The organism is Kitasatospora paranensis (assembly GCF_039544005.1).
GTDB lineage: Bacteria > Actinomycetota > Actinomycetes > Streptomycetales > Streptomycetaceae > Kitasatospora > Kitasatospora paranensis.
Genome location: NZ_BAABKV010000001.1, coordinates 1,181,164 through 1,294,772, shown reverse-complemented (window position 1 = coordinate 1,294,772; position 113,609 = coordinate 1,181,164). Strand labels below are relative to the sequence as shown.

Sequence of the window (113,609 nt, the reverse complement as noted above, 5' to 3'; positions counted from 1 at the left end):
GTGCCACGCTCGGGCTGTCGTTCCAGCAGATGGCCGGCTCGATGACCGGCATGACCGAGCAGGAGTACCGCGACATGATGGCCGGCGGCGGCCGCTCCATCGAGGGCAACCGGATCGACCACGCCGTCCTGGAGGCCGCCCACGCCGACCCGACCCCGCCGACCGAGCACGCCGTGGTCACCGCCGCCGTCTTCACCTCCCACGTGCCGGCGATCGGTGCGGCGATCGACCACCACAGGACCGACGAGCCTTACTGGCAGCCGGTCTTCGACGGCTACGCATTCTCCAAGCAGTGGGAGCAGGAGAACCTCCCCGACGTGGTGTTCCTCGTCTACAACGACCACGCCACCACCTTCGACCTGTCGCTGATCCCCACCTTCGTCCTCGGCACCGGCGCCGCCTACCCCACCGCCGACGAGGGCTACGGCCCCGCCCCGTCCCGGGCATCGAGGGCGACCCCGACCTGGCCGCCCACATCGCGCACTCGCTCATCCGGGACGACTTCGACCTCACCCTGGTCAACGAGATGACCGTCGACCACGGCCTGACCGTCCCGCTCTCCCTGATGTTCGGCGACGTCGGGACGTGGCCGTGCAAGGTGATCCCGTTCCACGTCAACGTGGTGCAGTACCCGGTGCCGTCGGGGGAGCGGTGCTTCAACCTCGGCCGGGCGCTGCGCCGGGCGATCGAGTCCTACGACCGGCCGTTGAAGGTCCAGGTGTGGGGCACCGGCGGCATGAGCCACCAGCTGCAGGGCCCCGCGCGGGCCTCATCAACCGGGCGTGGGACAACGCCTTCCTCGACCGGCTGGTCGACGACCCGGCCGGCCTCGCGCAACTGCCGCATCTGGACTACGTCGAGCAGGCCGGCTCGGAGGGCATCGAGCTGGTCATGTGGCTGATCGCCCGCGGCGCGATGAGCGACATCGACGGGGACGGCGCGGTCGAGGTCGAGCACCGCTTCTACCACGTGCCGGCGTCCAACACCGCCGTCGGCCACCTGATCCTGCAGAACCAGCCGCGGGCCGAGGCGCCCGCCGAGGAGGAGTGACATGAGCGCCCAGCAGACCGTCCGGATCGCCCTGGCCGGAGGTGGCGCCTTCGGAGCCAAGCACGCGGCCGCCCTCAGGCGGATCGACGGCGTCGAGGTGGCCGTCGTCGTGAGCGACACCCTCGACAGCGCCCGGAAGTTCGCCGTTGAGCACGGCATCGGCCGCGGCGTCGCCACCCTGGACGAGGCGCTCGCGACGGACGAGGTCGACGCCGTCATCCTCGCCACGCCCACCCCCTGCACGCCGGGCAGACCATCGCCTGCCTGGAGGCGGGCAAGCACGTCCAGACCGAGATCCCGCTCGCCGACTCCCTCGCCGATGCCGAGGCGTGCCTGGCGGCCCAGCAGCGCACCGGACTCGTCGCGATGGTGGGACACACCCGGCGCTTCAACCCCAGCCACCAGTGGATCCGGCGGCGGATCCGGGCCGGGGAGTTCCGGATCCAGCAGATGGACGTGCAGACGTACTTCATGCGCCGCACCAACCTCAACGCCCTCGGACAGCCCCGCTCCTGGACGGACCACCTGCTGTGGCACCATGCCGCGCACACCGTCGACCTGTTCGCCCACCAGACCGGCTCGCCGATCGTCCGGGCCAACGCGATCCAGGGCCCGATCCACCCCGAGCTCGGCATCGCGATGGACATGTCGATCCAGCTGCGGGCGGCGAGCGGAGCCATCTGCACGCTCTCGCTGTCGTTCAACAACAACGGCCCGTTCGGCACCTTCTTCCGCTACATCGGCGACACCGGCACCTACCTCGCCCGCTACGACGACCTCGTCACCGGCGAGGACGAGCCGATCGACGTGAGCGGCGTCGATGTCACGACCGACGGCATCGAACTGCAGGACCGCGAGTTCGTCGCCGCCATCCGCGAGGGCCGCGAACCGAACGCCTCCCTCGCCCAGGTCCTGCCCTGCTACCGCACGCTGCACGCCCTCGAACAGCAGCTCACCGCTGCCGACTGACGGAGCCGCCCCTGCTCCATCCGAGCCCGAGCGGCCGCCCGCCCCACGTGGTGTTGCCACTCGGCTCCACGCGGGTGCGGAGCGGTCGTCCGCGCCCGTGGCTAGTGCTGCTCCCACTGGTCCTTGGTGATCTCGTACCGTACGCCGCCATGCTCGGAGCCCTCGATCATCGCCATGTCCGCGGGAACGGGGATGCTTGCCGCGAGCGTCATGTCGAGCTTCCTCATGATGTGCTGCGAGCGGTGGTTCACGGACATCGTCTCGGCCCAGACCGTGTGCACACCGAGCTCCGTGAACGCCTTGCCCAGCAAGGCCCGTGAGCCCTCGGTGGCATAGCCCCTGCCCCAAGCCGACTGCCGCAGCCGGTAGCCGAGTTCGACTTCGTCCAGCGGGCCTTCCGGCTCCGGGCGCAGGATGAACCAGCCGATGAAGGCGCCGCTGTCCTTCTCGTGCGCGGCGAAAAGCCCGAGGTCGCCGCCCCACTTCTCGTAGCCGGCAAGGATGTTCGGCAGGTGGCGTTCGCGGACGACCTCCGGCGCGGTCGGAATGCCGCCGGTCAGGTAACGCATCACCGCCGGATCGCCGTCCAGCTCGATCAGCAGGTCCGCGTCATCGGCAGTGAAGCGCCGCAGGGCCAGGCGCTCGGTCTCCAGGTAGGTGTCCATGAGCCGATCATGCCTGGAGCACCTCGGGCGGCCCAACGGATTTCCTCGGCGACCCGGGGAAGGTGACACGACGTCGCAGGACCGTCCACCGGTGCGGCCACGCGACATCGGTCCGGTCGGGTCGACGGCCCGTCACCACTCCCGTTGCAGCAGGGCCGGGAGGTCCCGCATCGCGTCGAAGACCAGCGTGCCGGGACCCTCCAGCCATTCCGCCGGAGTGAGACCGCCCGCGAAGCCGAGGGTCCGCATCCCGGCGGCCCGGCCCGCGGCGACGCCGTACTGGCTGTCCTCGACGACGACGCACCTGGCCGGCGGGACGCCCAACCGCGCCGCCGCGTGGAGGAAGAGGTCGGGAGCCGGTTTGCCGTTCGCCACCTCGCTCGCGCTGAACACCCGGCCCTCGAACCGGGAGTAGAGGCCGGTCCGGCCGAGGGTGCGCCGCAGGCGCGGATGGCTGCTGCTGGACGCGACGCAGGTCGGCAGGGTGATCCGGTCGAGAGCCTCGACGATGCCCTCGACCGGGGTCAGTTCGGTGTCGAAGGCGTGGTCGTACAACGGCTGGGCCTCCGCCTCCCACCCGTCCGGCAGCGCGTGGCCGAGGTGGGTCTCGATCTCCGAGACCATGTACGCGTGCGACCGGCCCACGAACCGTCGGACGATCTCCTGCTCGGAGAGCTCCCAGCCGAGCGAGGCGAGGACCGTGCGGTCCACCCGGACGGCCAGGCGTTCGCTGTCCAGCAGCACGCCGTCGCAGTCGAAGATCACGAGTTCGAACGGATGCGTCATCCGGGCAGCATAGTGACGAGCCCGCATCGCATGATCGCCGCGCAGGCCGCGCAGGCCGCGCAGGCCGCGCAGGCCGCGCAGGTCACGGAGATCGCCGAGTCATCGTGGCGCCGACGGGCGGCCCTGTTCGTCCTCGCCGGACTCCTCGGCCGGTGTGCCGTCCTCCCGCAGGGCGGCCGTCTCGGCCTTGAGGATGCGCAGGGAGCGTCCCACGCTCCGGGCGATCTCGGGGAGCCGTTTCGCCCCGAAGAGGAGGACGACGACGGCGATCACCAGAAGGACGTGCCAGGGTTCCAACCCGTTGCGGAACATGCCGCACCACCGATCTCCACGAGTCCCGGCCCTCCGCCGGTCCGGCCCGCCGGCACCGGTGCGCCGATCGGTTGCCGGGCCGGCTCCTCCGCCGCGCGGGCGGGGACGGCCGTCGTTCAGGTTCGGCGCCGGCGTGCCGGTGGATTGGTCCGGCGCAGGCCCGTCAGAGCCGGACCGCGGGGTCGGCGGCGGTCAGCGCCGCGCCGTCGAGCGCCTCCCGGGCCTCCTGTACGGACAGGGCGCTGCCGCCCGTGCGGACGATCTCCGCCAGGAGTGCGCGGTGGGCGGCGTCCAGGGCCAGGGCGGGGTCGGTCTCGACGTCGGGGGTGATGCCGACGCCTTCCCAGTTGGTGCTGGAGACGGGGTTGACCGAGCGGGCCACCGGGATGGTGGCCTCCAGGTGGGGGTGCAGGGTGAAGCCCTGGCGGGGGTTGGCGCCGCCGCCGCTTCGCTCGCCGTAGACCAGGCCGCGGCCCAGCTGCTGCAGGTCGTAGGCGAGTTCCTCGCCGCCGGAGAAGGTGGCGCGGCTGATGAGCACCGCGAGCGGCTTGCGGCCGCCGAACCGGGCCCCCGGGACGTGCGCCAGGCTCCAGAACTGCTGCCCGCCGTCGTCCTCGCGGTCGCGGAGCGTGTTGAGGTGGGTGGGCTCGTCGAACAGGTAGCTGCTGATGAAGGAGACGGTGTCCGGATGGCCGCCGACGCATGCGCGCAGGTCCAGGACCAGGGCCTCGGCCCGGGCCACCAGGTTGAGGGCGGCGGTCAGCGTGTCGGCGGTCATGTCGAGCGGGAACAGGATCGGCGCGAGCTCGATCCGCACCACCCCGCCGGCCAGCCGCTCGATCAGCGGGACTCCGCCGAGCGAGCCGGCGGCGGCCCGGGTCATCTCCTCCCGCACCGCACCGTCCGCCTCGGCGGGCACCTCGTACGGGTGGAACTTCAGCCGCAGGTGCCGGTCGCCGTTGAGCGACTGGAGATCCTCGGTCACCAGCCGGCCGAGCGTCTCGGCGTCCTCGGCCCGGTGGTAGTGCCCGGCCGCCAGCCGGTCCGCGAGCAGGCCCGCCAGGCGGGCCCCGATCTCCGGGAACACGTAGTGCTCGGTGGTGAGCCGTGCGGTCTCGTCGACGATGCCGGTGATCTCGGCGGGCTGCAGCTGTGTCATCTCGTCCCCCTGGGTGTCCTGACGGCCGATCAGGCCGGCGCCAGTACAGCACGGGTCGACGTAAAGCGTCAATGAATATCGACGCTTTACGTTCGCCCCCCCCGGCGGACGGCGACCGCGTGAGGCCGGTGTCCTGGGGAGCCTCCCGGGTTTGGGATGATCGGTGCATGGTCGAACGAGTCATCGCAGCCTGTGACGGCGCATGCAAGGGCAACCCGGGTCCGGCGGCATGGGCCTACGTGATCGCGGACGGTACCGGCGCGCCGCAGCGCTGGCAGGCCGGTCCGCTCGGCCGCGCCACCAACAACGTCGGTGAGCTGACGGCGCTGGAGCGGCTGCTGGAGGCCACCGACCCGGCCGTCCCGCTGGAGGTCCGCCTCGACAGCACGTACACCCGCGACGCGGTCACCAAGTGGCTCGCCGGGTGGAAGCGCAACGGCTGGCGGACGGCCGGCGGCTCGCCGGTCGCCAACCGGGAGCTGATCCAGCGCATCGACGGGCTCCTCGCGGACCGCGACGTCGCCTTCGTCTACGTCCCCGCGCACCAGGTGGACGGCGACCCGCTGAACGCGATCGCCGACAAGGCCGCGAGCGACGCCGCCCGGACCCAGCAGGCGGCCGGTGGCACGGCCGACGACCTCCCGGTGCCGGACGCCCCCGTCGCGTCCGCGGCCAGGAGCCCGCGGCGATCGGCCGCCACCGGCTCCGCCAGGACGACCGCCGCGAAGTCCGGCGCGGCCACGTCGGGGACGGCGAAGTCCGCGGCCGCGAGGTCCGCCGGCGGCTCCCGGACGCTCGCCGCCCGCTTCCCGGGCACCTGCCCCTGCAGCCGCCGCTACGCCAAGGGCGAGCAGATCACCAAGGTCGGGACGGGCTGGGGCCACCCCGAGTGCGCGGCGACCCAGGCCTGACCACGGCCGGGACCCGGCCCGGGTCGTGGGGGCAGGGCAGCGGTGACCGGAGTTGCGGTGACCGGGGTCGGCGACGGGGGCGGTGACCGGGCCGGATCACTGCTCGCCGAGGGCCATCCACCTCTCCGGGTGCGCCAGGGGGCGAAGCCCGCCTTCGCATAGACCCCGTGGGCGTCCGCGGTCGCCAGCAGGATCCGGCGCAGGCCGTACGGCGCCAGGTGGTCGCGGACGGCGGCTGCCAGGGCCGTCCCCAGTCCGCGGCCGCGTGCCGAGGGGTCGATGTACACGTCGCACAGCCAGGCGAACGTCGCCAGATCGGTCACCACGCGGGCGTAGCCGACCTGCGCACCCGAGGCGGCCTCGTGGACGGCGAAGTTCAGCGAGCCGTCGATCGCGAGGTCCTGCTTCTCCCGCGAACGGCCGCGCGCCCAGTACGCGTCCTGCGACAGCCAGCGGTGCACCAGGGCGCGGTCGAGACGGGCGGGGTCGGTGGTGATCTCGTAGCCGGCGGGGGCGGTGGTGTCCATGGGCGCATCCAAGCAGCCGCCCCCGTCTCCGGGCCACCGGCCTCCGGCGCCCGTCACGCGTGCTCCCACGGCAGCCGGATCGCCTCGTACGGTGCGGCGTAGTGCCGCAGCCGTGCCCCGTCGGTGGCTTCGTGGCGCCGCAGCGCCTCGGCGGTCAGGGCCACACCGCGAGCGAGGTCGTCGCGGACCAGCACCTGGACGGAGTCCGAGACGGCCACGAGCTCGCCGTCCGGCCCGGTGCGGTACGCACTGCCGTTGGCCGAGGCCCGGCCGAGACCGGCCTGCCGGAGGGCGGCGTCGAGGTCGGCGGCCAGCCGGCGGGCGCGACCCGCCCGGTGCTCCACCGCCTGCACGGTGAGGTACAGCGTCCAGCACTGCGCACCGGTGAGCGGACTCACCCCGAACCACCTCCTGACCAGCGATCCCTGCACCGCACCGGCGAGCACCTCGACCGCCCAGCAGGACTCGGCCCGGCTCACCGGTGCCGTCAGGGCGCGCAGCAGGGCCGGGTGCGCGAAGCCCGCGGTGCGCAGCGCGTCGGCGAGGGCGGCCACCCGGCGGTGCCCGTCGGCGGTGAGGCAGCGCTCCAGGGCGGAGCGGACGGCCGGGCGGGACAGTGCCGGGTCGGCGGCGGCGTCGGCGAGCAGTCGTTCCGCCCGGTCGAGGAGCGCGGACCAGGCGGCGAACGGGAACTCCTCGGAACCCGGGGTCCTCGTGGAGTAGAGCGGGGCGCCGCGCGCGTCGAGGGGCTGGTCGACGGCGTGGTGGCCCGCCGCGTCGACCGTCCACTCCAGGCCGGTGCCCCGCAGGTCGCGCAGCTCGAACCAGTCGCGCACCTCGGGCCGCACATTGCGGTCCGTGCCCCTGCCCGTCTCCGGGCGCAGCAGTCGGAAGGCGGCGTCCATCGGCGGGGTGAACGCGTCGGGATCGGCCTGCTCGTCCAGGACGACGAAACGGGCCAGCAGCGCGAGGACCGGGCCGGGGTGGCGCAGGTCGGGGTCGTGCAGCGCCACCGCCCGTGCCAGCAGCTCCAGCTCGGCCCAGCGCATCACGTGCGGCTGGAAGTGCGCCTCGTCGTCCCAGCCGAGCTGGACGGGTTCCGGCAGGCCCGGTGCCCGCAGCGCGAGGTCGTGGGCCCGGCCGGTCAGATCGATGTCGAGGACGAGGGCGAGACCGCCGCCGAGGCCGAACTCCGCCCGATGGGTGTCCTCCTCGTCCTCCTCGTCCTCCTCCTGTGCCGAGGCGTCGGAGAACTCGTCGGCTCCGGCGGCATCGTCGTCGAAGGCGTACAGGGGCCAGAAGTCCGGCTGGGCCATCCGGGCGGTCAACGGGTCGGGCAGCGGCATGCCTGCAGGTTAGGGCCCGTGCGGCCGGGCGGGCCGACAGGGGCCGGCAGCAGGGCCCGGAGGCCGCGCCCTCGGAGCGCTCCGCCGACCGGGCCCGCCGGCGGGGGATCCTGTGGCTTCAGGGCTGCTTCAGCAGGACCGCACGGGTGTAGAGCAGGTCGAAGCCCCGGCGCTGGGCGTTCTGCTGGGACGTGGACCCCGGCTGCGTGGTGACGACGGCGATGTCGCAGCCGGCGGCCGCGGCGTCGGCGAGCCGGGTGGAGAGCAGCGCGGTCTGGACCCCTCGGCGGCGGTGATCGGGTGCGGTCGCCGCGCCGGTGAACTGCGCGACGCCCTCGGCCATGCGGAGACCGGCGCCGCCCACGATCACCCCGTCGAGCAGTGCGACGTAGCGCATGACGCCCGCTGCCGCCGCCAGATCCCGTACGGCCCTCGCGATGACGTCACGGGGAAACTCCTCGTGGGAGGAGACCCCTCGCGTGTCGGGGTGGGCGAATCCCGCCGCGACGACGTCGAGCCACCGGTCGAACTCGTCGTCGCCGCTCGGCCTGACCTCGACCCCGGGGGCGCCACCTGCTCGTGGTCGCCCCCGAGGGCACGGCCGAGCACGTTCTCGTACGATGCGAGCCGGTATCCCCGTTCGGTCAGGAGGGTGCCGATCGCGGGGTCGCCGAGGTGGGCGAGCTCGACCTGCACGGGGGCACCGCAGGCGGCGAAGGCCCGCTCGATCCCGTCGAGGGCGGCCGCGCTCGGCAGGCCGCCGAAGCCGAGCCCCGCGACCTTGTTGAGCGGTGAGTCCTCCTCGGCGAAGCTCGCCACGCCTCCGGCGATCGGAAGCACGAAGCCCGCCCCGTCCGCCCTGCGACGATGCGCGGCCTCGCTGCCCTTGGCGATGAGCTGCGCCTCGACCCGCTCGATGCGCCCGGCCAGGGCGGTGTCGCAGAAGAGGGGCACGCGGTGAGCGTTCATGCGCCCGAGCTTAGGGCCGCTCGGACGGCGTTCGGGGACGCGCCGCCGCCCGTCTGCCGACCGTCCGCCTGCCCGGCCTGCGGCGGCGCCGGCCCGCGGCCGAGCGCGCCCACCGCTACGCCGACTCGCGGATCACCAGCTCGGTGGGGAGGATCACCGTCGGCTGGGCCTCGCCGGCGATCTGGGCGAGCAGGAGGCGGACCATCTCGCTGCTGATCCGGTCCCAGGGCTGGCGCACGGTGGTGAGCGGCGGGCGGGTGGTCAGGGCGGCGGGGGAGTCGTCGAAGCCGCCGACCGCCACGTCGCCGGGGACGCTGCGGCCCGCCTGGTGCAGGGCGGTCAGCGCGCCGTCGGCCATCAGGTCGGAGGCGACGAACACGGCGTCCAGGTCGGGTGCGGTGGCGAGCAGCCGGGCCGCGGCCTCCTCGCCGCCGGCGCGGCTGTAGTCGCCGTACGCCACCAGGCGCTCGTCGAAGGCGATGCCGTACTCGTCGAGGACCTCGCGGTAGCCGTACAGGCGCTCGACGCCGCCGGGCGTGTCCTGCGGGCCGGCGATGGTGGCGATCCGGCTGCGGCCGGACTCGACGAGGTGGCGGACCATGTCCTTGGCGCCCTCGCGGTCGTCGGCGGCCACGTACGGGACGCGGCCGCGCTGCCCGAGCGGTTTGCCGCAGCAGACCATCGGGATCTCGGCCTCCCGGAGCTGCTCGATCATCGGGTTGCCCCGGTGCGAGGAGACCAGCAGGACGCCGTCGACGTGCCCGGCGGCCAGGTAGCGGGTGATCCGGCGCTGCTCGGCCTCGTCCCCGGCGGTCATCAGCAGCAGCGGCATGTCGTGCGTGGCCAGGGCGGCCGTGCATCCGCGCAGCAGGGTGGTGAAGTTCGGGTCCTCGAAGAACCGCTCCTGCGGCTCGGTGAGCAGGAAGGCGACCGAGCCGGACCGCTGGGTGACCAGGCTGCGGGCAGCCCGGTTGACGACGTAGCCGAGCTTGGCGATGGCCGCGTTCACGGCCTCCAGGGAGGCCGGACTGACGTTGTGGCCGCCCTGCAGGACGCGGGAGACGGTGCCGCGCGAGACCCCGGCGACGGCGGCGACGTCGTGGATGGTCGGCGGGCGACGGGGGTGCCGGACGCGCGGCCTCGGTGCGCTGGTTCCGTCATGGGGTGTCGGTTCCTCGGGGGACGGGTCGGGCGGAGCTGTGAGCGGCGGTGTGCTGGCGGACGGTCAGGACTTTACGGCCCCGGAGAGCAGATCGATGCGCCAGTAACGCTGGAGTCCCAGGAAGAGGGCGATCAGCGGGACGATCGACAGCAGCGCTCCGGTGATCACCAGAGTGTAGAGGGCGGGCGCGTTGGCACCCTGCTGGAGCAGCGAGTACAGGCCGACGGTGACCGGGAACTTGTGGTCGTCGCCGAGCATGATGTACGGCAGCAGGAAGTTGTTCCAGATCGCCACGAACTGGAACAGGAAGACGGTGACCAGGCCGGGCACCATCATCGGCAGCGCCACGCTGCGGAACAGCCGCCACTCGCGGGCGCCGTCGACCCGGGCGGCCTCGACCACCTCGTCCGGGATGGCGGCGGCGGCGTAGATGCGGGCCAGGTAGATGCCGTACGGGCTGACGATGCTGGGCAGCAGGACCGACCAGTAGCTGTCGGCGAGGCCGGCCTTGGCCATCAGCAGGTACTGCGGGACGGCCAGCGTGATGGGCGGCATCAGCACGCCGGCGAGCAGGATGTTGAAGAGCGCGGTGCGGCCGCGGAAGCGATACTTGGCCAGGGCGTAGCCGGTGACGCCGGAGAGCGCCGCGGACAGCAGGGCGCCGACCCCGGCGTACAGCGCGGAGTTCGCCATCCACTGCCAGTACACGCCGTCGCGGTAGTGCGACAGGTCGGCGAGGTTGTGGAGCAGGCCGCTGCCGGGGGCGAAGGTGAAGGTGGTGAACAGCTCGTTGCTGCTCTTGGTGGCCGCCATGACGACCCACAGGATCGGGATCAGGCAGTAGACGGCGCCGAGCAGCAGGATCAGGGTGGGCGTCCACGCGGTGCGCCGCGGCGGGGCGGCGGCGTTGCCGGGGGTGGTGCCGGGGGCCGGGGCGGTGCGGCCGCGGCGGTCGGTCAGGACGGTACTCATCTCAGCTGCCTCCTTCGGAGCGCTTGTTGACCAGCTTGAGGAAGCCGAAGGACAGGACGAGGGTGGCCGTGGCGACGACCACCGAGGTGGCGGCGGCGGAGTAGATGTCGCCCTGGACGAAGGCGTCGCGGTAGACCTTCATCAGCGGGCTCCAGGTGGAACTCATCGAGTTGGTCAGCGGCTTGAGGGTCATCGGCTCGCTGAACACCTGGAGGGTGGCGATCATCGAGAAGAAGAAGGTGAGCACCAGCGAGGGCGCCACCATCGGGATCTTGATGCGCAGGGCGACCTGGAGCTCGGAGGCGCCGTCCAGCCGGGCCGCCTCGTACAGTTCGGCCGGGATGGCACGCAGCGAGGTGTAGATGACGATCATGTTGAAGCCGGTGCCGCCCCAGACCGCGATGTTGGCGAGCGCCACGAACAGGCCGTTACCGTGCAGCAGGTCGGGGCCGCCGATGCCGGCCTTGTCGAGCAGGAAGTAGCCGGGGCTGACGGTCGGCAGGTAGAGGAAGCCCCAGAGCAGCGAGGCGACGATGCCGGGCACGGCGTACGGCAGGAAGATCGCGAGCCGGGAGAAGGCGCCGAGCCGGAGCCTGGGTGTGTCCAGCAGCAGGGCGAAGAACAGGGCCGCGCCGAGCATGGTCGGCACCAGCAGCGCGCCGTACAGCAGGGTGCGCCCGGATCCGGCGAGCAGCTCCGGGTCGGCGAGCGCGGAGGTGTAGTTCGACAGGCCCGCCCAGACCTCGGTGCGGGCGTGCGCGCCGAGGCCCAGGCCCTTCACGTGGACGGCGCGGAAGCTCAGGTAGATCGCGTAGCCGATGGGCAGTGCGAAGAACAGCGCGAACAGCGCGACGGCGGGCGACAGGAAGGCGTACGGGGCGAGGCGCCTGGTCGGGCTGGGCTGGTGGGACGCCATGGCGGTCCTAGGGGTGGGTTGGGCGCCCGGGGCCGCCGCGCGGCGGCCCGGGCCGGGCTGGCGGGCGGATCAGCCCTCGGTGGTGAAGCCGTTCTTCTTCAGGTCGGCGACGGTGGACTGCTGCATCGCGGTCAGCGCGGCCGAGAAGTCGGTCTTGTCCTGGGCGGCCTTGCCGAAGGCGTCCTTGAAGGTGGAGTACGCGACGTTGACGTTCGGGCCCCACGCGGCGGGCGCGGTGTTCTTCGCGATCGCGGCGGCCCGGGTGTAGAAGTCGGGCTGGTTGGCGAAGAAGTCCGGTGCGGTGGCCAGCGCGCCGCCGCTCTGCGCGGCGGTCGCGGCGGGGTAGATGCCGGCCTGCTTGACGAGGGCGTCGACGGCCTGGGCGTCGGTGTTGAGCCAGGTGGCGAACTTCGCCGCGGCGTCGGCGTGGCCGCTCTTGACGGCGCCGGCGGTGACGCCGGTGGTGGAGCCGCCCCAGCTTCCGGTGACGGACTCGCCGGCGTTCCACTGCGGCAGCGGGGCGATCGCCCACTTGCCCTTGGTGTCCGGGGCGGAGGAGGTGAAGACGCCGGGGGCCCAGACCGCGGAGACCCAGGCGATCTGGGTGCCGTCGTTCAGCGCCTTGCTCCAGGCCGGGGTGTACATCGGCTGGTTGTCGATGGCGCCGTCCTTGACCAGGCCGCCCCAGAAGTCGGCGACCTTCTTGGTGGCGGCGTCGTCGATGGCGACCTTCCAGGTCTCGCCGGAGGCGGTCCACCACTTCGCGCCGGCCTGCTGGGCGAGGCCGGCGAACAGGCCGGAGTCGTTCGCGGAGAAGGTGGTCAGCGCCTTCGACGGCTCCTTCTGCTTGAGCTGCCGGGCGGCGTCGGCGAATTCGGCCCAGGTGGTGGGCACCTTGAGGCCGTACTGCTGGAAGAGGTCCTGGCGGTAGTAGAGGGCGAGCGGCGCGGTGTCCTCGGGGATCGCGTAGACCGCGTCGGAGCCGAGGGTGACCTGCTGCCAGACGCCGGGGGCGAAGTCGCTCTTCGCGCTGCCGGCCTGCTTGGAGATGTCGGCGAGCACGTCGTTGCTGACCAGGGTGGGCAGCGCCTGGTACTCGGCCTGCACGAGGTCGGGGGCGTTGCCGGCCTTGGCGGCGGTGATGGTCTTGGTGACCAGGTCGTCGCCGGAGGCCTGCTTCTGGACGCTGACCTGGATGTCCGGGTGGGAGGCGTTCCAGATCGCGGCGACCTTGTCCATGTTCGGAGTCCAGGACCAGAAGGTCAGCTTCACCGGCCCGGTGGCGGCCTTGGGTGCGTCGGAGCCGCCGCCGCTGCTGCCGCAGGCGGTCAGCGACAGGGCGCCGCAGAGCGCGGCGGCCGTGGTGAGGGCGAGGCGACGGTGCATGGATCCTCCCGGGGATCACTGCTGGGGAGTGGAACAGGTGGGGGTGTGCCGCGATGACCGGCGCCGGTCTCCGATGGTGCCCGGAGCCGTGACCGTCGCTGTGCACGTTCACAGTACGGAAACCTGCTGGACACTTGTCAATCCCCTACCCCGTACGGTTATCTTGCCGAAACACTGCGCACTCTTTCTGTGTACGTTCACAGTCCCGTCCCATGGAGCACCAATGGATCACCCGCTGACTCGCGACAAGAACCCGGACGCGGCCGCCGGGCCCGCCGTACGGCACCGCTGGCCGGTCGGGCTGGACGCGCTCGCCCACGGCGGGGACTACAACCCCGAGCAGTGGCCGGAGGAGGTCTGGCACGAGGACGTCCGGCTGATGCGCGAGGCCGGCGTCACCATGGTGAGCGTCGGGATCTTCTCCTGGGCCCTGCTGGAGACCGAGCGGGGTGTCCACGACTTCGGCTGGCTCGACCGGCTGCTCGACCTGCTGCACGAGAACGGCATCCGGGTCGACCTCGGCACCCCCACCGTCGTGCCCCCCGCATGGTTCTACCGCGAGCACCCCGACGCGCTGCCCGTCACCCGTGACGGCCTGCGCCACGAGTTCGGCTCCCGCGGCGCGATCTGCCACAGCTCGCCCGCCTACCACGAGGCCGCCGCCGCCATCACCGAGCAGCTCGCCCGCCGGTACGGCGGCCACCCGGCACTCGCCCTCTGGCACGTCCACAACGAGTACGGCGTGCCGGTCTCCGCCTGCTACTGCGAGACCTCCGCCGCGCACTTCCGGCGCTGGCTCGCCGACCGGTACACCACCGTCAAGGAGCTCAACGAGGCCTGGGGGACGGCCTTCTGGGGCCAGTCCTACACCCGCTGGGACGACATCCGGCCGCCCCGCCTCACCCCCACCGCCGGCAACCCCGCCCAGCAGCTCGACTGGGCGCGCTTCACCAGCGACGCCCTGCTGGAGAACTTCGTCCGCGAGCGCGACATCCTGCACCGGCTGTCACCCGGGGTGCCGGTCACCACCAACTTCATGACCGCGCTGACCCAGTGCGAGTCCCTCGACTACTGGGCCTGGGGCCGCGAGGTGGACCTCGTCGCCAACGACCACTACCTGGTGGCCGAGGCCGACCGGAACCACGTCAACCTGGCGATGTCCGCCGACCTCACCCGCTCGGTGGCCGGCGGCCGGCCCTGGCTGCTGCTGGAGCACTCCACCGGTGCGGTCAACTGGCAGCCCCGCAACATCGCCAAGCGGCCCGGCGAGATGGCCCGCAACAGCCTGGCGCACGTCGCCCGCGGCTCCGACGGCGCGATGTTCTTCCAGTGGCGGGCCTCCCGCTCCGGCGCCGAGAAGTTCCACTCCGCGATGCTCCCGCACGCCGGCACTGACAGCCGGATCTGGCGGGAGGTCGTCACCCTCGGCGCCGACCTGTCCGCGCTCGGCGCCGTCCGCGGCAGTCGGGTGGTCTCCGACGCCGCCGTCCTGTGGGACTGGCAGTCCTGGTGGGCCCAGAAGCTCGAATGGCGCCCCAGCGTCGAACTCGACGCCCGCGACCAGGCCGACCGCTGGTACACCGCCGCCTACGACCGCCACCTCACCGTGGACTTCGCCCACCCCGAGGCCGACCTCGCCGGGTACCCACTGGTGCTCGTCCCCGCCCTCTACCTGGCGACCGACGCCACCTCCCGCAACCTGCGCCGCTACGTCGAGGACGGCGGCACCCTCGCCGTCTCCTACTTCTCCGGCATCGTCGACGCCCACGACGCCGTGCACCCCGGCCCCCACCCCGGTGCGCTGCGCGACGTCCTCGGCCTCACCGTCGAGGAGTTCGCACCGCTGCGGCAGGGCGAGCGCGTCCGGCTCGACGGCCCCGGCGGTGCCCTCGCCGGCGACGCCTGGTCCGAGTTCGTCGTGCCCCGCGGCGCGGACACGCTCTGGACGTACGCCGACGGCCCCGCCGCCGGGCACCCCGCCGTCACCCGGCACGCCCTCGGCGACGGCAGTGCCTGGTACCTCTCCACCCGGCTCGACGAGCCCGGCCTCGCCGACGTGCTGGCCCGGGTCTGCGCCGACGCGGGCCTGCCCGGGCGCGAACTCCCGCGCGACGTCGAGGTGGTGGAGCGGGTCGGCACGCACGGCCGCTACCTGTTCGCCGTCAACCACACCGGTGCCGACGCCCGCGTCCCGCTGCCGGGCGCCGGCACCGAGCTGCTCACCGGCGCACCGGTGACCGGCGCTCTGGACGTCCCGGCCGGGGCCACCCGGGTCGTCCACCTCTGACCCCTGCCCGGGCCGCCGAGGGTCGGTCCGGGCAGGTGCACCACCCGTCGGGGCGGCCGCGCACGGAGGGCCCGTCCGACCGTTCCGGCGGGATCGGTCGGCCGGCCCCGGCGCGCGGCCGCCCCGCCACCCACCCCCAGGCAGTACCTCCCCCACCCCCCACATCGCCGAGGATGACGATGCATCAGGTACTCCGGCGCCTGCTGACGGGCGGCGCAGCCGCCCTCCTGCTGGCCACTGCCACCACGGCCGGCCTCCCGGCCGCCACCGCCCAGGCCGCCACCACGGTCACCAACCCCGGCTTCGAGAGCGGGAGCGCGGCCACCGCCACCCCCACCGGCTGGTCCACCTACTCGGCGGGCGGCCAGAACGCCGCCTCCTACACCGAGGCCGGCGGCCACGGCGGCTCCTACCGGCTCACCCACTGGTCCGCCTCGGCCTACAAGGTGGAGACCTACCAGTACCTCTCGGGGCTCACCGACGGCAGCTACACGCTGACCGCCTGGGTCCGCTCCAGCGGCGGGCAGAACTCCGCCTACCTGGCGCTGCGCAACTGCGGCTCCGCCGAGCAGCGCACCGACCTGCCGGTCACCCCCAACGGTGCCTGGATCCGCCTGGTCACCTCGGTGGCCGTGGTGGGCGGCCAGTGCACCATCAGCATCGACTCCGACGCCAACGCCGGGAACTGGATCAACGTCGACGACCTCACTCTCACCGCCGGATCGACCGGCGTGGCGGCCCGCGGCGTGGACGTCTCGACGCTGAAGAAGAGCGAGGACAAGGGCGGCACCTACAGCTACGCCAACGGCACCTCCGCGGACGCGCTGACCGTCCTGCACGCGGCCGGCGCCGACTACGTGCGGCTCAAGGTGTGGGTGAACCCGGCCGACGGCTACAACACCAAGACCCAGGTGCTGGCCATGGCCGCCCGTGCCAAGGCGCTCGGCATGAAGATCCTCGTCGACTTCCACTACTCCGACACCTGGGCCGACCCGGGCAAGCAGACCAAGCCGTCGCCCTGGGCCGCGTACACCGTCGCCCAGCTCGGTACCGCCGTCTACAACCACACCTACGACGTGCTCAACGCCCTCAAGGCCCAGGGCACGACGGCCGACATGGTGCAGATCGGCAACGAGATCAACGGCGGCATGCTCTGGCCGGAGGGCTCCACCTCCAACTGGGGCAACCTCGCCGCCTTCCTGACCCAGGGTGCGAACGCCGCCAAGGCCGTCAGCTCCGCGACGAAGGTGATGCTGCACCTGGCGAAGGGCGGCGACGACGCGGGTGCCCGGACGTTCTACGACAACGCCGTCTCGCACGGCGTGCCGTTCGACGTCATCGGCCTCTCCTACTACAGCTACTGGCACGGCCCGCTGAGCGACCTGCAGACCACCCTCGACGACATGGCCGCGCGCTACGGCAAGCAGGTCGTCGTCGCCGAGACCGCCTACGCCTTCACCCTCGACAACGCAGACTCCCTGACGAACAACCTGGCCACCACCTCCCAGCTGACCACCGGCTACCCGGCCACCCAGGCCGGACAGGCGGCCGCGCTGCGGGACGTCCTCGACGTGGTGGAGGCCGTCCCGAACGGCAAGGGGCTCGGCGCCTTCTACTGGGAGCCGACCTGGACGGCCGTCACCGGCAACGGCTGGGACCCGGCCGACCCGACCTCGGGCGACGCCTGGGAGAACCAGGCGCTCTTCGACTACACCCACAGGCCGACCGCCGCGATGGCCTGGCTGGGCCACCGCTGACCGACACCTCCTGACGGCGGTGCCGCCCGGCCCGGGTCCCGGCCCGGGCGGCACCGCCGCAGCGCCGTCCGGTGGCCGGCCGTCAGCGCCGCGGCACCGGTGTCCCCGGTGCCCGCGGGACGGCGAGGACGTCCGCGTCGTGCACGTCGGGGCGGTTCAGCAGGAGCGTGAGCTGGTGTCCCGTCAGCCGGGAGCAGTCGAGGAGCTGCCCCGAGTCGGTGCGCAGGCAGGACAGCTGAAAGTACGTGGTGAGCCAGTCCAGGTCGCCGGGGCCGAGCCGTTCGACCGCCACGACCAGGGCGCACCGGGCCAGGGCCCGCAGGCCGGGCAGGGACTCCCGCAGGACGGGCGCCCCCGGTCGTCGAGGTCGACCCTGGCGAGGAGCGCATGCTCAGGGTGGAGGCCCAGGCCGTCCAGGACGGGCGGGGCCGCCGGGGCGCGGTCACCGGGCGTGAGGGACAGGACACGGGCCTGCGGCACGGTCGGGACCAGGTCGTGCCACAGGCCGGGCAGCGCGCTCCCGTCCGGCGCGGCCGCGACGACCGCGGCGTGCGGGGGCAGGTCGACGGCCGTCAGCAGCGTGCCGTCGCGCGCGCCGAGGTGGACGACCCAGTCCCAGTCGGCCAGGTCGACGGCGTGGGCCCACAGCCGCAGGGTGTCCGGGTGCAGGACGCCGCCCGGGGCGGCAGGGGCCCGTTCGCGGCCGCCCGGGGCCGGGCGGCCGGGTATCCCGGCGGAGGCGGGGGAGGGGAGGCCTGTCGTGGCCGGCCGGGCCGGGCCGCTGCCTGATTCGTCGACGCCGTGCATTGTCGCCGCCCTTCTGTCGGTACTGCGCCACATTCTTGCACCGGGTCACTCGGCCTGTCGCCGTCTCCCTTGGCCAGGAGTCGAGTTGACGATTCGTCAGGATGGGTGCGACTCCGCTGCGCCGCGGTCCGGCCGGTGGGCCCGGGCCCCCGCCGGCCCGGCCGCCGACACCCCCGAGCGCTGTGCGGATGCCGCCGGAGGCCGTCCGGGGAGACGATGGAGAGCGTCGGGCGGCAGGAGCGCGTGGCCGGCCGGGCCGTCCCGCTGCGGCGGCCGGGCGGAAGGAGGACGGGATGGACGCGGCCGAGACGTTCCGGGCGGGCCCTGCCCGGACGACGGCCACGTCGGACCCGGGCGGCCTGCTGGACGTGCTGAGCGTCGCCGCGATCCTGCTGGACGCCGAGGGGCGGATCGCGCTGTGGAGCCCGCAGGCCCAGGAGCTGTTCGGCTGGACGGCCGAGGAGGCGCTGGGCAGCAGGGCCGCCCAGCTGATGGTCGCCCCGGAGCACCTCGACCTGGTCATCGGCCTGTTCACCCGGGTGATGGCCGCCGGCGAGCCCTGGGCCGGGGTCTTTCCGATCCGGCACCGGGACGGCAGCACCCGGCAGGTCGAGTTCCGCAACATGCGGCTCCAGGACCGGAACGGCGACTTCTTCGCGCTCGGACTCGCCGCCGACGAGGCCGTCGTCCGGGACGTCGAGCGCGACCTCGCGCTCTCGGTGCGGCTGGTCGCGCAGTCGCCGATCGGCCTCGCGGTGCTCGACACCGACCTGCGGTACGTCATGGTGAACCCGGCGCTGGCGCGGATCAACGCGCTGCCCCCGAACGGCACGTCGGCCGCAGCGTGCGCGAGGCCCTGCCGCTGCTCGACCCGGTGCCGATCGAGGCCGTGATGCGGCAGGTCATGGCGGGTGGCGCGCCGCGGCTCAACCACCTCACCGTCGGCCGGACGCCCGCCGACCCGGCGCACGACCACGCCTGGTCGGTGTCGTACTTCCGGCTGGAGGACCGCTCCGGGCGCATCCTGGGCCTGGCGACCTCGGTCATCGACGTGAGCGAGCAGCACCGGACGGCGGCCGAGGCCGCGTCCGCCCGCCGTCGGCTGGCCGTCATCGCCCGGGCCTCGGCGCGGATCGGCTCCACGCTCGACCTCGACACCACGGCCCGGGAACTGGCCGAGGTGGTGGTGCCGGAGCTGGCCGACGTCGCCGCGGTGGACGTGCTGGACGCCGTCCTGCACGGGGCCGGGCCCGGCCTCGTCCCCGTGGCTGCGGGGAGCGGTCCGGCAGCGTTCCGCGCCCTGGCCCTGGCGGCGACCCGGCGCTCCGAGGGGTCGGCACGGCCGTCCGGGCCGCGGACCCGACCGGTGCGATCGCGCTGTACCCGGCCGACCGGCTGGTCGCCCGCTGCGCGGCGACGGGCGAGCCGGTCCTGGTCGCCAGGGTCGGGCCCCGCGACCTGCCCCGGATCGCCCGCGACTCCCGGGCCGCCGCCCTCCTCGCCCAGGCCGGCCTGCACTCCTACCTGGCGGTGCCGCTGATCGCCCGCGGCGAGGTCCTGGGCGCCCTCGACCTCAAACGCCTGGGCAACCCGGCGCCCTTCGACGCCGACGACGTCCTCCTCGCCCAGGAGCTCGCCTCCCGCGCCGCCGTCTGCATCGACAACGCCCGCTGGTACCAGACCCAGCGGCACGCGGCGCTGACCCTGCAGCGCCATCTGCTGCCCCGGCGGCCGCAGGCGGTGGGCCTGGACCTCGCCTACCGCTACCAGCCCAAGGGCAGCGGCGGCGACGCCGGCGGCGACTGGTTCGACGCCATTGCCCAGGAACACGGCCGCTCGGCCCTGGTGGTCGGCGACGTGATGGGCAGCGGCATCACCGCCGCCGCCACCATGGGGCAGCTGCGCACCGCGACCCGGACCCTGGCCGGCCTCGGGCTCGACCCGGCCCAGGTGCTCAGGCACCTGGACCGCACCATGGCCGAGATCGAGGAGTCCCTCGCCACCTGCGTCTACGCCGACTTCGACCCGCGGACGGGGTGCTGCCGGCTGGCGCTGGCCGGTCATCCGCCGCCGGTCCTCGTCCGCCGGGGCCGGGCCCCGGCGCTGCTGGAGCTGCCCACCGGGGCGCCGCTGGGCGTCGGCGGCGTCCCCTTCGAGTCGACCCGGGTGGACCTCGCCGCCGGCGACCGGCTGGTCCTCTACACGGACGGGCTCGTGGAGACCCGCGACCAGCCCCTCGACGACCGTCTGGCGCAGCTGCTCGTCCTGCTGGCCGACGCCGGCCCGTCGCTGGAGGAGACCTGCGACCGGCTGCTGGCCGAGTTGCGCCGCCCGGACGGCGACGACGACGTGGCGCTGCTGATCGCCGAGGTGGCGCCCGGGGGAGCGGTGCCCGACCCCGGCCCGGCCCGGCCGGTCCCCTGACCCGGCGGGATCGACCGGACAGGTCAAGGGCAGGACAGGAGCAGGGCAGGACAGGAGCAGGGCAGGGCCAGGGCAAGAGCAGGGCCAGGGCAGGACGGGATGCCCCTGGCCCGGGCTCAGAGGGCGGCGGCCAGCCGGGTGCCCTGGTCGATGGCGTGCTTGGCGTCGAGTTCGCTCGCGGTGTGGGCGCCGCCGATCAGGTGCGGGCTGAGGCCCAGGTCGGTCAGGGCCTGGTGGAGGTCGCGCCGGGGCTCCTGGCCGGTGCAGAGCACGACGGTGTCGACCGGCAGGACCTGCCGCTCGCCGCCGACGGTGAGGTGCAGTCCGGCGTCGTCGATCAGGTGGTAGGTGGCGCCCGGGACCATCGTCACGCCGCGGTCCTTGAGCTCGGTGCGGTGGATCCAGCCGGTGGTCTTGCCGAGGCCCGCACCGACCTTGCCGGGCTTGCGCTGCAGGAGGTGGACGCTGCGCCGCGAGCGGTGCCGTCGGGGCGGGGTGAGGCCGCCGGGGGTGGTGTGGCCGGTGTCGACGCCCCACCGGGCGAAGAACGCCGCGCGCTCGGCGTCCGGACCGGTGCCGGTGTCCGCGTCGGAGCCGTCGGGCTGCGGGTGCGTGAGATATTCGGCGACGTCGAAGCCGATGCCGCCGGCGCCGAGGATCGCGACGCGGTCCCCCACCGGGGCCCGGTCGTGCAGCACGTCGAGGTACCCGACCACGCTCGGGTGGTCGACGCCCGGGATCTCGGGGATGCGGGGCGTCACGCCCGTGGCGAGGACGATCTCGTCGTGGCCTGCGGCGGCGAGCCCGTCGGCGGTGGCGGTGGCGCCCAGCCGCAGCCGGACGCCGCGGGCGGCGAGCTGGTGGCCGTAGTAGCGGATCGTCTCGTCGAACTCCTGCTTGCCGGGGATCCGGCGGGCGGTGTTCAGCTGGCCGCCGATCCGCGGCGCGCTGTCGTAGAGGGTGACAGTGTGGCCGCGCTCGGCGGCCGTGAGCGCGAAGGCGAGGCCGGCCGGCCCGGCGCCGACGACGCCCACGTCCTTGGGGCGGTCGGTGCGGAGGACGAGCAGTTCGGTCTCGTGGCACGCCCTGGGGTTGACCAGGCAGGAGGTGGTCCTGAGGCTGAACGTGTGGTCGAGGCAGGCCTGGTTGCAGCCGATGCAGGTGTTGACGGCCTCCGGCGTCCCGGCGGCGGCCTTGGCGACGAAGTCGGGATCTGCGAGCAGCGGGCGGGCGAGCGAGACCAGGTCGGCGTGGCCGTCGGCGAGGATCCGCTCGGCGAGTTCGGGGGTGTTGATGCGGTTGCTGGTCACCAGGGGGACGGTGACGCTGCCCATCAGCTTGCGGGTCACCCAGGTGTAGGCGCCGCGCGGGACGCTGGTGGCGATGGTGGGGATGCGGGCCTCGTGCCAGCCGATGCCGGTGTTGATGATGGTGGCGCCGGCCGCCTCGACGGCTTTGGCGAGCTCCACGACCTCGGGCAGCGTGGAGCCGCCGGGGATCAGGTCGAGCATGGAGAGCCGGTAGACGATGATGAAGTCCTCGCCGACGCGCTCGCGGACCCGGCGGACGATCTCCAGGGGCAGCCGGATCCGGTTCGCGTAGCTGCCGCCCCAGCGGTCGGTGCGCCGGTTGGTCGGGGCGGCGATGAACTCGTTGATCAGGTAGCCCTCGGAGCCCATGATCTCGACGCCGTCGTAGCCGGCCGTCCGCGCGAGCTGCGCACAGCGGGCGAAGTCCTCGATGGTCTGCTCGATCTCGGCATCGGTCAGCTCGTGCGGCACGAACGGGCTGATGGGGGCCTGGATCGGGCTGGGCGCGACGAGGTCGGCGTGGTAGGCGTACCGGCCGAAGTGGAGGATCTGCAGGGCGATCTTCCCGCCGGCGGCGTGCACGGCGTCGGTGACCGTCCGGTGCTGCTCGGCCTCTGCGTCGGTGGTGAGCTTGGCGCCGCCGTCCCAGGGCCGGCCCGCCTCGTTGGGGGCGATGCCGCCGGTGACGATGAGGCCGACGCCGCCGCGGGCGCGCTCGGCGTAGAACGCGGCCATCCGCTCGAAGCCGCTCTCGGCCTCCTCCAGCCCGACGTGCATCGAGCCCATGATCACCCGATTCGGCAGGGTGGTGAAGCCCAGGTCCAACGGGCTCAGCAGACGGGGGTACGCGGTCATCCGATGCCTCCTCGCACGGTTGCGGCAGTGTGCCCTTTGTAGGTCCTGCGGCGCCGTTATGCAACTAGGTGCATAACGAGGGCGACGGATGGCACCAAGTGCCTTTGCATCGCGGTACTCAGTGTCATACGATCGGGCGGTCGCGCCACGGGCCCAGCCCCGCCGGGCTGCCCGGCACGGCGCACCGGCGAGAGGTGTGGGGCATGGACAACCAGGTACGCGTGGGCGTCGTCGGCTGCGGCCTGATGGGGGCGGGCATTGCCGAGGTCTGCGCCCGGGCGGGCCTGGACGTGCGCGTCTCCGAGAACGACGCCGAGGGGCTGGCCCGCGGCCGCCACCGGCTGGAGACCTCGCTGCGCCGCGCCGTCGAACGCGGCAAGGCCACCGAGGAGGCCGCCGAGGCGGCGCTGGGCCGGCTCACCTTCACCACCGAGCTGGAGGACTTCGCCGACCGGCAGCTCGTCGTCGAGGCGGTGGCCGAGCGCGAGGACCTGAAGACCGGGATCTTCGCCCGGCTCGACCGGGTCGTCCAGGCCCCGGACGCGATCCTCGCCTCCAACACCTCCTCCATCCCGATCATGAAGCTCGGCACCGCGACGAACCGGCCCGAGCAGGTGATCGGCATCCACTTCTTCAACCCCGTGCCGGTCCTCGGCCTCGTAGAGCTCGTCCCCTCGCTGCTGACCTCCGAGGCCACCGCCGACCGCGCCGAGCACATCGCCACCGCGCTGCTCGGCAAGCGCGTCATCCGGGCCCGGGACCGGGCCGGCTTCGTGGTGAACGCCCTGCTCATCCCGTACCTGCTGTCGGCGATCCGGATGATGGAGTCCGGCTTCGCCGGTGCCGAGGACATCGACGCCGGCATGGTCCTCGGCTGCGCCCACCCGATGGGGCCGCTGCGACTCGCCGACCTGGTCGGCCTCGACACCGTCCGGGCCGCCGCCGAGGCGATGTACGAGGAGTTCAAGGAGCCGCTGTACAGCCCGCCGCCGCTGCTGCTGCGGATGGTCGACGCCGGGCTGCTCGGTGACAAGAGCGGTCGCGGCTTCTACGACCACGCCGCCGTCTGACCGCCCCGGCGCTCAGTCGCCGCTGTCGGGCGTCGTCGCGCGGGCGGTCACCACGATGTTCCGGCTCGCCGCGCTCAGCGGCCCGCCCGACCAGTCGCCCGCGCAGCGGTCGACCGTGAACCCGGCCTCGCGCAGGAACCCGCCGATCCGGTCGGCGTCCAGGAACCGCAGGCGGTCGCGTTCGAGGCGCAGCACGGTGCCGTCGAGACGCTCCGTGGTCTCGGTGAAGGTGACCACCTCGCCGGCGACGGACTCGACGCGGTGGACGATGCGCAGCTCCCGGCCGGCGTCGTCGACGACCTCGGTGGCGTTCGCCGGGCACCAGCCCTCCCAGGCCCGGGCCGCCGGGTTCCGGGTGCTGAGCACCAGGCGTCCGCCGTCGACGAGCGCCGCCCTGAGCGCGGCGAGCGCGGCCCGCAGTTCGGCGTCCGTCACGAACACCTGGAACGCGTTGCCGGCCACCACGGCCGATGCGAACTCCGCCTCCCAGCAGGCATCTTCGGCCCGACCCAGGGACCACTCCACGTCCGCGCGTCGGCGGGCCCGCGCCAGCATGGCGGCGCTCGGGTCGAGCCCGCACAGCCGGCCCGGATGCCCCGCCTCCCGGGCCCGGTGCAGCAGCGCACCGGTGCCGCAGCCGACGTCCAGCACGGACGCCGACCCCATCACGACGGACAGGAAGAAGTCGTCGCACGGCGCCCAGGGATTGAGGCGGTCGTAGAGCGCTGCGGCCTCGTCGTCGGAGTACACGCCCGCCAGTATGCGACCGGGGCCGTTCGGGCGCGAGGAGATTCCGAACGGGCCTCGGCCGCAGTGCGGGTGAGCCGGAGCCGAGTGCGGCGGCCTCCGCTCACCGCCCGGCCCGGCGGGCCAGCTCCGCGCCCGCGGACGCCAGCCAGCGGGCCGGTTCGGCGCGGGCGGCGCGGCCGGATCCGGCGAGCGAGGCGAGGGTCTGCACCGTGGGATCGGCGGACTCGCCGGCCACGACCGCCGCCCGGGTGCCGGCCCGGGCCGCCCGGGCGAGGACTTCGCCGACGGCCTTGCCGAGCAGGCTGGTTGCGTCGAAGCGGCCCTCGCCGGTGACCACCAGGTCGGCGCGGGCGAGTTCACCGTCCAGGCCCAGCAGATCGGCGACCGCCGCCGCCCCGGAGGCGCTGTCGGCGCCCCAGGCGGCGGCCAGCCCGAAGCCGGTGCCGCCCGCCGCACCGGCGCCCGGGCGCTCCGGGTCGCCGCCGAGCACCCGGGCCAGGGCGGCGAGCCCGGCCTCCAGCCGCGCGACGTCCTGCGTTCCGGCGCCCTTCTGCGGGCCGTAGACGGCGGCGGCCCCGGCCGGCCCGAGCAGCGGGGCGGTCACGTCGGTGAGCAGCAGCACGCCACCCGGCGGTGGAGGCCGCAGCGCGCTGCGGTCGACCGCCACGAGCCCGGCCAACCACCCGCCGCCGTCCGGCAGTCGGCGGCCGCGGTCGTCGAGGAGGCGCAGACCCAGAGCGGCCAGCAGGCCGGTGCCGCCGTCGGTGGAGGCGGACCCGCCGAGGGCCAGCACCAGCCGTCGGGCGCCGCGGTCGAGGGCTGCTGCGACGCTCTCGCCGGTGCCGCGGGTGGTCGCCGTGAGCGGCGCGAGGTGCCCGCCCAGCAGCGGCAGCCCGGAGGCGACGGCCAGTTCGAGGTACGCGGTGCCGTCCGGCAGCAGCGCGTACTGCCCGGTGACCGGCCGCCCGTCGGGGCCGGTGCAGCCGGGGACGTCGTGCCGCACGGCGGCGGGGTGGGCCCGCAGGACGGCGGCGAGGGTGCCCTCACCGCCGTCCGCCATCGGCCGCAGCACGGTCTCGTCCCCGGGCCTGACCGACCGCCACCCCGCCGCGAGGGCCTCGGCCGCGGCCGAGGCGTCGATGCTGCCCTTGAAGGAGTCGGGGGCGAGGACGATCCTCACCGGCCGGCCACGTGGGCCAGGTGGCGGGCCACGACGGTGCGGAGTGTCTCCTCGCCGGGCGTGTTCCAGACCTCCTCGTTGAAGATCTCGACCTCCACGTACCCGCGGTAGCCGGCGGCGGCGACCCGGTCGGTGAGCGTCCGGAAGTCGATGTGGCCGTCGCCGACGTGGCCGCGTCCCAGCAGGGCGTCGGCCGGCAGCGGCAGCGTCCAGTCGCAGACCTGGTAGGAGGCGATCCGGCCCTCGGCGCGGGCGATCTGCTCGGCCAACTGCGGGTCCCACCAGACGTGGTAGCTGTCCACGACGACGCCGACCTGGCGGGCGGGGAACTGCTCGGCCAGGTCCAGCGCCTGCCCGAGGGTGGACACCACGGCACGATCGGCGCAGAACATCGGGTGCAGTGGCTCGATCGCCAGCCGGACGCCGAAGTCACCGGCATGCGGAGCGAGTTCGGCGAAGGCGTCGCGGACGCGGGAGCGGGCGGACGCGAGGTCCCGGCTGCCGTCGGGCAGCCCGCCGACCACCATCACCAGGGTGTCGGTGCCGAGTTCGGCGGCCTCCTCGATCGCCCGGAGGTTGTCGGCGAGCGCGGTGCGGCGCAGCGCCGGGTCGGCGGCGGTCAGGAATCCGCCGCGGCAGAGGCTGCTGACGGCCAGACCCGCGTCACGGACGAGCTTCGCCGAGCGGGCGAGCCCGGTCTCGGCGACCTTGTCCCGCCACAGGCCGATCGCCGGGATCCCCGCCTCGACGCAGCCCCGGACGGCCTCCGGCAGGCTCCACCCGCGGGTGGTGATCTGATTCAGCGACAGCCGCTCCGTCCCGGTCATGCCGTCACCCCCGCCACGGCCAGGAACTGCCGCATCCGTCGGACGGCCAGCTCCGGGTCCGGCAGCACGCCGGCCCGGTCGGCCAGCCGGAACAGCTCGACCAGGTGCGGGACGGAACGTCCGCTCTGCGCCCCGCCGACCATGGTGAAGTGCTCCTGGTGGCCGGCCAGCCAGGCGAGGAGGACGATGCCCGTCTTGTAGTGGTAGGTGGGCGCGGCGAACAGGTGGCGGGCGAGCGGCACGGTGGGGGCGAGCAGGGCGTCGTAGCGGGCGGTGTCGCCCGCGTCCAGGGCCTGCAGGGCGGCGGCGGCGACGGCCGCGATCGGGTCGAACACGCCCAGCAGGGCGTCGCTGTGCCCGAGTCCGTCGCCGCGGATCAGCTCCGGGTAGTGGAAGTCGTCGCCGGTGTAGAGCCGCACCCCGGGCGGCAGGGCGCGGCGCAGCGCCGTCTCCCGTTCGGCGTCCAGCAGCGAGATCTTGATGCCGTCGATCCGGCCGGCGTGCTCCTCGATCAGGGTGAGCACGGTCTTGGCGGCCTCGTCGAGGTCCGTCGATCCCCAGTAGCCGGCCAGCGCCGGGTCGAACATCTCGCCGAGCCAGTGCAGGATCACCGGGCGGCTGCCCCGGGCGAGCAGGCGCCCGTAGACGGTGAGGTAGTCCTCCGGCCCGCGGGCCAGGGCGGCCAGCGCCCGGCCGGCCATCAGGACGGGTTGCGCACCGGCCTCCTCCACCACCGCGAGCTGTTCCTCGTACGCGGCGACGACCTCGCCGAGGGTGCGGGCGGGGGTGGTGAGCTGGTCGGTGCCGACGCCGCAGGCGAGCCGCCCGCCGGTGGCCCGGGCCTCGGCCCCGGAGCGGGTGATCAGTTCGCGGGTGGCGGCCCAGTCGAGGCCCATGCCGCGCTGGGCGGTGTCCATGGCGTCGGCGACGCCCAGGCCGAGCGACCACAGGTGGTGCCGGAAGGCGAGGGTGGCGTCCCAGTCCACGGCGGCGGGCGCGCCGGGGGCGTTGTCGCCGAGCGGGTCGGCGACGACGTGGGCGGCGGCGAAGGCGATCCGGGTGGTGGGCGGCCCGGCCGGCCGGTCGGGCCGTTCGGGCTCGCGCATCCGGTACCGGCCGGTGCCGGGAAGGTCGATGTCGGTCATGGCCATCAGCTTTCGGGCGAGGTGGGAGGGCAGGGGCCGGCCGGGCGGGTGGGGGTGCGGGGGTGCGGCGGCCGGGTCACAGGGACAGCTCGGGGACGTCCAGTCGGCGGCCCTCGCGGGCGGACTGCAGGCCGAGTTCGGCGAGCTGGACGCCCTTGGCGCCCTCCAGGAGGTCCCACTGGTAGGGCGAGCCGGTGGTGACGTGCCGCAGGAACAGCTCCCACTGCGCCTTGAAGCCGTTGTCGAACTCCTCGTTGTCGGGCACCTGCTGCCACTGCGAGCGGAACTGCTCGGTGGCCGGCAGGTCCGGGTTCCACACCGGCTTGGGGTGGAACCGCGGTGCTGGATCCGGCAGTTGCGCAGGCCCGCGACCGCACTGCCGTGGGTGCCGTCGACCTGGAACTCGACCAGCTCGTCGCGGTCGACCCGGACGGCCCAGGAGGAGTTGATCTGCGCGGTGACGCCGCCCTCCAGCTCGAAGATCCCGTACGCGGCGTCGTCGGCGGTCGCCGCGTAGGTGCGGCCCTGCTCGTCGACGCGCCGCGGGATGTGCGTGGCGGTGTGCGCGTACACCGAGCGGACGGGGGCGACGATGCCGTCCAGCACGTACCGCCAGTGCGGGAACATGTCGAGGATCATGCCGCCGCCGTCCTCGGCGCGGTAGTTCCAGGAGGGGCGCTGCGCGGACTGCCAGGTGCCCTCGAAGACCCAGTAGCCGAACTCGCCGCGGACGGACAGGATCCGCCCGAAGAAGCCGGAGTCGACCAGCCGCTTGAGCTTGAGAAGGCCGGGCAGGAACAGCTTGTCCTGGACGGCGCCGTTGCAGAGCCCCGCCTCGCGGGCCAGCCGCGCCAGCTCCAGGGCGGACGCCAGCGACTCGGCGGTCGGCTTCTCGGTGTAGACGTGCTTGCCGGCGGCGATGGCGGCCCGGATGGCGCTTTCCCGGGCGGTGGTGACCTGGGCGTCGAAGTAGATCTCGGCGAGCGGGTGGGCGAGGGCCTCGTCGAGCGAGGTCGTCCAGTGGTCGAGGCCGTGCCGGTCGGCGAGTTCCTTGAGCTTGTGGGCGCTGCGGCCGACCAGGATCGGTTCGGGCCAGAGCACCTCGCCGTCGCCGAGGGGGAGGCCGCCCTGCTCGCGGATGGCCAGGATCGAGCGGACGAGGTGCTGGCGGTAGCCCATCCGGCCGGTGACGCCGTTCATCACGACGCCGATCACTCTGCGGGACATCGGTCTCCTCCTGGGGAGTGGGGGTATCGGAGAGCGATGGAAAGCGCTTTCCATCGCCGAGGCTAGGGTGCCCGGAGGCTGCCGGTCAAGGGCCGCGGGAGGCGGGCGGTACGCTGACCGGCAGGACGATCACGGGCGGGCGGAGGAGACATGGCGGTGACCCTCGGCGATGTCGCGCGCCATGCCGGCGTGTCGCTGGCCACGGCGTCCCGGGTGCTCAACGGGTCCGCGCGTACGGTCACCGAAGCGCTGTCCGAGAAGGTCCGGGCGAGCGCGGAGACCCTCGGCTACCTCACGAACGCCCCCGCCCAGGCGCTGGCCAAGGCGTCCGGGGCGACCGTCGGGGTGCTGCTGCACGACGTGGCCGACCCGTACTTCGGCGCCATCGCCCGCGGTGTCTGGGACGCGGCCTCCGAGGCCGGCCTGCTGAGCCTGGTCGCCAGCACCGACGCGGACCCGGAGACCGAACTGGGCGCCATCCGGATGCTGCACGGCCAGCGCGTCCGGGCCATCGTGCTGGCCGGCTCCGGCTACACCGACCCCGACGCCGTCCGCCGGATCGACCGGGCCCTGGACGCCTACCGCGAGCAGGGCGGCGCCGTCGCCGCGATCACCGATCACGGCCCCGGCTACGACACCGTGCTGCCCGCGAACCGCAGTGGCGCGGCCGGGTTGACCGGTGCGCTGATCGCCCTCGGGCACCGCAGGATCGCCGTGGTGACCGGGCCGGAACGGCTGAGAGTGCCGGCCGAGCGGCTCGGCGGGGTGCTGGACGCGCTGGCCGCGGCCGGTCTCGACCCGGCCGCCGCGCTCGTCGAACGCACCGAGTTCAGCCACGCGGGCGGCCGGGCCGCGATCGGGCGGATCCTGGCCGCCGGTGGGCCCGAGTCCTGGCCGACCGCCGTGGTCGCGCTGTCCGACATCTGTGCGGCGGGCGTCCTCGCCGAACTGCGGGACCGCGGCGTCGCGGTGCCCGGCCGGATCTCCGTCGCGGGCTTCGACGACATCCCGCTGGCGGCCGACCTGGCGCCGCCGCTCAGCACCGTCCGCATTCCGCTGGCCCGACTCGGCGCCGAGGCGGTGCGGTTGGCCCTCGCCGCGGGTGAGCCGCAGCCGGCCGGAGGGGGCGCCGGACGGATCGCCGTGCCGTTGCCGGCCGAGGTCGTGCTGCGGGCCAGCACGGCACCGCCGCCCCACGACTGACTCCGCTGGTGCCGGCCGCCCCGGCCGGCCCGGTGGTCCTGCTGCCACGCCTCCATGAGGCAGTGGCGGTAGTGGAAGTGACGATCCGTCGGGGCGACGGGGGCGACGGGGTTCCGGGCCGTCAGGTCCCGGAGTGTCGCAGCCGGTGTCCGTTGTCGTCCGGGCCGCCGCGGGTCCGCGCGCGGAAGGTGCGGCGGTAGGTGTCCGGGGGCACGCCGACCGTGCGGTTGAAGTGCCGGCGCAGTGTGGTGGCGGTGCCCATGCCGGTGGCTGCCGCGACGGATTCGATGCTGTCGTCGGTGGTCTCCAGCAACTCCTGTGCGTGCCGGATCCGTTGCGTGAGCAGCCACTGCAGCGGTGTGGTGCCGGCCACCGATCTGAAGTGGCGGCCGAGGTGACGCGAGCTCATCCGGGCCTGCCGGGCCAGGTCCTCCACGGTCAGCGGGTGGTCGAGGCGTTCGATCACCCACGGGAGGAGCTCGGCGAGCGGGTGGTTGCCCGGAGTGGGGACGGGGGTGGTGACGAACTGGGCCTGGCCGCCGTCCCGGTGGGGCGGCACGACCAGCCGCCGGGCGACCGTGTTGGCGACCGACGAGCCGTGGTCGAGGCGGACGAGGTGCAGGCAGAGGTCCATTGCGGCGGCCTTGCCGGCGGAGGTGAGCACACGGCCGTTGTCCACGTAGAGGACGTCGGGGTCGACCGTCACCCGGGGTGGCGCTCGGCCAGGGCCCGGGTGTGCGCCCAGTGCGTGGTCGCCCGCCGCCCGTCCAGCAGGCCGGCGGCGGCCAGGACGAACGCGCCGGTGCAGAGCGATGCCACCCGTGCGCCGGCCTCGTGGGCCGCGCGGACGGCGTCGACCAGGTCGCCGGGCGGCTCCACGTCGATGTCGGCCCAGCCCGGGACGATCACGGTGTCGGCGTCCTGGAGCCGGTCGAGGCCGTGGTCGGGCTCCAGCCGGAACCGGCCCACCCGTACGGCTTCCGGCCCGCAGACGGAGACGCGGTACCACGGGTCCGCCACGGCGGTGAGGTCGGCCCCGAACACCTCGTACGCCAGGGACAGTTCGAAGTGCAGCATGCCGTCGGTGACGGCCAGTGCGACAGTGCCCATGTCCGGAAGTGTACGAGTCCTGGCGTTCCGGACACTCGTGCAGGGTGCAGGCCGCCGACAGGATGTCCGTAACAGCGCGGGACGGTCGTTCGAGTGCAGGGGAGAGACCCATGGGATCAGGACTCACGGTGGCGGTGTACGGCGCGTACGGGCACACCGGGCGCTTCGTGGTGGCGGAGCTGCGGGAGCGCGGGTTCGTCCCGCTCCTCTCCGGACGCGACGCCGACCGGCTGCGTGAACTGGCCGCCGACACCGGGTTCGAGGCCCGTCCGGCGTCGGTCGACGACCCGGCCTCGCTGGACCGTGCGCTGGCCGGTGCGGCCGCCGTGGTCAACTGCGCCGGGCCGTTCGCCACGACGGCCGCCCCGGTGATCGAGGCGGCGCTGCGGGCCGGCATCCCGTACGTGGACGTGGCGGCCGAGATCGAGGCCAACGCCGACACCTTCGCGCACTTCGCCGACCGCGCCCGCGCCGCGGGGGCGTTGATCGTCCCGGCGATGGCCTTCTACGGCGGGCTCGGGGACCTGCTGGTCACCGCGGCCATGGGCGACTGGACGGCGGCCGACGAAGCGCATGTCGCGTACGGGCTGAGCAGTTGGCACCCCACCGCCGGGACGCGCAGCGCCGGTGCGGTCTCCCGGGAGCGGCGGGGCGGCGGGCGCGTCGTGTTCACCGAGGGGCGGCTGGAGTACCGCCACGACACCCCGCCGATCCAGGAGTGGGCCTTCCCCGAACCGATGGGATCCCGGTCCGTCGTCGGCGAGTTCACCATGGCGGACGTGGTCACCATCCCCAGCCACCTGGCCATCCCGGAGGTGCGTACCGCCATGACGGTCGAGGCGGCCGGGCAGGTGTCGGCCCCGGACACACCGACGCCGGTCGCGGTCGACGCGCTCGGGCGCTCCGCGCAGACCTTCCTCGTCGACGCCGTCGTGCGCTCCGGCGGCACCGAACGCCGCGCGGTGGCCAGCGGCCAGGACATCTATGCCGTCACGGCGCCGCTGGTGGTGGAGGCGGTCGACCGCATCCTCACGGGGCGGACGAGGGCGGTCGGCGTCGCCTCCGCGGGCGAGGTCTTCGACGCGCCGGACTTCCTTCGTGCGCTGTCCGCGCACCTCGCGGTGGAACTGCGCCCGTAGCGGCGGGCCGTAGGGGAGTTGTCCGCACCGGTCGCCATCCGCAGCGGTGGCTATCCGAGTCGGCGGTGGTCCGAGCCGCCCACCGGGCGGCCGCCGATCAGCACCAGCCGGACGAGCCCGGTGTCCAGCCGCCGGATGGCCTCGCCGGCCGGTGCGCCCAGCAGGACCAGGTCGGCGACGGCGCCGGCCCGCACCCGGCCGATCCGCCCGCCCGGCGCGTGCGCGGGGAGAGGTAGCCGGCCAGGGCCTGCGCCGCGGTCAGCCGTTCGCTGCGGCCCGCCACCTCCCCCGCCGGGGTGAGGCGCAGCATCGCCGCCCGCATCACCGCCCACGGGTCCAGCGGCCCGTACGGGGCGTCGCTGGAGAGTCCCAGCGGCACGCCCGCCGCGATCAGGGAGGCAGCGCGGTGGCGGTCCGCGGGGTCGGCGGTCTGGTCGGTGGTGGTCGGGTCGGTGGTCGGGTCTGCGGTGGTGTCGCCGGGCCCGGTGTCGTCCCCGCGGTCGGCCAGCAGCCCCGGACGGGCCACCATGTGCAGGCCACGTCGGCGGATCTCCGGCACGGCGCCGGCCGGCACCACGGCGGCGTGCTCGATCCGGTCCCCGGGCGTGCTGCCGGCCCGGTCGAGGGCGGCGAACAGCAGGCGGAGATCCTCCCGGCTCGTGCAGCGCGCCGCCACCGGCCGTCCGGTGCGGTGGGCGGCGGCGATCTCCTCGGCCAGGTCGTCGACGGCGTGCGGGCCGGGATCGCCCAGGGCGATCCGCCAGGGGCCGGCGGTCGGGCCGTCCGGCGGGAGGGCGACGTCCAGCGGTGCGCCGAGGAGGCGGACCCGTTGCGGCAGGTCGCCGCAGGCTGCGGCCCGGGCGACGGCGTCCACGGCGCGGGTGTCGAGCCGCGGTTCGGCGTCGGTCACCGCGGTGATGCCGTGGTCGGCCAGTCGGCGGCCGAGCTCGGCGAGCGGCGGCCCGCCCGGTGCGGCGGCCCCCGCCGTCAGAGGTCGCGCGCCCAGCCGCTCGGACAGCCACGCGTCGGCCTGGTGCAGTCGCCCGGTCGGCCGGCCGTCGGCGCCGCGCTCGATGCCGGGGTGGTCGGCGTCCGCGAGCCGGAGGGCAGTGGCGGCGCGGGTGTTCAGAGCCCACCGCGCCCCGCTGCCGTAGCGGAGCAGGACGGGGGCGTCGGAGCGCAGCCCGTCCAGCCGCGTAGCATTCAACTCGCCTGCGACGGAGGCGTGGTAGCGGACCCCGCGGATCCAGCCCCGGTCGTCGCGCGGGGCCTGGAGGAGCGCCGCGGCGAGCTCGTCGGCGTCCCGCGCGGCAGACGGGGAGCACACCACGGCGGTCAGGTCGGCGGCCGCTGCGGCCAGGTGCAGATGATGGTCGGTCAGCCCGGGCAGCAGGGCGCCGCCGCGTGCGGCGATCACCTGCTCCGAGGCGTCCAGCCGGGGCAGCGCCCGGCCGAGTTCGGCCACCCGGCCGTCGGCGATCCGCACGTCGACGAGCTCCCCGCCGACCTCGGCGCCGCGCAGCAGCAGCCGGGTCACGTCGTGTCGGCGCTGCGGTCCGGCGCCGGGACGGCGAGGTGTGCGGCGGACGGGTTCCGAGTGGGCATGGCAAGGATGCTAGTGACCTGAGTCGGAGATTCCCCGCCTACCGTCGGCGAATCTCCGAGTCGGGTCACCGGGACGGAGGCCGGCTCCCGTCCTCGGACGGGTCAGGGGCAGTGCTTCCAGGCCAGGTGGTAGACGGTGTTGATGTCGCCGTCGGTGGAGTCCATCGTCATGAAGCTGGTGGTGTGGCCGGGGTCGGAGGAGCCGGCGCCGACCCGCAGTTCGGTGTTGATGTTGAAGTTGCGCAGCTCGCCGCAGGGTGCGTAGACGAGGGCCGCGACGGCGACGGTGTCGGTGGCCTGCCAGCTGTCGTCGAGCGGGCCGGCGAAGCGGTGGTCGAGTGCGGTGGTCTGCGGCTGTCCCTGGAAGTAGTAGGTGGCCTTCTGGAGGCCGGTGGCGCCCGCCTCCAGATGGGCGAAGCCGCGGTAGTCGGCAGAGGCGATCGCGTAGGTGAAGCCCTGCGGGACGTGCACGTCCAGGTTGAGCTGACAGTTCTTGCGGAAGTCGGTCGGCTTGGAGCCGACGCCGACCTGGGCGAGGTAGTTGCTGTACGTGACGGTGAAGGCGGTGTTGTCGGGCGAGACCGCGACGGCGGCCGTGCCTGCGGGGCAGCCCGATCCGTTGACGGTGGCCACGCTGATGACGATCTTGTCGGGCGGCGGCGGGGTCGTCCAGCCGGGTGCGGCGGCGGCGGGGGTGGTGGTGCCGAAGAGCGAGACGGCGGCGGCGCCGGCGGCGACGAGCATGCGGACGGTCACGGCTTGTCCTTCCGATCGTGCACGGGCCCGGCCGGACCGGCCGGCCGGGGCAACTTGGCGAGTACATGTCATCACGCCGGGCGGCCCGCGTACAGAGGGCGGTCACCGGTCGCACACGTTCCGTACACGGTCTCGGTTGAGCCGTCGTGCACCCGGAGCCATGCTGGAGGGTGCACGCCGAAGGCCGCAGCCCGGGTGACGACAGGCAGGGCCGCGGCCCGGGCGCCACCGAGAAGAGCAGTGATGGACCGGACAGGCGTCTCACCCGGGACCGGCGGTCCCGGCCCTCCGCCCGGCACCGCGACGGCGGTCGCCGACGCCGGGTGGGTCCTCACCGCGTGGTCCGCCGGAGCGCGGCAGCTGCTCGGCCGCCGCGCGGACGAGGCCGTCGGCCTGCCCGCCGCGTCCCTGCTGGCCGCGCCGCCCCCGCCCGCGGCCCTGCGCGGGCTCGCCCGGCGCGAGGAGTGGCAGGGGCGGCTGGCCCTGCGCCACCGCGACGGGCGGACCCGCGAGGCCCACGTCCGGGCGACGCCGCTGCACGGCGCGCACGGCACCGTGTCCTGGGTGCTGGCCGCCGACCCGCCCGCGCCTTCCGACAGGTCCGGCGACCTCGGCGCCTGGGCGTTCGCCCAGCTCCCGATCGCCGTCGCCGTCTACGACCGCGACATCCGGCTGGTCGGCGCCAACCACGAGGTGCTGCGGATCATGGCGGCCGAGGAGGAGGCCGTGCTCGGGCTGCCGATGAGCACCATCGTCCGGATGTACCCCGGTCTGCCGCACGGCCGGCTGGAGCGGCTCATGCGCCAGGTGCTGGACACCGGCGAGACCGTCCGGGAGGAGAGCTTCGTCCGGGTGCCCGACGACCCCCGCCCGCATGCCTGGGCCACCGTGCTGTACCCGCTCAAGGACCCCGACGGCCGGGTCAGGGGTGTCTCCGTCGGCGGCCTCGACATCACCGAACAGCACCGGGCCCGCCAGCGCCTCGCCGTCGTCAACGCCGCCGCCGTACGGATCGGCAGCACCCTGGACGTGGCCGGCACCGCCCAGGAGCTGGCCGACGTCGCGACCGAGCACTTCGCCGACTTCGCCAGCGTCGACCTGCTCGACTCCGTCTTCCAGGGCACCGCCGTCTTCGACCGCGGCACCGGCTCGGACGGCACCGGGCGGCCCCCGGAGCCCCTCACCGGACAGGCCGTGTTCCGCCGCGCCGCCCAGCAGTCCGTGCTGGACGGCTGCCCCGAGTCGACAGTGGAGCCGGGCAGCACCGACCACTTCGCGGACGACTCCCCGCTCGCCCGCGCCCTCGCCAGCGGACGGCCCTCGCGGCACCGCATCGACGACCCCGACATTCGCCGCTGGCTGGCCGAGGACCCCGTCCGGGCCGCCGGGGTCGCCGCCTTCGGCATCCACTCGTTCATCGTGGCGCCGTTGCTCGCCCGCGGTAACACGCTCGGACTCACGCTGCTCGTGCGGCACCGCACCGCCGACGTGTTCGACGCCGACGACCTGCTGCTCGCCGAGGAGATCACCGCGCGGGCCGCGCTCTGCGTCGACAACGCCCGCCGCTACACCTACGAACGCAACACCGCTCTCGCGCTCCAGCGCAGCATGCTGCCGCAGCGCGCGCCGCGGCAGGCCGCGGTCGAGATCGCCTCCCGCTACCTCCCGGCCGGTCCGCGGGCCGGCGTCGGCGGCGACTGGTTCGACGTGATCCCGCTCTCCGGCGCCCGGGTCGCGCTCGTGGTCGGCGATGTCGTCGGCCACGGCATCCAGGCCTCCGCCACCATGGGCCGGCTGCGGACGGCCGTCCGCACCCTCGCCGACATCGACATGCCGCCCGACGAACTGCTCACCCACCTCGACGACCTGGTGCTGCGGCTCGACCGGGAGGGCGAGGCGCAGGACGGCGACCCGAACCCCGACGGCCAGGACGGCGGCGACATCGGCGCCACCTGCCTGTACGCCGTCTACGACCCCGTCGCCCGGCGCTGCACCGTCGCCCGCGCCGGCCATCCCGGGCCCGCCGTCGTGCACCCCGACGGCGGCGTGGAGTTCCCCGAACTCCCGGCCGGACCGCCGCTCGGCCTCGGCGGGCTGCCCTTCGAGTCCGCCGAACTCGACCTGCCCGAGGGCAGCCTGATCGCGCTGTTCACGGACGGCCTGGTCGAGTCCGCCGACCATGACGTCGACGTCGGCCTCGGCCGGCTGCGCCGCGTCCTGCTCGGTGCCGGCCCCTCCCTGGAGCAGACCTGCGACGACATCCTCGGTTCCCTCCTGACCGGTGCACCGGCCGCGGACGATGTCGCCCTCGTGCTCGCCCGCACCCGGGCCCTCGACGCCTCCCAGGTCGCCACCTGGGAGGTTCCGCCCGACCCGGCGCTGGTCGCGGAGACGCGCAGGATCGCCATCGAGCAACTTGCGGCCTGGGGGCTCCACGAGGCCGCCTTCGTGACCGAGCTGGTGGTCAGCGAGCTCGTCACCAACGCCATCCGCTACGGCCGGCCGCCCATCCAGCTCCGCCTGATCAACGACGCCACGCTGATCTGCGAAGTCTCCGACGCCAGCAGCACCGTGCCCCACCTGCGCCGGGCCCGGACCTTCGACGAGGGCGGCCGCGGACTGCTGCTGGTCGCCCAGCTCACCCACGCCTGGGGCACCCGGCAGACCCCGCACGGCAAGACCATCTGGGCGGAGCAGTCCCTGCCCTCGGCATGACCGGGGCCCGGGTCGGGTCGGACGCAGTCCGGTTGCGCGGGGCCGGTCGGAGCCGGGTCGGGCGGGGGCGGGGCCGGTCGGGGTCAGACCAGGGCGGCGCTCGCGGCCGCGGTGTGCGGGCCGACGCCGAGGGCGAGCGCCTCCTGCAGATCGGCGCCGGTGTCGACGTCCCGGCGGACGGAGGGCACCCGGTCGAGGAGGAGCTCCCGGGCGCCGCCCGCCGCGTGCCGGACACGGGAACCCGGGCCGAACGCCGGCCGGAGGGCGCCGCCGGGCGGGCAGGCCAGCAGCGTGGTGCCGAGCCCCGGGGCGTCCGCGAGGAACGCCCGCCCGAGCGGTCGGGCGGCGGACAGCACCCGGGCCAGCTCGTCGGGCCGCAGCGCGGGCAGGTCCGCGGAGAGGGTGGCGACCGGTGCGTGCGGCGCGAGGCCGGCCGCGCGGGCGGCCCCGTGCGCCAGCGCCGCGTTCAGCCCGGTGCCCGGCTCGTCCGCCACCACGACGGCACCCAGCGCGGCGAGCAGGGCGCCGGCCTCGGCGTCCCGGGTCACCGCGAGCAGGCGGGCGACGCCGGGCGCGGCCAGTGCGGCCGCCGCCGTGTCGAGGGCGAACGCGAGCGCGAGCCGGGGCCGGTGCGCCCCGGCGAAGGCGGCCAGCCGGGACTTCGCCTGTTCGAGCGGCTTCACCGGCATGACCAGCCACCAGCCCGGCCGGTCCGTCGGCGGCGCCGGGGGATCGGCGGTGGTGCTCTCGGTGTGCTCGCTCACCACGCCATTCTCCCGACGCGGGCCGGGCCGTGGCCAGGGGGATCGCCGTCCCGCAGGCGTGCCCTGGCTCACCCGCCGCGCCGGCCCGCGACCGGCGGACGGGACGGACGTCATTCCTCGGTCGCGATGGTGCCCTGGTGCTCGCGGCCCGTGTCGAAGTACCGGTCCAGGTACGCCTCCCCGTCGAGGGGACTGTCCCGCAGGAGGGAGTAGACCTCGTCCCCGTCGCCCGGCCGCCCTTCGGTGGCCAGGTGGTAGCACTGGGCCAGCTCCAGGTAGCGGTGACCGCCTTCCGCGGCATAGGCCCGTGCCTCGACCTCTGCCCGGGCGACGGCCTGCTCCATCGAGACGGCCTGCCACAGGGTCAGGCGCTCCTCGTAGGGCGTGCCCTCCCAGGCATCCCACTGGAACACGCAGCGGACCGCGTACCAGGACTTCTCCTCCGTCGTGTCCGCTGTTGCCATGGTGATCCCGTCGGAAGGCGGCTGCACGCGCCGAGCATACGGGCAGGTGCTCGTCCCGCGGCCGGAATTGTCGCTGTCGCGGAGCCGCCGGCCCCGGCGGGGCGGATGCGGCCGGAAACCTCGGGGCCGGCCGTGCGGCATTCAAGTCATGCTCTGGTCAAGTGGCCTGGCGGTGTGGAAGTCTGCGGGGAACGACCAGATCGTTCCGGTGCTGCTCCTCGCCGCCGGCCGGACCGCCGGCCGCGGGGGTGCGCACCGCCACCCTCACGAAGGACCCGGACCACGTGAAGAGTCTTCCCGGCAAGGTTGCCGCCGCCGTGCTCGTCGCCGCTGCCCTCACCGGGGCCGCCGCCGTCCCGGCCGCCGCCGCCACCCCTGCCCCTGCCGCAACGGCCCCGGTGCCCGGGCAGGTTGCACCGGCCGCCGCCGCGGCTGTGACCGAGGCGCAGTGGCTCGCCGACGTCACGACGGCGCTCGCGCCTGCCCGGCCGTGGATCGACCAGCGCGCCGTGGCGCTCCACGGCGGGCGGCCCGCGATCGTGCTCGACATCGACAACACCAGTCTGCAGACGCACTTCCACCCGTTCCTGATGCCCGCCGTCCCGGCCACGCTCGACCTGGCCGGGTTCGCCCGGTCGCGCGGGGTGGCGGTCTTCTTCGTCACGGCACGCCCGGACTTCGTCGAGCCCGTGACGCGCTACGGGCTCGCGCACGCCGGATATCCGGTGGACGGCCTGTACGGGCGCGACCTCGGCGACCTCTTCCACGCCGTCCAGGACTTCAAGACGGCGAGCCGTGCCGACATCGAGCGCCGTGGCTACACCATCGTCGCGAACATCGGCAACAACCTCACCGACCTCCAGGGCGGGCACGCGGAGCGCACCTTCAAGCTGCCGGACTACGACGGCCTGCTGTCCTGACCCTCCGTCACAGGGTCGTGGGGCGGTCGGAAACCGGTGCGCCCGCCCCACGGTGCCGGACGGCTACTGCTCCGAGGGGCCGGCGTAAAGGCCCGGCAGGTTGACGACGATGGCCTCCTGGGTGCTGCGGGCGATCACCACCACGGCCTCCTCCCGCGGGTCGGGGTTCTCCTCGCGGTGCGGTACGAAGGGCGGAACGAAGATGTAGTCGCCCGGCCCCGTCCGCAGCCGGACCTCGACCGGCTCGCCCGAGGAGTCCTCCACGAAGACGAACTCCGGGTGTCCGCTGACCACGTGGATGGCGGTCTCGGACTCGCCGTGGTGGTGGTCCGAGGAGGCGGTCGCCGGGGCGACGTGCGTCTGGCCCATCCAGAGTTTCGCCGAGCCGACCGTCCGCCCGCTGATCGCGGCGAACCGCCGCATGCCACCCGTCTGCGCGGTGTCGCCGTCGAGTTCGCCGGCCCGGATGTGGTGGAGCCGGGCGCGCAGCGGCGCGGACGTGGCGGACGCGGCATCGTCGGGCAGGTGCGGGTGGAAATCGTCGCCGGACTCCGCACAGGTCGCGGCCGCCCCGCCGTCGGCCGGTGGGTCGGCCGGCACGGCGTCCGGTGCCGGGGCGGAGTGGCCGGATGCGGTGGACATGGTGACTCCAGGCGGTGGGCTGGCGGGTGAGGGGCGGCACGTGCCGGGGAGTCCGGCGCCGCCGCTGGGCGCGCGGGGCCGGGAGGCGTGCCGCGCCGAGGAGGCCGGCGGCGGCGGGTGCGGCGTGCCGGGCACGGAGTGGACGCTAGGGGCGCCGGCAAAAGGATGTCAAGAGGTGTCCTTTCGGTGGACGGGCCAACGGGCCGTGCGCAGGCGGAGCTTGAAGACCGCGCCGAGCCGTGGATACTCGGGCCCATGCATATTTCCGCGAAGGCGGACTACGCCGCCCGCGCGCTGGTGGAACTCGCCTGCGACACGGGCCGTCCGCTCACCTGCGAGGCCATCGCCTCCTCCCAGGGTATTCCGTTCCGGTTCCTGAAGTCGGTCGTCGGCGACCTGCGCCGGGCCGGCCTGGTGCGCAGCCAGCGCGGCTGCGAAGGCGGGTACTGGCTGGGCCGCCCGGCCGACGAGATCACCCTGCTGGACGTCGTCCGGGCGGTCGACGGCGACGTCATCACCCTGCGCGGCGAACCGCTGGACGGCCTCGCCTACCCCGGCCCGGCGGACGCCCTGCCGGAGGTCTGGCGGGCCGTGGAGGACCGTGCCCGCGAGATCCTCACCGGCACCACCGTGGCCGCCCTGCTGCCCGCGGCCCGGGTCGGCGCCGTCCGCCCGCCGGTCGCCGAGCCGGTGTGAGCGGCCCGTCGCCGGCGGGCGGGCCGGTGCTGGAGGTCGTCGAGTACACCGACCCGTTCTGTCCGTGGGCTTGGGGGCCGAGCCGGTGCTGCGCCGTCTGCGGCAGCTGCTGGGCGACGCCGCACGCCACCGCCGGGTCTTCGGGATCCTCTTCGACGCGGACGACGACCCGGCGCCCGACCCGGCCGCCGAGACCGCCTGGTACGCGGGCTACGTCGAGGGCGTGACCGCCCACACGGGTGCCCCGCGCGCCGCCGAACTGCGCTGGGTGGCCGCCGACAGCCGGCCCGCCTCGCTGGCGGCGGCCGCCGCCGAAGGGCAGGGGCCGGAGGTCGCCGAGCGGGTGATGCGGCGTCTGCGGGAGACGGTGTTCGTGCTGGGCGAGCCCGCCGACACCGCCGTCCGGGTCGCCGCCGCGCTGCACGGCGTGCCCGGCCTCGACCTCGACCGGCTGTGCGCCGACGCCGGCTCGGCCGCCGTCCGGGCCCGGTTGGAGCGGGACCGCGCGGAGACCCGGCGGCCGGTGCCCGAGGTGGTGGGGCTGCGCGCCGACGGCCCGCATCCCGGTGCGGCGAAGGAGACCGAGGACGGGCACCGCTACGCGCTGCCGACGCTGCTGTTCACCGGCCCGGCGGGGCGGCGGGCGGTCCCCGGCTGGCGTCCGCTGGCGGCCTACCTGGCGGCGGCCGCCGAGGTCTGTCCGGGGCTGCGCCCGCGCGCCGACGACACCGCTCCGGCGGAGCGGCTGTTGGAGCGTCACCGCAGCCTGACGGCGGTGGATCTGGCCCGCTGCGGAGGCCGGGTCCCGGACGGCGCCCTGGTGGTGCCGACCGGCCACGGGGTGCTGTTCCTGCACCCGGGGGAGGCGGCGGGCTCGCTGCTCGCCGATCCGGCCCGGCGGGCGCAGGGCGCCTCTGAGCTGCAAGAACCGTTCGAGGGCGATGGGTTGGGAGTTCGTATCGGTGAATGAGACACCATTTGGTGTCCATTGACAGCCCGGGTCCGGTGTCGCCAGGATGAGCACATGCTCTCCACGCACCCCAACGTGGTGTGCCGCTACGTGGACTTCCGGCGCACCAGCAGCGACCTCTGTCGCTGAGCGCCTGCTCACCCCGGCGGCCCGACCGCCGTTCCTCCCGGCCGCCCGCGGCGCCCTCCGGCTGCCGCCGCCCGCCGGCCGCGCATCCCGGTGCCCCCGCCGGTAGTCGCCCGCATCCCCCGGGCCGAGCACGCCATCCGTTCCGTACGGCGTACCGGCCCGCCTCCTGCGCTCCCGCCTCCTCCGCTCCTTCCTGAACCGTCGGTGCACCCCGACGGCCGTGCCCCGCCCGCCGCCCCGCGATCCGTCGCGTCCGGGGCCGGCCGCGCCCCGGGCCGGCCCGGCGTGCCCGCGAAAGGTGACGTACGCTCATGACCAGACTTCCCGCATCGCCGTCGACCCTTGCCAGACGCTCGTTCCTCGGCCTCGGCCTCGGCCTCGGTACCGGCGCCGCTCTCGCCCTGGCCGCCTGCGGCAGCGCCGGGACGGTCGCCACCGGTGCGGGCGGATCCACCGGCACCCTCAAGTGGGGCTGGGCGCTGCCGACTTCATGGGACCCGGTGTTCTCCTCGGCGGGCTGGGACGTCCATGTCCTCTCGCTGGTCTACGCCGGGCTCACCAAGCTCGACGAGAAGGGCGCAGCCGTGCCCGCTCTCGCCACCGGCTGGACGTACGCGGCCGACGGCACCTCGGTGACCTTCACGCTCCGCCCCGGCGCCACCTTCTCCGACGGCAGCCCGCTGGACGCGGCCGCCGTCAAGAAGAGCCTGGACCGCGGCCGGACGGACCCCAAGTCCCTGGTCGCCCCGCAGTTGGTGCACGTCAAGGAGGTGGCGGCCCCCGACGCCGCCACCGTCGTCCTCCATCTCACGCAGCCCGACTACCAGTTGCCGAACCTGCTCGCCGGCAAGACCGGCCTGGTGGTCAACCCCAAGGCATTCGAGACGGACGCCGCGGGCATCGCCACCAGGCCGGCCGGCGCCGGGCCGTTCACCCTCACCTCGTACACCCTCAACACCAAGGCCGTGCTGCGCCGCAACCCCTCCTACTGGGACGCCGCGCACATCAAGCTGGAGAACCTCGAGGTCTACCCGCTGCCGGACGCGGCCACCGTGGTCGGCGGTCTGCAGTCCGGGCAGTTCGACGTCGCGCAGATCCCCGGCAGCCAGGTCGAGGCGGCGAAGGCGGCCGGCCTGGAGGTGCAGGAGATCCCCTCGCTGGTGGTGGCCGTCCTGGACGTCAACACCACCAAGGCCCCGTTCGACAACCCGGACGTGGTGGAGGCGCTGAAGTACGCGATCGACCGCGACGCCCTCGTCAAGACGCAGCTGTTCGGCCACGGCGAGGTCAACTACCAGCCCTTCCCGAAGGGTTACGTCGGATACGACCCCGGCTCCGAGGACCTCTTCCGCTACGACCCGGACAAGGCCCGCGCCCTGCTCGCCAAGGCCGGCCACCCCGACGGTGTGGAGCTCACCCTCACCACCTCGGCCGCGCAGGGCCTGCCGGAGCAGCTCCAGGCCCAGCTCAAGGCGGTCGGCATCCGCGCCACGATCGAGGTCGTGCCGGCCGCGCAGGCCACCCAGATCGTCTACATCCAGCACTCCAAGGCGCTGTTCACCGACCAGTTCGCCGGCCGCGACTCCGCCGCGCAGGCCTTCCAGGTGCTCTTCGGCGAGCAGGGCCTGATGAACCCGGGGCGCACCACCCCGCCCGAGCTCAAGGCCGCGGTGGAGAAGGTCTCCCGCACGCCCCTGGACTCGCCCGACTACCCGAAGGCGCTGCAGGCGGCCACCGCCGTCGCCGTGCGGACCATGCCGAACGTCTTCCTCTACAGCGTGCCCCGGCTGCTCGCCCGACGGCGCAGCATCTCCGAGATCCCCGCCTTCACCGTCGTCCAGCGCTTCGAGGGGGTGACCGCGTCGTGAGCGCCGCGGCGGCTCCTGCCGCGGGCGCGCGGGCCGGCCTCCGGTGGGCGGCCGGCCCGCTCGCCCGCCGGGCCGCCCGGGCGCCGCGCTCGGCCGCCCGGGTGCTGGCAGGCACGGCGTTCGTGTTCCTGCTCTCCTCGCTGCTCACCTTCGGCCTGGGCGCCGTGTCGGACGCCAACCCGGCGGCCGCCGTCCTCGGGGAGACCGCCACACCCGCCGACATCGTGCGCCTCGACCACGAGTTCGGCCTCGACCGCCCGCTGCCGGTGCAGTACGGCAGTTGGCTGCTGCACGCGGTCGGCGGCGACCTCGGGCGGTCCTGGTTCACCACCGTCCCGGTGTCCGACAGCATCGCCGCCGCGCTGCCCGTCGACCTGTCGATCGCCGGTCTCGCGCTGCTGTTCGCTGTCCTGCTCGGCGCGGCGGCCGGCATCGGCGCGGCCCTCAGCAACGGCGGCCGCCTGGACCGGGCGGTCACCGCGGGCTGCACCGTGCTCGGCACCCTGCCGGCCTTCGTGGTCGCGATCGGCCTGATCACCCTGGTCGCCGTCCAGTTGCGGCTGCTGCCCTCCGGCGGGTACGTGCCGTTCGGCCAGGACCCGGGCCAGTGGCTGCGGTTCGCGCTGCTGCCGGCCCTCGCGCTCAGTCTGGACGCCGCGGCCGGCATCGCCAGGCAGTTGCGGACCTCGCTGGTCGGTGCGCTGCGCGAGAACTACGCCACCGGCGCGGTGATGCGCGGACTCTCGCCGCGCCGGGTGCTGTTCGGGCACGTGCTGCGCAACGCCGCCGGGCCCGCGGTGACCGTGCTCGGCATGAGCGTGCCGATGCTGATCGGCGGCGCGGTCGTCACCGAGCGCATCTTCAACCTGCCGGGCATCGCCCAACTCTCCCTGCGCGCCGCCGAACAGCACGATGTCCCGGTCATCCAGGGCACCCTGCTGGTCACCGTCGTGGTGGTGCTGGTCGCCAACCTCGCCGTCGACGCGGGCCTGTTGGCGCTCAACCCGGCGGCACGCAGGGCGCCGGGCGCCGGGGCGGTGCCGCGGTGAGCGCCGTCCGCGGAGCCGTCCGCCTCCCGGTGGCCCGGGCCGCGCTCGCGGTCCTGGCGGTGGTCACCCTGCTCGCCGTCCTCGGAGGCGCCCTGGCGCCGCTCGACCCGCTCGCCCAGGACGCCGCCCACATCCTCCAGGGCCCCAGCGGCGCCCACCTGCTGGGCACCGACTACCTGGGCCGCGACGTGCTCAGCCGGCTGCTGGCCGGCACCGGGCCGTCGGTGGTGGCGGCGGTCGAGGCGGTCGGCGCGGCGATGGTGCTCGGGGTCCTCCCCGGCATCCTCTCCGTCCGTCTCGCCCCGGTGCCGACCTGGGTGTCGCTGCGCGCGGTGGACGCGCTGATGACCCTGCCGTTCACCCTGTTCGCGATCGCCGCCGTCGGGGTGCTCGGCAACGGGCTGCACCAGGCGATGCTGGCGCTCGGCGTGCTGCTGGCCCCGCTGTTCTTCCGGGTCACCCGGGCCGCCGCGCTCGGCCTGGACCGCGCCCAGTACGTCGAGGCGGCCGAGCTGATGGGCGCCGGCCGCGGCTGGATCCTGCGCGTCCACGTCTGGCGCAAGGTGCTGCCGACCGTGGCGGTCACCACCGCGCACGCGCTCGCCACCAGCCTGCTGACGGTGGCCTCGCTGACCTTCCTGGGCATCGGCGTCCAGCCGCCGGCACCGACCTGGGGCGGCATGCTCGCCAGCGACCTCGGGTTCCTCGCCCAGCAGCCGTGGGCGCCGGCCCTACCCGCCGTGCTGATCATGCTCACCGTCGGCGCGCTCAACCTGCTGGCCGACGCCCTCCGGGACACCGACCCGAACGACACCGGGACCGGCCCCGCAGCCGCCGACGCGGACGGCCCGGCTGCCACCGGCCGTCCCGCCGCCGACCGCCCCGACGCGGACGGCCCCGCTGCCGCCCACCGCCTCGCCGACGCGCCGAAGGAGAAGGCCGATGCCCACGTCTGACCGCCCCGCGCTGACCGTCGACGGCCTGCACGTCACCGTCGGGCGCGGCCGCACCGAGGCCGTCCGCGATGTCAGCTTCACCGTCCGTCCCGGGGAGGCCGTCGGACTGGTCGGCGAGTCCGGTAGCGGCAAGTCGCTCACCTGCCGCGCCGTCCTCGGCCTGCTCGCCCCCGGCGTCGCCGTGTCGGCCGGGCGGATCGAGCTCGGCGGCACCGAACTCACCGGGCTCGGCGACCGGGGGTGGCGGCAGGTCCGCGGCAGCCGCCTCGGCGCGGTCTTCCAGGATCCGGGGTCCTACCTCAACCCCTCGCTCACCGTCGGCCGCCAGCTCGCCGAGCCGCTGCGGCTGCGCGACGGCCTCCCGCGCGCCGAGGCGCGCCGCCGGGCCGTCGAGCTGCTCGCCTCGGTCGGCCTGCGCGACCCGGAGACCGTGTACGAGCGCCACCCGCACGAGCTGTCCGGCGGCATGCTGCAGCGCGTCCTGATCGCGATCGCGGTCTCCGGCGATCCGGAGCTGCTGGTCGCGGACGAGGCGACCACCGCGCTCGACACCGTCGTCCAGGCCGAGGTCCTGGACCTGCTCGACCGGCTCCGCCGGGAGCGCGGGCTCGCCCTGCTGCTGGTCACCCACGACCTCGCCGTGGTGGCCGAGGTGAGCGACCGGCTGCTGGTCCTCTACGCCGGGGAGATCGTCGAGGACGGCCCCACCGCAGAGGTGGTCGCCGCGCCCGCGCACCCGTACACCGAGGCCCTGCTGCGCGTCGCCTCACTCGGCGACCGCAGCCGCCGCGAACTCGCCGTCATCCCCGGACGGCCGCCCGAGCCGGGCACCGCCGGCGCCGGATGCCGCTTCGCCGACCGCTGCACCTACGCCACGGACGCCTGCACCGCCGGACCGGTCGCCCTCACCCCCGCCGGGGACGGCCGCTCGGTGCGCTGCCTGCGCGCCCCCTCGCTCGCCCTGCAGGGAGCCGGAACACCCGACCGCACGGAGGTACCCGCATGACCGTCACCACCGAGGAGCACACGGCCGCGCCGCCCGCCGCCCCCGCCGGGCCGCTGCTGAGCATCCGCGGACTCGAGGTCTCCTACCGCCGCGGCGAGCCCGTGCTCGGCGGTGTCGACCTGGACGCCCGGGCCGGCGAGATCCTCGGCGTGATCGGTGAGACCGGCTCCGGCAAGACCACGCTGGCCCGGGCCGTCGTCGGCCTCGCCCCCGTGACCGCGGGCCGGATCACCGTCGACGGCAAGGACCGCACCACGCTGCGCGGCCGCAGCCTGCGGCGGGCCCGCCGCACCGGCGCGGTCCAGTACATGTTCCAGGACCCGCTGCGCTCCTCGACCCGGACCTGACGGTCCGCCGGCTCGTCGCGGAGCCGCTGGCGGTCGCCGGGGTGCCGCGCGAGGAGCGGGAGCAGCGCGTGCTCACCGCCCTCGACCAGGTCGGGCTGGACCGGTCGCTGGCCGACCGCACCCCGGGCGGCTCTCCGGCGGCCAGCGGCAGCGGGTCGCGCTCGCCCGGGCGATCGTCACCCGGCCCCGCCTGCTGCTCGCCGACGAACCGGTCAGCGCCCTGGACGCCTCCAACCGCAACCACGTGCTGCGGCTGCTGGACGGGCTCCGGCGCGAGCTGGGCCTGGCCGTCGTCGTCATCTCCCACGACCTCGACTCGCTGGCCGGTGTCGCCGACCGGATCGCCGTGCTGTACCGCGGGCAGGTCGTCGAACAGGGCCCGGCCGAGGCCGTCCTGACCGCGCCGCTGCATCCGTACAGTGCGCTGCTCGTCGCCTCCGCACCGAGCCTGGACCGCACGCACCGCACCGACCTGGCGCTGCTGCGCGGCCCTGCGGCGGCGCCGCCGGCGGCCTCGGACTGCGCCTTCGCCCACCGCTGCCCCTTCGCCGACGCCGACTGCGCGGCCCGTCCGGCCCCGACCGCGCACGGCCCCGGCCGCAGCGCCGCCTGCCACCACGCGCCCGACTGGCGCGCCCGCCTCTCCCGCTGACCACGCCCCGCCTCCCCGTCTGGAGCCCCGCCATGTCCACCGTCGAGTTCATCGGCATCGCCGCGACCCGGCCGGTCAGCGAGACCGGCGCCGCCTCCGCGTCCGCAGCCGTCCCCGGGGCCGATTCCGCCGCCTCCGCCGTCACCGCGCAGAGCGGGAGCGGCAGCCCGTCCGGTGCCGTGATCCAGCCCGGGTACCTGAAGGCCCTCGCCACCGCGCACGAGGAGGCCGGGTTCGACCGGGTGCTGGTCGCGCACTCCTCCGCCAGCCCGGACGGCTTCACCGTCGCCGACCAGGTGCTCACCCACACCGACCGCCTCGGTGTGCTCCTCGCCCACCGCCCCGGGTTCGTCGCACCCACGCTGGCCGCCCGGAAGTTCGCCACCCTGGACGCCTTCCACCCCGGCCGGGTCGCCCTGCACGTGATCACCGGCGGCGACGACGCCGACCAGGCCCGGGACGGCGACCTCAGCGACAAGCCGACCCGCTACCGGCGCACCGACGAGTTCCTGGAGATCGTCCGCCGCAGCTGGGACTCGGCCGAACCCTTCGACCACGAGGGCGAGTTCTACACCGTCCGGGGCGCCCTGTCCGGAGTCCGCCCGGAGCGGCCGATCCCTGTCTACTTCGGCGGTGCGTCCCAGGATGCGATCCGGGTCGGCGGCCGGCACGCCGACGTGTACGCCTTCTGGGGCGAACCGCTGGCCGGCATCGCCGAGCGGATCCGCCAGGTCAGGGCGGCCGCCGCACCGTACGGCCGCGACCCCCGGTTCAGCGTCAGCCTGCGCCCCATCCCCGCCGCCACCGAGGCCGAGGCCTGGCAGCGCGCCCAGGAGATCCTGCGCCTCACCAAGGAGCGGGTCGGCGATCTCAGGCGGCACTTCAACCTCGACCACTCCGCGCAGCACGGCTCGCAGCGACTGCTGGCGTACGCCGACCAGGCCGAGGTGCACGACAAGCGGCTCTGGACGGCGATCGCCAAGGCCACCGGCGCGGCCGGCAACTCCACCGCGCTGGTAGGCAGTTACGAGCAGGTCGCCGAATCGCTGCTGGACTACACCGCGCTGGGGGTCTCCACCCTGCTGATCCGCGGCTTCGACCCGCTCGCCGACGCCCGCGACTACGGCGAACTCGTCCGCCTGGTGCGGGAACAGGCCGTCGGCACCGCCGAACTCGCCGGGGCCGGCCGGCCGTGACCACCACCCCGACCACCTCGCACTGGGGCGCGTTCCGAGTCCGCACCGCGCCGGGCGGCGCCGTCACGGTCGAGCCCCACCCGGCCGACCCGTCGCCGTCCCCGCTGCTCGGCGGCGTGCCCGGCGCCCTGCACCATCCGACCCGGATCGCCCGCCCGGCCGTCCGTGCGGGCTGGCTGGAGCACGGCCCGGGCCCCTCGTCGCGACGCGGCGCCGAGCCCTTCGTCGAGGTGGAGTGGGAGCACGCACTCGACCTGGTGGCCGCCGAACTCGACCGCGTCCGAAACGAGTTCGGCCACCAGGCCGTCTTCGGCGGATCCTACGGGTGGGCGAGCGCCGGGCGGTTCCACCACGCGCAGAGCCAACTGCACCGATTCCTGGCGCAGTTTGGCGGCTACACCGGCTCGCGGAACTCCTACAGCCTCGGCACCTCGCTGGTGCTGCTGCCGCACGTGGTCGGCGACGCCGAGGCCGTGCTGCGGGCCTCCTCGTCCTGGCCCACGATCACCCGGCACACCCGGCTGATCGTCGCCTTCGGCGGCATCCCGGCCAAGAACGTGCACGTCACCCCCGGTGGCGTCACCCGGCACGGCACCCCGGCCACCTCGCCGCGCTCGCCGCCGCCGGGGTCGACATCGCCCTGGTCAGCCCGCTGCGCGACGACCTGTCCGACGGTCCGCCGACCGACTGGTACCCCGTCGCGCCCGGCACCGACACCGCCCTGATGCTCGCGCTGACCCACACCCTGCTCGTCGAGGGGCTGCACGACCGCGCCTTCCTGGACAGGTGCACCACCGGGTGGGACACCCTGGCCGGCTACCTCGACGGCAGCGCCGACGGCATCCCCAAGGACGCCGACTGGGCCGCCCCGATCTGCGGCATCGCCCCTGACCGGATCCGCGGCCTCGCCCGCCGGATGGCCGCCACCCGCACCCTGGTCACCGTCACCTGGTCCCTCCAGCGCGCCCGCTACGGCGAGCAGCCGGTCTGGGCGGGCCTCGCGCTGGCCGCCGCGCTCGGCCAGATCGGCCTGCCCGGCGGCGGGTTCGGCCACGGCTACGGCTCGATGGGCGACGTCGGCGACACCGGCTCCGCGCTGCGCCTGCCGTTCCTGCCCCAGGGCCCCAACCCCGTGGACGAGTTCATCCCGTGCGCCCGGATCGCGGACCTGCTGCTGCACCCCGGCGAGGAGTACGACTACGACGGGACCCGCCGCCGCTACCCCGACATCCGGCTGGTGCACTGGGCCGGCGGCAACCCCTTCCACCACCACCAGGACCTCGGCCGGCTGCGCCGGGCCTTCGCCCGCCCCGACACCGTCGTCGTCCACGAGCCGCACTGGACGGCCACCGCCCGGCACGCCGACATCGTGCTGCCGATCACCACCGCCCTGGAGCGCGAGGACCTCGGCGGCGGCCGCCGCGACACCCACCTGATCGCCATGCACCGCGCTGTCGCCCCGTACGGCGAGGCCCGCGACGACCATGCGGTGCTCGCCGCCCTGGCCGAACGCCTCGGCTTCGGCGCGGAGTTCACCGAGGGGCGGACGCCGCGCGGGTGGCTGGTGCACCTGTACGAGGAGTGGGCCGACCGGCTGCGCGCCGACGGCGCGGGGGATCCGCCGCCGTTCCGCGCGTTCTGGTCGGCGGGTGAGTGGCGGCTGCCCGAACAGGCCGCCGAGCGGACGCTGTTCGAGGAGTTCCGGGCCGACCCGGAGGGCAGGCCGCTGGCCACCCCAGCGGCCGGATCGAGCTCCACTCCGCCACCGTCGCGGCCCTCGCCCTGCCGGACTGCCCGGGCCACCCGGCCTGGCTGGACCCGCCCGAGCGGCTCGGCACCGCCGCCGCCGAGCGTCATCCGCTGCTGCTGGTCGCCAACCAGCCCGCGACCCGGCTGCACAGCCAACTCGACGTCGGCGCACCGAGCCTGTCCGACAAGGTGGCCGGCCGGGAGGCGGTCGAACTGCACCCGGCCGACGCCGCCGCCCGCGCGGTCGGCGACGGCGACCTGGTACGGATCTTCAACGACCGGGGGCCTGCCTGGCCGGCGCCCGGCTGACCGACCGGCTCCGGCCGGGAGTCGTCCGGCTGCCGACCGGCGCCTGGTTCGACCCTGTCCCCGGCACCGAACCGCCGCTCTGCGCGCACGGCAACCCCAACGTGCTCACCGCGGACGAGCCCAGCTCCCGGCTGTCCCAGGGCTGCACCGGCCAGCACGCGCTGGTCGAGATCGAACGCTGGTCCGGCGGTGAGCCGCCGCCCGTGACCGTCCGCCACCCGCCCGTCCTGCTGACCGCGCCCGCCATGCCCGCACCGGAGAGCACCCCATGATCGCCGCCCCGCCCGCACCCGCCGCGCCCGCACCCGGCAAACCCGCACTCGCCCGTCCCGACCTCGCCCGGCTGCCGGAGCTGACCGCCGCACTCGCCGCCCGCGCCGCCGACCACGACCGGGACGCCGACTTCCCGTACGAGGGTGTCGAACGCGTCCACCGCGCAGGCCTGCTGACCGCCACGGTGGCGCAGCGGCACGGCGGGCCCGGCGCCGGGCTCGCCGACACCGTCCGCATCCTGCGCGTACTGGGGGAGGGCGACCCGGCGGTGGCGCTGGTCACCGCGATGACCCTGTTCACCCACGCCGCCGAGGCCCGCAACCCGCAGTGGCCGGGCGGACCGCTCGCCGACCTGCTCGGCGAGTCGGCGCAGCGCCCCGTCCTGGTGAACGCCCTGCGGGTGGAGCCCGAACTCGGCACGCCCGTCCGCGGCGGCCTGCCCGACACGGTCGCCCGCCGGGTCGGCGACCACTGGGAGGTCACCGGGCGCAAGATCTTCTCCACCGGCGCCGTCGCCCTGCGCTGGATGCTGGTCTGGGCCCGCACCGACGAGGAGCAGCCGCGGGTCGGCTCCTTCCTCGTCCGCTCGGACCGGCCCGGCATCACCGTCGTCCCCACCTGGGACCACCTCGGCCTGCGGGCCAGCCGCAGCGACGACGTGGTGCTGGACGCCGTGCCGGTGCCGCTCGACGACGTCACGCACCTGGCCGTCCCGGGCGCCGACGGCGGCCGGGACCCGGTCGGCGGCGCCTGGAACTCCCTCGGCCTCACCGCGCTCTACCTGGGCGTCGCCCGTGCCGCCCAGGACTGGCTGACCGGCTTCCTGCACGAGCGGACACCGACCGCCCTCGGCGCGCCGCTCGCCACCCTGCCGCCCTTCCGGAGCGCGCTCGGCGAGATCGACATCGCGCTGTCCGGCGCCGAACGCCTCGTCCGCGCCCTCGCCGAGGACGTCGACGCCGGTGTGCCGGGCGCCGCGGAGCAGTCCGCCGGGGCGAAGGTGCTTGGCACCCGCGCCGCGATCGACGCCGTCCAGCAGGCCGTCGCCCTGGTCGGCAACCACGGACTCACCCGCCACCACCCCCTCCAGCGCCACCTGCGCGACGTGCTCTGCAGCCGGGTGCACACCCCGCAGGACGACACCGTCCTGCTCGCCGCCGGCCGCGCCGCGCTCACCTCTCCCACCGCTCACGAAGGAGCCTGACCCATGCCCGTCGAGTTCATCGGCATGATCTCCACCCACGACGTCTCCGAGACCCGCCCCGCACAGGGCCCGGTCGTCGACGCCGACTACACCCGCCGTTTCGCCCAAGCCCACGAGGAGGCCGGCTTCGACCGGATCCTGGTCGCGCACTCCTCCGCCAGCCCCGACCCCAACCAGGTGGCCGCCTACGCCGCCGCCCACACCGAGCGGCTCGGCCTGCTGATCGCGCACCGGCCCGGATTCATCGCACCCACCGTCGCGGCCCGCACCTTCGCGACCCTCGACCAGTTCTCCGGCGGCCGGGTCGCCGTCCACATCATCACCGGCGGCCACGACGCCGAGCAGCGCCGCGACGGCGACTACCTCACCAAGGACGAGCGGTACGCCCGCACCGACGACTACCTCACCGTGCTCACCCGGGCCTGGACGGAGGAGAAGCCGTTCGATTACGACGGCCCGTACTACCGGTTCGCGGACTTCCACTCCGAGGTGCGCCCGGCCCGGCAGCCCCGGATCCCGCTGTTCTTCGGCGGCTCCTCGGACGCGGCCTACCGGGTCGGCGGCAAGCACGCCGACACCTTCGCGCTGTGGGGCGAGCCGCTGGCCGAGACGGCCGAGCAGATCGCCCGGGTCCGGGCCGCCGCCGAGGCCGCCGGGCGGACGACCCTGCCCGGCTTCAGCGTCTCCTTCCGTCCGATTCTCGGCCGCACCGAGGACGAGGCCTGGGGCCGCGCCCACCGCATCCTGGACACCATCCGCTCCCGCGGCGACGCCTTCGGCGGCCGGCGTCCGATCCTGCCGACCGGCCCGGCCGCCGTCCCGCAGAACGTCGGCTCGCAGCGGCTGCTGGCCGCCGCCGCCAAGGGCGACCGGCACGACCGGGCACTCTGGACGGCACCCGCCGCCGCCACCGGGGCCGCGGGCAACTCCACCGCCCTGGTCGGCACCCCGGAGACGGTCGCCCAGGCCCTGCTCGACTACGTCGACCTGGGCGTGACCACCCTGCTCATCCGGGGTTACGACCCGCTGGACGACGCCCTCGACTACGGGCGCGAGCTGCTGCCGCTGGTCCGCCAGGAGGTCGCCCGGCGCGAGGCCGCCACGGCTGCCGCCACGGCTGCCGCCGCCGCGGCCTCCGTCGCGGCCCGGACGGCCGCCGCGGTCGCCGGCGGTGTCCGGTGACGGCCGCCGCGCCCGTCCGGCACCCCGGGCAGACCTGGGAGCCCGCCGAGGGCAGCACCGTCCGCGGTACCGTCCTGCTGCTGCCGGGCCGTGGTGAACACCCGGGCGTCTACGGGCGGTTCGGTCGGCGGCTGGCCTTCGACGGGTACCGTGTCCAGGCCCTGGCCGACGTGTGGACGCTCGCCGACGGCGGCCACCTCGCCGGCCTCGTCGCGGCCGCCCGCGAGGCAGGAGGCCCGGTCGTCCTCGCCGGCAGCGACACCGGTGCACTGGTGGCCCTCGCCGCGGCGGCGGGCGCCGCCCGGCCGGACGCCGTCCTCGTCGCCGGCGCACCCGCCGGCCGGGTGGCCGCCGGCACGGGGTGGAGCGACGAACTGGCCGCCCGGACGGCCTGTCCCGTCCATCGCGGCCTGCTCACCGAGGACCCCGGGTTCCGGCCGGGCCGGCTCGGCGTCCCCGTACCGGCCGAACTCGCCGCCGCCGCCGAGGCGTCCGCCCCCGACCTGCCGGTGCTGGTGCTGCACGGGCAGGCCGACCCGGTCGTCCCCGTCGGGGCGGCCCGCCGGCTGGCCGCCCGGCTGAGCCGGGCCGAACTCGTCCTCGTCGCCGACGGGTTGCACGACGTGCTCAACGACGCCGCGCACCGCAGTGTCGCCGCACAGATCGTCCAGTGGCTGGAGCGGCTGCGTGCCGGCGGCCCGGACCTGCCCCCTCTGCTCACCACCGCGCCCCGGGAGGGACACACCTCATGACCACCGTGGACGACCGCCCCGCCACCGCCACCGACCCCGTCACCGACCCTACCGTCGGCCCCACCGTCGGCCCGGAGCGGGCCACCCCGGCCGACCTGCTCCGCCGGACCCTGCGCCGGCACGCCTCCGGGGTCACCGTGATCACCGTCCCCGGCCCGGCCGGATTCACCGCGACCTCCTTCACCTCGGTCAGCCTGGAGCCCGCACTGGTCTCCTTCTACCTCGCGGCGGGCGCCTCCAGCGCGCCCGCCGTGCGGGCCGCCGACGCCTTCACCGTGCACCTGCTCCGGCGCGACCAGGAGGAACTGGCCCGGCAGTTCGCCCGCAGCGGCATCGACCGCTTCGCCGGCGCGGCCTGGCACACCGGTCCGCACGGCACCCCGCTGCTGGCCGGGGCGGCCGCCTGGCTGACGGCCCGTCCGGTGCAGTTCCAGCCGGTCGGCGACCACCTGCTGGTGGTCGGCGAGGTGCTGGCCGCGCGGGCGGACGGCGGTGCCCCGCTGGTCCACCACGACGGCGGCTTCGGCGGTTTCGCCCCGGCGCCGGGGGAGGAGCGGGCGTGGCACTGACCGTGCACTGGTTCCTGCCGACCACCGGCGACAGCCGCCAGGTCGTCGGCGGGGGCCACGGCTCCACCCCGGGGACGGCCGGCTCGGACCGCCCGCCGAGCGTCGCCTACCTGGGCCAGATCGCCCGCACCGCCGAGCAGTTGGGCTTCTCGGGCGCCCTCACCCCGACCGGCGCCTGGTGCGAGGACGCCTGGCTGACCACCGCGATGCTGACCCAGGTCACCGAGCGGCTGCGGTACCTGGTCGCCTTCCGGCCCGGCCAGATCAGCCCCACGCTGGCCGCCCAGATGGCGGCGAGCTACCAGAACCAGTCGGGCGGCCGGCTGCTGCTCAACGTGGTCACCGGCGGCGAGTCGGCGGAGCAGCGGGCGTACGGCGACTTCCTCGACAAGGCCGGCCGGTACGCCAGGACGGACGAGTTCCTCACCGTCACCGGGCGGCTGTGGCGCGGCGAGACCGTCGACCACCACGGCACGCACCTGCAGGTCGAGGGGGCGCGGCTGACCCGGCTGCCCGAGCCCGTCCCGGACGTGTACTTCGGCGGGTCCTCACCGGAGGCCGAACGGGTCGCCGCCCGGCACGCCGACGTCTACCTCACCTGGGGCGAGCCGCCCGGGCAGGTGAAGGAGAAGATCGACCGGATCCGGTCGCTGGCGGCCGTGCACGGGCGCAGCCCGCGGTTCGGCATCCGGCTGCACACCATCAGCCGGGACACCTCGGCCGAGGCCTGGGCCGAGGCGGACCGGCTGCTGGCCGGGATGGACCCGGAGCGGATCCGGGCCACCCAGGAGGCGCTGGCCCGCAGCGAGTCGGAGGGCCAGCGCCGGATGCGCGAGCTGCACGGCGGGTCCACCGACCGGCTGGAGGTGTATCCCAACCTGTGGGCCGGCGTCGGGCTGGTGCGCGGCGGCGCCGGGACGGCGCTGGTCGGCAGCCACGCGGAGGTGGCCGACCGGATCGAGGAGTACCACCGGCTCGGAGTGGACGAGTTCGTCCTGTCCGGGGTGCCGCACCTGGAGGAGGCCTACCAGGTGGGGAGGGGGTGCTCCCGCTGCTGGCGGCCCGCGGGCTGTGGCGCCGTCCGGACGCCTCCGGTGGGTGGGACGTCAGCGCAGCAGGGCGAACACGAGCCCGCACACGCCGCCCAGGGCCGTGCCCGTGACGACCTGGGCCGGGGTGTGCGCCCTCAGGACGAGGCGCGACCAGCCGATCGCGACCGGCAGGGCCAGCGCGGGCACCGCCACCGGTCCGAAGGCCAGCAGGAGGACCGCGGCGGTGCCCCCGGCCACCGAGTTGTGGATCGAGATCTGCCAGCGGACGGTGACGGCAAGCGAGGACAGCAACCCCACCAGCATCGCCACGACCAGGGCGAGCACCGCCCGCGGGGCGTCCAGCAGGCCGAGCACCGCCAGGCCCGCCAGCACGCAGAGCAGACTGGCCGCCATCGGCACCAGCCGCTGGCGGCGCACCCGGATGTGCCGGTCCGTCAGCCTGCCCCGCCGGACACCCCGGAGGATCAGGCCGATCGGCAGCACGCCGCAGAACAGCGCGGCGAGCAGGCCCCAGCCGGCGCCGGCCCAGCCGCGGCCGGTGTGCGCGCCGATCACGACCAGCAGCGCGATGACGAGGTTGGCGAGCGCCAGCACGTCGGTGACGATCCGGGCCGCCCGCTCGCGCGGCGAACCGGTCGCGAAGCGCGGCGGCTCCGGCGGGCTGAAGGTGCTCATACGGGAGGGCTCCCAGGGGCTCCCCGGGGCGGCGCACCGCACCGGACCGGGCGGACGGTCAGGCGAAGACGGTGAGGTAGACCACGGCGAGCGACAGCAGGTACACGCCGACGCCGGGCAGCAGCGCCGGCCAGGGCGAGCGACCGCGGCGCCGGGCGGCGGCAGCGCCGACGCCCCCGGTCAGCAGGGCGCCGAGCAGGCCGCCCCACGGCAGGAGCACCAGCAGGAGCCAGACCCCCGGGTTGCACAGCGCCGCCGACCCGGCGTCGGTGCCGCAGGAGTCGGTGGCGAACAGCATGCCGAAGGCATACACGGCGTTGACCGCGGCGGCGGCGAGACCGAACAGCACCAGGGCCACGACGAAGCCGACGGGCGACTTGGGGCGCGGGGCGGCGGCGGGCAGGACGGTGCTCATGAGACTTCCTCACCACGGTGCAGGGGCAGGCGGAACGTCGTACTCCGGCCGGTTCCGGCGGTATTCACTCACACCGCGGCGACCGCCCGCAACGCGCCGCCGCCCGCCGGTCCGGCACCCCGGCCCCGGTAGGGTCCGCCGCAGTCGACGCGAGGGAGCAACAGCCGTGCAGGAGTGGCCCGAGGGACCTGCGGCGGATCCCGCGGCGGCCCGTGCACGCTACGAACGCGACCTGGCGCAGGCGCGGACGGAGGCCCGCGAGGCGATCCGGGCGGACCTGTCCGCGGCCCACCTGGGCCTCGGCCTGGTGGCCGCCGCCGGCCCGGCGACGGGTCTCCTCGTCCGGCCTCTCCTGGGAGCCGTCGTGCCGGCAGCCTTCGCAGCGCTGTTCCTCGCCGCCCTGGCGATCCTGTCCGTGCGAGGGGCCCGCGGTCGCGACCTGCTGCGCCGCGGCTACCTCTGCACCTTCGGCTGGGGGCCTGGCTCTGAGCCGGCCGTGCGCCGCCGCCGACAGGCGTTCGCGTCCCGCATGTCCCTCTATTGCCCGGCCGGCGATCCGCGTGCGGCACTTTCCACCGCGCGGCGCGGTGATCCACACCGGCGGGGTCACCGCTGTCATCGGCCCGGAGCCGGGGCTGGACGATCGCCCGGAGGGAGCCGGTGCGCCTGGTGCCGGACACCAGTCGTGGGGGTGGCCGGGGCGGTGTTTGAATCGGCGTGGCGGACGCGTGTGCCGCCGGGGCGCGGGGCGCCGGGGGCGGCCTGTCCTCCTCAAGCGGGCCGACCGGAGAAACGGCCCCCGCGCCCCCGCCCGGAGCGTCGGCTCCCCGTCCGCTTCCCCCGCCGTCCGGTGCACCCCCGCGTGCCGACCGGGGTGCACAGGTGTTTACCCTGGGGGTGAACACGTGTACACCCCTGCGGACAGCGGACTCGAGCACCATGCCAGTACCAGCGGACACATCCCCCGCCGACGAATCCCCCCACCCGCGGCTGATGGTCGCGGTCCTGGCCTTCTGCGGCGTCGTCGTCGCCCTCATGCAGACGCTCGTCGTCCCGCTGCTGCCGCACATCCCGGAGCTCACCGGCAGCACCCCGACGGCCGCCAGCTGGCTGGTCACCGTCACCCTGCTCACCGGCGCCGTCTGCACCCCGCTGCTCGGGCGGATCGGCGACATGTACGGCAAGCGCCGGGTGCTGCTGGCCTCGCTCGGCGTGCTGGTCGCCGGGTCGGTGCTCTGCGCGATCAGCTCCCACATCGCCGTGCTGATCGCGGGCCGGGCACTCCAGGGCGCCGCGCTGGCCGTCGTCCCGCTGGGCATCAGCATCATGCGCGACGAGCTGCCGCCCGCACGGGTGCTGTCCTCGGTGGCGCTGATGAGCTCGACACTGGGTGTGGGCGCCGCGGTCGGCCTGCCGGTCGCCGCACTGGTGGTCGAGCACGCCGACTGGCACACCATGTTCTGGGTCTCCGCCGGCCTCGGCCTGCTGGACATCCTGCTGGTGCTCTGGCAGGTGCCCGAGTCCCCGCTGCGCTCCCGCGGCCGCTTCGACGTGCTCGGGGCGGTCGGCCTGTCCGCCGTCCTGGTCGCCCTGCTGCTCGCCGTCACCCAGGGCGCCGACTGGGGCTGGGCCTCCGGGCGGACGCTCGGCCTGCTGGCCGCCGCCGTCGTGCTCGGCCTGCTGTGGGGCGCGTACGAGCTGCGGCACTCCTCACCGATGGTGGACATGCGCGTCTCGGCGCGGCCCGCCGTCCTGCTGGCGAACCTCGCGGCCCTGCTGATCGGCTTCTCGTTCTACGCCAACTCGCTGGTCACCGCCCAGATGGTGCAGGAGCCGAAGGCGACCGGGTACGGCCTCGGCGCGTCGATCGTGGTCAGCGGCCTGTGCCTGCTGCCCGGCGGCGTGTCGATGGTGGCGCTCTCACCGCTGTCGGCCCGGATCTCGGCCGCCCGCGGGCCCAAGGTGACGCTGGCCGTCGCGGCCGTCGTGATGGCTGTCGGCTATGTGGTGCGGTTCTTCACCAGCCATCAGCTGTGGATGATCATCGCGGGGGCCACCGTCGTCTCGGCCGGTACCGCGATCGCCTACAGCGCCCTGCCCGCGCTGGTGATCAGGGCCGTCCCGGCCGCCGAGACCGGCGCAGCGAACGGCCTGAACACCCTGATGCGCTCGGTCGGCCAGGCGGTCTGCAGCGCCGTCGTGGCCGCGGTGCTGGCCAACCTCACCTTCCAGGTCGGCGGCCGCACCGCCCCCACGCTCCATGCGTACCTGGTGGTCTTCCTGGTCGCGGCGGGCGCCGCCGTGCTGGCCCTGGCCGTCACCCTGCTGATGCCCGGCCGCCGCTCCGGGCCCGGCACGGCGGTGCCCGGCCCGCGCGGCGGCGACGCCCGCCGTCCGGCCGGCGTCGGCGAGGGCCGGGCGTGAGCGCCGCCGCGGCCCCGACCGGTCGCCAGGCGATCCTGCGCGCGGCCCGTCGGGCGTTCGCCCTGCACCCGTACGCCGAGGTGACCCTGCGCGCGGTCGCCGCGGACGCCGACGTCAGCGCCTCGCTGATCGTCAAGCTCTTCGGCAGCAAGGAGCAGCTCTTCGACGCGGTCACCGACTTCTCGGCGGCCGCCGACGAGCTGCTCGGCGTCCCGCTGGAGGGGCTCGGCCGCCACCTGGTGCTGACCCTGATGCGGGTCCGCCGCGAGCAGCAGACCGACCCGCTGCTGCGGGTGGTCTTCGCGCTGGGCAAGGAGGACGAGCGGACGGTGCTCCGGGACCGCTTCCGGGCCCAGGTCACCGACCGGCTGGCCGCGCTGCTGCCCGGCGCGGAGCCGGTGCTCCGGGCCGAGCTGCTCGCCGGGCAGCTCCTCGGCCTCGGCGCGACCTGCAGCCTCCACCGGGCCGGCGGGGCGAGCGAGCAGGCCACCCCGGAGCACCTCGCCGACCTGTACGGGCCCAGCCTGCAGCGCCTGGTCGACGGCCCGCCCGCCCGGTGACCACTGGGCCGTACGGGTGAGGCCACGGCGCCGCGGACGCGCCCGGGGCCCCCACCTCACGGTGGGGGCCCCGGGCGTACTCGGTCCTACCGCTCCTCGGTCGGCTGATCTCCGAGCTGGTCGTTCATCTTCTGCTGGGCGGTGTCGACCTGGCTCTGGTACTTGCCCCCGGTCTTGGAGTCGATGGCGTCCCCCGCCTTGTCGACGCCTTGGCGGGCCGTGTCCTCGTGTCCCTTGAGCATGCCTTTGAGTTTGTCGAGCATGGACATGGGCGTTCCTCCTTCGGAGATGCCGGACGTCTCCAGCATTGCGAACACCGGCGGTTTTCACATCCCGAGAGCGGCGCGGAGCGCCAGGTCACTGCGGTGCCGCAGCCTCCCAGTACCCCGGCGGGGCGTCCGTCCGGGCCCGCAGATCGCTGCGGACGCGGGCGGCGAGCCGCATGGTGTCCCGCCGGTTCATCCGGGCGCCGATCCCCGCGCCCAGCATCAGCGGCGTCAGCGACGGCAGCTTCCGCAACGAGCTGCGGGTGAGCCGCTTGCGGACCTTCTGCCGCACCTCCGAACCCACCGCGAGCCCGGCGACCGCGGCCAGCCCCGCCGGGTGCAGCGCCGCCGAGCCGTCGATGCCCCGGCGGTCGGCCCAGGCGGTCACATAGGCGGCCGTCCGCTGCCCCGCACTCCCGAGCGCCGGGAAGCCGTACACCTGGTGCAGCTCGGCGATCAGCTTGATCTCCACCGCCGCCACGACCAGCGTCTCCGAAGCGATCTCCACCGCCATGGCGGGCGGGACGGGCAGCATCGCGGCCGCCCCGATGCCGGCCCCGACCGCGGCGGCCGCCCGGCGTGCCCCGACCACGAGCAGGTCCGCCAGGGCCTCCGGGTCGGCCGCCTCGGGGTGCTGCGCCCGCAGCGTCGCCAGGTTCCGGACGGGGATCCGGGGGCCGTCGTCAGCAGGCGGTCGGTCAGGGCCCGGCCGCCGATCACGGTGCCCCGGACGGTGGCGCTGCCGCCGCGCGCCAGGCCGCGGGCGGTCGAGCGCACCAGCCGGGTGGCGCGGGTGACGGCGCGGCGCCGGGAGGCGGTCGTACCCTGCTCCATCTCCTCGGTCAGGGTGGCGAGTTCGCCGGCCGCCGCCTCGGCGTCCAGGGGCGGGGCGACACCGGCGCCGACCGGGTCGGAGGTCGGGGTGGCAGCCGGATCGGCGGCCGGATCGGGGCTCCCGCCGGCGGCCGGGCCCACGGCGGGCCGGCCGCCGGGCTCGTCCGGCTGGTCGGGGCTGTTCGGTCTGCGAAGGAATCCCACGCCCTGCGCATACCCGGCCGTGCGCGCCCGCACGCTGCCCTCCCGCCGACCGGCCGCACGCCCGGCCGTACGTCCGGCCCGCGCCGGGGGAGCCGGGCCGGTGGATGCTGGAGGGGACGAGGGCGCGGCCGAGTGGGCCGGAGCGAGGAGGAACCATGGTGAACGAGCAGCCCGCCGCCGTGTCGGCCGCCGGCCCGGGACGGGACGCCGCCGAGATCGCCGAGCGGGTCGCGGCCCGCAGCGCCCGGCGGGGGATGGGCCGCGAGGAGCTCGCCGCGCGGGCCGGGATGGACCCGCACTACCTGCGGTACCTGCTGGAGACCGGGCCGGCCTTCGACCAGGCGGGGTTCGTCCGGATCGCCGCCGCCCTCGGCACGAGCTACTGGGAGCTGGTCGTCGGGCCGAGCGATCCCCCGCCCGGCCGAACGCCGGCCGGCGCGCACCCGGTCCTCGTCCACCTCACCGAGGAGGAGTGCTGGGACCGGCTGGACGGGCACGGTATCGGGCGGATCGCCCTGCCCGCGGCGCCGGGACCGCTCGTCCTGCCGGTGAACTACACGGTGGACGGCCGGAGCGTGGCGTACCGGACCGACCCGCACGGCGCGGCGGCGCCCGAGCCGGGTACGGCCGTCTCGTTCCAGGTGGACCGGATCGACGAGACGCTGAGCAGCGGCTGGAGCGTGCTGGTGGTGGGTGCGGCCGAGCCGGTGGAGGACGACGAGGCCGTCCGCCGACTGGAGGCGGTGCACCCGCCCGCGCCGTGGGCGGGCGGCGGGCGTCCGCTCTGGGTACGGGTGGCGCCGCGGCAGATCACCGGCCGGCGGATCGCCGTCGCCTGAGCCGCCGCCGGGGGCTGCCCCGGGTGAGGGCTGCCCCCGGGGAGGGACGCCGTGGAGCGTCGGTCGGGCCCGGGGTGATCAGGCGAGGGCGAGGAAGAGCTTCTCGAGTTCGGCCTCGCTCATCGGCGGGGCGTCGCCGTCCGCGGCGGCCATGCACTGGCGCATGCCGCTCGCCACGATCTTGAAGCCGGCTCTGTCCAGGGCTCTGGAGACCGCGGCGAGCTGGGTGACCACGTCCTTGCAGTCGCGGCCGGCCTCGATCATCGCGATCACACCGGCGAGCTGGCCCTGGGCCCGGCGGAGCCGGTTGAGCACCGCACCGACTGCGTCCTCGTCGACCTGCATGGGGCACCTCTCCGGCAGCTGGGTTCGGGTTGTCATTGTACCCGAGGGGGTATCGGCGGCCGCCGACTCCGCAAGCGGGTCGCAACGGCCCCGTGCAGGTCAGCGCTGATACCGGGAGGGGTATTCCCGGGGCCGGGCGGGGCCCGGCCCCGGGAAGCCCGGAGGGTCAGCCCTGCAGGGCGGCGAGGGTGCCGCGGAGGTCGGCCGCCGTGCTGCGCGGCCGGTTGTGGGGGAGCCGGCCGAGCAGATTGCCCATCGCGCAGGTGTTGCTGACGGCGGAGAAGGCCAGGCCGCCGCCGACCGCGGCGGACAGCCACCGCGCGCCGGGCAGGACCCGGTCGGCCAGCAGGCCGGCCAGGACGAGCGATCCCGCCGCCAGCCGGACCTGACGGTCCATCGCCCAGGTGCCCCGGGCGCCGGTCGGCCGGTCGAGCGGGTGTCCTTCCGCGGCCCACGCCGCGGTGCCCCCGACGAGCATGGCCGCGGCCACCCCGGCTGCGGCCAGCCGGTCGCACGCGGTCGCCGAGCGGTTGCCGGAGGCGCACACGACGGTGACGGCGCCGCGTCCGGCCGCGGCGCGCAGGGCGGGCACCGCGAGGTGCAGCAGGTCGAGCGGCACGTTGTGGGCACCGGGGATGTGCCCGGCGGCGTACTCGCCGGGCGAGCGGACGTCGACGACGGTGAGCCTGCCGAGACGGGGGTGGAGCTCGTCGATGGTCAGCCGGGTGACGGGGGTCGGGGGGTGGTCACGGGGGACGGTCCTTTCGGGGTGCGGCCCGCGGGGGCGGGCGGCGGGGTTGGGGGCCGGGCCCGGTGGCGGGCCCGGGGGATCGTCAGCGCAGGGCGTCGACGAGCATGAGGGCGGCCACGGCGAGCAGGGCGACCGCGAAGATCCGCTGGAGCGCGGGCCCGGAGAGCCGGTCGGCGAGGCGCTTGCCGTCCCAGGCGCCGAGGACGGCCGCGGCGGTGAACGGGGCCACCACCGCCCAGTCGAGGGTGCCGGCGCCGCCGATCCGGGGCACCAGGGCGGCCAGCGCGTTGGCGGAGATCACCAGCAGGCTGGTGCCGACGGCCTCGGCCATCGGGACGGCCAGCACGGCGACCAGGGCCGGGACGGCGAGGAAGCCCCCGCCGACGCCGAGCAGCCCGGTCACGGTGCCCAGCCCGGCGCCGGTCGCTGCGGCCCGGCCCGCACCGGCCCGGCCCGCACCGGCCGGCGCGACGGCGGGCGTGGCAGGGGCGGGCGTGGCGTGGTCGGGGCCGTCCGCGGACGGTTCCGGGGCCGGTCGGACTCCTCGGGCGGGGCGGCTGCCGGCGAGCATCCGGCGGGCGGCGAAGGCGGCCAGCACGGCGAAGGCGGCGGTGAGCACCGCCCCCGGTATCGCCGAGGACAGTGCCCCCGCGGCGGCCGCCGCAGGCAGCCCGGCGGCGGCGAACAGCAGGCCCGTCCGCCAGCGGACCCGGCCGGCCCGGGCATGGGTGAGCAGTGCGGAGAGCGAGGTCGCCGCGACGATCAGCAGGGCCGCGGTGGTGGCCTGGCCGGCGCTGAAGCCGAGCAGGTAGATCAGGGCGGGGACGGCGAGCATGCTGCCGCCGCCGCCCAGCCCGCCGAGGGCGAGCCCGACGACGGCGCCCGCGACCAGGGCGAGCACGAGCGCGATCATGCGGCTGCGCCGGGTGCGGTGGGTGCGCAGGGGGCGGTCCGGGCCATGGGGTCTCCTGGTGGTGTCGGCATCCATCCGGTGTGCCGGTGCGGTCGTCCGTCCCCTCGGCGTCCCCGCCGTCCCCCGGCCGTCCGCGACCGGTCGTCATACCCATGGGGGTATGCTCGGAACCACCATATACCCCCACCCGTATGTTGCCCGGTGCGGCCGCTGCCCTGCGGCCCGGGCGCAGACATACCCGGAGGGGTATCCTTGGACCTGTGAGCGAGCTGCGGTCCGCGCAGCAAGGAGGCCCCGTGTTCTTCGCCCAGTACTACCTCGACTGCCTGTCCCAGGCCTCGTACCTGATCGCCGACGAGACCACCGGCCGGGCCGTGGTCGTCGACCCGCGGCGGGACGTCGCCGAGTACCTCGCCGATGCCGAGCGGCACGGATTCACCGTCGAGGGAGTGATCAACACCCACTTCCACGCCGACTTCCTGGCCGGCCATCTGGAACTCGCCGCGCGCACCGGCGCCTGGATCGGCTACGGCCGGCGGGCCGAGACCGACTACCCGATCCGCAAGCTCGCCGACGGCGAACGGATCGAACTCGGCGACGTCACCCTGGAGATCATGGAGACCCCCGGCCACACCCCGGAGTCGGTCAGCGTCCTCGTCCGCGAGCACGCCGACGATCCCGTGCCGTACGGCGTGCTCACCGGTGACGCCCTGTTCGTCGGCGACGTCGGCCGCCCCGACCTGCTCGCCTCGGCCGGGACGACCGCCGACCGGCTCGGCCGGATGCTCTACGACAGCGTCCAGCACCGGCTGATGGCGCTGCCCGACGAAGTCCGGGTCTTCCCCGCGCACGGAGCCGGCTCCTCCTGCGGCAAGAACCTCTCCACCGAGCGGCAGTCCACCATCGGTGAGCAGCGCGCCACCAACTACGCCTGCGCGCCGATGAGCGAGGACGCGTTCGTGGCCATCGTCACCGCCGGCCAGTCCGCCGCCCCCGGCTACTTCGGCTACGACGCCGACCTCAACCGCCGCGCGCACGGCCTCTTCGACCCGGCCGCCGCGGTGCCCGCCCTCCCGCTCGCCGACTTCCTGGCCCGTCGGGCCGCCGGCGCGGTCGTCCTGGACACCCGCAGCCCGCAGGAGTTCGCCGCCGGGCACCTGCGCGACGCGGTCAACGTGCCCGCCGACGGCCGGTTCGCCGAGCAGGCCGGCACCGTGCTCGACCCCGACCGCCCCGTCCTGGTCATCGCCCCCGACGGGCGCGCCGAGGAGGTCGTCACCCGGCTCGCCCGGATCGGCTTCGACCAGGTGGCCGGCCACCTGCCGCACCCCGAGGAGCAACTGCCCGCCGCCGCGGACCAGATGCGCACCGCACCCCGGCGCACCGCCGCCGACCTGGCCGCCGCCCTGCACGGCACCCACCCGCCGGTGGTGCTGGACGTGCGCGGCTGCGCCGAGCGGGCGGAGGGCTCGGTCGAGGGCTCACTGCACATCCCGCTCGCCGAACTGCCCGGCCGCATCGCCGAAGTCCCCGCCGACCGGCCCGTCGTCGTGCACTGCGCGGGCGGCCACCGCTCGTCCATCGCCGCCAGCCTGCTGCGCCGCAGCGGCCGGCCGGACACCTCGGACCTGCTCGGCGGCTACGCGGCCTGGGCCGCCGCCGGGCGGACGGCGACGTCCGCACCTCGCAGGGCCTGACCAGCGGGGACGGGGGCGCCGGGCCTTGCCACGGCGCGTCCCGGCCGCTCGTCCCGGCCACGGCGCGCGGCGGCCGTCCGGCCTGCCCTCCGAACAGGTCGGACCGCCTCCGCGGCGCGGTGGCATGGAAGTTCGGCGCAGCCTACTGCCGCGGGCCCGCTCCTGTCCGGGCCGTCCGCACCGCGGACGCGGCGTCGCCGCGCCGGGTCGCCCGCCCGGGCCTCCCGGCCGCCGTCACCAGCGCATCCGGACGTCCTCCGCCCAGCCGAGCAGGCCGTCGATGCGGACGTGCTCGCCGTCGTCCGTCCGGATCTGGCCGGAATACCGGCCGAAGCACTGGTCGGTCCGGTTCGCCAGCAGTCCGGCCTCGGTGCGGGTGCGGCGGTCGTGGAACGGGGTGAACACCAGGTCCACCTGGTCGGACGAGGGCGTGCGCAGCTCCCAGGGGGCCATCGGATCGGCCTCGTCGTACAGCCAGAGCAACTCCTCGCCGATCTTGGAGAGCCGCCCGTCGACGCAGAGCGCGTTCTCGGTCGCGCCGGTGCCGGCCGTCCACCGGCCGCCGAACTGCAGGCCGACCACCCGGCCGTCGGTGCGGCCGGAGGCGGCGCCCCAGTTCCAGGCGGCGTTGCGCGGCCAGCGACCCCGCCCGTGGTCCAGCACTCCCCAGGCGTCGTCGCCGAACGGGTACCGCTCGTCGCCGATCCGCAGGCTGCCCGAGGCGGGCCGGGCGGTGTGCTTGGAGGTGTACTGGAAGCGGCGCCCGCTCCAGGGCACGACGACGCCCAGCGTCTCGTGGCCCGGCGGCAGCCCGACCAGGACGTCGAGCTCGACCGGCCGGTGGTCCGGCGTCAGGCAGCGGGCCCGCAGCCGGGTGCCCGTGCCCTCCGCGCGGATCTCCACCCGGACCTGACCGCGGACGGGCCGCTCCGGGCCGACCACCACGTCGTCGCCCGCCCCGGCCGCCCCGGCGATCGTCTCCGGCAGCCGCACCCCGTGCCCGAACGGCAGCAGGGCCGTCCGCTCCAGGTCCACCGGGGCCCGGCCGGGCTCGCCGTGGCGCAGCACGTACAGGCCGGTGAGGCCGAGGAAGTCCAGGTCGCTGACGGTCACGGCGACGATGTGGGTCGGCCCGGTGACGCACCAGTACTCCCACCGCTTCGTCCGCCCCCAGCCGCGCAGGTTGGCGCGGTGCAGCGGGCGGCGGGACCAGCCGACGGCCGCGGGGTCGAGCCGGCCGTCCGGCAGGCAGAGGTCGACGGGGCCGGTCAGTTCGCGTTCGGTGGTCGTCACGCCGACACGGTAGCGCCGCCCGGGCCGGCCCGCCGCCGAAGGCGCAACAGCCGTCGGCGGCGGGGTGCGGGCCACCCCGCACGGCCCGGCCGGGTCAGTGCAGGGCGGGCGCGTGCACCGGCTCGACACCCTGCGCGTGGTGCCGGCCGGCCCAGTCCTGGAGGGCCGTCCGGCAGGCGTGGTCGAGGTGCCGCAGGCCGGTGAGGTCCAGTGCGATCGGCCGGTCGCGCGGCAGCGACTCCAGGGTGCCGAGGATCCGGGGCAGCCGCAGGAACGTCGCGTTCCCGGCGAGGGCGACCAGGATCGGGCCGTCCGGCTCGCCGGAGACCTCCAGGTGCACGGCCGAGGTGTCCCACGCGGTCTTCAGCACGGCGAGGCCGAGCCCGAGCAGCACGCCCTCGAACAGGTTGGTCGCCACGATCCCGACCGCGGTGGCGACCAGCACCACCACCTCGCCCCGGTGCGAGCGCCACAGCGGCACCAGCGCGGAGAGCGGCAGCAGCGTCGTGCCCGCGTGGACCAGCACCCCGGCCAGTGCGGCGAGCGGGATGACGCCGAGCGCGGCCGGCAGCAGTGCCGCGAACAGCAGCAGCCAGACGCCGTGCAGCACCCGGGACACCTTCGTCCGTGCGCCGGCCTGGACGTTGGCGGCGCTGCGCACGATGACGGCCGTCATCGGCAGGGCGCCGAGCAGCCCGCAGAGGGTGTTGCCGACGCCCTGGGCGATCAGCTCCCGGTCGTAGTCGGTGCGCGGGCCGTCGTGCAGCCGGTCCACCGCCGCGGCGCTGAACAGGCTCTCGGCCGAGGCGATCAGGGTGAAGGCCAGCACGGTCGCCATCGCACCGGTGCCGGTAAGGACGGCGAGTCCGGCCGAGTCCGGCAGGTCGACCACCCCGAGCAGCCCCTTCACCTCGACCTTCGCCACCGGCAGGCCGGCCACCGCGGTGACCGCTGTGGCCAGGCCGACCGCGGCGAGCGGCGCGGGCATCGTCCGCACGACGGCGGGCAGCCGCCTCCACAGCACCAGCACCGCGATCGTCCCGGCCCCGACGGCCAGCGAGGCCAGGGTGCGCGGGGACTCCAGGGTGTCGGCGGCGAGCCCGGGCAGGCCCGCGATGTTGGCCGGCCCGCTGCCGGGCGCCCGGGCCCCGGCTAGTGCGTAGAGCTGCCCGGCGACCAGCACCAGGCCGATCCCGGCGAGCATGCCGTGCACCACCGAGACGGAGATGGCCCGGAACAGCCGGCCCAGCCGCAGCACGCCCATCAGCAGCTGGAGCAGGCCGGCCGCGAGCACGATCACGCCCAGCGCGGGCAGGCCGTAGGTGGCGACCGCCTCGTAGACCAGCACGGTGAGGCCGGCGGCCGGGCCGGACACCTGGAGGCTGCTGCCGGGCAGCAGGCCGGTCACCAGGCCGCCCACGATGCCGGTGACCAGGCCGAGTTCGGCGGGGACGCCGGAGGCGACGGCGACCCCCACGCAGAGCGGCACGGCGACCAGGAACACCACCAGCGAGGCGGCGACGTCGGTGGTGGGGAAGGGGAGGGAGCGGAGGAGGGGCAGGCTGCGACGAGACATCAGGTCCTCTGACGGTCGGTCGTGGCACGGCCGCTGACGGGCCGGACCAGGGCAGGTGTGGGCGTCGGGGCCGCCGCCGCGCAGCCCGGGGCGCCGCCCGGCGGGAACGGGATCCCGGGGCGCGGCCAACGGGGTGCGTGGTGTGGATGCGGGGCGGCCGGGCGGCCGGTCAGCAGCGGAAGACCTGGTACACCGCGGCGCGGGCGCCGCCGGTGGTGCCGGACGGGTACGGGGCGGGGGCGCCGCGCCCGGCCGTGGGCGGGGCGAGGGCACCCGTGGTGCGGGCGCCGCCGGTGTCGCGGGCGGCGGGTCGCCGGCCGGCCGGAGGGGCCGGTGCGGGGCGGGGCGTACCGCGCGGGCCCTGCCGCAGCGGAGCCCCGGTGGGGAGCGCTGGTTCCTCCGTGTCGGCCCGTTCGGCGGGACCGGGGGTGACGGCCGCCGCGGAGGCGGGGCCGGCCGGGGCAGCCGCGACCGCCGGGGCACCGGCGAGCAGCAGCAGAACGGCGGTGAGGACGGCGGCGGTCGCGGCGGACAGGGCACGGCGGAGGGCGGCGTGCCGTGGGCGGCGGTGCACCGGCGTCCTCCTTCCGTTCCCGGTCCTGCGGACCTGTCCATGGTGAACGACGAATCTGACGGCCGATCAGTTTCCGGGAATGGTGTCGATGCCGGGAGCGTCCTCGGGCGGAACGGTGCGTACCCTTCCGGCCCTCGGCAGCCACGGTGCGGGAACGGCCGGGGTGGCAGGTAGGGCGCACGGGCGCGCGCACGGCGTGTCGCCACCCGTTCGGGTGATCACACGGCGGGGCGGGCGGCCGGTCCGAGCCCGGAGGTCACGCCGTGCGGCCGACCGGGTTGGCCTCCGAATGTGCCCCGGCCCCCTGGGTAGGTCTGTGGGGACGTGCGCGCCCCGCCGCGGCGGGGCGCGCGAGGTGGCATCGACGGTGACGACGAGGAGCGGACGATGGTGCACGCGCGGGCCGGGGAACCGGCCGGACCTGGGGATCTGGTGGACGTGGCGCGGCTGGTGACGGCGTACTACGCGCTGCGGCCCGATCCGGGGGAGCCGGGTCAGCGGGTGGCGTTCGGCACGTCGGGCCACCGAGGGTCGGCCCTGGACGCGGCGTTCAACGACGACCACATCGCGGCGACGACGCAGGCGATCTGCGAGTACCGGGCGGGGCAGGGCACGGCCGGCCCGCTGTTCCTGGGGGCGGACACGCATGCGCTCTCGGAGCCGGCCCGGGTGACGGCCCTGGAGGTGCTGGCCGCGAACGGGGTCACCGTGCTGATCGACGCCGCGGACGGCTACACGCCGACCCCGGCGGTCTCGCACGCGATCCTGGCGCACAACCGGACGGCGTCGGGGCGGGCGGTCGCGGACGGGATCGTCGTCACGCCGTCGCACAACCCGCCGCGGGACGGCGGGTTCAAGTACAACCCGCCGTCCGGCGGCCCGGCGGGTTCGGAGGCGACGGGCTGGATCCAGGACCGGGCGAACGAGCTGATCGCGGCGGGTCTGGCGGGGGTGAAGCGGATCCCGTACGCGCGGGCGCTCGCGGCCGCGACCACCGGGCGCCACGACTTCCTCGGTGGCTACACCGAGGACCTGGCGTCCGTGCTGGACCTGGACGCCGTCCGGGCGGCGGGCGTCCGGATCGGCGCCGATCCGCTGGGCGGCGCGTCGGTGGCCTACTGGGGCCGGATCGCCGAGACCCATCGGCTGGACCTGACGGTCGTCAATCCGCTCACCGATCCGGCCTGGCGGTTCATGACCCTGGACTGGGACGGGAAGATCCGGATGGACTGCTCGTCGCCGTACGCGATGGCCTCGCTGATCGGCCGCAAGGACGCGTTCGACGTGTCGACCGGCAACGACGCGGACGCCGACCGGCACGGGATCGTCACCCCCGACGGCGGCCTGATGAACCCGAACCACTACCTGGCCGTGGCGATCGACTACCTCTACCGGCACCGCCGGGAGTGGCCCGGGGAGGCTGCGGTCGGCAAGACCCTGGTGTCCTCGTCGATGATCGACCGGGTGGCCGGGGAGCTGAAGCGGGAGCTGGTGGAAGTGCCGGTCGGCTTCAAGTGGTTCGTCGACGGCCTGCTGTCGGGGTCGATCGCGTTCGGCGGCGAGGAGTCCGCCGGTGCCTCGTTCCTGCGCCGGGACGGCTCGGTGTGGACGACGGACAAGGACGGCATCCTGCTGGCGCTGCTCGCATCCGAGATCACGGCCGTGACCGGGCGCAGCCCGTCCGAGTTGTACGGGGAGCTCACGGCGCGCTTCGGTGCACCGGCGTACGCGCGGGTGGACGCACCGGCGGACCGCGAGCAGAAGGCGGTGCTGGCCCGGCTGTCGGCGGACCGGGTACGGGCCGACACCCTGGCGGGTGAGCCGATCACCGCGGTGCTGACCGAGGCGCCGGGCAACGGCGCGGCGATCGGCGGGCTGAAGGTGTGCACGGAGAACGCGTGGTTCGCGGCCCGGCCGTCGGGCACGGAGGACGTGTACAAGATCTACGCGGAGAGCTTCCAGGGGCCCGACCACCTCGCCCTCGTCCAGGACGAGGCCCGCGCCCTGGTCTCCGACGCCCTGTCGGGCTGACCTCGCGGCCGGGCCGGGCCGGGGCGGGGCGGGGCGCCGGGGCGGGCCGGGCGCTCTCCCCGGCCCGGTCCTCCGCTCCTGCCCCGGTCCTCCGCTCCTGCCCCGGCCCTGTGCCCCCGCGGGGGCCGGAAAACCTGTGGGCGGGGCGGCCGCCGGCTGCTAACGTCGCTGACGACCGTGAGGCCGTCCCGAGGAGGTGAGACCCGTGCACGCTGTGTCCCATGGGTGCTCCCCTTGTCCTTCATGGTCGGGCGGCTGACGTAGGTGTCGCCCGGAGCGCCTGCACGCAAGGCTCTCCCGAGAGGCAGACACCGTTGAACACCGAACACTTCTCCGCGGGCACGACCGGGCACCCGGTCGACGTGACCCGCGTCGCGGAACAGCAGTGGCACGCACTGGCCGACGACCTGGTCGTCGGCCGCGGCGACGTGTCCGTCCGGCCCGACGGGCGGACGTTCCTCAGCATCGACGCCTGGCACCGCCCGGTCTTCGACCGGATTGCCGAGGCCGTACTGGCCGACCTGCCGACGCCGCTCCACACCGTCGTCGACGAGACCGACCACGACCTGCTGGCCGGCTGGCAGCAGGCCGGATTCACCGTCCGGCGCCGCGAGTGGGAGTACGTGGTGCCCACCGATCCGCAGCTCACCGGGCTCGGGCAGGGCAACCGCCGTCGGGCGTCACGATCGTGCCGGCCGGCGAGGCGGAGGAAGGCCCGCTGCGCGAGCTGGACGGCGCCCTCCGGGCGGAGGTCGAGGCCACCGTCGGATGGCAGGCCATGCCGGCCGAGATCCTGCCCCGCCCGCACGGGACCACTGTGCTGTACCCGTCGAAGTACGCGGTGGCCGTCGAGGACGGCCGTTACGTGGGGCTGGTCAGGGTGGCGCCGCTGACCAGGCAGCCACGGATCGGGCTGATCGCCGTTCGCGCCGGCCACCACCGCCGCGGCATCGCCCGGGCCCTGCTGGCCGAGGTGCTGGGCGCGCTGCACCGTTCCGGGACGGCCACGGCCTCGGCCGAGGTGAACGAGTCCAACCAGGCGGCGACAGCCCTGTTCGAGGGCATCGGCGCCCGGCGCACCGGCAGCAACCTGGAACTGGTGCGCCACTGACATCCCACCGGGCCGCCGTACCGGCGGCCTCCTCTCCCCTTCGCCGGCCTCACCGCCCCCGACCACAGAAATGAGACACATGCCGAGAACAGCACGAGGTATCGAAGTCGACGGCGTCGTCGTCGAGTGCCTGCGCAACGCCACCTTCACGGTGGAACTGCAGAACGGGCACAAGGTGCTCGCGCACATCAGCGGGAAGATCCGGAAGAACTACATCAAGATCCTCCCGTACGACCGGGTGCTGGTGGAGCTCAGCCCCTACGACCTCACCCGCGGCCGGATCCTCTTCCGCCACCGGACGTGACGGCGGCTCGCATGTGACGGAGCCGAACGGGCGCGGCTCCCGTCCCGTCACTCCCGTCCCCGCTCCGGTGCGTCGCGCACGGCACCGGAGCGGGGACGGGGCAGGCTGGCCACATGCACGGAACCGAGCGCTCCTCCGCCGCAGGGCGGATCATCCGCGTTGTCGAGGTCCTCCTGCCGATCGCCGTGGCCGGTGCCCTCTTCTGGTACGGCCGCGTCCACACCCCGGACTACTCCGGCGGCCTGTTCGGCGAGCGGGGCAACGACGCGCAGGAGCTGAAGGCCCGACTCGGCAGCGCACTGATGGCGCTGGCCCTCGTCCAGCTGGTGCTCGCCCTCTGGATCTACGGGAAGCTGCCCGGCGTGCGGGCGGCCTCGCGCGGCGTGCACCGCGCCCACCGGATCGGCGGTCTGGTCGCCTTCCTGCTCTCGCTGCCCGTCGCCTACCACTGCATCACGGTCTACGGGGTGCAGCTGGGCGACACCAGGGTCGCCATCCACTCCGTCGCCGGCTGTGCGCTCTACGGGGCGTTCGTGGCCAAGGTCCTCGTGGTCCGCCACCGCCGGCTGCCGGGCTGGGCCCTGCCCGTGGCGGGCGGCGCGCTGCTCTGCGCGATCGCCCTGCTGTGGTACACGGCGGCCTTCTGGTACCTGAACGGTCTGCAGGCACCCGGCCTGTGAGCCGCGGGCGCAGCCGCAGCCGCAGCTGTCGCCGCGGCCGCAGGCTCAGGCGAAGCGCGAGCTGCGCACCGGGCCCGAGGAGCGGACCCGGTCCCGAGGGCTGCTCGCCCAGGTCCCGGCCGCGGCGCGGGCGGCGAAGGCGGCCAGTGTCCCGTCCGGGTCGGCCGGTGTCTGCCCGTCGCTCTCCTGCGGAGCCGGATCGGCCGCCAGGATCGCCTCGGCCAGCTCCTCGGCCGAGCGCTCGTCGGGCTCCGACTGCTCCACCCCGCCGTCCTCGGTGAACTGCAGACCCGGCTCCCACGGGGCGACCACGGTCTGCACCAGCAGCGTGCAGACGTCGGCGGACGCGCCGGGCGGATCCGTCCAGCAGGTGGCGTGCTCGAAGAGCAGGTCGCCCGCCGCCCTGATGGTCAGCGCGGCCACCAGCGCGGGATCGCACGCGTTCAGGTCGTAGGCGACCACCAGCACGTCCGCTGCGCCCTGCTCGTCCGCGGTGCCCTGCTCGTACGGGGCGGCCGGAACGCCGAGCAGGCGGGCCGCCGCCAGGCCGAGCGCCCGGCTGCCCCGGTCCGGCAGCAGGCCGACGGAGGCGGGCTTGCGGCCGGTCGCCGCAAGGACGGTGCGCAGCCGCTCCAGGCCGTGCCGGCAGGAGCCGAAGTCGTCCTGCAGGTAGGCCCAGCGGCCGGTCATGCCCTGGTCGAAGCCCTGCGGTGCGAGGGTGGTGAGTACCCCGCCGGTCAGCACGTGGTGCCAGCCGCGCAGGTCCCGGTCGCCCGTCGGCGGCAGGGCGGCGGCACGCTCCAGCATCCGCCCGACCCGTCGGCCCGGCTCCACCCAGACGCCCTCGGGCGCCGACAGCGCGTCGAACACCTCCCGGGCGAGCTCGATCCGACCGCTCATCAGGGCGTTGTAGACCGTCAGGTAGCGGTCCGGCCAGTCGCCCAGCACGGCGTCGTGCTCACGCAGCACGGCCAGCGCCTCCTCGTGCCGCTCCTCGCGCTCCAGGGACGTCACCAGTTCCAGCAGCACCCGGCGGGGGTGATCTCCGGGTCGGGCTGCTGCCGCCTGGTCTTGCGGCGGAACAGGCCGGTGCGTTCCGGCGCGGCCGGTGCGGGCGGCGCCACCGCCAGCCGCAGGGCCTCCCGCAGAGCCGGGACGGCCAGGGCCGGGATGCCGCGCTCGACGCAGGCATAGCCGAAACGGTGGAGCCGGTAGGCCGAACCGGGTCGTGCCACCAGTGCTGTCGAGGCCTCGGAGAGGTCCGTGAAGCCGGCGCCCTCGGCCAACCCGGCCACCAGCGGCGCGATCTCTGCGGACGCGAGCTCGTCGGCGGCGAACCGCAGTGCCCGCATCGATCCCTGGGGGTCGCCGGACTCGAAGAGCTGCCAGGCCTTGGACAGTTGGGTGGTCATGTGTCTCCGGTGATCGGTGGATGTCGGGTCCCGAGGATGATCGCCGGAGGCCCGCTGCCCGGGCAACCGGATTTCGGCCGCCCGCCGAGCCCCCGCCGAGCCCTCCGTCACAGGCCCCCGCCGGTCTCAGCGTCGGGCGTGGATCCGGCGCACCGTGCGGACCGCCGTCAGCGGCCCCGCCGCCAGCAGCACGCCGATCGCGAGGGCGACCGCGACCGGGGTGTCCCCGGCGTTCCCCGCGGCCAGCGTCCCGAGCAGGCAGAGGAAGGCGACGCCCAGCAGCGGGTCCGAGGCGTTCACGAACCGGTCCGCGAGCGCGCCGTACCAGATGCCGCTCCGGACGCCGCCCCGGACGCCGCCCCGGGCCTTCCCGGCGGGCGGCTGCGGGATCCGGTCCGCGGAGCGGGCCGGGAGCGGCACCACGGCGGTGGGCGGCAGCGCCGCGTCGATCCGGGCGATCTCGCCTGCGGGGATCCCGTACAGCGTGGGCTCCACATCCACGGTGATCGCGTCCGTCCCGATGAGGCGGCGGGCGCCGTCCGGCAGGGTCAGGACGGCGGCGCACGCGTCGTAACGGACCGTCGCCTGCCCGTCGGGGCCGACCATGCTCACCCCGTCGTCGCCGATGACGATCCCGAAGCCCTCGCGGGCCAGGGACGGCCAGTGGCGCCCGGCCACCCGCTCCCCGGACGTGGTCGGTGCCGCATGGAAGCCGGCCCAGTCGGCGCTCGTCCCGGACGGTGTCATCAGCAGCGCGGCGTCCCACACCTCCCCGGCCACCCGGCGCATGTCGGCGACGGTCAGCGCCTCCACCGCGGCACGGGCCCGGTCGCGGTCGACGGCGGGACGGCCGAGCAGCAGATCCCGGGCCAGGCCCGGCAGTCCCGCGGCCTCCGTCTCGTGGCTGTTCAGCTCCTCCAGGGCCCGGTTGCGGACGGAGTCGAGCTCGGCCGGCTCGATCCGGCCCATCCGCAGGGCGGCGAGGACGTCCACGAACCCGCCGAGCACGGCCTCGCGCTTGGCCGGCAGCGCGTCCGCGACGGCGGTGACCACGGCGGACCCGCCGTCGCGCGGGCTGTAGTCCCCGGCCGCCTGGTAGGACAGGCCGCCCTCCTGGCGCAGCTCGCGGAACAGCGCCCGCCCGAGCAGGTCGGCGAAGACCTGCGCCGCCGTGCTGCGCTCGACCACGGCGTGAAGCACCACGCCGGCCTCCTCGCCGGTGAAGTACGCCGGGCTCTGCGGGAGCGCCGAGGTCGCCTCCGGTGCCGCCCGGCGCTCTCCCTCGGGCAGCGTCAGCGAGAGGCCCTCCGGCAGCTCGTCGGCGGTGATCCACAGCACGCAGTTCTGCCGGGTGAACCACTCCGCGGCCCAGTCGGTGACCTCCTCGGCGCCGATCCGGTGCAGGCCGAACTCGGGGAAGGCGAGCAGCCCGTACGACTGCGCGCCGTGGCGCCACAGCGGCAGCCGGCTGCCCGTTCCGCGGCCCGCCGCCTCGGTCCGCAGGATCTCCTTCTCGACGTCCAGCCGGTCCAGCGGCAGGTCGCGCAGGGCGGCGCATACCCCGTTCAGGTAGGAGACCACCTCGGCCGGGGTGCCCTGGACGAGGAAGTGCGTCTCGGTGGCCGCGGTCGCACCGTTGTAGTGGAAGTCGGCCAGGCCGTGCCGGTGCAGGGCCAGATGCTCGACGAGGTGGGTGATGCCGGCGGTCGCGAGCGTCTCGTCGGCGCGGCCGACCCGGAACATCAGACCGGCGCGCAGCGGGCCGCTCATCGGTGCGAGGACGGTCTCGATGCCGTCGACCTCGGTGTGCGTGACCATCGTGTCAGGCCTTTCTCGCAGCGGTGGCCAGGGCGGCGTCGCGGTGCCGCCGCCACAGGGCGTCCGGCTGTCCGGAGATGCTGTTCCAGGGGTACTCGGCGGCGAAGCGGCCCAGTGCCTCGAAGTGCGGTGCGGCCAGCTCGGGCTGGCCGGAGAAGCTGAACGCCGCGGCGAGATCGGTGTGCGCGGTGAGCCAGCACAGGTTCCGCTCGAAGTCCGGGTGCAGCACGGACGATTCGGCGGCCTCCGACAGGCTCTCCCGGACACCCTCGCGCCACCAGTAGGTGTGCTGCTCCGCGCCTCCGAGCGTGGCCCAGTGCTCCACGTGGGCCTCGACGGTGATCAGCGCGCCGAGTCCGCCGGGCTCCGCGCCGCGGCGGCACTCGTCGGCGAACGCGTGCGCGGCCTCCCAACTGCCGCCCCACTTGGGGCAGAGCTGCTGGAGCAGCTGGCTCTTGGCGGAGAAGTGGTGCGGCCGGTGCGTGGCCAGCCGGTCGTACCGCCGCCGGGCCTCGGACTGGCCGAGCCCCAGCCCGCGGGCGGTCATCAGCCGCAGGTGCCAGCCGAGGGCGTGCGACGGGTCCAGCGCCACGGCCTCGATCAGCAGCCGTTCGGCCTGCCGCAGATGGTCGTGGAACCTGTCGAACTGGGAGCGGGAGACGTGCTCGGCGGTGTAGCCCGAGCGGATGTCCCACCCCGTGAGGATGTGGTGGTAGGCCAGCAGCGAGCGCGGGAGGACGCCGTCCGGGCCGTCGCCCGCGGCGGCGAGCGCCTCGTCCAGCATGACCGTGACCCCGGTCGTCCCGGCCACCGTCCGGGCGGCGATCACCAGATCGTCCCCGTCGTCGAGCCCGGTCAGCGTGGTGCTGACGGTGTCCCAGTCCCGGCGCCGGGCTGCGGCGCGCAGGTGGGCCAGGTCGGGGAAGGCGACGACCAGGTCGTACACCGGCCCGGCGGGGAGCGAAGCGGCAGGAGGCATGCGGAGGATCATAGGACCATCGGTGATCGCGTCGCGCCGGGGTGTCGGCGACGCCCGCGCCCCGCCCGCGCCCGGCCGCGCACGTCCTAGGATCGGGCGCATGTCGCTGCCGCACGCCATCCTCACCGCCCTGCTGGAGCGACCCTCCTCGGGGCTGGAGCTGACGCGCCGTTTCGACCGGTCGATCGGCTACTTCTGGTCCGCGACGCACCAGCAGATCTACCGCGAGCTCGGGCGGCTGGAGAAGGACGGGCTGATCCGCGCGGTGCCGCAGCCGCCGAGCCGGGGCCGCCGCAAGGAGTACGAGGTGCTGCCCGCGGGCCGGGCCGCGCTGACCGGGTGGATCGCCCACGACCAGGACCCGAAGCCGATCCGCGACCCGCTGCTGCTGCGCCTGCGGGCCGCCGCCGCGGTCGGTTCCGGCGCGGAGCTCGGCGGGGAGCTGCGCCGCCACCTCGACCTGCACCTGCGGCAGCTGGCCGAGTACCGGGAGATCGAGGAGCGCGACTTCACCGCGCCGCAGGGCGGTGCGGAGCGGCGGATCCAGCACCTCGTCCTGCAGGCCGGGATCGGGCTGGAGACGTTCTGGGTGGAGTGGCTGCGGGCCGCCGCGGAGGTGCTGCCCGCCCCGGAGGACGGGCCGGACGGAACGGACGGAACGGACGGCGACTGAACGCGGTCGGGGCCGGGGCCGCCCGTCCGGGCGCGGCCCGGCCCCGACCTGCCGTCAGAGGTGCTGCTCGATGTCCGGGATGAGGTCCTGGAAGGTGCGGCCGTTGGTCGGCGCCCCGATCGCCGTCATCTGCCAGCCGCTGCCGGCGCGGGTCATCTTGGCCATGATCTGCGCCGTGTGCCGGCCGCCGCCGGTGAGCGTGTAGCGGGCGAGCTCCTGCCCGGTGGATTCGTCGACCAGCCGGCAGAACGCGTTCTCGACGTCCTGGAAGGTCTGGCCGGTGAAGGAGTTCACCGTGAAGACGATCTGGTCGACCTGAGCCGGGACCTTGCCCAGGTGCACGGTGATCGACTCGTCGTCGGCGCCCTGTCCGGCGCCGCCGGTGAGGTTGTCGCCGCTGTGCCGGACGGACCCGTCCGAGCTGTTCAGGTGCTGGAAGTAGACCACGTCGACGGGCTTGCGCCCGGCGAAGAGGACCGCGGAGGCGTCGAGGTCGATCTCCCGGGCCATCAGCTTGGCGAGGAAGCCCTTGCGCGGTGCGGCCTGCCAGCCGAGGCCCATCCGCACCACCTCCAGCGTGCCGCCGCCCGGCTTGCCGAGGTCGACCTTCTGGCCCTTGCCGAGGTTCACCGTCATGGAGTCCTTCACCCTGCCTTCCGTCGTGGCCGCCGTGCCGCCCGGGCCGGCCGTGGCGCCCCGCCCACTGCCTGCCTACCCCGGACCGGCGGCCGGGTATCACCAGGGAGGACGCGCGGGAGTCCGGTTCAGATCCCGTGGGCGGGGAGCAGGGCCAGCCGGTCGGGGTCGAAGACCATCCAGCGCGGCTCGCCGCCGCGGCGCAGCAGCCGCACCCTGCACCACCGGGTGCCGTCCTCCGCCCGCCACCAGGCGTTGATCCGGCCCACCGCCCAGCCGCCGTCCTCGAACCGCACCTCGACCGGCTGGTACACCCGTTCCACCTGGGTCTCCGGGGGTTCCCACCTGGTCCGCTCCGTCTGCACGCCGTCCACCGTCGTCCGCTCCCTGCTCGCCGTCGGTCGTCACCGAACTCTACAGCGATGTAGAGAGAACTCAGGGTGAAACCGCCGGGACGCTCCGAAGTGTCCGGGAGGCAGCCGCCCGCGGCGCCCGCGCCGGGTCACGGCCCGCGCTGCGCGTCGTGCGCGAGCAGCGCCACGTACAACGAGGTCAGCTGCTCCAGGTCGTCCAGTTCGATCCCGAGCAGCGTCTCTATGCTCTGCAGCCTGCGGTACATCGCCGGCCGGCTGACGTGCTGCTCCTGCGCGGCCAGCGACTTGTTCCGGCCCGTCCGCAGGTACGTCCGCAGCACGTCCAGCAGCTCCGGGCGGCCCAGCAGTGGGCCCAGCTCGCGGCCGATGAACGCCTGCAGCTCCGGCTCGTCCCGCAGCAGCCGGACCAGCCCGCGCAGCCGCACGTCCCGCAGCCGCGCGACCGGGCCCGAGGGCGGGCCGGCCAGGGCCGCGTCCGCGACGTGCACCGCCTCCAGGAAGGAGCGCCGCACCTCGTCCAGCACCTGGCAGCCGAAGCCCGCGCCGATCACCGCCGGGCCGCCGAGCGGGGCCAGCCGGGCCTGGAGCCGCGCGGCGAGCCGGTCGACCTCGGTGTCCGGGTCGCGCTCGGACGGGATGCTCAGCAGCGCGGCCACCGCGCCGTCCGGCTCCAGCCGGGCGACCAGGCCCGCGACCGCCTCCTCCTCCAGCGCCCGCCGCACGCTCGCGCAGAGCACCCCTCCCCGCCGACGCGGCGCACCACCACCGGGACGAACGTCCGGCGCTCCACCGGCAGACCCGCTGCCCGGAACCGCGGCAGCAACTGCTCCGGGCGGGCCGTCCCCGACGCCAGGTCGGCCAGCAGCGCCTCCGCCGCCTGGTCCTCCCAGCCGCGCTCCCAGCCGCGCACCGGGTCGGCCAGCAGCCGGTGCACCGCCAGCGCCTCCGCCGCCCGCCGGCCCAGCACCTGCCCGGTGTCCGCGCCGCCCTGGTGGCCGAAGAGCACGAGATGGCCCCACTGCCGGCCGCGGGCCTCCAGCCGGGCCACCGTCCAGCCGTCCGGACCGACCGTCACCGGCCCGTTCCCCAGCACCCGCGCCACCTGCCGGGACACCCGCTCCCAGTCCCGCAGCAGGTCGTCGAGCGCCCCGGCTCGCCCGCCGACGCCAGCACCCGGTGGGCCAGGTTCACCACCACGGCCGGGCAGCCCGCGTAGCCGGCGATCTCGTCCAGCAGGCGCTGCAGCGGCACCCCGACAGGTTGAGCGCGGACAGCGAGCCGCCCATCCGGTCCGACAGGTCCAGTGCCGCGAACCGCCCGTGCAGCAGACGGGCGTGCACCTCCTCCGTCAGCCGGGCGAACGGCGCCGGCCGGTGCAGCACCACCATCGGCAGCCCGCACCGCGAGGCCGCCCGGCGCATCGCCTCCGGTGTGGTGGCGAACGCGCGGCCCAGGCCCAGCACCACGGCCGCTGCCCCGGCCCGCTGCATCGACTCCACGTAGGCGACCTGGGCCCGCTCGTCGTCCGCCAGCAGCAGCCCGGTCGTCAGCACCATCTCACCGCCGGTCAGCATCACCGCGACGTCCGCCGCCTCCGCCACGTGCAGCCAGCGCACCGGCCGGTCCAGCCGCGCCGGGCAGGCCACCACCTCGGCTCCCCACGGTGCGACCAGCTCCAGTGCCAGCACGTCCCGCACGGTCAGTCGGCCCTCACCCACGGACGCTCCCCTCAGCCGGACCACCGTCGCCGGGGCCCGTCCGGCCCCGGGGCGGGGGAGTCTACGCGCAGCACAGCCGCCGCGCCGGGGCTCCGCGCCGTGTGCCCAGGCGCACGTTGCCGCCCCGCTCCCGGCCGTGCCAGAGTGCCGCCATGGTCCTCCCCGCCGCGCCGCAGCCGACCCGCACCCCGACCGCCGTCTTCGACTGGCTCGACGAGTCCGCCGACCTCCGGGCCCGGGCCGGACTCACCCGGACGCTGCGCAGCCGGCCCGCCGACGACCCCGTCCTGGACCTCGCGAGCAACGACTACCTCGGCCTCGTGCACCACCCCGCCGTCACCCGGGCGGCCGCCGACGCCGCGCTGCGCTGGGGCGCCGGCGCCACCGGCTCCCGGCTGGTCACCGGCACCACCGCCCTGCACACCGAACTCGAGGACGAGCTCGCGGAGTTCTGCGGCTTCGAGGCCGCTCTGGTGTTCTCCTCCGGGTACGCCGCCAACCTGGCCGCGCTCACCGCGCTGACCGACCCGGACACCCTGATCGTCTCCGACGCGTACAACCACGCCTCACTGATCGACGGGTGCCGGCTGTCGCGCAGCGACGTCCACCGCGCCCCGCACGCGGACCCGGCCGCCGTCGCCGAGGCCCTCGCCGGGCGTCGTCACCCGCGGGCGCTGGTCGTCTCCGACTCGGTCTTCTCGGTGGACGGCAACGCCGCCCCGCTGGCCGGCCTGTCCGCCGCCGCCCGGGCGCACGGCGCCGCGCTGCTGGTCGACGACGCGCACGGACTCGGTGTGGTCGGGCCGGGCGGCCGGGGCGCGCTCGCCGCCGCCGGACTCGCCGGCGAGCCGGACACCGTCGCCACCGTCACCCTCTCCAAGTCGCTGGGCTCCCAGGGCGGTGCCGTCCTCGGTCCGCGACGGGTCGTCAGGCACATGGTGGAGACCGCCCGCACCTTCATCTTCGACACCGGTCTCGCGCCGGCCGCGGCCGGCGCCGCCCTCGGCGCGCTGCGCCTGCTGCGCGCCGAGCCGCAGCGCGCGGACCGGGCCCGCGAGGTCGCGCACACCCTCGCCGCCCGGCTCACCGCCGCCGGACTGCACGCCTCCGCCCCCGACGCCGCGGTGGTGTCCGTCCGCGCCCCGGGCCCCGAGGCCGCCGTGCAGTGGGCCGCCGACTGCCGCACCGCGGGCCTCGCCGTGGGCTGCTTCCGCCCGCCGTCCGTCCCGGACGGCATCTCCCGGCTGCGCCTCACCGCCCGCGGGGACCTGACGGACGCCCAGATCGACGACGCCGTCCGGATCATCGCCGCGACCCGCCCGCAGGGCTGACGGGCGCCCTGGCCGGGGCCCGGCCCCGACACGCCGGTCCGGCCGGGCCACCGCCCGGGCCGGCCGCGGCGGGCCATCATGGATGCGCCGACTCCCCGACCGAGGAGCCCCCGTGCCCGAGCCTCCCGTGCCCCGCGTCCTGCTGGAGGGCCTCGTCCTCGGCGAGTCCCCGCGCTGGTACGACGGCCGGCTGTGGCTCTGCGACTGGGGCGCCGGCGAACTGCTCGCGGTGGACGCGGACGGCCACCGGGAGACCGCCGCGCGGATCGACGCCTTCCCGTTCTGCATCGACCCGCTGCCGGACGGCGCCCTGCTGGTGCTCGCCGGGAGTGACCGGCGCCTGCTGCGCCGCGCCCCCGACGGCACCCTCACGCCCCACGCCGACCTGCGGCCGCTCTGCGACCGGCCGTGGAACGAGGTCGCCGCGGCCGGCGGCGGCACCGCCTACGCCAACTGCATCGGCTTCGACCTGATGACCGGCGAGAAGCCGGCCGGCGGCATCGTGGCGCTGGTGGCACCGGACGGCTCGGCGCGGACGGTCGCCGACGACCTGGCCTTCCCCAACGGCATGGCCGTCACACCCGACGGCGGCACCCTGCTGGTCGCCGAGTCGTACGCCGCCCGGATCACCGCCTTCGACATCGCCCCCGACGGCGGCCTGACCGGCCGCCGGGTCTGGGCCGCCGTGGAGGGCTCGGCCCCGGACGGGATCGCGCTCGACGCCGAGGGCGCGCTCTGGTTCGCCGACGTGCCCAACCGCCGGTGCGTCCGGGTCCGGGAGGGCGGCGAGGTGCTGCAGACGGTGGACACCGACCGGGGCTGCTTCTCGTGCGCGCTCGGCGGCCCGGCGGCCGAGCCGCTGCTGTTCGTGACCGCCGCCGAGTGGCGCGGCACCGCCGGGGCGACCGAGGCCCGCACCGGCCGGCTGCTCGCCGTCCCGGCCCCGGCCCCGGCGGCGCAGCGGCCGTGAGCCCGGGGCCGGCCGGGTCCGGGGCGCCCCGCCGGCCCGACCCGGTGGCGCCCGCCGTCCGGCCGGCCGGCGGCCGGGTCTGGTACGCCGCCTACGGGTCGAACCTGCTCCGTGCGCGGCTCGGCTGCTACCTCGCCGGCGGCCGCCCGCCGGGTGCGGTCCGCAGCTACCCGGGCTGCCGCGATCCGCGGCCGCCGGCCGCCGACGTGCCCCTGCTGCTGGCCGGCGCGGTGTCCTTCGCGGGCCGCTCCGAGGTCTGGGGCGGCGGTCTGGCCGTGTTCGATCCCGACGCGCCGGGGGAGACGCCCGGCCGCGGGTACCTGCTGACCGTCCAGCAGGTCGCCGACCTCGCCGCGCAGGAGATGCACCGGGAACCCGGGAGCCCGCCGGACCTGGAGCTCGCCGCGGTGCTCGCCCCGGGCCGCTACCCCCGGGGGCCCGGCCGGTACGAGACGGCGGTGTGCTGCGGCATCCTCGACGGCCTGCCGGTGCTCACCCTGACGGCGTCGGGGCCGGACACCGCCGGGCCGCTCGCCGCACCGTCCGCGCGCTATCTCCGGATCCTGCTGGCCGGCCTGGCCGAGGCGCACGGCTGGCCGGCGGCCCGGGCGGCCGGCCACCTCGCCGGGCTGCCCGGCGCGGCCGGGCGGTGGACGGCGGCCGCGATCCTGGCCGCCTGCGCGAGCTGACCCGCGGTCACGCCTTGCGGGCCCGGCTCGGCTGGACGCGGGTCGGCTCGCCGGGCATCTTCGGATGGTCCGGCGGGTACGGCAGGTCGCCGGAGTCCTGACGGGCGAACAGCTCCAGCAGCGGTTCCAGATCGAAGGCGTGCTCGTCGAGGTCCGCGTGCAGGTCGCCGACCTCGGCGAACCGCTTGGGCAGGGTGCGCAGGTCGAAGTCGGCGGGCACGACGTCGTCGAGCTCCTCCCAGCGCAGCGGCGCGGAGGCGGTCGCCTCCGGCCGGGCCCGCAGCGAGTAGGGCGAGGCGATGGTGCGGTCGCGGGCCATCTGGTTGTAGTCGACGAAGATGGCCTCGCCGCGCTCCTCCTTCCACCAGGCGGTGGTGACCCGGCCCGGCATCCGGCGCTCCAGCTCGCGGCCCAGCGCGATCACCGCGTGCCGGCAGTCGGTGAACGTCCAGCGCGGCTCGACCGGCACGTAGATGTGCAGGCCCCGCCCGCCGGAGGTCTTCGGCCAGCCGCGCAGCCCGTACTCCGCCAGCAGGGCGCGCAGTTCGTGGGCGGCGCGGACGGCGTCGCGGAAGTCGGTGCCGGGCTGCGGGTCGAGGTCGATCCGCAGCTCGTCGGGGTGCTCGGTGTCGGAGCGCCGCACCGGCCACGGGTGGAAGGTCAGACAGCCCAGGTTGGCCGCCCACAGGACGGCGGCCTGCTCGGTCGGGCAGATCTCGTCGGCGCTGCGGCCGCTCGGGAAGGCGATCCGGGCGGTGGGCAGCCACTCCGGCAGGCCCTTCGGGGCCCGCTTCTGGTAGAAGAACTCGCCCTCCACGCCGTCCGGGAAGCGCTGCAGGGTGGTGGGCCTGTCCCGCAGGCCGCGCAGCACGCCGGGAGCGACCGCGAGGTAGTACTCGGCGACGTCCCGCTTGGTGAAGCCGCGTGCCGGGTAGTAAACCTTGTCCGGGTTCGACAGCCGCACCGTGCGGCCGTCCACGTCCAGTTCCACCGCTGAGGCCATACCCCCACGCTAGGCTCGGCCGCCCGGTCCGGCGCGCGGACGCCGCCCGGTCCGGTGACGATCGGTCCATGGACCTTCCCGTGATGCCGCCGGTCAAGCCGATGCTCGCCAAGACGGTGCCCGACATCCCGCCCGGCATGCAGTACGAGGCGAAGTGGGACGGCTTCCGCGCCGTGGTGTTCCGGGACGGCGACGAGGTCGAGATCGGCAGCCGCACCACCAAGCCGCTCACCCGCTACTTCCCCGAACTGGTCGCGGCCTTCCGGCGCGAGCTGCCCGAGCGCTGCGTGGTGGACGGCGAGATCGTGATCGCCCGGGAGGGCCGGCTGCGCTTCGAGGAACTGCTGGAGCGGATCCACCCGGCCGCCTCCCGGGTGAACACGCTGGCCGAGCGGACCCCGGCCTCCTTCGTCGCGTTCGACCTGCTGGCGCTCGGCGGCGACGCCCTGGACGGCCGGCCGCTGGCCGAGCGCCGCGCCGCGCTGGAGGGCGCGCTCGCCGACGCCGCCGCGCCCGTCCACCTGGCCCCCGCCTCCACCGACCTGGCGACCGCCCGCGGCTGGTTCTCCCGCTACGAGGGCGCCGGGCTGGACGGTGTGGTGGCCAAGCCGCTGGACGCCCCCTACGCGGCCGGTGAGCGCACCCTGTTCAAGATCAAGCACAAGCGGACGGCCGACTGCGTGCTGGCCGGTTACCGCGAGCACAAGAGCGGCCCGGTCGTCGGCTCGCTGCTGCTCGGCCTGTACGACGGCGAGGGGCACCTCCAGCACGTCGGGGTGTCGGCCTCCTTCCCGATGGCCCGCCGGCGCGAACTGGCCGAGGAGCTCGAAGAACTCCGGATGACCGACCTCGCCGGCCATCCCTGGGCCGCCTGGGCCGACGAGAGCGCCCAGGCCGCCGCCCGGCTGCCCGGCGCCGTCAGTCGGTGGACGGGCACCAAGGACCTCTCCTGGGTGCCGCTGCGCCCGGAACGGGTGGTCGAGGTCGGCTACGACCACATGGAGGGCACGCGTTTCCGGCACACCACGCAGTTCCAGCGCTGGCGGCCGGACCGCGAGCCGGCGAGCTGCACCTACGAGCAGCTGGAGGAGCCGCTCTCGTACGACCTCGGGGAGATCCTGCGCTGACCGCCGAACGGCGGCCGGTTCAGCCGTCGGCCCCGGGGGTGCCGTCGAGGTGCTTCTCGAACCAGTGGTGGGCGTAGGGCTCGTCGTTGAAGGCCGGCACCTCGCGGTACCCGGCGGCGCGATAGAGGCCGATCGCCTCGGTGAGGGCCCGGTTGGTGTCCAACCGGAGGGTGCGCAGGCCCTCGGCGGCCGCCCGGGACTCCAGTGCGCCGAGCAGCCTGCGGCCGAGGCCGAGCCCGCGGACGGCGGGCGAGATCCACACCCGCTTCACCTCCGCCCAGCCGGTGCCCTCCCGCCGGAACTTGAGCGCCCCGCAGCCCACCGGCTCGCCGTCCAGGCCGGCGACCAGCAGCAGGCCCGCCGGTGCGGTGATGTCGGCGTCGTCGACGGGCCGGGCCAGCCGTGGGTCGAAGCCGCCGTCGAGGCGCCCGGCGAGCTCGGCGGCGTAGGCCTGCAGGCAGTGCCGGGCCGCCGGGTCCCCCGGATCCGTGACCCGGATCTCCAGCCGGGAGGCGGCGAGCAGGCGCTCGACCTCGGCCATCGCGCCGACCAGCCGGGTGCGCTGAGCGGGCGCGAGCGGGGCCAGGATCGCCGCGGCCAGCTCGTCGGAGGAGCGGTCGAGCCCGGCCCGTTCGGTCCGGCCGGCGGCGGTGAGGCGCACGGTGCGGACCCGGCCGTCGGACCCGCCGGCCTCGACCTCGATCAGGCCGTCGGCCTCCAGGGCGCGCAGCAGGCGGCTGAGGTAGCCGGAGTCCAGCGCGAGCCGGGCGCGCAGCGACCGGACGTCGGCGCCGTCCTCGCCGATCTCCCACAGCAGCCGGGCCTGGCCGAGCGGCCGGCCGCGGGCGAGGTACGCGTCGTCCAGGGCGCCGATCCGCTGGGCGACGGTGCGGTTGAAGCGCCGGACCTGGGCGATCATCAACGGTTCCATTCTCTGACCTTAGTCAGAGATATCCCCGGAGGCCAGTGCCCGCCTGCTACTGCGCGGTGAAGCCGCCGTCGGCGGCCAGCGCGGCGCCGGTCACGAAGCGGGCGTCGTCGCCGAGCAGGAAGACCACGAACGCGGCGACCTCGTCCGGGTCGGCCACCCGGCGGGCCGGATTGGGGGCCTCCGTGCGGAGCTTGCCCACCGGCGGGGCGCCGAGCAGCCGCCGGTACAGCGGGGTGTCGACGTTGCCCGTCACCAGCGCGTTGACCCGCACCCCGCGGTCGGCGTTCTCCAGCGCCGCGGCCCGGGTCAGCCCCACCACGGCGTGCTTGGCGGCCGTGTACGCCGCCATCCCGGGCACCCCGACCACCCCGGCCAGCGAGGCGTTGTTGACGATCGACCCGCCGCCCGCCGCCAGCAGGGCGGGGATCTGGTGCTTGAGGCCGTAGAACACGCTGGTGAGGTTCTGGTCCAGCTCGGCCTGCCAGCGGGCGTCGTCGATCGCCGGGAGCGGGCCGGTCGGCGAGGTGCCCCCGGCGTTGTTGAACACGCCGTCCAGCCGCCCGAACTCCCGCACCGCCGTCGCCACCAGCCCAGCGGCCTCGCCCTCCAGCGTGACGTCCGCGGCCGCGAACACCGCCCGCCCGCCGGCCCGGCGGATCTCCGCGGCGACCCGTTCGCCGGCTGCCTCCCCGCGGGCCGCCAGCACCACGGCCGCGCCCTCCGCGGCCGCCCGGACGGCCACCGCCCGTCCGATCCCGGAGCTGCCCCCGGTCACCAGCACCACCTTCGCGTCCAGCCGAGCCGTCACGCCGCCCCCTCCACCCGGTCGGTCGCCGCCCGGCCGGGGTGCCGGCGCGGCGCGGTCCCCATTCCACCAGCGCGGCCGCCCGCCGCGCCGCCGCCGCGCAGGCGCACCGCCGCCGGACCCCCGCCTGTCCGACAAGCGCCGGGTGCCTGCACACCGGTGAAACCGGCCGCGCCGGCCGCGCCGCCGCGCCCTCCCGGCGCCCGCCCGCCCTACCATCGGGGCACCCACCCACCGTCCGGTCGCGCGCCGGGGAGAGACAGGTACGCGCGTGGTCGCCCTGGTCGTGGGCATGGGAACGCTGTTCGCCTGGGCCCTGGTGGCGGGCCGGCTGGCCCGCTGGAGCATCACCGCGCCGGTCGCGATGACCGCCGCCGGGGTGGCCCTGACCGTGGGCCCGAACCCGCCGGTCTTCATCAGCCTGACCACCTCGGACGCCGAGCGTGCGGCCGAGATCATCCTCGCGGTGCTGCTCTTCACCGACGCCACCGATGTCCCCGCGGGGGTCGTCCGCGGTCAGCGCGGTCTGTTGACCCGGCTGCTGGTGTTGGCCCTGCCGCTGACCCTGGCCGCCGGGGTGCTCGCGGGCGGGCTGCTGTTCCCCGGCGGCCGGTGGTGGACGGCCGCGCTGTTCGCCGCGGTGACGGTGCCCGTCGACTTGGCGCCCGCCGCCGAGCTCATCCGCGACCGCCGGCTGCCGTCCTGGCTGCGCGGGGTCCTGACGGTCGAGAGCGGGCTGAACGACGGCATCGTCGCCCCGGTCTTCCTGCTCTGCCTGGCCGGCGTCGAGGCGCACGGCGGCAGCCCGGGGTCGGCCGACGCGGTGGGGGACGCGTTCGACTCGCTGCTGTGGGCCCTGCTGGCCGGCCTGCTGGTCGGCAAGCCCGGCGGGTGGCTGCTGCGCCGGGCCTGGGAGGCGGGCTTGACGCGGGAGTCCGCCGTCCGGCTCGGCATCCTCGCCCTGCCGCTGACCGCGTACGGATTGGCGATCGTGCTGGACGGCAACGGCTTCGTCGCCGCGTTCGTCGCCGGGCTCTTCTTCACCCCGGACTCCCGGGCCCTGCCGCCCAAGGCCCTGCACCTGGTGGAGGACGTCGGGACGCTGCTGTCGCTGGCGCTCTGGTTCGTCTTCGGGGAGCTCGTCACCCAGGCCTTCACCGGCGACTTCGACGGGCGCGTGGTGGCCTACGCCGCCCTCACCCTGACCGTGGTGCGGGTCGGGCCCGTCCTGCTCTGCCTGGTCGGCAGCGGCCTGGACCGCACGGACCGGCTGCTGCTCGCCTGGCTGGGCCCGCGCGGCCCGGCCTCCATCGTCTTCGGCCTGCTCGCCTTCGTGGCCCTCGCCCCCGTCGACCCGCACGCCGCCGACCTGGTCGGCCAGGTGATGGTGATGACCGTGCTGGTGAGCCTCGTCCTGCACGGTCTCACCTACGGCCCGGTGGCCGCCCGGTACGCGCGGGCCAGGGCCCGGGCAGCGGGCCCGCAGCCCGGCACTGGTCCGATCGGATGACGGCCCTGCGCCACCCGGGAAGGCCGGGTGTCGCAGCGCCGGGTCCGTCCGGACGGCGGGTTAGGTTCGAGCACGTGACCGGCAACGACGCGGTCCTGGCGTTCGTGGTCGTCACCGCGCTGGGCTTCGACTTCACCAACGGCTTCCACGACACCGGCAATGCCATGGCCACCTCGATCGTCACCGGGGCCCTGCCGCCGCGTGTCGCGGTCGCCGTCTCGGCCGTGCTGAACCTGGTGGGGGCGTTCCTGTCGACCGCCGTCGCGGCGACCATCGCCAGCGGCCTCGTCGACAGCCAGGACGTGACCCTGACCGTGGTCTTCGCCGGGCTCACCGGCAGCATCCTGTGGAACCTGGCCACCTGGTACCTCGGGATCCCCTCCAGCTCCTCCCACGCGCTGATCGGCGGCGTGGTCGGGGCCACCATGGCGGCGGCCGGCACGTCGGCCGTGAAGTGGCAGGGCCTGGTCTCCAAGGTGATCGTGCCCGCCGCGCTGTCCCCGTTCATCGCCGGTGCGGTCGCCGCGGTCGGCACCTACCTGGTCTACCGCCTCACCCGCGGCGTGCCCGAACGCCCGCGCGGGCACGGCTTCCGGATCGGCCAGGTCGGCTCGGCCTCCATGGTCTCGCTCGCCCACGGGACGAACGACGCGCAGAAGACCATGGGTGTCATCACCCTGGCGCTGATCGCCAACGGCACGCTGCAGTCCGGTGCGACCGCCCCGGCCTGGGTGATCACCTCCTGTGCGGTGGCGATCGCGCTGGGCACCTACATCGGGGGCTGGCGGGTGATCCGGGCGCTGGGCAAGGGGCTGGTGGAGATCGAGTCGCCCCAGGGGATGGCCGCCGAATCGGCCTCGGCCGCGGTGATCCTCTCCTCCACCGACTTCGGCTACTCGCTGTCCACCACCCACGTGGCCACCGGGTCGATCCTGGGCACCGGGGTCGGGAAGAAGGGCGCCGCGGTGCGCTGGCACGTGGCCCGGCGGATGGTGGCGGCCTGGCTGCTCACCCTGCCGGCCGCCGCCGGGGTCGGCGCGCTCGCCTACTGGACCGCGCACGGGATCGGCGGGACGCCCGGGGTGGTGGTGATCTTCACCGTGCTGGTGCTGGCGGCGATCGCGTTCTTCCTCGCCTCCCGCCGGCCCGCGGTGACACCGGAGAACGTCAACGCCGCATGGACGGGATCGGTGCTGCCGGCAGCGGAGTCGGAGGGCGGCGCCGTGAACTCCTGGATCAACCTCGACGCGCTGTGGAAGATCGTCCTCGTCGGCATGCTCGCCGGCGCGGGCCTGCCCGCGCTGTTCGCGATCGGCCTGCGGGCGCTCAACCCGCCGGCCCGGGCCGCCGAGGCGGTGTCCGACCGCCCCACGGCCGGACCGGTCGGGTACGTCCTGGCCGTGCTGTGCTTCGCCGTGGTGCTCGCGGCGATCGGCTGGGGCATCGCCGTCATCGTCAACCACAGCTGACCCGCCGGCAGGCCGGCCGGTCGTGCCCGGTAGCCCGTCCGGGTGGGCTTGGGCACGTCGTCGGGGCGTCGGGGCGCCGCTCGGGCACGATCGTGAAGCCCAGCTGCGACCTCCGTTAAGAATTCCTCGATGGACCGCACCCACTCTGACCAGGCAGATTGCAGTGTGCCCGGCGAGGCAGGGGTTGCACCGCCGGGCCACCAGTCGTTCGTGCGTCAGGAGCGCTCGCCGTGAAGGCACTCGTCAAGCAGAAGGCCGAGCCCGGGCTCTGGCTGATGGACGTCCCCATGCCGGAGATCGGCCCCGCCGACGTGCTGATCAAGGTGCTGCGCACCGGCATCTGCGGCACCGACCTGCACATCCGCTCGTGGGACGGCTGGGCGCAGCAGACCATCACCACGCCGCTGACGCTCGGCCACGAGTTCGTCGGCGAGGTGGCCGAGATCGGTGCCGCGGTGACCGATGTCGCCGTCGGCGACCTGGTCAGCGGCGAGGGGCACCTGGTGTGCGGCAAGTGCCGCAACTGCCTGGCCGGCCGCCGCCACCTGTGCCGCAACACGGTCGGCCTGGGCGTCGGCCGCGACGGCGCGTTCGCCGAGTACGTGGCGCTGCCCGCGTCCAACGTGTGGGTGCACCGCGTCCCCGTCGACCTCGACGTGGCGGCGATCTTCGACCCGTTCGGCAACGCGGTGCACACCGCGCTCTCCTTCCCGCTGGTCGGTGAGGACGTGCTGATCACCGGCGCGGGCCCGATCGGCATCATGGCGGCGGCCGTCGCCAAGCACGCCGGCGCCCGCAACGTGATGATCACCGACGTGTCGCCGTACCGCCTCCAGCTGGCCGAGAAGGTCGGCGTGACGCTGGCGCTGGACGTGTCGCGGCACACCATCGAGGAGGGCCAGCAGCGGCTGGGCCTGCGCGAGGGCTTCGACGTCGGGCTGGAGATGTCCGGCCGCGCCGAGGCCATGCAGTCGATGATCGCCAACATGACGCACGGCGGGAAGATCGCCATGCTCGGCCTGCCGGCGAACGACTTCGCGGTGGACTGGGCGCGGATCGTCACCTCCATGATCACCATCAAGGGCATCTACGGCCGCGAGATGTTCGAGACCTGGTACGCGATGTCGGTGCTGCTGGAGGGCGGCCTCGACCTCGGTCCGGTGATCACCGGCCGCTACGCCGCCGCCGACTACCAGGCCGCCTTCGACGAGGCGGCGAGCGGCAACTGCGGCAAGATCATCCTCGACTGGACCGTCTGACCCGCGACCCCCTGACCTAGGAGTCCTTCCGTGTTCGACAACGTCCGCGACGACCTCGCCGCCACCCTGGACGAGATCCGCGAGGCCGGCCTCTTCAAGCCCGAGCGCGTCATCGGCAGCCCGCAGTCCGCCCAGGTCAGCGTCAGCTCCGGCAACGGCGGCGAGGTCCTGAACTTCTGCGCCAACAACTACCTGGGCCTGGCCGACCACCCGGCCGTGGTCGCCGCCGCCAAGGACGCCCTCGACCGCTGGGGCTACGGCATGGCGTCCGTCCGCTTCATCTGCGGCACCCAGGACGTCCACAAGCAGTTGGAGGAGCGCCTCTCGCACTTCCTCGGCCAGGAGGACACGATCCTCTACTCCTCCTGCTTCGACGCCAACGGCGGAGTCTTCGAGACCCTGCTCGACGAGCGCGACGCGGTCATCTCCGACGCCCTCAACCACGCCTCGATCATCGACGGCATCCGGCTCTCCAAGGCCCGCCGCCACCGCTACGCCAACCGCGACCTGGCCGACCTGGAGCAGCAGCTCAAGGACACCCAGGACGCCCGCCGCCGGCTGATCGTCACCGACGGCGTCTTCTCCATGGACGGCTACATCGCCCCGCTGCGCGAGATCTGCGACCTCGCCGACCGGTACGACGCCATGGTGATGGTCGACGACTCGCATGCGGTCGGCTTCGTCGGACCCACCGGCCGCGGCACCCCCGAGCTGCACGGCGTGATGGACCGCGTCGACATCATCACCGGCACCCTGGGCAAGGCCCTCGGCGGCGCCTCCGGCGGCTACGTGGCGGCCCGCCGGGAGATCGTCGCCCTGCTGCGCCAGCGCTCGCGCCCGTACCTGTTCTCCAACTCGCTCGCGCCGGTGATCGCCGCGGCCTCGCTGACCGTGCTGGACCTGCTGGAGCGGTCCGGCGACCTGCGCGAGCAGCTGGCCGCCAACACCGAGCTGTTCCGCCGGCGGATGACCGAGGAGGGCTTCGAGATCCTGCCCGGCGAGCATGCCATCGCCCCGGTCATGATCGGCGACGCCGCCGAGGCCGGCCGGCTCGCCGAACTGCTGCTGGAGCGCGGCGTGTACGTGATCGGCTTCTCGTACCCGGTGGTGCCGCACGGCAAGGCCCGGATCCGGGTCCAGCTCTCCGCCGCCCACTCCACCGCCGACGTCGAACGCGCCATCGCCGCGTTCGTCGACGCGCGCGCCGCGATGGGCGCGTCCGCGGGGAGTGACCGACCAGGCGCGGCCCCACCCTCACCGCGCCCTCCCGGGGGCATCCGCCCCCCACGAGCCGCCGGCCCGGCACCCCCTTCCCGGGCCGGCGGCTCCCTGTGCGCGCCCCCGCTCGGGACGGCCGTCGGCGGCCCGTCCGGAGCGGCGGCCGCACGCTGGCAGAATTGACCCCGTGATCGACGCACGACGGTTGCGGACCCTGCGGGCCGTGGCCGACCACCGCACCGTGACGGCCGCCGCGGCCGCGCTCTACCTCACCCCTCGGCGGTCTCCCAGCAGCTCGCGGCCTTGGAGCAGGAGACCGGCCACCACCTGCTGGCCCGGGACGGCCGCGGCGTCCGGCTGACCGCGGCCGGCGAGATCCTGCTCGGTCACGCGGACGCGGTGCTGGCGCAACTGGAGCGCGCCGAGGCCGACCTGGCCGCGTACAGCGACGGTGTCGCGGGCGAGGTCACCGTCGCCGCCTTCGCCACCGGCATCGCGCTGGTGCTGGCCCCGGCCCTCACCGACCTCGCCCGGACGGCACCCGGGGTGCGGCTGCGGGTTCGGGACGCCGAGGGCGACGCCAGCCTGCCGATGCTGCTCGACGGTCAGGCCGACCTGGCGGTGGCGGTGGAGTACCGCGGCGCACCGCAGGCCGACGACCGGCGGATCACCCGCGTCCCGCTGTACGCCGAGCCGTTCCGGGCGGTCCTGCCGCTGGACCACCCGCTGGCCGCGGGCGACGGCCCCGTGGCGATGGCCGCGCTGGCCGCCGAGACCTGGATCGGTCCGTACCCGGGAAACCCCTGCCACGACGTGGTGCTGCTGGCCTGCGAGCACGCCGGCTTCCAGCCCCGGCTGGTGCACTCCTCGGACGACTTCAGTGCGGTGGTCGCGCTCGCCTCTGCCGGTGCGGGGGTGGCGCTGGTGCCCCGCTCGGCGCTGCGCGGCACCGATCTGGCCGCCGTCGCCGTCCGCCCGGTGGACAGCGAGCTCGCCACCCGCAAGGTCTTCGCCGCCGTCCGGGCCGGCGCCGAAGGGCACCCGCTGATCGCCCCGGTGCTCACCGCGCTGACCGGCGCGGCCCGCGGCCTGGCCGAGGGCTGACCGGGCGCCGGGCCGTGCGCGGCCGTCCTGCGCGGCCGTCCTGCGGCCGGGCTCAGTCGGTCTTGGGCAGGCCGGGCGGGTTGATCTCGGAGGTCGTGACGGCCTCCTTCTCCAGGCCCCACCGCTTGAGCACCTGGCCGTAGGTGCCGTTCCGGATGATCTCGTCGATCGCCGCCTGCAGCGCCTTCACCAGGCCGTTGTCCTTCCGGGTGGTCGCCGCGATCTTGCCGAGCACGTCGGCGCCGCCGCCGGAGTAGGTGCCGATGACCTCGGTCTGCCCGACCTGTGCGGCATGGAACGCCTCGGTGGGGTTGGGGCCGAGCCAGGCGTCGATCCGGCCGGACGACAGCGCCAGGTAGTAGTCGGAGGAGTTCTGGTAGTACTTGATGGTCACGGGCTTGAGCCCGGCCTTGACGTTCTGTTCGTTCCAGGCGATCAGCACCTTCTCCTGGTTGGTGCCCGAGGACGTGCCGATGGTGCGGCCCGCCACGTCCTTGGGCCCGGTGACCTTCCAGCTGCCGCCCTTGCGCGCCTCGAAGCCGAGGATGTCGAGGCGGTAGGTGGCGAAGTCGTACTTCTCCTTTCGGGCTTCGGTGACGGTGATGTTGGTGAGCCCGACGTCGTACTTGCCGCTGTCGAGGCCGACGAAGACGTTCTCCCAGGAGACCGGGTTGAGTTCGACCTGCAGGCCCAGCACGTTGCCGAGGAGATGGGCGATGTCCGGCTCGGCGCCGATGATCGTCCTGTCGTCGGTGGCGTGGAAGTCCAGCGGGGGGACGGTGCCGAGGTTGTCCACGACCTGGAGGGTGCCCCGCTTTCTGATCTCCTCCGGGACGAGGGCCGCGACGGCGTCCACCTTCGGGGTGGTGATGCGGTGCTGATCGGGTGTCAGATTGATCGTGGTGCCGTTCGGTGCGGCACTGCCGGCGGAGCCGGCGAGTTGCGCGGCGGCGTCTGCGCCGGAGCCGCAGGCGGTGAGCAGCAGCGAGCCGGCGAGCAGGGCGGAGGCGGCGGCGATGAGGGTGCGCGGGGAGGTCGGCACGGTGGACTCCTCTTTCGGGCGGGGCTGTGAGGGGCGGGCTACAGGACCTTGGACAGGAAGGCGCGGGTGCGCTCGTGCTGCGGGTGGTCCAGGACGGCGGCGGGCGGGCCCTGTTCGACGACGACCCCGTCGTCCATGAACACCACGGTGTCGGCGACCTCGCGGGCGAAGCCGATCTCGTGGGTGACGACGATCATGGTCGTGCCGGCGGCGGCGAGGTCCTTGATGACGTCCAGCACCTCGCCGACCAGCTCGGGGTCGAGCGCGGAGGTCGGCTCGTCGAAGAGCAGGACCTTCGGCTCCAGGGCGAGCGCGCGGGCGATCGCCACCCGCTGCTGCTGGCCGCCGGAGAGCCGGCGGGGGTAGGCGTCCGCCTTGTCCGCCAGACCGACCCTGCCGAGGAGCTCCAGGGCCCGCGCCCTGGCCTCGGCCCGGGGCCGCCCGAGGGCGCCGATCGGCGCCTCGACCAGGTTCTCCAGCACCGTGAGGTGCGGGAAGAGGTTGAAGTTCTGGAACACGAAGCCGAGGCTGGTGCGCTGGCGCAGCACCTCGCGCTCCTTGAGCTCGTGCAGCCTGCCGCCGACCCGGCGGTAGCCGATCAGCTCGCCGTCGACGGTGACGGTGCCGCGGTCGAGCTTCTCCAGGTGGTTGATGGCGCGCAGCAGGGTGGACTTGCCGGAGCCGGACGGGCCGAGCACGACGGTGACGGACCCGGCGGCGACCCGCAGGTCGACGCCGCGCAGCACCTCCAGCCGGCCGAAGCTCTTGTGGACGCCCCGGACGTTCACCATCGCGGTGGTGGCAGTGCTCACGGTCGGCCTCCCGAGGGTGCGGTGGGTGCGGTGGTCCGGGCGGAGGGCGGGGTGAGCCGGGTCTCGGTGATCCGCTCGACGAGGGCGCGGAGCCGCTGCAGCGGGGTCGGCGGCGGAGTGCGCTCGGCGCCGCGGGCGAAGTGCCGCTCGACGTAGAACTGGCCGACCGACAGCAGTGTGGTGAGCAGCACGTACCAGGCGGTGGCGACCATCAGCAGCGGGACGACCCGGCCGGTGCGGCCGTACACGACCTGCACCTGGTAGAAGAGCTCGCCGATCGCCATGACGTAGACCACGGAGGTGGACTTGAACAGCGAGATGATCTCGTTGGCGGCGTTCGGCAGGATGCCGCGCATCGCCTGCGGCAGGACGATCCGCCTGGCCTGCCGCAGGCGCGGGATGCCGAGGGCCGCGGCGGCCTCCAGCTGCCCGCCGTCGACGGAGAGCACTCCTGCCCGGATGATCTCCGCGGCGTAGGCGCCCTGGTGCAGGGCGAGGCCGATGACGGCAGCGCCGAGCGCGCCGAGCGCGTGCACGGTGTCGATGTCGACGAGGACCGGGCCGAAGGGGACACCGATGCCCAGCCGCCGGTACAGATAGGAGAGGTTGAACCAGAACACCAACTGGACGATGAGCGGGATCGACCGGAAGGCCCAGATGTAGACCCAGGCGATGGTCTGCAGGATCGGGCTGCGCGAGAGTCGCAGGGCGGCCACCGCGGCACCGATCAGGAAGCCCAGCACCGTGGCGTAGAGGGTGAGTTGAAGCGTGATGCCGACGGCCTTCAGGATGCTGTCGGTGGCGACGAAGGCCCGGAAGGTCGGCCAGTCCCAGCCGGGGTTGGTGGCCAGGCCGTGGACGAACTGGGCGACCAGGACGAAGGCGGCGGCCCCGGCGGCCCATCGCCAGGGGTGCCGGGCGGGGACGACCGGCAGGTCGGCGTCGCCCGGTGGCCCGGTCTCCGCCCCGACGCTCTGCCCGGGTACGGCGGTGGTGCTCATGGCGGGGCTCCTCCCCGTGCGGACGGACCCGCCCGTGGCGACGGGCGGGGACAGCGGCTCAGGCATGCTCAGGCGGGCTGATCCGCGAGCTGTCGACGGCGGAGTCCTGGGTGCCCCACTTCTGCAGGATCCTCGCGTAGGTCCCGTCCTTGATCAGCCGGTTGACGGCGGCCTGGAACGCCGGGGTGAGCGGCGAGCCCTTCTTGAAGGCGAAGCCGACGTCCAGCCGGTGGAACTCGCCGAGGAACCGGGTGTTCGCGGCGGGCTGGGCGGCCTGATGCCGCAGGCCGTTGATGGTGGACATCACCACGTCGACCCGGCCCTGCTGGAGCCCGGTGAGGATCGCGCCGTTGTCGCCGAAGACCTTGACCTCGTACGGTTTGCGGCCGGCGTCCGTGCACACGTTCTTCTTCGCCGCCAGGGTGGATTCGAAGGTGGTGCCGGCGCCGGTGCCGATGGTGAGGCCGCAGAGCTGGACGAGGTCGGTGACCGGCTTGATCGCGGTGTTGTCCCTGCGGACGGCGAACCCCTGGCCGTCGTCGATGTAGGTGACGAAGTCGATCGTCCTCAGACGGGCGGTGGTGACGCCGAAGTTGCCCGTTCCGACGTCGTACTTGCCGCTGGAGAGCGCGGGCAGGATGGTCTCGAAGGCGGCGTCCTGGCGGGTGATGGTGATGCCCAGGACTTTCGCCACGGCATCGGCGAAGTCCACGTCCAGCCCGGCCGGCCTCTTCTGGCCGGGGTCGGGGTAGAACGCGCTGGGCGGGGTGCCGACCGCGCCGCCGAGCTTGAGGGTGCCGGCCTTCCGGACGTCCGCGGGGAGCAGGGCGGCGACCGCGTCCACCTTCTGTTCGGCCGAGACCACGTCCTGGCGGGCGGCCGCGGCGGCCGAGGCGCCGGCCGCCGGGCCCGCGGGCGCCGGGTCCGAGCCGCAACCGGCCAGGACGAGGGCGGCGGCAAGGGCTGCGGCAGTGGGGAGTGAACGCTTCACGGGGCGGGTGCCTTTCTCGGACGGTCGGGGATCGGGTGCCGGGCCGGCGGGCGGGGGGCGGACAGCTCCTTCTCGAACGGCAGCGCCGGGGCGTCGCTCTGGTCCTGCGCCGGGTCGAAGAGCGGGGTGTAGCCGGCCGCCAGGTAGAGGTGCCTGGCCTCCGGCTGGCGCGGCCCGGTGGTGAGGTGGATCCGGCGGTAGCCCTCGGCGGCCGCGGCCTGTTCCAGTTCGGCGAGCACCCGGCGGGCCAGGCCGCGGCGGCGGTGCGCCGAATGCGTCCACATCCGCTTGATCTCGGCGGTGGACGGCGCGTCGTGGCGGCGGTAGGCACCGCCGGCGACCGGCTCGCCGTGCTCCAGCAGGAGCAGCAGCAGGCCGCCCGGCGGTACGAAGTCGTCCGCCGGGAAGCGGCTCATCTCCTTGTGCCCGCCCGGCCCGTAGCGCAGCACGTACTCGTGGGTGAGCTCGCGGATCAGCGGCTCCGCCAGCGGGTCGTCGAGGCGGACGGCGCGGACCTCGACGGCCGGCCGGGCGTCCGTCGCGCTCATGCCCGGGCCGCGATGAGCCGGTGCCGGTCGGCCTCCCGGGCCGCGGCCGTGGCGGCGTCGCGCCGGGCGACCTCCGCGCGGACGAGGGGATGACGTGTCGGCCGAAGTCGATGGCGTCGTCGATGTGGTCGTAGCCGCGGGCGGAGATGATCTCGACGCCGAGGTCGTAGTAGTCGAGCAGCGCCGCGGCCACCGTCTCGGGGGTGCCGACCAGCGCGTTGGAGTTGCCCGCGCCGCCCGTGGCCGCGGCGGTGGGCGTCCACAGGGCGCGGTCGTAGCGCTCGCCGGCCTCCGCGATCTCGATGAGGCGCCGGGAGCCGGTGTTCTCCGGCCGGTCGGTGCCGCGGCGGCCGGCCGGCCCGTCCGCACCGCGGCGGTCGCGGATGGCGGCGACGGTGCGGTGCGCCTTCTCCCAGGCCAGCTCCTCGGTGGCGGCGATGATCGGCCGGAAGGCCACCTGGATCCGCGGGGTGTCGGTGCGGCCGGCGGCGCGGGCGGCCGCCTTCACCTTCGCGATCTGCTCGGCGGTGCGGGCCAGCGGCTCGCCCCAGAGGCAGTAGATGTCGGCCTCGGCGCCGCCGGCCGCGTACGCCGCGTCGGAGGAACCGCCGAAGGAGACGCCGGGGCGGGGCCGCTGGACGGGGAAGACGTCGGAGACGAAGTCGTGGAACCGGTAGTGGGTGCCCTCGTGGTCGAACGGCTGCTCGCTGGTCCACGCCTTCTTGACGATGCCGATGTACTCGCGGGTGCGCGCGTACCGCTGGTCCTTCGTCAGGAAGTCGCCCTCGCGCTGCTGCTCGTGGTCGTTGCCGCCGGTGATGAAGTGGACGGTGAGGCGGCCGTCGCTGATCCGGTCGAGGGTGGCGAAGGTCTTGGCGGCGAAGGTGGGGTAGGAGACGTTGGGCCGGTGCGCGAGCAGGATCTGCAGCCGGTCGAGCCGCGCCGCGAGGAAGGCGGCCGCGGCGGCGGGCTCGGGCGAGCCCGCGCCGTACGCGAAGAGCACGCGGTCCCAGCCGTGGTCCTCGTGGGCGCGGGCCAGGCGCAGCGTGTAGTCGCGGTCGAAGGAGGCGGTGGTGCGGGCGGTGGTCTCCGAGCCGTCGCCGGTGGCGGCGATGCCGAGGAACTCGACGGGCATGGTGGGTCCTTTCCGGGGCCGCGAGGGGCGCGCGGCAGGGCACGGCGACGGCGGCGCGTGCCGGGCGGGGCGGGGAGGGGAGGGGAACGGGTGCGCGCGGCGGCCCCCTGACGAATCGTCAGAAAAGGGCGGAGTGGGTGCGCGAAGGTAGGCGGCAGCGATCGCCTGGTGCGGTCCGCCGGGCCTGTCGGGCAGGCGCTCGGACGGACGGGGTGCCGGCCCCACGCGACGGGGCGGACGAGGGAGATGCCCCCGGGAGAACTGGGCCGGTCAGGCGGCCTGCTGCCGGGTCAGCCGCAACACGCCGCGGACCACACCCGACCGAAGTCGATGTGGCCGCGCGTGACCAGGGGCTGCTCGGCGTTCATGCGGCCAAGTTGAGCAGTGAACCTCGGAGTTCGTCAACTGCCGTCCGGATGCGGGACGGTGTGTCCGATGCCCCTTGACAGGAGCGCTTCCGGCCCGCGTACGATCGTGAGCGGAGTGAGGTGCCCCGGATCACGTCGAAGTCCCGGCGGATCCAGTCGCGTTGAGGGACGCGGCGTGCGCGGCGGACGACAGCCGAGCCCTGTCCGCCCACTCCCCGGAGCCGCCCCATGGCCACGCCCCACGACGTCCTGCCCTCCGCGCTCTCCGCGCCCCCGCCCGAGGACGATCCGGTGATCGTCCCGCGGCGCAGGCCCGGCCGCACCGCAGCGGCCGTCGCCGCACTGCTGGTGGTCGGCCTCCTCCTCCGCTCGGTCGCCCGCAACCCGGCGTTCCAGTGGGACGTCGTCGGCAGCTACCTCACCTCCACGGCGATCGTGCACGGGCTGCTGCTCACGCTCTGGCTCACCGCGGCCGTGATGGTGCTCGGCTTCGCGATCGGCACGGTGCTCGCCGTGGCGCTGCTCTCCGGCAACCCGGTGCTCTCCGGGCTGAGCCGGGGCTACGTGTGGATCTTCCGGGCGACGCCCGTCCTCGTCCAGCTCCTCTTCTGGTTCAACATCGGCGCGCTGTACCCGACGCTCTCGCTGGGCCTCCCGTACGGTCCCCAGCTGTTCAGCCTGCACACGGTGGACCTGCTGGGGCCGACCGTCACCGCCGTCATCGGACTCACCCTGCACGAGGCCGCGTTCGCCGCCGAGGTGGTCAGGGCGGGCTCCTCTCCGTCGACCAGGGCCAGTTGGAGGCCGCCCAGTCGCTCGGCCTGCGCCGGCTCCGGGTGCTGCGCCGCATCGTCGTCCCGCAGGCGATGCGCACCATCGTTCCCACCGCCGGCAACATGCTGATCGGCACCCTGAAGGGCACCAGCATCGTCAGTGTCCTCGCCGTCCACGACCTGCTGTTCTCGGCCCAGTTGATCTACAACCAGACCTACCAGGTGATCCCGCTGCTGCTGGTCGCCACCCTCTGGTACATCGCCGTCACCAGCCTGCTCTCCATCGGGCAGTACTACGTCGAACGGCGCTTCGCCCGAGGCCACAGCCGCGGCGAGCTGCCGCCCACGCCGTACGCCCGGCTGCGCGCCGCGCTCAAGGGTGCCCGCCGCTGAGGGCCGGCGAGCCGGGGCACACCGCACCACCGGGCCCGCCGCCGTGCGGCGTGCCCGGTGGCCCCAGGGCTTTTCTCAGCGCCGCTGCCACTCCTCGGCCAGCAGCCGGTAGGAGCGGACGCGGTCGGCGTGCCCATGGGTGATGGTGGTGATCAGGAGCTCGTCGGCCCTGGTGGCGTCCCGGAGTTCCTCCAGCCGGTCGGCGACCTGCCGCGGTGAGCCGACGAACTGCGTCTCCAGCCGGTCCGCGACCAGCTCCCGGTCCGCCGCCGTCCAGACGTGCGCCCGGGCCTCGTCGGGGTGGGGAACGGGATGGCGCCGTCGCCGCTGCGGATGCTGCGCACCCACGGGCCGTACCCGGTGGCCAGCTCGCGGGCGGTCGCCTCGTCCGGTGCCACCACGACGTCGGCCGAGACGGCGAGGTACGGCCGCGCGAGCTCGGCCGAGGGCCGGAACGCCGCCCGGTAGCCCTCGGCCGCCTCCAGCACACTGGCCGGGCTGACGTGGTAGTTCGCGGCGAAGCGCAGGCCGTTGGCGCCCGCGACCTCCGCGCTCGTGCCACCGCTGCTGCCGAGGATCCACACCTGCAGCGGGGCGCCCTCGCCGGGCACCACGTGCGCCGCGGTGCCGTCTGCGGCGGTGTAGGTGCCCGCCAGCAGGGCGAGGATGTCGTCGATCTGCTCGGCGTAGTCCTGCGCCTGGGCGCCCGGTTGCTGCAGCAGCCTCCGCTGGAGCGCGAACCGCGGGTGGTGCAGCAGGTGTTCGAAGGAGAACCGGGCCGGGATCCGCAGCCCGTTCGGGGTGCGGCCGTCCACGACCGCGGTGCGGCCCGCCCCCGCCGGCACGCGGGCCGGCGTACTCGGCCTGCCGCCGGAGCGGCCCAGGCCCAGGTCGAAGCGGCCGGGATGCAGGGCGTCGAGCAGCCCGAACTCCTCGACGGTGGACAGCGCGGTGCGGTGCCCGAGCTGGACGGCCCCGGCGCCGAGCCGGATGGTGGACGTCGCCGCCGCGGTCAGCGCGAGCACGACTGCCGGGGAGGTACCGGCCACCCCGGGGTTGAGATGGTGCTCCGCGAACCAGTGGCGGGCGTACCCGAACCGCTCCGCCTGCCGGGCCAGGTCGATGCTGTTGCGCAGCGCCGTGGCGGCGGTGGATCCCGACGTGATCGGCACCAGGTCCAGGACGGCGAGCGGGGTGTTGCCGGTCATGACGTCACTCCTTCGCGCGAGGTGGTGGTGGCCCCGGCCGCGGGCAGGGGCGTCACCGGCCCCCAGCCCCACGGCGGGTCGGGGATCCCGCGGCGCAGCACCGGTGCGATCCGGGACTGGAAGAGCTCCAGACTGTCCCGGTGCTGCTTCTGGGTGAGACCGTCGGCATCGGCGTGCAGGTGCAGCACGCTGTGCCCGAGCTGCTCGTGGTAGCGGTGCACCTTCTCGATCACCTGCTGCGGGCTGCCGACCAGCGCCGAACTGCGCTCCACGAAGTCCTCCAGCGTGGTGAACACCGGATCCAGACCGAGCCGTCGCTGGAAGGCGAGCCGGCCCTCGAAGACCGGCCGGTAGGCGGCGAGTGCCTGTTGCGAGGTCGGGGCCGCGTGGTAGCCGGCCGTTCCCGCGCCGACGGTGGCGAGCGCCGGGCCGTGCCCGTAGTGCTCCCACCGCTCGCGGTAGTGGCGGACGAGTGCGGCGTACGGCCCGATCGGGTGGGTCACGTTGGCGGAGAAGAGCGGGTCGCCGTAGCGGGCCGCGAGGTCGGTCGACTCGCGGCTGGTGGCGCTGCCGTGCCAGACCCGGACGGGCTGCTGGAGCGGGCGCGGCCAGACCTCGGCGTCGGTCAGTGCGGGCCGGAACTTCGGCGTGGCGGTGACCTTGCCCTCGTGCCAGATCCGGCGGAACAGGTCGTAGGACTCGGCGTTGCGCTCCCACTGGTCCTCGGGGCCGACGTCGAACAGCTCGCGCTGGGCCGTGCCGTTCCCCTTGCCGATGATCAGTTCGAGACGGCCGTCGGACAGGTGGTCGAGGGTGGCGTAGTCCTCGTAGGCGCGCACCGGGTCCAGCAGGCTGAGGGTGGTGACGGCGGTGAACAGCCGGATGCGCCGGGTCAGTGCGGCGATGTGGCTGAGCACCACGGGCGGCGAGGACGAGAGGAAGGGCCGTTCGTGGCGCTCCCCGACGCCGAAGCCGTCGAAGCCGAGCTCCTCCGCGAGCAGCGCATTGCCGATGACCTCGCGGAACCGCTCGGCGGTCGACGTCCGCCGGCCGGTCACCGGGTGCGGCGCGTGCGGGATCAGGGTGATGGCCAGGAACTTCACGACGCCTCCCGCACGGTCGCACCGGCGGCGGCCCGCGGCCGCCCGGCCGGGCCGAGCCCGAGGTGGTCGCGGAGCGTGCTGCCCTCGTACGCGGTGCGGAACACCCCGCGTTCCTGGAGCAGCGGCACGACGGTGTCGGCGAACTCGTCCAGACCGCCCGGTGTCAGGTGTGGCACCAGGATGAATCCGTCGCTCGCGTCCGACTGCACGAAGGAGTCGATCGTCGCGGCGACCTTCGCGGGCGTGCCGATGAAGGACTGACGCCCCGTCACCTCAATGACGAGCTCGCGGATCGACAGCTTCTTCGCCTCGGCCAGCTCGCGCCACTGCCGGGCGACGGTCAGCGGATCCCGGCGCATCCGGACATCGGCCCGTCCGCGGGCGACGGTGTGCTCGCCGACCAGCGGATCGATCTCCGGCAGCGGCCCGTCCGGGTCGTACGCGCCCAGGTCCCGGTTCCAGAGCTGTTCGAGGGTGCGGATCGCGGTCTGCCCGCTGACCTGCAGTCGGCGGATCACGTGGGCCCTCTCCTCGGCGTCGGCGTCCGTGTCGCCGAGGACGAAGGTGGCGGCCGGCAGGATCTTCAGGTCGTCGGGCGAGCGGCCGTGGCGCGCGAGCCGGCCCTTGACGTCCGCGTAGAAGGCCCGGCCGGCCTCCAGCGTCCCGTGCCGGCTGAACACGGCGTCGGCGGCCGAGGCGGCGAACTCGCGGCCCTCCTCGGAGTCGCCGGCCTGGAAGATCACCGGCCGCCCCTGCGGACTGCGCGGGACGTCGAACCGGCCGGTGATGTCGAACTGGCTGACGTGGTGGTCGAACCGGCCCGCGTCCGGGTCTGCCAGGAAGACACCGCTGCGCCGGTCGGCGACGATCTCGTCGCCCCGCCAGGAGTCGAACAGCTCCCAGGTCGCGGCCAGGAACTGCCGGGCCCGCAGGTAGCGGTCCTCCTCGGCCAGGAATCCGCCGCGGCGGAAGTTCTCCCCGGTGAACTCGTCCCACGAGGTGACGACGTTCCAGGCGGCTCGCCCCGCCGACAGATGGTCGAGCGAGGCGAACTGCCGCGCCACCTCGTACGGTTCGTTGAAGGTGGAGTTGATCGTCCCGGCCAGTCCGAGCCGGTCCGTGACGGCGGCCAGCGCGGCCAGCACGGTGAGGGTGTCCGGCCGGCCGACCACGTCGAGGTCGTGGATCGCGCCGTGCTGCTCGCGCAGCCGCAGCCCCTCCGCGAGGAACAGGAAGTCGAATCCGGCGCGTTCGGCCGTGCGGGCCAGGTGGACGAAGGAGTCGAAGTCGATCTGGCTGCCGGCGGCCGGGTCGCTCCAGACGGTGGTGCTGTTCACACCGGGGAAGTGGGCGGCGAGATGGATCTGCTTGACGGGCTTGCTCATGCGGAGGCGTTCCCAAGGTCTCTCGGCTGGGCGGGTGTTCAGACGGCGGCGGGCGCCGGCGGCGCCTCGGGCACGGTCGGTCCCGGCGGCGCTGCCGTGGCGGCCGGGGTGGCCGCCGCGTAGCGGTTGACCGGGCGCGGCAGGCCGAGCAGACCGCGCAGGGTGTCCGCCTCGTACGCGGTGCGGAAGGCACCGCGGCGCTGCAGTTCGGGGACGAGGCCGCGGGTGATCTGCACCAGGTCGTGCGGCAGGGCGGCCGGCCGCAGCCGGAGGCCGGTCAGCCCGGCCCGCTGCCACTCCTGCACCAGGTCGGCGAGTTGGGCCGGCGTGCCGGTGAACACGTGCGCGTCGGTGCGGTAGGGGGCGCCGGCGAGTGCGTCGAGGCGGGCCCTGCGGTCGGCGGCCGCGCCCGGCTCGTCGTCGAGGAACACCAGGAGGTCGCCGAAGACGTGCACGGTGTCGTCCGCGCGGCCCGCGGCGGTCTGCTCGGTGCGGATCGTGGCCAGCAGACCGCGGATCCCGGCGGTGTCGTGCGGGGTGACGAAACCGAGGTCGGCCGAGCCCGCGACCAGCCGGTAGGGCACGGTGTCGTGCGCCAGCGCGGTGACCAGCGGCTGGCCCTGCGGCGGACGCGGGGTGATCGAGGGGCCCTTCACGCTGAACCGGCTGCCCCGGAAGTCGATGTGGTGGAGCTTCTCGCGGTCGATGAAGCGCCCGGTCGCGACGTCGCGGATCTCCGCGTCGTCCTCCCAGCTGTCCCAGAGCCGGCGCACCACCTCCACGTAGTCGGCCGCCTCCTCGAAGAGTTCGGCGACCAGCGCCTGCGCCGCGGGCGTGCCCAGGTCGTCGAACGGGAGACGGGGGACGGTCCGCCGGCCGAAGTGTGCCGCCTCGTCCCGGCGGGCCGAGACCTTCACCCGGACCCCGGCCCGCCCGCGGCTGACGAAGTCGAGCGTCGCCACCGCCTTGGAGAGGTGGAACGGTTCGGTGTGGGTGACCACCACGGTCGGGACGAGGCCGATGTGCCGGGTCAGCGGCGCGACCCGTGCGGCGACCAGGACGGCGTCCAGGCGGCCGCGGACCTGGTCCGTCCGGGCGTCCGGCTCGGTGGGGTGGCCGGACTGCAGGCTCAGCGCGTCCTCGATGGTGACGAAATCCAGCAGGCCGCGTTCGGCCTCGGTGACCAGGTCGGCCCAGTAGCCGGCGGAGAGGAGCTCCCCGGGCCGGGCGTCGGGCTCGCGCCAGGCCGCGGGATGCCAGCCCGCGCCGTCGAGCGCGACGGCCAGATGGAGGGACGGATGCGTTCGGGGCATGGAGGGGCGTCGCTTCCTGACGAAGGGAATTCCCCGCAGGCCGGTGGGCCACGCGCTCGCCGGGCCGGCGCAGGGCGCGGCCGGGAGGCGCGCGGTGCCGCCGGCGGAGCCGAGGCGGGTGGCGGGGAGGTGGTGTCGGGGTGTCGGGGCCGTCAGAGGCCGGCGCCGGCGGATCGCCGGGCCGGACGGAGGCAGGGCCTCAGCGGGGACACAGGGCGCTGGCCACGCGCTGCAGGTCGATGTGGCGCCGGGCGTACAGGGCGTCGGCCGCATGCGACGTCAGGCCGGGGGCGGACACGGGCTGCCGAGAGGCCGATCGCACTCCGCCACCTCCCGCTCGATCGGCTGGGGCCGACACGTCCTCGCACTTGCGGAGCCGCCGCGGCCCCACCGGGTCGTCACCTGGAGCACCCCGCCGCGACGGAGGGTTGCCGGTCAGCGAGCCAGGGCCTGTCGCTGACACTCATGACCTGATGGCACGGTATCCCCGGACGGCCGTCGGGCACAATGCCCGGCCCGGCGGGTGGGACGACGGCCCGGACGGCCCGGACATCCGCCCGCGCCCGGCGGCCGGAGCACTGGTCGCCCGCGCCCGGAGCTCCGCTCGCCCGCGCGCCGAGGGCGCTGTCGGGCGCGGGCCGTGGTGGGGCACGCGCCCGCTCGGCACTCCCGGCATTTTCTGCATTCGCACTGCTCAACAGCGCTCCTGGCATATGCTGCTGGGCGGCCCGGCCCCGACGGCCACCATCGCCGGGGCCACAAGGGGGGCCACCCACCCTCAGCAGGAGCGCCAGTGAGCGAGTACGGAACCGACCCCGCCAGCGCGAGTTTCCCGGTGGCGGTGATCGGCCTCGGCGACATCGCCCAGAAGGCCTACCTCCCCGTCCTCACCGCCCAGCCCGGCCTGGACCTGCGGCTGATGACCCGTGACCCGGCGAAGCTCGACCGCATCGGCGACGCCTACCGCATCGCCCACCGCTACACCGACCTCGGCGAGCTCATCGACAGTGGTGTGCGAGCCGCCTTCGTGCACGCCTCCACCGACCAGCACGTCCCCATCGTCGAGAAGCTGCTGACGGCCGGCGTGGACGTCTACGTCGACAAGCCGCTCGACCACACCCTCGACGGTGCCCGGCACCTCGTCGACCTGGCCGAGCGGACGGGCCGCTCGCTGCTCGTCGGCTTCAACCGCCGGCACGCGCCCGGCTACCTGATGGCGATGGAGCGCCCGCGCGACCTGATCGTCCTGCAGAAGCACCGCGAGGGGCTGCCGGAGGCGGCCCGGACGGCCGTCTACGACGACTTCATCCACGTCGTCGACACCCTGCGCTTCCTCGTCCCCGGCGAGATCGAGCACGTCGACGTCCGCTCCCGCAGTCGGGACGGCCTGCTGGAGCACGTCGTCCTCACCCTGGCCGGCCAGGGATTCACCGCGCTGGGCATCATGAACCGGATGAGCGGCGCCACCGAGGAAGTGCTGGAGGTCTCCGGCGGCGACTCCAAGCGGTCGGTGATCAACCTGTCCGAGGTCCTCGACTTCCGCGGCCAGCCGACCGTCCGGCGGCGCGGCGACTGGGTGTCGGTCGCCCGCCAGCGCGGCATCGAGCAGGTGGCGCTCGGCTTCCTGGAGGCCGTCCGGGCCGGCAAGGTCCTCTCGGCACGCGACGCGCTGCGCACCCACGAGCTGTGCGAGCAGGTCGTCCGCGCGATCGAGGAGCAGGCCTGAGGGCCTGAGGGCCTGTCGGCAGCACGGTGCCCCCGGCACGTCCCCGGGACGGGACGGGCCGGGGCACCCGACCGCACTGGCTCAGCTGTTGGTGCAGACGTTGCCCGCGGTCGGGTTGAGCAGGCCGATCAGGTTGATGCTGTTCCCGCAGAGGTTGATCGGGATGTGGATCGGGACCTGGATGACGTTGCCGGACAGAATGCCCGGGGATCCGATGGCCGTGCCGGTCGCGGTTGCGTCGGCGCTGGCGACGCCTGCCGAGCCGAGAACGAGAGCACCGGCGGCGGTGGCCAGAACGAGGGCCTTGCGGATGTCCTTCACGGTCTTCTCCATTCGGGAGGGAAGGGTGCCCGGTCGTGTCCGGGAGCCCTGGGCAGCCGCTCCGTGTGTCGGGGTCGGTGCCCGCCACAAGTCTTGGCACGCGGAAGCGCGGCGGTCCTCCGGGCACGCTCGACGTTCGTCCGCCCGGGTGGGAAACGGCCCGGATGCTGGGCCATCGGCGGTACCGGAAGCCACGGCGGCCGTCGCCGCGGGCGACCGCCCGGGCCGTTCGGCGCCGGACGGAGCCGACGGGCGTGCCGACCGCGCGCCCGGAGGGCGGCGCCGGGGACCTCCCGGCAGCCTCGGAGCACGCCGTGCCGGCCTCTCCCGGCCGGCCGACCTGCTCCGCCGCCGCGGCGGCGGACTGCGCGGTGAGGCGGCAGCGCTCGGCCGCCGGCCGCCGGTGCGGGCCGCGGTCCGGACGTCCTCGCTGCAGCGCGGATTCGGCGCGCTCCGCAGGTGAGGGTGGAGCGCCGGACATGGGGCCCGGTGTCGTCGGTGCGGGGTAGCGTGGCCACGGTTGTGCACCCGCCACGGAGGTTGACGATGCGTTCGAGGTCCGATTCGTTCCGCACACCCGAGGGCGTCACGCTCGGGGTCGAGCACTTCGGCGACGCGTCCGCGCCCCTCGTACTGCTCGCGGGCGGCACGACCATGCTGTCGTGGCCCGACGCGCTGTGCGAGGCCCTCGCGCGCGGCGGACGGCACGTCGTGCGCTACGACCTGCGCGACTCCGGCGCATCGACCACCGTTGACCCCGAGGCGCCCGCGTACACGCTCCGGGATCTCGCCGCCGACGCGGCCGCACTCGCCCGCGGACTCGCCGACCGGCCGGCGCACCTGGCGGGCATCGGCGTCGGCGGGATGGTTGCCCAGGTCGCCGCGCTCGACCATCCGGACGCGTTCTCGGCGCTCACCCTGGCCGGGACGCGGCCCGTCGCCCCCGGCCCGGTCGACGACGATCTGCCCGACCACGACAAGGCGGCCATGGAGCGACGCTTCGCGCTCCCGGTGCCCGACTGGTCCGACCGCGCCGCCGTCGCGGAATTCGCCGCCGCCAGAGCCGGGATCCTCGGCGACGATCCCGCAGCGGCACGCGCGACCGCCGAGCGCGTCTTCGACCGCACACCGGGTGCGGAGCCCGCGATCCAGACGGCCAATCAGATGGGCACGGCGTTCTCCAGGCTCGACTGCACGCCGCGCTGGCGCGAGCGCCTGCCCGAGCTCGCCCTGCCGACGCTCGTGGTGCACGGTCGTCACAACCGGTTCTTCCCGGTCGGCAACGGCGAGGCGCTCGCACGCGAGATCTCCGGCGCGCGGCTGCTGGTGCTCGAACAGGCCGCGACCGCGATCCCCGACGCGGCCGCCGACGAGGTGGCCGCGGCGATGCTCGCGCTCTGAGCGTGCCCGCCCGGTCATGTGCGGAGCCGGATGGCGAGGGACTGACGCTCCGCCAGGCGTGCGGGCCACGAGGCTCCGCCACGGCGTCGTCCGTCGGGTCGCCCCGAAACCCCAGGGGAACTTTCGGAAGCAGTCGCTCGAATCTCGTAGGTGAGTTCTTCCTCGGTAGGGACGACGAGTCGGCCCTACGGGTCGGGCCCCGCAGAAGTCACGACTTCCCGACCGTGTCGAGCGACGGCATCTACCCGGATGACGCGGTGCTGATGTGGGAGGCTCAGCTGACGGGCGCCGAGAGCGCACTCCGCGAAGTGGTGCCCATGGCCGACGACGGATTCACCGTCTTCGCTGTCCCCGAGCCACTGTGTACGGCGCTTGCCGCTGCGGGAAGAGACCGGCTCCGAGCCACGGCAGGTGCATGGGCTGAGGCCGTCTCGGAATCGGTCGATAAGATCTCGCCGGACGACGCGGTGGACCTCCTTGAACGTGTGTCAGCCCTGGCCGGCAGTCGTGTGGAGAAGCGCCTCGACCTGTACTGCTGGTACTTCGCGCCTTGATCTCTCCGCACTGACAACGTCGCCCCGGGCACTGTCGCCACGGGCATGCCCTGTCCGGGCAGCAGCATCATCCGGGGCCGGTTCTGGGCGGCGGCGCTCGGGTGGAGTGTTTCCGGCCACGAACCGGGTGCGACCAGCGTCAAGCCCGTGGGGCCCGTCTGGCCGGACCCCGCCGCCGTCCGCGTCGAGGTCATCGCCGTGCCGGGCTTCGCGACGGTTCGACACCGGGTGCACATCGAACTCGCCACCACCTCGGCGGCCCACCACGCGGAACTGGTTGCGCGCCTCATCCGGACCTGGCGCCGTACCCCTTCGACGGGCCGGGGCCCGGGAGGCCGTGGCCCGGCTCAGGACCCTCGGTGCGACGCCCGCCGGCGTAGGCCGCGGCGACTTCCCGTGGACGGTGCGCGCCGACCCGGAGGGCAACGGGTTCTGCGTCCTCGGCCCGGCCTGACGCGGAGCCCCACACAGAGCCCCACGCAGAGCCCCACGCGGATCCCGACGCTGCATCGGATGTTGGCGCCGTCAGACTTCTGTCCTGGAGTGACCCTCAGTGCGTACCAGGGCGCCTCCCGTCCGCGGCAAGTACCGAGTGCACCTGGATTCCACCTCACTGTGCGTAGCCCTGCGCGGTTTCGTCCTGTCGCATCCGGCCGCAGCGGACCCGGGTGACGATGGAGATTCGCATGGAAGCCAGGAAACTGCCGGGGAACGCCGATCTCGGTCAGCTCAGGGCGCAGGCCAAGGAGCTCAGGCGTGCCTACGCCGGTGGAAGCCCGGTGGCCGTGGCCCGGGTGAAGGCCGTCCGGGCCGATGCGGGCGTCGAGATCCTGCTCCGGGACGCCCAGTTGGTGATCGCGAGGGAGTACGGCTTCGACGGCTGGCGGGATGTCGCGGCGGCGTTGGTCGCCCAGCAGAGCGGCGGCCGGGATCTGCACCGCTGGTTCGGTGTCGAGCTCAACATCGGCACGTGGGACGTGATGGACGGCGGCCTGTCGCCCGACAGCCCGCAGATCGAACGCGAGCAGGCCCTGTACGCGGCCTATGCCTCCACCTACCACTGGATGCAGGCCGGTACGGTCGCCAACCACGGCCGCGGCGAGTACATGATCGCTTCCGTGGCGGTGGCCATCGGCCTGCTCGACGTCGCCGCCCGGCACGCCGCCCGCTACGCCGAGTTGATCGCCCAGCACCCGATGGCCTTCGCCGACTGGGACAGGGCGTTCGCCGCGGAGGGTCTCGCCCGGGTGGCCGCCCGTTCGGGTGCCCCCGACGCCGCCGAGCTGACGGCCGAGGCCCACCGCCTCGCCGACGCCCTGGCGGACCCGGAGGACCGCCGGATCTGCCGGGAGCGGCTGGCCGCAGCACCCTGGTAGCAGTCCGACACCGGGCCCCAGGGCGACCCCCAGAAACCGCCGCGCCGCCCCGTGGCCCGCCGCCGTGGCCCCCGACAGTCGCCGACAGGCCGCAGCGCACCCACGACCCGGCAGCGCCAGGTGCCGGCCGGGTCGTCGGTGAAAAACAAGCACGCATGCTTGCTTTATCCACGGGCCGCTGCCAGGCTGCTGCTGAACCAGGCAGGGGAGGGTCTCGCGTGCTGCGGATCGGCAATGCGTCAGGGTTCTACGGCGACCGGTTCGCCGCGTTCGAGGAGATGCTCACCGGGGGCCGCTGGACGTCCTCACCGGCGACTACCTGGCCGAACTCACCATGCTCATCCTGGCCCGGGACCGTCTCAAGGACGCCGGGCTCGGCTATGCCAGGACGTTCCTGCGCCAGGCCGAGCAGTGTCTCGGCCTGGCCGCCGACCGGCGGGTGCGGATCGTGGTCAACGCCGGCGGGCTCAACCCGGCCCGGCTGGCCGAGGCCGTCGCCGAACTGGCCGCCAAGCAGGGACTGACGCTACGGGTCGGGCACGTCGAGGGCGATGACCTGCTCGGCCGGGCCGCCGAGTTCGGGCCCCGTCCGGGGCTGCTCGCCGCCAACGCCTACCTGGGTGCGCAGGGCATCGCCGCCTGCCTCGACGCGGGCGCCGACGTCGTCGTCACCGGCCGGGTCACCGACGCCGCACTGGTGGCCGGCCCGGCGATCTCGCACTTCGGCTGGGCCCCCGACGACCACGACGCCATCGCCGGCGCCGTCGTCGCAGGACACGTCCTCGAGTGCGGCGCCCAGGCGACCGGCGGCAACTACGCCTTCTTCCGCGAGCACGACGTGACCCGGCCCGGCTTCCCGCTGGCCGAGATCCACGCCGACGGCAGCAGCGTCATCACCAAGCATCCGGGCACCGGCGGCGCCGTCACCGTGGAGACCGTCACGGCCCAACTGCTCTACGAGACCGCCGGACCGCGCTACGCCGGGCCCGACGTGACGGCCCGCCTGGACACCGTCCGCCTCGCCGCCCAGGGCCAGGACCGGGTCCGGATCGAGGGGGTGCACGGCGAGGCCCCGCCGCCGACCCTCAAGGTCGGTCTCAACCGGCTGGCCGGCTGGCGCAACGAGGTGGTGTTCGTGCTCACCGGCCTCGACATCGAGGAGAAGGCCGACCTGGTGCGCCGTCAGATGGCGGCCGCCCTCGGCCGCCCGCCGGCCGAGCTGCGCTGGACGCTCGCCCGCACCGACCACCCCGACGCCGCCACCGAGGAGACCGCCTCGGCCCTGCTGCGCCTCACTGTCCGGGATCCGGACGAGAAGGCCGTCGGCCGCGCGGTCGGCGCCGCCGCCGTCGAACTCGGCCTGGCCGGCTACCCCGGCTTCCACCTGACCGCGCCGCCCGGACCGGGCACGCCGTACGGCGTCTTCGAGACGGCGTACCTCGACGCCGGCAGCGTCCCGCACACCGCGGTGCTGCCCGACGGCACCCGCCGCGCGATCCCCGCGCCGGGCGCCACCCGCGCGCTCGCCCCGCTCACCGAGCCGCCGCTGCCCCCGCCGCTGCCCGCCGGGCCGACCCGGCGCGCGCCGCTCGGCC

General features: G+C 74.9%; 94 protein-coding genes, 17 pseudogenes and 1 riboswitch (2 of these 112 only partly in view). Of the genes and pseudogenes, 55 read left to right on the top strand and 56 right to left on the bottom strand.

Annotated features, from left to right (window positions below; translation table 11 throughout):
- The 4 genes and pseudogenes from ligA to ABEB13_RS06550 all read left to right on the top strand — a co-directional run.
- Positions 1–1,050: pseudogene (ligA, locus tag ABEB13_RS40340) on the top strand (protocatechuate 4,5-dioxygenase subunit alpha); it begins 256 nt to the left of the window's first position.
- Between the two features lies 1 nt (position 1,051).
- Positions 1,052–1,225 (top strand): annotated as a pseudogene (locus ABEB13_RS06560) (oxidoreductase); the annotation flags it as partial.
- Positions 1,226–1,287: 62 nt separating this feature from the next.
- Positions 1,288–1,368 (top strand): annotated as a pseudogene (locus ABEB13_RS06555) (hypothetical protein); the annotation flags it as partial.
- 48 nt (positions 1,369–1,416) lie between these two features.
- The gene (locus ABEB13_RS06550) at positions 1,417–2,019 is read left to right on the top strand and encodes a Gfo/Idh/MocA family protein (protein ID WP_345704677.1); all 603 of its coding nucleotides are present in this window, start codon (positions 1,417–1,419) and stop codon (positions 2,017–2,019) included.
- 101 nt (positions 2,020–2,120) lie between these two features.
- Here ABEB13_RS06550 and ABEB13_RS06545 read toward each other — a convergent pair whose 3' ends face one another.
- The 4 genes from ABEB13_RS06545 to ABEB13_RS06530 all read right to left on the bottom strand — a co-directional run bounded on the left by ABEB13_RS06545 (position 2,121) and on the right by ABEB13_RS06530 (position 4,941).
- On the bottom strand, positions 2,121–2,684 hold the full coding sequence (locus tag ABEB13_RS06545) for a GNAT family N-acetyltransferase (protein ID WP_345704676.1): 564 nt from the start codon (positions 2,682–2,684) through the stop codon (positions 2,121–2,123).
- 132 nt (positions 2,685–2,816) lie between these two features.
- The gene (locus ABEB13_RS06540; RefSeq protein WP_345704675.1) at positions 2,817–3,470 is read right to left on the bottom strand and encodes an HAD family hydrolase; all 654 of its coding nucleotides are present in this window, start codon (positions 3,468–3,470) and stop codon (positions 2,817–2,819) included.
- 99 nt (positions 3,471–3,569) lie between these two features.
- Positions 3,570–3,782 (bottom strand): Sec-independent protein translocase subunit TatA, encoded by a 213-nt coding sequence (gene tatA / locus ABEB13_RS06535; protein ID WP_345704674.1) that lies wholly within the window; start codon positions 3,780–3,782, stop codon positions 3,570–3,572.
- 163 nt (positions 3,783–3,945) lie between these two features.
- Positions 3,946–4,941 carry a S41 family peptidase gene (locus tag ABEB13_RS06530; RefSeq protein WP_345704673.1) on the bottom strand — a complete coding sequence of 332 codons (996 nt, stop codon included), beginning with the start codon at positions 4,939–4,941 and terminating at the stop codon, positions 3,946–3,948.
- Between the two features lie 167 nt (positions 4,942–5,108).
- Here ABEB13_RS06530 and ABEB13_RS06525 point away from each other — a divergent pair, with 167 nt between their 5' ends.
- Complete coding sequence (locus ABEB13_RS06525) at positions 5,109–5,852, top strand: ribonuclease H family protein (RefSeq protein ID WP_345704672.1); 744 nt, start codon at positions 5,109–5,111, stop codon at positions 5,850–5,852.
- Positions 5,853–5,948: 96 nt separating this feature from the next.
- Here ABEB13_RS06525 and ABEB13_RS06520 read toward each other — a convergent pair.
- The 7 genes and pseudogenes from ABEB13_RS06520 to ABEB13_RS06490 form a co-directional block, all read right to left on the bottom strand.
- Positions 5,949–6,379, bottom strand: a pseudogene (locus ABEB13_RS06520) (GNAT family N-acetyltransferase).
- Between the two features lie 53 nt (positions 6,380–6,432).
- Positions 6,433–7,725 carry a hypothetical protein gene (locus ABEB13_RS06515; RefSeq protein WP_345704671.1) on the bottom strand — a complete coding sequence of 431 codons (1,293 nt, stop codon included), beginning with the start codon at positions 7,723–7,725 and terminating at the stop codon, positions 6,433–6,435.
- A 118-nt stretch (positions 7,726–7,843) separates the two neighbouring features.
- Positions 7,844–8,347, bottom strand: a complete 504-nt coding sequence (locus ABEB13_RS06510) for a GNAT family N-acetyltransferase (RefSeq protein ID WP_345709569.1) — start codon at positions 8,345–8,347, stop codon at positions 7,844–7,846.
- A 462-nt stretch (positions 8,348–8,809) separates the two neighbouring features.
- Entirely contained in the window at positions 8,810–9,799 is a 990-nt protein-coding gene (locus tag ABEB13_RS06505) for a LacI family DNA-binding transcriptional regulator (RefSeq protein ID WP_345709568.1), read from the bottom strand.
- A gap of 120 nt (positions 9,800–9,919) precedes the next feature.
- Positions 9,920–10,828: a carbohydrate ABC transporter permease gene (locus tag ABEB13_RS06500; protein ID WP_345704670.1), complete on the bottom strand. Its 909-nt coding sequence runs from the start codon at positions 10,826–10,828 to the stop codon at positions 9,920–9,922.
- Position 10,829: 1 nt separating this feature from the next.
- Complete coding sequence (locus ABEB13_RS06495; protein WP_100891729.1) at positions 10,830–11,744, bottom strand: carbohydrate ABC transporter permease; 915 nt, start codon at positions 11,742–11,744, stop codon at positions 10,830–10,832.
- Between the two features lie 69 nt (positions 11,745–11,813).
- Positions 11,814–13,130, bottom strand: a complete 1,317-nt coding sequence (locus ABEB13_RS06490; RefSeq protein ID WP_345704669.1) for an ABC transporter substrate-binding protein — start codon at positions 13,128–13,130, stop codon at positions 11,814–11,816.
- Positions 13,131–13,353: 223 nt separating this feature from the next.
- On the opposite strand from ABEB13_RS06490, the gene ABEB13_RS06485 reads away from it, so the two are divergent.
- The gene (locus ABEB13_RS06485; protein WP_345704668.1) at positions 13,354–15,417 is read left to right on the top strand and encodes a beta-galactosidase; all 2,064 of its coding nucleotides are present in this window, start codon (positions 13,354–13,356) and stop codon (positions 15,415–15,417) included.
- Positions 15,418–15,596: 179 nt separating this feature from the next.
- Entirely contained in the window at positions 15,597–17,174 is a 1,578-nt protein-coding gene (locus tag ABEB13_RS06480; RefSeq protein WP_345704667.1) for a glycoside hydrolase family 53 protein, read from the top strand.
- Positions 17,175–17,357: 183 nt separating this feature from the next.
- Here the strand turns inward: ABEB13_RS06480 and ABEB13_RS06475 are convergent, their stop codons facing one another.
- A complete protein-coding gene (locus tag ABEB13_RS06475; protein ID WP_345704666.1) occupies positions 17,358–17,981 on the bottom strand; it encodes a hypothetical protein in 624 nt (207 codons plus the stop codon).
- Positions 17,982–18,274: 293 nt separating this feature from the next.
- Between ABEB13_RS06475 and ABEB13_RS06470 the strand changes: the two are divergent.
- A pseudogene (locus ABEB13_RS06470) lies at positions 18,275–20,405 on the top strand (SpoIIE family protein phosphatase).
- Positions 20,406–20,521: 116 nt separating this feature from the next.
- On the opposite strand, the gene ABEB13_RS06465 reads toward ABEB13_RS06470, so the two are convergent.
- A complete protein-coding gene (locus ABEB13_RS06465) occupies positions 20,522–22,570 on the bottom strand; it encodes an oxidoreductase (RefSeq protein WP_345704665.1) in 2,049 nt (682 codons plus the stop codon).
- 203 nt (positions 22,571–22,773) lie between these two features.
- On the opposite strand from ABEB13_RS06465, the gene ABEB13_RS06460 reads away from it, so the two are divergent.
- Entirely contained in the window at positions 22,774–23,640 is an 867-nt protein-coding gene (locus tag ABEB13_RS06460; protein ID WP_345704664.1) for a 3-hydroxybutyryl-CoA dehydrogenase, read from the top strand.
- A gap of 12 nt (positions 23,641–23,652) precedes the next feature.
- Here ABEB13_RS06460 and ABEB13_RS06455 read toward each other — a convergent pair whose 3' ends face one another.
- The 5 genes and pseudogenes from ABEB13_RS06455 to ABEB13_RS06435 form a co-directional block, all read right to left on the bottom strand.
- Complete coding sequence (locus tag ABEB13_RS06455) at positions 23,653–24,390, bottom strand: methyltransferase domain-containing protein (protein ID WP_345704663.1); 738 nt, start codon at positions 24,388–24,390, stop codon at positions 23,653–23,655.
- 100 nt (positions 24,391–24,490) lie between these two features.
- A complete protein-coding gene (locus ABEB13_RS06450; RefSeq protein ID WP_345704662.1) occupies positions 24,491–25,570 on the bottom strand; it encodes a glycerate kinase in 1,080 nt (359 codons plus the stop codon).
- Positions 25,567–26,397, bottom strand: coding sequence for a sugar phosphate isomerase/epimerase family protein (locus tag ABEB13_RS06445; protein WP_345704661.1), 831 nt, complete (start codon positions 26,395–26,397; stop codon positions 25,567–25,569). The genes ABEB13_RS06450 and ABEB13_RS06445 overlap by 4 nt, the downstream gene beginning before the upstream one ends.
- Positions 26,394–27,542 (bottom strand): dihydrodipicolinate synthase family protein, encoded by a 1,149-nt coding sequence (locus ABEB13_RS06440; RefSeq protein ID WP_380231880.1) that lies wholly within the window; start codon positions 27,540–27,542, stop codon positions 26,394–26,396. The genes ABEB13_RS06445 and ABEB13_RS06440 overlap by 4 nt, the downstream gene beginning before the upstream one ends.
- 76 nt (positions 27,543–27,618) lie before the next feature.
- Positions 27,619–28,769: pseudogene (locus tag ABEB13_RS06435) on the bottom strand (Gfo/Idh/MocA family protein).
- Between the two features lie 156 nt (positions 28,770–28,925).
- Here ABEB13_RS06435 and ABEB13_RS06430 point away from each other — a divergent pair.
- Positions 28,926–29,972, top strand: a complete 1,047-nt coding sequence (locus tag ABEB13_RS06430; protein WP_345704660.1) for a LacI family DNA-binding transcriptional regulator — start codon at positions 28,926–28,928, stop codon at positions 29,970–29,972.
- 121 nt (positions 29,973–30,093) lie between these two features.
- Here ABEB13_RS06430 and ABEB13_RS06425 read toward each other — a convergent pair.
- Positions 30,094–31,082: pseudogene (locus ABEB13_RS06425) on the bottom strand (helix-turn-helix domain-containing protein).
- A 110-nt stretch (positions 31,083–31,192) separates the two neighbouring features.
- On the opposite strand from ABEB13_RS06425, the gene ABEB13_RS06420 reads away from it, so the two are divergent.
- Complete coding sequence (locus tag ABEB13_RS06420; protein ID WP_345704659.1) at positions 31,193–32,221, top strand: saccharopine dehydrogenase family protein; 1,029 nt, start codon at positions 31,193–31,195, stop codon at positions 32,219–32,221.
- 97 nt (positions 32,222–32,318) lie between these two features.
- Here ABEB13_RS06420 and ABEB13_RS06415 read toward each other — a convergent pair whose 3' ends face one another.
- Entirely contained in the window at positions 32,319–33,758 is a 1,440-nt protein-coding gene (locus tag ABEB13_RS06415) for an amidohydrolase family protein (protein ID WP_345704658.1), read from the bottom strand.
- A 170-nt stretch (positions 33,759–33,928) separates the two neighbouring features.
- Positions 33,929–34,570: a DUF4360 domain-containing protein gene (locus ABEB13_RS06410; RefSeq protein ID WP_345709566.1), complete on the bottom strand. Its 642-nt coding sequence runs from the start codon at positions 34,568–34,570 to the stop codon at positions 33,929–33,931.
- Between the two features lie 255 nt (positions 34,571–34,825).
- On the opposite strand from ABEB13_RS06410, the gene ABEB13_RS06405 reads away from it, so the two are divergent.
- The gene (locus ABEB13_RS06405) at positions 34,826–37,297 is read left to right on the top strand and encodes a SpoIIE family protein phosphatase (protein WP_345704657.1); all 2,472 of its coding nucleotides are present in this window, start codon (positions 34,826–34,828) and stop codon (positions 37,295–37,297) included.
- An 83-nt stretch (positions 37,298–37,380) separates the two neighbouring features.
- Here the strand turns inward: ABEB13_RS06405 and cofC are convergent, their stop codons facing one another.
- Both cofC and ABEB13_RS06395 read right to left on the bottom strand, forming a co-directional pair.
- Positions 37,381–37,986 carry a 2-phospho-L-lactate guanylyltransferase gene (gene cofC, locus ABEB13_RS06400; protein WP_345709565.1) on the bottom strand — a complete coding sequence of 202 codons (606 nt, stop codon included), beginning with the start codon at positions 37,984–37,986 and terminating at the stop codon, positions 37,381–37,383.
- A 185-nt stretch (positions 37,987–38,171) separates the two neighbouring features.
- Positions 38,172–38,552: a hypothetical protein gene (locus ABEB13_RS06395; RefSeq protein WP_345704656.1), complete on the bottom strand. Its 381-nt coding sequence runs from the start codon at positions 38,550–38,552 to the stop codon at positions 38,172–38,174.
- 257 nt (positions 38,553–38,809) lie between these two features.
- Between ABEB13_RS06395 and ABEB13_RS06390 the strand changes: the two genes are divergently transcribed.
- Positions 38,810–39,445: an HAD family acid phosphatase gene (locus ABEB13_RS06390; RefSeq protein WP_345704655.1), complete on the top strand. Its 636-nt coding sequence runs from the start codon at positions 38,810–38,812 to the stop codon at positions 39,443–39,445.
- 63 nt (positions 39,446–39,508) lie between these two features.
- Here the strand turns inward: ABEB13_RS06390 and ABEB13_RS06385 are convergent, their stop codons facing one another.
- Positions 39,509–40,087 carry a cupin domain-containing protein gene (locus ABEB13_RS06385; RefSeq protein WP_345704654.1) on the bottom strand — a complete coding sequence of 193 codons (579 nt, stop codon included), beginning with the start codon at positions 40,085–40,087 and terminating at the stop codon, positions 39,509–39,511.
- Between the two features lie 255 nt (positions 40,088–40,342).
- Here ABEB13_RS06385 and ABEB13_RS06380 point away from each other — a divergent pair, with 255 nt between their 5' ends.
- The 17 genes and pseudogenes from ABEB13_RS06380 to ABEB13_RS06295 all read left to right on the top strand — a co-directional run bounded on the left by ABEB13_RS06380 (position 40,343) and on the right by ABEB13_RS06295 (position 56,156).
- Entirely contained in the window at positions 40,343–40,783 is a 441-nt protein-coding gene (locus ABEB13_RS06380) for an RrF2 family transcriptional regulator (protein ID WP_100891752.1), read from the top strand.
- A gap of 64 nt (positions 40,784–40,847) precedes the next feature.
- On the top strand, positions 40,848–41,753 hold the full coding sequence (locus tag ABEB13_RS06375; protein WP_345704653.1) for a hypothetical protein: 906 nt from the start codon (positions 40,848–40,850) through the stop codon (positions 41,751–41,753).
- Between the two features lie 440 nt (positions 41,754–42,193).
- Entirely contained in the window at positions 42,194–43,750 is a 1,557-nt protein-coding gene (locus ABEB13_RS06370) for an ABC transporter substrate-binding protein (RefSeq protein ID WP_345704652.1), read from the top strand.
- The gene (locus ABEB13_RS06365; RefSeq protein WP_345704651.1) at positions 43,747–44,799 is read left to right on the top strand and encodes an ABC transporter permease; all 1,053 of its coding nucleotides are present in this window, start codon (positions 43,747–43,749) and stop codon (positions 44,797–44,799) included. Before ABEB13_RS06370 ends, ABEB13_RS06365 begins: the two co-directional genes overlap by 4 nt.
- Positions 44,796–45,755 carry an ABC transporter permease gene (locus tag ABEB13_RS06360; RefSeq protein ID WP_345704650.1) on the top strand — a complete coding sequence of 320 codons (960 nt, stop codon included), beginning with the start codon at positions 44,796–44,798 and terminating at the stop codon, positions 45,753–45,755. Before ABEB13_RS06365 ends, ABEB13_RS06360 begins: the two co-directional genes overlap by 4 nt.
- Positions 45,742–46,761, top strand: a complete 1,020-nt coding sequence (locus tag ABEB13_RS06355; protein ID WP_345704649.1) for an ABC transporter ATP-binding protein — start codon at positions 45,742–45,744, stop codon at positions 46,759–46,761. Before ABEB13_RS06360 ends, ABEB13_RS06355 begins: the two co-directional genes overlap by 14 nt.
- The gene (locus tag ABEB13_RS06350) at positions 46,758–47,108 is read left to right on the top strand and encodes an ATP-binding cassette domain-containing protein (protein WP_345704648.1); all 351 of its coding nucleotides are present in this window, start codon (positions 46,758–46,760) and stop codon (positions 47,106–47,108) included. The genes ABEB13_RS06355 and ABEB13_RS06350 overlap by 4 nt, the downstream gene beginning before the upstream one ends.
- A gap of 244 nt (positions 47,109–47,352) precedes the next feature.
- Positions 47,353–47,760, top strand: coding sequence for an oligopeptide/dipeptide ABC transporter ATP-binding protein (locus ABEB13_RS06345; protein WP_345704647.1), 408 nt, complete (start codon positions 47,353–47,355; stop codon positions 47,758–47,760).
- Between the two features lie 32 nt (positions 47,761–47,792).
- The gene (locus ABEB13_RS06340; protein ID WP_345704646.1) at positions 47,793–48,956 is read left to right on the top strand and encodes an LLM class flavin-dependent oxidoreductase; all 1,164 of its coding nucleotides are present in this window, start codon (positions 47,793–47,795) and stop codon (positions 48,954–48,956) included.
- Positions 48,953–49,681, top strand: a complete 729-nt coding sequence (locus ABEB13_RS06335; RefSeq protein WP_345704645.1) for a molybdopterin-dependent oxidoreductase — start codon at positions 48,953–48,955, stop codon at positions 49,679–49,681. Before ABEB13_RS06340 ends, ABEB13_RS06335 begins: the two co-directional genes overlap by 4 nt.
- Positions 49,591–50,409: pseudogene (locus ABEB13_RS06330) on the top strand (molybdopterin-dependent oxidoreductase); the annotation flags it as partial. The gene ABEB13_RS06335 and the pseudogene ABEB13_RS06330, both read left to right, overlap by 91 nt.
- Before the next feature lie 31 nt (positions 50,410–50,440).
- Entirely contained in the window at positions 50,441–51,286 is an 846-nt protein-coding gene (locus ABEB13_RS40335; protein WP_425559954.1) for a molybdopterin dinucleotide binding domain-containing protein, read from the top strand.
- Positions 51,283–52,491, top strand: coding sequence for an acyl-CoA dehydrogenase family protein (locus tag ABEB13_RS06315; RefSeq protein ID WP_345704643.1), 1,209 nt, complete (start codon positions 51,283–51,285; stop codon positions 52,489–52,491). The genes ABEB13_RS40335 and ABEB13_RS06315 overlap by 4 nt, the downstream gene beginning before the upstream one ends.
- A 3-nt stretch (positions 52,492–52,494) precedes the next feature.
- Entirely contained in the window at positions 52,495–53,673 is a 1,179-nt protein-coding gene (locus ABEB13_RS06310; protein ID WP_345704642.1) for an LLM class flavin-dependent oxidoreductase, read from the top strand.
- On the top strand, positions 53,670–54,425 hold the full coding sequence (locus ABEB13_RS06305; RefSeq protein WP_345704641.1) for an alpha/beta hydrolase: 756 nt from the start codon (positions 53,670–53,672) through the stop codon (positions 54,423–54,425). Before ABEB13_RS06310 ends, ABEB13_RS06305 begins: the two co-directional genes overlap by 4 nt.
- Positions 54,422–54,994, top strand: a complete 573-nt coding sequence (locus ABEB13_RS06300; protein WP_345704640.1) for a flavin reductase family protein — start codon at positions 54,422–54,424, stop codon at positions 54,992–54,994. The genes ABEB13_RS06305 and ABEB13_RS06300 overlap by 4 nt, the downstream gene beginning before the upstream one ends.
- Positions 54,985–56,156: pseudogene (locus ABEB13_RS06295) on the top strand (LLM class flavin-dependent oxidoreductase). The gene ABEB13_RS06300 and the pseudogene ABEB13_RS06295 overlap by 10 nt, the downstream one beginning before the upstream one ends.
- On the opposite strand, the gene ABEB13_RS40330 reads toward ABEB13_RS06295, so the two are convergent.
- Both ABEB13_RS40330 and ABEB13_RS06285 read right to left on the bottom strand, forming a co-directional pair.
- On the bottom strand, positions 56,101–56,721 hold the full coding sequence (locus tag ABEB13_RS40330) for a phosphatase PAP2 family protein (protein ID WP_380233028.1): 621 nt from the start codon (positions 56,719–56,721) through the stop codon (positions 56,101–56,103). The pseudogene ABEB13_RS06295 and the gene ABEB13_RS40330 sit on opposite strands and share 56 nt — an antisense overlap.
- Positions 56,722–56,779: 58 nt before the next feature.
- On the bottom strand, positions 56,780–57,136 hold the full coding sequence (locus ABEB13_RS06285) for a hypothetical protein (RefSeq protein WP_345704639.1): 357 nt from the start codon (positions 57,134–57,136) through the stop codon (positions 56,780–56,782).
- A 993-nt stretch (positions 57,137–58,129) separates the two neighbouring features.
- On the opposite strand from ABEB13_RS06285, the gene ABEB13_RS06280 reads away from it, so the two are divergent.
- Both ABEB13_RS06280 and ABEB13_RS06275 read left to right on the top strand, forming a co-directional pair.
- Entirely contained in the window at positions 58,130–59,560 is a 1,431-nt protein-coding gene (locus ABEB13_RS06280; protein ID WP_425559869.1) for an MFS transporter, read from the top strand.
- The gene (locus ABEB13_RS06275) at positions 59,557–60,120 is read left to right on the top strand and encodes a TetR/AcrR family transcriptional regulator (protein WP_100891768.1); all 564 of its coding nucleotides are present in this window, start codon (positions 59,557–59,559) and stop codon (positions 60,118–60,120) included. The genes ABEB13_RS06280 and ABEB13_RS06275 overlap by 4 nt, the downstream gene beginning before the upstream one ends.
- Positions 60,121–60,206: 86 nt before the next feature.
- Here the strand turns inward: ABEB13_RS06275 and ABEB13_RS06270 are convergent, their stop codons facing one another.
- Together ABEB13_RS06270 and ABEB13_RS06265 are read right to left on the bottom strand one after the other, a co-directional pair.
- On the bottom strand, positions 60,207–60,389 hold the full coding sequence (locus ABEB13_RS06270; RefSeq protein ID WP_345709562.1) for an antitoxin: 183 nt from the start codon (positions 60,387–60,389) through the stop codon (positions 60,207–60,209).
- Between the two features lie 88 nt (positions 60,390–60,477).
- Positions 60,478–60,978: a hypothetical protein gene (locus tag ABEB13_RS06265; protein WP_345704637.1), complete on the bottom strand. Its 501-nt coding sequence runs from the start codon at positions 60,976–60,978 to the stop codon at positions 60,478–60,480.
- A 601-nt stretch (positions 60,979–61,579) separates the two neighbouring features.
- Here ABEB13_RS06265 and ABEB13_RS06260 point away from each other — a divergent pair.
- Complete coding sequence (locus ABEB13_RS06260; protein WP_345704636.1) at positions 61,580–62,263, top strand: helix-turn-helix domain-containing protein; 684 nt, start codon at positions 61,580–61,582, stop codon at positions 62,261–62,263.
- A 78-nt stretch (positions 62,264–62,341) separates the two neighbouring features.
- Here the strand turns inward: ABEB13_RS06260 and ABEB13_RS06255 are convergent, their stop codons facing one another.
- From ABEB13_RS06255 to ABEB13_RS06245, 3 genes are all read right to left on the bottom strand, one after another.
- Positions 62,342–62,608: a metal-sensitive transcriptional regulator gene (locus tag ABEB13_RS06255; RefSeq protein ID WP_100891772.1), complete on the bottom strand. Its 267-nt coding sequence runs from the start codon at positions 62,606–62,608 to the stop codon at positions 62,342–62,344.
- A 166-nt stretch (positions 62,609–62,774) separates the two neighbouring features.
- Positions 62,775–63,329 (bottom strand): rhodanese-like domain-containing protein, encoded by a 555-nt coding sequence (locus ABEB13_RS06250; protein ID WP_345709561.1) that lies wholly within the window; start codon positions 63,327–63,329, stop codon positions 62,775–62,777.
- 112 nt (positions 63,330–63,441) lie between these two features.
- Entirely contained in the window at positions 63,442–64,272 is an 831-nt protein-coding gene (locus ABEB13_RS06245; RefSeq protein ID WP_345709560.1) for a sulfite exporter TauE/SafE family protein, read from the bottom strand.
- A gap of 296 nt (positions 64,273–64,568) precedes the next feature.
- On the opposite strand from ABEB13_RS06245, the gene ABEB13_RS06240 reads away from it, so the two are divergent.
- The gene (locus ABEB13_RS06240; protein WP_345709559.1) at positions 64,569–65,969 is read left to right on the top strand and encodes an MBL fold metallo-hydrolase; all 1,401 of its coding nucleotides are present in this window, start codon (positions 64,569–64,571) and stop codon (positions 65,967–65,969) included.
- A gap of 234 nt (positions 65,970–66,203) precedes the next feature.
- Here the strand turns inward: ABEB13_RS06240 and ABEB13_RS06235 are convergent, their stop codons facing one another.
- From ABEB13_RS06235 to ABEB13_RS06225, 3 genes are all read right to left on the bottom strand, one after another.
- On the bottom strand, positions 66,204–67,262 hold the full coding sequence (locus tag ABEB13_RS06235) for a DUF2804 domain-containing protein (RefSeq protein WP_345704635.1): 1,059 nt from the start codon (positions 67,260–67,262) through the stop codon (positions 66,204–66,206).
- A 94-nt stretch (positions 67,263–67,356) separates the two neighbouring features.
- Positions 67,357–68,838, bottom strand: coding sequence for a SulP family inorganic anion transporter (locus ABEB13_RS06230; protein WP_345704634.1), 1,482 nt, complete (start codon positions 68,836–68,838; stop codon positions 67,357–67,359).
- 169 nt (positions 68,839–69,007) lie between these two features.
- Positions 69,008–69,412 (bottom strand): hypothetical protein, encoded by a 405-nt coding sequence (locus ABEB13_RS06225; protein WP_345704633.1) that lies wholly within the window; start codon positions 69,410–69,412, stop codon positions 69,008–69,010.
- 387 nt (positions 69,413–69,799) lie between these two features.
- Here ABEB13_RS06225 and pgm point away from each other — a divergent pair, with 387 nt between their 5' ends.
- The 4 genes and pseudogenes from pgm to ABEB13_RS06205 all read left to right on the top strand — a co-directional run bounded on the left by pgm (position 69,800) and on the right by ABEB13_RS06205 (position 73,538).
- Entirely contained in the window at positions 69,800–71,443 is a 1,644-nt protein-coding gene (gene pgm, locus ABEB13_RS06220; RefSeq protein WP_345704632.1) for a phosphoglucomutase (alpha-D-glucose-1,6-bisphosphate-dependent), read from the top strand.
- Positions 71,444–71,757: 314 nt separating this feature from the next.
- Positions 71,758–72,554, top strand: a pseudogene (locus ABEB13_RS06215) (GNAT family N-acetyltransferase).
- 79 nt (positions 72,555–72,633) lie between these two features.
- Complete coding sequence (gene infA, locus ABEB13_RS06210; protein WP_345704631.1) at positions 72,634–72,858, top strand: translation initiation factor IF-1; 225 nt, start codon at positions 72,634–72,636, stop codon at positions 72,856–72,858.
- A 113-nt stretch (positions 72,859–72,971) separates the two neighbouring features.
- Positions 72,972–73,538, top strand: a complete 567-nt coding sequence (locus ABEB13_RS06205) for a DUF6529 family protein (RefSeq protein WP_345704630.1) — start codon at positions 72,972–72,974, stop codon at positions 73,536–73,538.
- Between the two features lie 45 nt (positions 73,539–73,583).
- Here ABEB13_RS06205 and ABEB13_RS06200 read toward each other — a convergent pair whose 3' ends face one another.
- The 4 genes from ABEB13_RS06200 to ABEB13_RS06185 form a co-directional block, all read right to left on the bottom strand.
- Positions 73,584–74,567 (bottom strand): hypothetical protein, encoded by a 984-nt coding sequence (locus tag ABEB13_RS06200; RefSeq protein ID WP_345704629.1) that lies wholly within the window; start codon positions 74,565–74,567, stop codon positions 73,584–73,586.
- Positions 74,549–74,950 (bottom strand): hypothetical protein, encoded by a 402-nt coding sequence (locus ABEB13_RS06195; RefSeq protein WP_345704628.1) that lies wholly within the window; start codon positions 74,948–74,950, stop codon positions 74,549–74,551. Before ABEB13_RS06195 ends, ABEB13_RS06200 begins: the two co-directional genes overlap by 19 nt.
- Before the next feature lie 126 nt (positions 74,951–75,076).
- Positions 75,077–76,768: a M16 family metallopeptidase gene (locus ABEB13_RS06190; protein ID WP_345704627.1), complete on the bottom strand. Its 1,692-nt coding sequence runs from the start codon at positions 76,766–76,768 to the stop codon at positions 75,077–75,079.
- A gap of 4 nt (positions 76,769–76,772) precedes the next feature.
- The gene (locus tag ABEB13_RS06185) at positions 76,773–77,747 is read right to left on the bottom strand and encodes a hypothetical protein (RefSeq protein WP_345704626.1); all 975 of its coding nucleotides are present in this window, start codon (positions 77,745–77,747) and stop codon (positions 76,773–76,775) included.
- Positions 77,748–77,847: 100 nt separating this feature from the next.
- Between ABEB13_RS06185 and ABEB13_RS06180 the strand changes: the two genes are divergently transcribed.
- On the top strand, positions 77,848–78,420 hold the full coding sequence (locus tag ABEB13_RS06180) for a PadR family transcriptional regulator (protein ID WP_345704625.1): 573 nt from the start codon (positions 77,848–77,850) through the stop codon (positions 78,418–78,420).
- A 54-nt stretch (positions 78,421–78,474) separates the two neighbouring features.
- Here the strand turns inward: ABEB13_RS06180 and ABEB13_RS06175 are convergent, their stop codons facing one another.
- The 3 genes and pseudogenes from ABEB13_RS06175 to ABEB13_RS06165 form a co-directional block, all read right to left on the bottom strand.
- A complete protein-coding gene (locus tag ABEB13_RS06175) occupies positions 78,475–79,056 on the bottom strand; it encodes a TerD family protein (protein ID WP_345709558.1) in 582 nt (193 codons plus the stop codon).
- Positions 79,057–79,184: 128 nt separating this feature from the next.
- Positions 79,185–79,430, bottom strand: a complete 246-nt coding sequence (locus tag ABEB13_RS06170) for a hypothetical protein (RefSeq protein WP_345704624.1) — start codon at positions 79,428–79,430, stop codon at positions 79,185–79,187.
- A gap of 128 nt (positions 79,431–79,558) precedes the next feature.
- Positions 79,559–81,148 (bottom strand): annotated as a pseudogene (locus ABEB13_RS06165) (PucR family transcriptional regulator ligand-binding domain-containing protein).
- A gap of 152 nt (positions 81,149–81,300) precedes the next feature.
- On the opposite strand from ABEB13_RS06165, the gene ABEB13_RS06160 reads away from it, so the two are divergent.
- From ABEB13_RS06160 to ABEB13_RS06150, 3 genes are all read left to right on the top strand, one after another.
- Positions 81,301–82,479, top strand: coding sequence for an 8-amino-7-oxononanoate synthase (locus tag ABEB13_RS06160; RefSeq protein WP_345704623.1), 1,179 nt, complete (start codon positions 81,301–81,303; stop codon positions 82,477–82,479).
- A 112-nt stretch (positions 82,480–82,591) separates the two neighbouring features.
- Complete coding sequence (locus tag ABEB13_RS06155; protein WP_345704622.1) at positions 82,592–83,449, top strand: SMP-30/gluconolactonase/LRE family protein; 858 nt, start codon at positions 82,592–82,594, stop codon at positions 83,447–83,449.
- Positions 83,446–84,138 (top strand): histone deacetylase, encoded by a 693-nt coding sequence (locus tag ABEB13_RS06150; RefSeq protein WP_345704621.1) that lies wholly within the window; start codon positions 83,446–83,448, stop codon positions 84,136–84,138. The genes ABEB13_RS06155 and ABEB13_RS06150 overlap by 4 nt, the downstream gene beginning before the upstream one ends.
- Before the next feature lie 7 nt (positions 84,139–84,145).
- Here ABEB13_RS06150 and ligD read toward each other — a convergent pair whose 3' ends face one another.
- Positions 84,146–85,129, bottom strand: a complete 984-nt coding sequence (gene ligD / locus ABEB13_RS06145) for a non-homologous end-joining DNA ligase (RefSeq protein ID WP_345709557.1) — start codon at positions 85,127–85,129, stop codon at positions 84,146–84,148.
- Between the two features lie 80 nt (positions 85,130–85,209).
- On the opposite strand from ligD, the gene ABEB13_RS06140 reads away from it, so the two are divergent.
- Positions 85,210–86,268, top strand: a complete 1,059-nt coding sequence (locus ABEB13_RS06140) for an ATP-dependent DNA ligase (RefSeq protein WP_345704620.1) — start codon at positions 85,210–85,212, stop codon at positions 86,266–86,268.
- Positions 86,269–86,287: 19 nt separating this feature from the next.
- On the opposite strand, the gene ABEB13_RS06135 is transcribed toward ABEB13_RS06140, so the two are convergent.
- Both ABEB13_RS06135 and ABEB13_RS06130 read right to left on the bottom strand, forming a co-directional pair.
- Positions 86,288–87,199 carry a bifunctional helix-turn-helix transcriptional regulator/GNAT family N-acetyltransferase gene (locus ABEB13_RS06135; RefSeq protein ID WP_345704619.1) on the bottom strand — a complete coding sequence of 304 codons (912 nt, stop codon included), beginning with the start codon at positions 87,197–87,199 and terminating at the stop codon, positions 86,288–86,290.
- Between the two features lie 46 nt (positions 87,200–87,245).
- Complete coding sequence (locus ABEB13_RS06130; RefSeq protein ID WP_345704618.1) at positions 87,246–88,007, bottom strand: SDR family NAD(P)-dependent oxidoreductase; 762 nt, start codon at positions 88,005–88,007, stop codon at positions 87,246–87,248.
- A 268-nt stretch (positions 88,008–88,275) separates the two neighbouring features.
- Between ABEB13_RS06130 and ABEB13_RS06125 the strand changes: the two genes are divergently transcribed.
- The 5 genes and pseudogenes from ABEB13_RS06125 to ABEB13_RS06105 all read left to right on the top strand — a co-directional run bounded on the left by ABEB13_RS06125 (position 88,276) and on the right by ABEB13_RS06105 (position 94,564).
- Positions 88,276–89,514 (top strand): cation:proton antiporter domain-containing protein, encoded by a 1,239-nt coding sequence (locus ABEB13_RS06125; RefSeq protein ID WP_345704617.1) that lies wholly within the window; start codon positions 88,276–88,278, stop codon positions 89,512–89,514.
- Positions 89,515–89,588: 74 nt separating this feature from the next.
- Positions 89,589–90,983, top strand: coding sequence for an inorganic phosphate transporter (locus tag ABEB13_RS06120; RefSeq protein ID WP_425559868.1), 1,395 nt, complete (start codon positions 89,589–89,591; stop codon positions 90,981–90,983).
- Between the two features lie 230 nt (positions 90,984–91,213).
- Positions 91,214–92,242, top strand: coding sequence for an L-threonine 3-dehydrogenase (gene tdh, locus ABEB13_RS06115; RefSeq protein ID WP_345704616.1), 1,029 nt, complete (start codon positions 91,214–91,216; stop codon positions 92,240–92,242).
- Positions 92,243–92,272: 30 nt separating this feature from the next.
- The gene (locus tag ABEB13_RS06110; RefSeq protein WP_345704615.1) at positions 92,273–93,643 is read left to right on the top strand and encodes a glycine C-acetyltransferase; all 1,371 of its coding nucleotides are present in this window, start codon (positions 92,273–92,275) and stop codon (positions 93,641–93,643) included.
- Between the two features lie 4 nt (positions 93,644–93,647).
- Positions 93,648–94,564 (top strand): annotated as a pseudogene (locus tag ABEB13_RS06105) (LysR family transcriptional regulator).
- A 52-nt stretch (positions 94,565–94,616) separates the two neighbouring features.
- Here ABEB13_RS06105 and ABEB13_RS06100 read toward each other — a convergent pair.
- The 6 genes and pseudogenes from ABEB13_RS06100 to ABEB13_RS06075 form a co-directional block, all read right to left on the bottom strand.
- On the bottom strand, positions 94,617–95,606 hold the full coding sequence (locus ABEB13_RS06100) for an ABC transporter substrate-binding protein (RefSeq protein ID WP_345704614.1): 990 nt from the start codon (positions 95,604–95,606) through the stop codon (positions 94,617–94,619).
- 38 nt (positions 95,607–95,644) lie between these two features.
- Positions 95,645–96,397: an amino acid ABC transporter ATP-binding protein gene (locus ABEB13_RS06095; protein WP_345709556.1), complete on the bottom strand. Its 753-nt coding sequence runs from the start codon at positions 96,395–96,397 to the stop codon at positions 95,645–95,647.
- A gap of 17 nt (positions 96,398–96,414) precedes the next feature.
- On the bottom strand, positions 96,415–97,419 hold the full coding sequence (locus ABEB13_RS06090; RefSeq protein ID WP_345704613.1) for an amino acid ABC transporter permease: 1,005 nt from the start codon (positions 97,417–97,419) through the stop codon (positions 96,415–96,417).
- A gap of 58 nt (positions 97,420–97,477) precedes the next feature.
- Positions 97,478–98,410 (bottom strand): ABC transporter substrate-binding protein, encoded by a 933-nt coding sequence (locus tag ABEB13_RS06085; RefSeq protein ID WP_425559867.1) that lies wholly within the window; start codon positions 98,408–98,410, stop codon positions 97,478–97,480.
- Positions 98,407–98,958 (bottom strand): GNAT family N-acetyltransferase, encoded by a 552-nt coding sequence (locus ABEB13_RS06080; protein ID WP_345704612.1) that lies wholly within the window; start codon positions 98,956–98,958, stop codon positions 98,407–98,409. The genes ABEB13_RS06085 and ABEB13_RS06080 overlap by 4 nt, the downstream gene beginning before the upstream one ends.
- Positions 98,955–100,093, bottom strand: a pseudogene (locus ABEB13_RS06075) (LLM class flavin-dependent oxidoreductase). The gene ABEB13_RS06080 and the pseudogene ABEB13_RS06075 overlap by 4 nt, the downstream one beginning before the upstream one ends.
- A 596-nt stretch (positions 100,094–100,689) precedes the next feature.
- On the opposite strand from ABEB13_RS06075, the pseudogene ABEB13_RS06070 reads away from it, so the two are divergent.
- Positions 100,690–101,627 (top strand): annotated as a pseudogene (locus ABEB13_RS06070) (amino acid ABC transporter permease).
- Positions 101,628–101,702: 75 nt separating this feature from the next.
- Here the strand turns inward: ABEB13_RS06070 and ABEB13_RS06065 are convergent.
- The 5 genes and pseudogenes from ABEB13_RS06065 to ABEB13_RS40325 form a co-directional block, all read right to left on the bottom strand.
- Positions 101,703–102,835: pseudogene (locus tag ABEB13_RS06065) on the bottom strand (LLM class flavin-dependent oxidoreductase).
- Positions 102,832–103,938, bottom strand: coding sequence for an LLM class flavin-dependent oxidoreductase (locus ABEB13_RS06060; RefSeq protein WP_345704611.1), 1,107 nt, complete (start codon positions 103,936–103,938; stop codon positions 102,832–102,834). Before ABEB13_RS06060 ends, ABEB13_RS06065 begins: the two are co-directional and overlap by 4 nt.
- Positions 103,935–105,323: an NtaA/DmoA family FMN-dependent monooxygenase gene (locus tag ABEB13_RS06055; RefSeq protein WP_380230577.1), complete on the bottom strand. Its 1,389-nt coding sequence runs from the start codon at positions 105,321–105,323 to the stop codon at positions 103,935–103,937. Before ABEB13_RS06055 ends, ABEB13_RS06060 begins: the two co-directional genes overlap by 4 nt.
- 38 nt (positions 105,324–105,361) lie before the next feature.
- Positions 105,362–106,636 carry an LLM class flavin-dependent oxidoreductase gene (locus ABEB13_RS06050; RefSeq protein WP_345704610.1) on the bottom strand — a complete coding sequence of 425 codons (1,275 nt, stop codon included), beginning with the start codon at positions 106,634–106,636 and terminating at the stop codon, positions 105,362–105,364.
- Positions 106,637–106,835: 199 nt separating this feature from the next.
- Positions 106,836–106,934 carry a putative leader peptide gene (locus ABEB13_RS40325; protein ID WP_425559953.1) on the bottom strand — a complete coding sequence of 33 codons (99 nt, stop codon included), beginning with the start codon at positions 106,932–106,934 and terminating at the stop codon, positions 106,836–106,838.
- 61 nt (positions 106,935–106,995) lie between these two features.
- A riboswitch (SAM riboswitch) is annotated at positions 106,996–107,107 on the bottom strand.
- 322 nt (positions 107,108–107,429) lie between these two features.
- Here ABEB13_RS40325 and ABEB13_RS06045 point away from each other — a divergent pair.
- A complete protein-coding gene (locus tag ABEB13_RS06045; protein ID WP_345704609.1) occupies positions 107,430–108,362 on the top strand; it encodes a Gfo/Idh/MocA family protein in 933 nt (310 codons plus the stop codon).
- Positions 108,363–108,443: 81 nt separating this feature from the next.
- Here the strand turns inward: ABEB13_RS06045 and ABEB13_RS06040 are convergent, their stop codons facing one another.
- Positions 108,444–108,695 carry a chaplin gene (locus ABEB13_RS06040; protein WP_345704608.1) on the bottom strand — a complete coding sequence of 84 codons (252 nt, stop codon included), beginning with the start codon at positions 108,693–108,695 and terminating at the stop codon, positions 108,444–108,446.
- A gap of 534 nt (positions 108,696–109,229) precedes the next feature.
- Here ABEB13_RS06040 and ABEB13_RS06035 point away from each other — a divergent pair.
- The 5 genes and pseudogenes from ABEB13_RS06035 to ABEB13_RS06015 form a co-directional block, all read left to right on the top strand.
- On the top strand, positions 109,230–110,084 hold the full coding sequence (locus tag ABEB13_RS06035; protein WP_345704607.1) for an alpha/beta fold hydrolase: 855 nt from the start codon (positions 109,230–109,232) through the stop codon (positions 110,082–110,084).
- A gap of 224 nt (positions 110,085–110,308) precedes the next feature.
- Entirely contained in the window at positions 110,309–110,638 is a 330-nt protein-coding gene (locus tag ABEB13_RS06030) for a hypothetical protein (protein WP_345704606.1), read from the top strand.
- 45 nt (positions 110,639–110,683) lie between these two features.
- Positions 110,684–111,086: pseudogene (locus tag ABEB13_RS06025) on the top strand (VOC family protein); the annotation flags it as partial.
- A 238-nt stretch (positions 111,087–111,324) separates the two neighbouring features.
- Positions 111,325–112,014, top strand: coding sequence for a hypothetical protein (locus ABEB13_RS06020; RefSeq protein ID WP_345704605.1), 690 nt, complete (start codon positions 111,325–111,327; stop codon positions 112,012–112,014).
- 278 nt (positions 112,015–112,292) lie between these two features.
- A pseudogene (locus tag ABEB13_RS06015) lies at positions 112,293–113,609 on the top strand (acyclic terpene utilization AtuA family protein); it runs 308 nt beyond the window's last position.

Coding starts and splice junctions, on each gene's coding strand:
- ABEB13_RS06420 (WP_345704659.1), top strand. CDS start 31,193: ATGGGATCAGGACTCACGGTGGCGGTGTACGGCGCGTACGGGCACACC.
- ABEB13_RS06230 (WP_345704634.1), bottom strand. CDS start 68,838: ATGTCTCGTCGCAGCCTGCCCCTCCTCCGCTCCCTCCCCTTCCCCACC.
- ABEB13_RS06495 (WP_100891729.1), bottom strand. CDS start 11,744: ATGGCGTCCCACCAGCCCAGCCCGACCAGGCGCCTCGCCCCGTACGCC.
- ABEB13_RS06385 (WP_345704654.1), bottom strand. CDS start 40,087: ATGTCCACCGCATCCGGCCACTCCGCCCCGGCACCGGACGCCGTGCCG.
- ABEB13_RS06190 (WP_345704627.1), bottom strand. CDS start 76,768: ATGGTCACGCACACCGAGGTCGACGGCATCGAGACCGTCCTCGCACCG.
- ABEB13_RS06140 (WP_345704620.1), top strand. CDS start 85,210: ATGGACCTTCCCGTGATGCCGCCGGTCAAGCCGATGCTCGCCAAGACG.
- ABEB13_RS40330 (WP_380233028.1), bottom strand. CDS start 56,721: ATGAGCACCTTCAGCCCGCCGGAGCCGCCGCGCTTCGCGACCGGTTCG.
- ABEB13_RS06515 (WP_345704671.1), bottom strand. CDS start 7,725: ATGCCGCTGCCCGACCCGTTGACCGCCCGGATGGCCCAGCCGGACTTC.
- ABEB13_RS06055 (WP_380230577.1), bottom strand. CDS start 105,323: ATGAGCAAGCCCGTCAAGCAGATCCATCTCGCCGCCCACTTCCCCGGT.
- ABEB13_RS06160 (WP_345704623.1), top strand. CDS start 81,301: ATGGTCCTCCCCGCCGCGCCGCAGCCGACCCGCACCCCGACCGCCGTC.
- ABEB13_RS06035 (WP_345704607.1), top strand. CDS start 109,230: ATGCGTTCGAGGTCCGATTCGTTCCGCACACCCGAGGGCGTCACGCTC.
- ABEB13_RS06500 (WP_345704670.1), bottom strand. CDS start 10,828: ATGAGTACCGTCCTGACCGACCGCCGCGGCCGCACCGCCCCGGCCCCC.
- ABEB13_RS06465 (WP_345704665.1), bottom strand. CDS start 22,570: ATGACCGCGTACCCCCGTCTGCTGAGCCCGTTGGACCTGGGCTTCACC.
- ABEB13_RS06090 (WP_345704613.1), bottom strand. CDS start 97,419: ATGAGCACCACCGCCGTACCCGGGCAGAGCGTCGGGGCGGAGACCGGG.
- ABEB13_RS06255 (WP_100891772.1), bottom strand. CDS start 62,608: ATGCAGGTCGACGAGGACGCAGTCGGTGCGGTGCTCAACCGGCTCCGC.
- tatA (WP_345704674.1), bottom strand. CDS start 3,782: ATGTTCCGCAACGGGTTGGAACCCTGGCACGTCCTTCTGGTGATCGCC.
- ABEB13_RS06050 (WP_345704610.1), bottom strand. CDS start 106,636: ATGCCCCGAACGCATCCGTCCCTCCATCTGGCCGTCGCGCTCGACGGC.
- ABEB13_RS06185 (WP_345704626.1), bottom strand. CDS start 77,747: ATGCCTCCTGCCGCTTCGCTCCCCGCCGGGCCGGTGTACGACCTGGTC.
- ABEB13_RS06180 (WP_345704625.1), top strand. CDS start 77,848: ATGTCGCTGCCGCACGCCATCCTCACCGCCCTGCTGGAGCGACCCTCC.
- ABEB13_RS06020 (WP_345704605.1), top strand. CDS start 111,325: ATGGAAGCCAGGAAACTGCCGGGGAACGCCGATCTCGGTCAGCTCAGG.
- ABEB13_RS06475 (WP_345704666.1), bottom strand. CDS start 17,981: ATGCACGGCGTCGACGAATCAGGCAGCGGCCCGGCCCGGCCGGCCACG.
- infA (WP_345704631.1), top strand. CDS start 72,634: ATGCCGAGAACAGCACGAGGTATCGAAGTCGACGGCGTCGTCGTCGAG.
- ABEB13_RS06485 (WP_345704668.1), top strand. CDS start 13,354: ATGGATCACCCGCTGACTCGCGACAAGAACCCGGACGCGGCCGCCGGG.
- ABEB13_RS06480 (WP_345704667.1), top strand. CDS start 15,597: ATGCATCAGGTACTCCGGCGCCTGCTGACGGGCGGCGCAGCCGCCCTC.
- ABEB13_RS40335 (WP_425559954.1), top strand. CDS start 50,441: ATGCGGTGCTCGCCGCCCTGGCCGAACGCCTCGGCTTCGGCGCGGAGT.
- ABEB13_RS06540 (WP_345704675.1), bottom strand. CDS start 3,470: ATGACGCATCCGTTCGAACTCGTGATCTTCGACTGCGACGGCGTGCTG.
- ABEB13_RS06315 (WP_345704643.1), top strand. CDS start 51,283: ATGATCGCCGCCCCGCCCGCACCCGCCGCGCCCGCACCCGGCAAACCC.
- ABEB13_RS06310 (WP_345704642.1), top strand. CDS start 52,495: ATGCCCGTCGAGTTCATCGGCATGATCTCCACCCACGACGTCTCCGAG.
- ABEB13_RS06205 (WP_345704630.1), top strand. CDS start 72,972: ATGCACGGAACCGAGCGCTCCTCCGCCGCAGGGCGGATCATCCGCGTT.
- ABEB13_RS06260 (WP_345704636.1), top strand. CDS start 61,580: ATGGTGAACGAGCAGCCCGCCGCCGTGTCGGCCGCCGGCCCGGGACGG.
- ABEB13_RS06405 (WP_345704657.1), top strand. CDS start 34,826: ATGGACCGGACAGGCGTCTCACCCGGGACCGGCGGTCCCGGCCCTCCG.
- ABEB13_RS06545 (WP_345704676.1), bottom strand. CDS start 2,684: ATGGACACCTACCTGGAGACCGAGCGCCTGGCCCTGCGGCGCTTCACT.
- ABEB13_RS06380 (WP_100891752.1), top strand. CDS start 40,343: ATGCATATTTCCGCGAAGGCGGACTACGCCGCCCGCGCGCTGGTGGAA.
- ABEB13_RS06410 (WP_345709566.1), bottom strand. CDS start 34,570: ATGCTCGTCGCCGCCGGCGCCGCCGCCGTCTCGCTCTTCGGCACCACC.
- ABEB13_RS06135 (WP_345704619.1), bottom strand. CDS start 87,199: ATGGAACCGTTGATGATCGCCCAGGTCCGGCGCTTCAACCGCACCGTC.
- ABEB13_RS06270 (WP_345709562.1), bottom strand. CDS start 60,389: ATGTCCATGCTCGACAAACTCAAAGGCATGCTCAAGGGACACGAGGAC.
- ABEB13_RS06370 (WP_345704652.1), top strand. CDS start 42,194: ATGACCAGACTTCCCGCATCGCCGTCGACCCTTGCCAGACGCTCGTTC.
- ABEB13_RS06195 (WP_345704628.1), bottom strand. CDS start 74,950: ATGACCACCCAACTGTCCAAGGCCTGGCAGCTCTTCGAGTCCGGCGAC.
- pgm (WP_345704632.1), top strand. CDS start 69,800: ATGGTGCACGCGCGGGCCGGGGAACCGGCCGGACCTGGGGATCTGGTG.
- ABEB13_RS06350 (WP_345704648.1), top strand. CDS start 46,758: ATGACCGTCACCACCGAGGAGCACACGGCCGCGCCGCCCGCCGCCCCC.
- ABEB13_RS06355 (WP_345704649.1), top strand. CDS start 45,742: ATGCCCACGTCTGACCGCCCCGCGCTGACCGTCGACGGCCTGCACGTC.
- ABEB13_RS06490 (WP_345704669.1), bottom strand. CDS start 13,130: ATGCACCGTCGCCTCGCCCTCACCACGGCCGCCGCGCTCTGCGGCGCC.
- ABEB13_RS06445 (WP_345704661.1), bottom strand. CDS start 26,397: ATGACCGGGACGGAGCGGCTGTCGCTGAATCAGATCACCACCCGCGGG.
- ABEB13_RS06080 (WP_345704612.1), bottom strand. CDS start 98,958: ATGAGCGCGACGGACGCCCGGCCGGCCGTCGAGGTCCGCGCCGTCCGC.
- ABEB13_RS06440 (WP_380231880.1), bottom strand. CDS start 27,542: ATGACCGACATCGACCTTCCCGGCACCGGCCGGTACCGGATGCGCGAG.
- ABEB13_RS06040 (WP_345704608.1), bottom strand. CDS start 108,695: ATGGAGAAGACCGTGAAGGACATCCGCAAGGCCCTCGTTCTGGCCACC.
- ABEB13_RS06095 (WP_345709556.1), bottom strand. CDS start 96,397: ATGGTGAACGTCCGGGGCGTCCACAAGAGCTTCGGCCGGCTGGAGGTG.
- cofC (WP_345709565.1), bottom strand. CDS start 37,986: ATGCCGGTGAAGCCGCTCGAACAGGCGAAGTCCCGGCTGGCCGCCTTC.
- ABEB13_RS06300 (WP_345704640.1), top strand. CDS start 54,422: ATGACCACCGTGGACGACCGCCCCGCCACCGCCACCGACCCCGTCACC.
- ABEB13_RS06340 (WP_345704646.1), top strand. CDS start 47,793: ATGTCCACCGTCGAGTTCATCGGCATCGCCGCGACCCGGCCGGTCAGC.
- ABEB13_RS06550 (WP_345704677.1), top strand. CDS start 1,417: ATGGTGGGACACACCCGGCGCTTCAACCCCAGCCACCAGTGGATCCGG.
- ABEB13_RS06525 (WP_345704672.1), top strand. CDS start 5,109: ATGGTCGAACGAGTCATCGCAGCCTGTGACGGCGCATGCAAGGGCAAC.
- ABEB13_RS06460 (WP_345704664.1), top strand. CDS start 22,774: ATGGACAACCAGGTACGCGTGGGCGTCGTCGGCTGCGGCCTGATGGGG.
- ABEB13_RS06280 (WP_425559869.1), top strand. CDS start 58,130: ATGGTCGCGGTCCTGGCCTTCTGCGGCGTCGTCGTCGCCCTCATGCAG.
- ABEB13_RS06175 (WP_345709558.1), bottom strand. CDS start 79,056: ATGACGGTGAACCTCGGCAAGGGCCAGAAGGTCGACCTCGGCAAGCCG.
- ABEB13_RS06245 (WP_345709560.1), bottom strand. CDS start 64,272: ATGATCGCGCTCGTGCTCGCCCTGGTCGCGGGCGCCGTCGTCGGGCTC.
- ABEB13_RS06285 (WP_345704639.1), bottom strand. CDS start 57,136: ATGAGCACCGTCCTGCCCGCCGCCGCCCCGCGCCCCAAGTCGCCCGTC.
- ABEB13_RS06530 (WP_345704673.1), bottom strand. CDS start 4,941: ATGACACAGCTGCAGCCCGCCGAGATCACCGGCATCGTCGACGAGACC.